Here is a 111,469-nt window from a genome sequence, read left to right as displayed (position 1 = left end):
GGCCGCTGGCCGGCACTCCAGAGCATAGCCGAGTTCATGAGGTTGCCGGCCAGCGGCCGGCACTACCAGAGCCAGGCCATGCCTGGCTGCAGGTGTTCGCGAGGTTGCCGGCCAGCGGCCGGCACTACCGAACGCGCCCCCCGCCTTTCCGGCCGGGGGCGCAGGCGCATCAGTCGACGCTGATCCCGGCCAGGCGCTGCAGTGCCTCGGCATACTTGGCGCGGGTGCGCTCGATGATCTCGGCCGGGATGGTCGGGCCCGGGGCGGTCTTGCCCCAGTCCAGCGTCTCCAGGTAATCACGCACGAACTGCTTGTCGTAGCTCGGCGGGCTGGTGCCCACTTCGTACTCGTCGGCCGGCCAGTAGCGCGAGGAATCCGGCGTCAGCATCTCGTCCATGATGTACAGGCGGCCATCGGCGTCGGTACCGAACTCGAACTTGGTATCGGCCAGGATGATGCCGCGCTCGCGGGCGTAATCGGCGGCGAACTTGTAGATGCGCAGGGTGGCGTCGCGCACGCGCTCGGCCAGTTCCGCACCGACCTGCTTCACCATTGCATCGAAATCGATGTTCTCGTCATGGTCGCCGACAGCGGCCTTGGTCGAGGGGGTGAAGATCGGCTCGGGCAGCTGCTCGGCCTGGCGCAGGCCGTCGGGCAGGTCGATGCCGCTGACCTTGCCGGTGCGCTGGTAATCCTTCCAGCCGCTGCCGATCAGGTAGCCGCGGGCGATTGCTTCCACCGGCACCGGCTTCAGCTTGCGGGTGACCACCGCGCGCCTGGCATACAGGGCCGGGTCCACCCCTTCGGGCAGCACGCTGGCCACGTCGATGCCGGTCAGGTGGTTGGGCATCAGGTGCGCGGTCTTGGCGAACCAGAAGTTGGACACCTGGCAGAGCATCTCACCCTTGCCCGGGATCGGGTCGGGCAGGACCACGTCGAACGCCGACAGGCGATCGGTGGCCACCATCAGCAGGTACTCGCCCGGCGGGGTTCCGGCTGGCAGCCGCTCGCGCGGGATATCGAACACATCACGCACCTTGCCGCGATGGCGCAAGGGCAGGCCGGGGAGATCGGATTGCAACAGCGTGGTTGGCACGGGCACTCCTGGGGCGTTGTCGATACGGCTGCTGCCCAACGGACCCGGCGGGCCCGCTGACCAGCGGGCGGCCTAGTGTAAAGCCGTCCGGGCCCGCTGTGACGTAAAATGAGCGTCCATTTCGTCGGTCGACCCCGGAGCGCCATGCGCTGGTACGGAAAACTGCTCGGATTCATCGCCGGCGCCCTGCTGTTCCGGCCCAATCCGCTGTTCGGGGCGGTGGTCGGCCTGCTGATCGGCCATGCCTTTGATTCGGACTGGTTCCGCCTGAACAAGGAGAACCCGTACCGGGAGCTGGGGCTGACCTCCGAGGCCACCGATGCCGAGGTCGAGCGCGCCTACCGCAAGCTGATCTCGCAGTACCACCCCGACAAGCTTGGCGGCGCCGCCCCCGAGCTGCAGCAGCAGGCCGAGCAGAAGTCGCGGCGCATCAACGCCGCCTACGACCGCATCAAGACCCTGCGCAAGCGCTGACCCCTTTCCCCTCGTTGCAAGGCCCGGCCATGTCCCACTGCCTCATCGCCCCCTCCATCCTGTCCGCCAACTTCGCCCGCCTCGGCGAGGAAGTCGACAACGTCCTCGCCGCTGGCGCGGACTGGGTCCACTTCGACGTGATGGACAACCACTACGTGCCGAACCTGACCATCGGCCCGATGGTCTGCCAGGCGCTGCGCAAGCACGGCGTGACCGCGCCGATCGACGTGCACCTGATGGTCGAGCCGGTGGACCGCATCATCCCGGACTTCGCCGAGGCCGGTGCCACCTACATCAGCTTCCACCCGGAGGCGAGCCGCCACGTGCACCGCACCATCCAGCTGATCCGCTCGCTGGGCTGCAAGCCGGGCATCGTGCTGAACCCGGCCACGCCGGTGGACATCCTCGACTGGGTGCTGGAGGACCTGGACCTGGTGCTGCTGATGTCGGTCAACCCGGGCTTTGGTGGCCAGGCCTTCATCCCCTCGGCGCTGGACAAGCTGAAGGTGGTGCGCAAGATGATCGATGCCAGCGGCAAGGACATCCGCCTGGAGATCGACGGCGGCGTGAAGGCCGACAACATCGGCGAGATCGCGGCTGCCGGTGCCGACACCTTTGTCGCCGGCTCGGCCATCTTCAACGCCAAGACCAGCTACCAGGACGTGATCGCGCAGATGCGCGCCAACGTCGCCGCCGCCCGCTGACAAAAAGGGGACGGAGGGGATTAATCTCGTTTAATTCCCTCCGTCCCCTTTATCTGCGCATGGCACTGTTGAACATCCGTCCGGCCACCGTGGCCGATGCTGGCCTGATCCTGCATTTCATCCACGAACTGGCCATCTACGAGAAGGCCGAGCATTCGGTACAGACCGATGAGATCGGCATCGCCGAGAGCCTGTTCGGCGCCGATGCCACGGCGCGCGCGTTGATCTGCGAAGCCGACGGCGAGGCCATCGGCTATGCGGTGTACTTCTACAACTACTCCACCTGGCTGGGCCGCAAGGGCATCTACCTGGAAGACCTCTACGTCAGCCAGGAAAAGCGCGGCGTGGGCGCCGGCAAGGCACTGCTGAAGTACATCGCACGCCAGGCCGTGGCCGAGGGCTGCGGTCGCTTCGAATGGTCGGTGCTGGACTGGAACACCCCGGCCATCGAGTTCTACACCGCTGCCGGTGCGAAGCCGCAGGGCGAGTGGACGGTGTACCGGCTGCAGGGCCAGGCGCTGCACGATTTCGCCAACGGGTGAAGCGAAGTGCATCCACGCATGGCGTGGATCTACCAACCGGGTGGGTGCGAACCTTGGTTCGCACTCCCTGCACACCCCAAAAAAAAAGCCACGCCAATCACTGGCGTGGCCTCGCTGCATGCGTGGGAGGCTGATCCTGCCTCCATCCGTCGTCCCTGCTATGGACTCCCATTCTCCGGTAGCTGAATGACATCTGCGTGACATTCACCGCAGGCAAACAGCGCATTGCTAGCCTGTGCCACCGCATCCCTGGAAGCTCTGCATGACCACCCCGCGCTGGCGCCTGATCCTCAACGGCAAATCCGCCGGCAATGATGAGTTGCGCGACGCCGTCGGCCATTGGCGCGGACAGGGCGTGCAGCTGGAAGTGCGGGTGACCTGGGAGGACGGTGACGCCGAGCGCTATGTCGCCGAGGCGATCGACCATGGCGTGGATGTGATCGTGGCCGCCGGTGGCGATGGCACGCTCAGTGCAGTGGCCGAGACACTGGCGCATCGTGAGGAGCTGGCAGATGCGCTGCCCTCGCTGGCGCTGATCCCGATGGGGACCGCCAACGATTTCGCGACTGCGGCCGGCATACCGACCGAACCGAAGGAGGCCTTCGCCTTGATCGGGCAGGCGACGCCGCACGCCATTGACCTGTTGCGCGTGGACGCCGATGGCACCCAATGGTGGTGCGCCAATCTCGCCAGCGGTGGCTTCGGCACGCAGGTGACGGTGGAGACTGATGCGGGCTTGAAGAAGATGCTGGGCGGGCTGGCCTATGTGATCACCGGCATCGCCAAGCTGGGCCGCATCGAGCCGATCACCGCACGGTTGTCCGGTCCGGACTTCGCGTGGGAAGGCGACTTCATTGCGCTCGGCATCGGCAATGGTCGCCAGGCCGGTGGCGGCCAGCAACTGTGTCCGCAGGCATTGATCGATGATGGGCTGCTGGATGTCACCGTGCTTCCGGAACTGGAGGGTGAGGTCACCGCCACGCTCGGCCAGATGCTGAAGTCGGGCACCCAGGCCGCGCTCGAACAGCTGGCCACGCGCGCGCGGCTGCCGTGGCTGGAGATCGCATCTGAGCGCCCACTGACCCTCAATCTGGATGGCGAGCCGGTACAGGCCCGCCAGTTCCGCATCGAGTGCGTGCCGGGCAGGGTGCGGATGCATCTTCCGGCTGGCTGCCCGTTGCTGGGTGGGTAGGGAGGTAGAGTCGACTGTTAGTCGACTGCTCTTCGTTCCGACGGCGTAAAACCCCGCGCTACGCGCGCAAGTCGACCAACAGTCGACTCTACCGGTCCGCGTCGTCGGTTCCCGTGGCTGGCCCCGCCCGTCCCGTGGTTCAGTTTTCCAGGGTTCCCCTGCCGTCCAAGCTGCGATACAGTCAAGGGGTGTCCAGCCTGACGACCCCGCATACCCTTTCTTCCGCACGCCGTTGGTGGCGATGGTGGCCCGTTGCCGTCGTCCGCCCCCATAACGCTGTGTCCCGGAAGGAAAGTCGTCTTGAACTCGCACGCTCAGTTTCAGCAGCAGGCCGCTGAAGGCCACACCCATATTCCCGTCGTCCGCGAAGTGCTGTCCGACCTGGACACGCCGCTTTCGGTCTATCTGAAGCTCGCCGACGGCCCCAATACCTACCTGTTTGAGTCCGTCGAAGGCGGCGAGCGCTTTGGTCGTTACTCGATCATCGGCCTGCCGGCGCGCCGCGTGTACGCCTTCCACGGCCACACGCTGACCGTGCGCGAAGACGGCCAGGTGGTGGACACCCGCGAGGTGGCCGACCCGTTCGCCGAAGTCGAGGCGCTGCGCAGCGCCCACTCGGTGCCGAAGCTGGAAGGCCTGCCGGGCTTCACAGGTGGCCTGGTCGGCTGGTTCGGCTTCGAGTGCATCGGCTACATCGAACCACGCCTGGCCCCGCCGGCCGGCCGCGATGAGCTGGGCACGCCGGACATCCTGCTGCTGGACTCCAACGAGCTGGCCGTGTTCGACAACCTCAAGGGCCGCCTGTACCTGATCGTGCACGCCGACCCCCGGGTCGAGGGCGCCTTCGAGCAGGCCCAGGCGCGCCTGGATGCGCTGACTGCCAAGCTGCGCGCGCCGGGCGCCGGCTATCCGGCACCGCTCAACAGCGATGTGCTGGACGAATCCGATTTCGTTTCCGGGTTCACCCGCGAAGGGTTCGTCGATGCGGTCCAGCGCAGCAAGGAATACATCCGCGCCGGTGACATCTTCCAGGTGGTGCTGAGCCAGCGCCTGAGCGTGCCGTTCAAGGCGCGGCCGGTGGATGTGTACCGCGCGCTGCGTGCACTGAACCCGTCGCCGTACATGTATTTCCTGGATGTCGGCGACCTGCAGGTGGTCGGCTCCTCGCCGGAAATCCTGGTGCGCCTTCAGGATGGCGAAGTCACCGTGCGCCCGATCGCCGGCACCCGCCCGCGTGGTGCCACGCCCGAGCAGGATCTGGCGCTGGAAGCCGAGCTGCTGGCCGATCCGAAGGAACGTGCCGAGCACCTGATGCTGATCGACCTCGGCCGCAACGATGCCGGTCGTGTGTCCAGGGCGGGCACCGTGGAAGTGGGCGAGCAGTTCGTGATCGAGCGCTACAGCCACGTCATGCACATCGTCAGCGAAGTGACCGGGCAGCTGCAGCCGGGCCTGAGCTATGCCGACGTGCTGCGTGCCACGTTCCCGGCAGGTACCGTCAGCGGCGCGCCGAAGATCCGCGCGCTGGAAGTGATCCGCGAGCTGGAACCGATCAAGCGCAATGTCTACGCAGGCAGCATCGGCTACATCGGCTGGCACGGTGATGCCGATACCGCGATCGCGATCCGCACCGCGGTGATCAAGGACGGCCGCCTGTACGTGCAGGCCGGCGCCGGCATCGTCTACGACTCGGACCCGGACAAGGAATGGGACGAGACGATGAACAAGGGCCGCGCGTTGTTCCGCGCCGTCGCCCAGGCCGCCAAGGGCCTGTAAGCCTGCCTTGCCACGGCCGCTGTGCCGTGGTCGTTCCGCTGTTCCCGTTCAAGACAAGGAGTACCGCATGAAGCTGCTGAGCGCATTGCTGTGGTCGTCACTGCTGGCCACGATGGCCCCGTCTGCGTGGGCGCAGGCCAATACCATTCCGTCGCAGCCGCACCTGCTGGTGAAGGGCGAGGCGCGTCGCGTGGTGATGCCGGACCGGTTCGGCCTGCAGTTGAACATTGAAGAGACCGACATGGACGCCGACGCCGCGCGCCGCCGCGTGCAGGACAACGTTGCCCGCGTGCTGGCACTGTTCAAGCAGCACAAGGCGGTGGAAGGCAGCGTGCGCGCGGACAACCTGCGGATCGGTCCTGCCACGCGCTATGAGCAGAATCGGCAGGTTTTCATCGGCACCCGCGTGTCACGCCAACTGCGCGCCAGCTTCGCCAGCGTCCAGCAGATGCAGGACGTGCTGGGGGCGCTGAAGGCCAACGAGAACCTGCAGGTCAGCAGCGTGGCGCCGATGTACTCGGGCGAAGTGGCGCTGCGCCGCGAACTCAAGGGCGAGGCGGCGGCCCAGACCCGCGAGTCCGCGCAGGGCTTGGCCAAGGCCTATGGAACGAAGGTGCGTGGCCTGTACAGCATCTCCGATGTGGCGCCGAACTTTGCCTATGGCGTGCAGGCGGGCAATTGGCCCAGCAGTGGGGATCTGGTGACGCCGCCCTCGCCGCCCGCGCCCGAGGCACCGATGAACAGCATCGAGACCACCGGCTCGCGCCTGCGCGAGTCGGTGGAAGCCGGCCCCATCACCTACACCGAAAACGTGTACGCCATTTTCCTGATAAGCGACGGAACCTGACCATGTTGTGGATGATCGACAACTACGACAGCTTCACCTACAACCTCGTGCAGTACCTGCAGACACTGGGCGCCGAGGTGAAGGTGGTGCGCAACGATGCGATGAGCGTGGACGAGATCGCCGCGCAGAAGCCGGAGCGCATCGTCATCTCGCCCGGCCCGTGCACGCCCAACGAAGCGGGCGTGTCGCTGGAACTGATCGAGCGCCTGGGCCCGACCACGCCGATCCTCGGCGTGTGCCTGGGCCACCAGGGCATCGGCCACGTCTACGGCGGCACGGTCATCCGTGCCGGCAACATCATGCACGGCAAGACCTCGCCGATCCGCCATGAAGGCAAGGGCGTGTTCGCTGGCCTGCCGGACCGCTACCAGGCCACCCGCTACCACTCGCTGGTGGTGGACAAGAACAGTCTGCCGGACTGCCTGGAAGTGACTGCCTGGACCGAGAACGACGACGGCTCGATCGAAGAGATCATGGGCCTGCGCCACCGCCAGTTCCCGGTGGAAGGCGTGCAGTTCCACCCCGAGTCCATCCTCACCGAACACGGCCACGCCCTGCTGCGCAATTTCCTGCAGCGCCCGGCGGCCTGATCCAAGGAGCATTCCCATGAGCTTCTCCCCCCAGGAAGCCCTGCATCGCACCATCGAACACCGCGAAATCTTCTTCGACGAAATGGTCGACCTGATGCGGCAGATCATGCGCGGCGATGTCTCGCCGATGATGACCGCCGCCATCCTCACCGGGCTGCGCGTGAAGAAGGAGACCGTGGACGAAATCGCCGCGGCGGCCACCGTGATGCGTGAATTCGCCCGGCCAGTGCCGGTGGCCGATACCTCCAACCTGGTTGACATCGTTGGCACCGGTGGCGATGGCTCGCACACCTTCAACATCTCCACCTGCGCGATGTTCGTCGCTGCTGCTGCAGGCGCGCGCGTGGCCAAGCATGGCAACCGCAGCGTGTCGTCCAAGTCAGGCAGTGCCGATGCGCTGGAAGCGCTGGGCGCGGTGATCGAGCTGCAGCCTGACCAGGTGGCCGCGGCCATCGACCGGACCGGCATCGGCTTCATGTTCGCGCCGATCCATCACCCGTCGATGAAGGTCGTTGCGCCGGTACGCCGCGAGATGGGCGTGCGCACCATCTTCAACATCCTCGGCCCGCTGACCAACCCGGCCAGTGCACCGTCGGTACTGATGGGCGTGTTCCATCCCGATCTGGTCGGCATCCAGGCGCGCGTGCTGCGCGAACTGGGTACCGAGCGCGCGATGGTGGTCTGGGGCCGTGACAACATGGACGAGATCTCGCTGGGCGCCGGCACCCTGGTCGGCGAACTGCGCGACGGCAAGGTGCGCGAGTACGAGATCCACCCGGAAGACTTCGGCATCGCCATGTCGGCCAGCCGCAACCTGCGCGTGGACGGCCCGGAACAGTCCATCCAGATGCTGCGCGCCGTGCTCGACAACGAGCCGGGCCCGGCGCTGGACATCGTCGCGCTGAATGCCGGTGCCGCCCTGTACGTGGCTGGTGTGGCCAGCGACATCGGAGACGGCCTGGCCCGCGCCCGTGCCGCCATCGCCAATGGCAGCGCCCGCCAGCGCCTGCAGCAGTATGTGGAGACCACCCGCGCGCTGGTTGCCTGAGCGCGCGGTTCAGCCTCACCCTCTCGATGGCCGATAATGGCCGTCCTCACCGCCCCCCGCACCGACCCGAAGACGATGAGCGACATCCTGCAGACGATCCTGGCCCGCAAGGCCGAAGAAGTGGCCCAGCGCCGCGCCCAGCGCCCGCTCGAGGAGCTGCAGGCCGCCGTGGCCAGCGCCCCGCCGGTACGTGGCTTCGTGCGCGCGCTGCAGGCGGCGGTGGCCAATGGCGACCCGGCGGTGATTGCCGAGGTGAAGAAGGCCAGCCCCTCCAAGGGCGTGATCCGCCCGGATTTCCGCCCGGCCGACATCGCCGTCAGCTACGAGTTCGGCGGTGCCAGCTGCCTGTCGGTGCTGACCGACGTGGACTTCTTCCAGGGCGCCGACGCCTATCTGCAGCAGGCCCGCGAAGCCTGCACGCTGCCGGTGCTGCGCAAGGATTTCGTCATCGACGCCTACCAGGTGTACGAGGCGCGCGTGCTGGGCGCCGACTGCATCCTGCTGATCGTCGCCGCGCTGGACGATACCCAGCTGGCCACGTTGTCCGAGCTGGCGCTGTCGCTGGGCATGGACGTGCTGGTGGAAGTGCATGACATCGACGAACTGGAGCGCGCGCTGCAGGTGCCGGCGCCGATGATCGGCATCAACAACCGCAACCTGCGCACCTTCGAGGTGTCGCTGCAGACCACGCTGGACATGCAGCAGGCGGTGCCGCGTGACCGCCTGCTGGTCACCGAGAGTGGCATCCTCGGCCTGCAGGACGTCGCGCTGATGCGCGATGCCGGCATCCATGCATTCCTGGTCGGCGAGGCCTTCATGCGCGTGGAAGAGCCGGGCGAGGGCCTGCGTCAGCTATTCTTCGCGGCATGACAACGCACTATCCGACGCCGCGCGACGATGCGCCGCTGGTGGTCTTCGATTTCGACCACACCCTCTACGACGGCGATTCGGGCACCCATCTGTTCGCCTCGCTGATCAAGCGCAACCCGCTGCGCATGCTGGCCGCGCTGCTGGTCACGCCGATCGCCGGGCCGTTGGTGGCGATGCTGCCGACCCGCCGAACGGGTATTTCGGTCTACGTGTGGATTGGCAGCTTCGGCCTGCACCGTGCGCGCGATTTCAACAAGGTGATCGATTCCTACGTGCTGCGCAACGAGGCGCAGATGCGCGCCAAGCTGCTGCCGCAGGCGCTGGAGGTGTTCGCCGCGCACCGCGCCAAGGGCGACCGTGTAGTGGTCGCCACCGGCGCGCCGCCGGAACTGGCCCGCGCCATCCTGGCGTTCGTTGCCCACCAGGACGTGCCGGTGATCGGCACCGAGGTCGGCCCGCGACTGGGCGGCGTCGGCCCGACCCGCCACTGCCACAACGAAGAAAAGATGCGCATGCTGCGCGAGCGCGGCTACGGCAATATCGACATCGCCTACTCCGACAGCACCGCCGACCTGCCGTTGCTGCTGGCCGCCAAGGCGCCGGTGGTGGTGAACCCGAAGCGATCCAGGGTGGACTTCTTCCGCCGCGTGCTGCCGGCCGGCACCCGCATCCTCAACTGGGGCTGCGTGGACCGCGGCGGCGACAAGGCGTAGCCCGGGGCCGGATCCCGTCCGGGGCCTGACCCCATCGCACGATGACGGATCTGCCGGCCAGCGGCCGGCACTACCCTCCTCCGTCCCGGTAGTGCCGGCCGCTGGCCGGCAAACGCTCAGCGCCCCAGCTGCCCGTACACCGCATGGCCGATCTGGAACAGGCTGATCCCCAGCACCAGCACGCCAACGGCCACCAGCACCCAGCGCTCCTTCACCCGCTTGACCAGGATCGCCGCCACCGGCGCGGCCATCATGCCGCCGATCAGCAGGCCGGCGACGATCTGCAGGTGCTGCACGCCCATCGACAACAGGAAGGTCGCTGACACGGTCAACGTGACCACGAACTCGGCCGCGTTGACCGTACCGATGGTGGTGCGCGCCTGGCCGCCACGGGCGAGCAGGGTGGACGTGGCGATCGGTCCCCAGCCGCCACCGCCGCTGGCGTCCAGCAGGCCCGCGAAGAAGCCCAGCACCGGTACCCGGCGGATCTCGCCCTTGGGCATCCAGCGCCCCGCGGCGCGCGCCAGGATGATGATCGCCAGCACCAGCAGGTACAGGTAGATGAGGGGGCGGATGATGTCGCCGGGGATCTGGGTGAGCACGTACGCGCCCAGGGCGCCGCCCACCGCACCGGGCAGGGCCAGCCGCAGGAACAGGCGTTTATCGACATTCCCGGCGGCGAGGTGCGACACGCCCGAGGCACCGGTGGTGAACACTTCAGCGGTGTGGATGCTGGCGCTGACCTGCGCCGGTGGCAGGCCCATGCTCAGCATCACCGACGAGGACACCAGGCCGAAGGCCATGCCCAGTGCGCCGTCAACCAGCTGCGCGCCAAGGCCGATGAGGATGAACCACCAGAATTCGCTGCTCAGTTCCATGCACCGAGCCTAGCGCGCGAAGGAGTGCGGACCAAGGTCCGCACCCACCGGGTGCTCAACGGTCAACGGGTGCCGTACAGCACCACGGTCTTGCCGCGGGCATGCAGCAGGCCGTCGGTCTGCAGCTTCTTCAGCACGCGGCCGGCCATTTCGCGCGAGCAGCCGACCAGGCGCGCCAGTTCCTGGCGTGACACGCGCAGCTGGCTGCCCTGCGGATGGCTCATCGCTTCTGGTTCCTGCGCCAGATCGTGCAGTGTGCGCACGATCCGATCGGTAACATCCAGGAATGCCAGGCGACTGGCCTTGCGGCTGGTATCGAGCAGGCGCTTGGAGATCTGCTGGCCCAGCGCATACAGCAGGCGCGGGGCGTCGGCCGACAGCGGGCCGAGGAACAGCTGGTGCAGGCGCTCGTAGCTGATTTCGGCCAGTTCGCAGGCGGTACGGGTCCGCAGGATCACCTCGCGGCGGTCCGATTCGACGAACAGGCCCATTTCGCCAACGAACTCGCCGGCACCGAAGTAGCCCAGCACAAGCTCTCGATCGTCATCTTCCTCGGCCATGATTGAAACCGAGCCGCTGACAACGTAATACAGGGTTCCCGCCGGGTCACCGGGTCGGAAGACGTCGGTACGGGTGGGATATCGCCGCCGGTGGCTGTGCGCCAGGAAACGATCGATGGTGGCGATATCCAAGGCCAGTGGACTGCTAGCTAGGCGCACGGTTGACACGATAGGGGCGCTCCCTCTGCGCATGAACGGATTCACGGGGTCGATAGCGGAGCTTAACCAGCGCAATTGTTAAGGGCAAACAGTGTGCCAGAACTCTTGCGTCTTCACGTTCCCCCCGGGGGCAGTTTGCCCCATAATTCCCCCTTTCCCTTCTTACACAGGAATCGACCGCCGTGGTCAAGCCGTTGCCTCGCCTGAGGCTGCAGGGTTTCAACAACCTCACCAAGGCGCTGAGCTTCAACATCTATGACGTGTGTTACGCGCGCACCGAAGAGGAGCGTCAGCGTTACATTGAATACATCGATGAAGAGTACAACGCCGACAGGCTGACTCAAATCTTGACCGATGTCGCCGAGATCATCGGCGCCAACATCCTGAACGTGGCCCGCCAGGACTACGACCCGCAGGGTGCCTCGGTGACCATCCTGATCTCCGAAGAGCCGGTGATCGACAAGAAGCTGGCCGGCAAGGAGCTGATCTCCGACGCCGTGGTCGCGCACATGGACAAGAGCCACATCACTGTCCACACCTACCCGGAAACCCATCCGCAGGAAGGTATCGCGACGTTCCGCGCGGACATCGACGTGGCCACCTGTGGCGTCATTTCCCCGCTGAAGGCCCTGAACTACCTGATCGAGAGCCTTGAGTCGGACATCGTGATCATGGACTACCGCGTCCGTGGCTTCACCCGCGATGTGAAGGGCAAGAAGCACTTCATCGACCACAAGATCAACTCGATCCAGAACTTCCTGGCCAAGAACATCAAGTCGCGTTACGAGATGTTCGACGTCAACGTCTACCAGGAAAACATCTTCCACACGAAGATGCACCTGAAGGACTTCGACCTGGACCAGTACCTGTTCGAGGAAAAGGCCAAGAACCTGTCGTTCAAGGAACGCATGAAGATCGAAGCGCTGCTCAAGCGCGAGATCGAAGAGCTGTTCCACGGCCGCAACCTGTCCGAGTAAGCACCATGTGCGATGCCCGCAGGCATCGCCACCCAGGCGGGACGACCCGCCCCGTGGAACCAGTGCCCCCGCACGCGTTACAGTTCCACGGTGATGTACCGACCCACGGCCCGGTGTGAAAACACCGGGCCGTTTCGTTTTTTTCAAAAAAGGTAAGGAGCCCCCACCCATGCCCTGGATCTACCTGCTGCTGGCCGGCCTGTTCGAGATCGGTTTCGCCCTCGGAATGAAGTACTCCGAAGGCTTCAGCAAACCCCTGCCCACCGCTGCCACGGTGGTATCCGCGCTGATCAGCCTGTACCTGATGAGCCAGGCGATGAAGAGCATCCCGGTCGGCACGGCCTACGCGATCTGGACCGGTATCGGTGCCATGGGCGTGGCGGTGCTGGGCATCTACCTGTTCAACGACAGCGCATCGCCGGCCCGCCTGGCCTGCGTGGGCCTGATCGTGGCTGGTGTGATCGGCCTGAAGCTGGTCTCGCCGAACTGATTGATGGCCCGACCAACGGTCGGGCCCCACCGTCGGCCCCCCCCCGCACCTCCTGGTAGGCCCGCACCGTTGGTGCGGGCGACCCTTCAAATGCGGTAGGCGATGGTCTTCATCACCCTGGAGGCCAGTGCCATCACGCCCGGGATCGGGAACGGCAGGCGGCGAGCGCCGGCCTGCTCGGCGTGGTCCGCATGGCGGGCCTCGTCTTCCTTCATCACCGCGATGACCGCGCGGCTGCGCAGGTCGCCGGCCGGCAGGTCGACCAGGTGCTCGTCCAGGTGGGCCTCCACCTGGCGCTCGGTCTCGACCACGAAGCCCAGGTTCCAGCCGTCGCCGCGCAGCCCGGCCAGGGTGCCGATGGTGTAGCTGCCGGCGTACCAAAGCGGGTTGAACAGGCTCGGACGGCTGTCCAGTTCGGCCAGCCGGGTGGCGCACCAGGCCAGGTGGTCGGTTTCTTCCTGCGCCGCTTCCAGCAGGTGTTCCCGCGTGGCCGGGTCGCGCGCCACGGCGGCCTGGCCGAAGTACAGGCCCTGCGCGCAGACCTCGCCGACGTGGTTGATCCGCATCAGGCCTGCGGCATGACGCCGCTCGGCGCTGTCCATGCCGGGCTCGCCGGTGTCCGTGGCGGGGTAGGGGCGGGCCGCCGGCGGATTGCCGAACACTGTGTCCAGGGCGCGCTGCGCCTCGGTCAGCAGGTGGTCCAGCGGAGTGGTCTGGCGGAGCACGGTCATGGCAGTACGCGGTGGAGCGGAAGACCCCCCGATTCTCGCCCGGCCCCGCGCCCCTGCCAACCCGGCCCAGGGGACGGGTTGCGCTCCCGCGGCAGGATGAGTACAATCCCGCCTCTTACGCTTCACCTTTTCACAACGCGTGGCAGAGTTCCGGCGAGCCTTTCGCCGCAATGAGCCCGACCTAACCTAGAGTTCTTCATGAGCACTTTCACTGCCAAGAACGAGACCGTCCAGCGCGACTGGTACCTCGTCGACGCCGAGGGCAAGACCCTGGGCCGTCTCGCCACCGAGCTGGCCCGCCGTCTGCGTGGCAAGCACAAGCCGGTCTACACCCCGCACGTTGATACCGGCGACTACCTGGTCGTCATCAATGCAGAAAAGATTGCCGTCACCGGCAAGAAGCTGCAGGACAAGATGTATCACCGTTTCACCGGTTACATCGGCAACCTGAAGACCGAATCCCTGGCACAGGCGCTGGAGCGCCACCCGGAGCGCGTGATCGAGATCGCCGTGAAGGGCATGCTGCCGAAGGGCCCGCTGGGTCGCCAGATGTACCGCAAGCTCAAGGTCTACGCTGGCACTGAGCATCCGCACGCCGCACAGCAGCCGCAGGTTCTGGATATCTAATCATGGCTATCACTCAAAACTACGGCACTGGCCGCCGCAAGTCCTCCACCGCTCGCGTGTTCCTGCGCAAGGGTTCGGGCAACATCACCGTCAATGGCCGTCCGCTGGACGAGTTCTTCGGTCGTGAGACCGCGCGCATGATCGTGCGCCAGCCGCTCGAGCTGACCAAGAACACCGAAAGCTTCGACATCCTGGTCACCGCCGCTGGCGGCGGCACCACCGGCCAGGCCGGTGCGATCCGTCTGGGCATCGCCCGTGCTCTGGTCGAGTACGACGAAACCCTGAAGTCCGAGCTGCGCAAGGCTGGCTTCATGACCCGTGACGCCCGTGAAGTCGAGCGTAAGAAGGTCGGTCTGCACAAGGCCCGTCGCGCCACCCAGTTCTCCAAGCGCTGATTTACCGCGCCTGGTTGGGCTCCTTCGGGAGCCCGCTGGATGGAAAAGCAAAAGCCCGGCTTCGGCCGGGCTTTTGTCGTTCCGGGGTCATGGATTTCCTGGTTGCCGGCCAGCGGCCGGCACTACCCGTGGTCTCGCGTGCCGGGAGGGTGGGGTCAGGGCCTTTCCCTGCGGAAAAGGATCCGACCCTGGGGTTCTTTCTGGAGAAGAGCCCCCTTGTTGTTCAAGGGGGTGTGCCGACAGGCGCGGGGACAAGGTGGAATGCGCGACCAGATTAAAAGCAAAAGGCCAGATCTTTCGATCTGGCCTTTTGTTTTTAATTTGGCTGCCCCGGATGGATTCGAACCACCGAATGCCTGAGTCAGAGTCAGGTGCCTTACCGCTTGGCGACGGGGCAAAACGTGCAACTATTTTCTCACTTTTCACGCTGAAAAACAACTTGATTTTCAGTGTGGTGGCTATGGGTGGACTCGAACCACCGACCCCAGCATTATGAGTGCTGTGCTCTAACCGGCTGAGCTACATAGCCTTGGTGAGCCCGCTATTCTGCGGATGTGTACCGCCCCTGTCAACACTTTTGTGTCGTGCTTGTGGGCCGACAGAGGGCATGGGATAGTCCCGGCCAGTAGATTTTCTTAGGAGTCCGCATCGTGATCGATCCGGACGGCTATCGACCGAACGTCGGCATCGTGCTGATGCGGCAGGACGGCCAGGTGTTCTGGGCACGACGCGTGCGCCGGGACGGCTGGCAGTTCCCGCAGGGTGGCATGAACACCGACGAGACGCCTGTCGAGGCCATGTATCGTGAACTGCAGGAAGAGACCGGCCTGCTGCCCGAGCATGTGGAAGTGCTCGGGGCGACGCCCGGCTGGCTGCGCTACAAGCTGCCGGCGCGGGCCATCCGCCGTAATGAGCGGCAGGTCTGCATCGGCCAGAAGCAGGTCTGGTTCCTGCTGCGCCTGACCGGCGACGAATCCCACGTGAAGCTGGACCACACCGACTCGCCCGAGTTCGACCACTGGCGCTGGGTGGACTTCTGGTACCCGGTGGAGCATGTGGTGATGTTCAAGCGTGGCGTCTATGCGCGTGCGTTGCGACATCTGGCGCCGCTGGCCCGCGGGGTGGCCGGGCAGGGGGTTACCGCCATGCCCAAGAGCGCCGCCGAAGCCTGGATGCCTGGCCATACCGCCGGGCACGACCGCCCACGCAAGCGCCCTCGGACCCGCGGCTACTGGCCGAAGAAGGCCACGGGCGATGGCCCGGCCAGCTGACGGGCTGAACGGTATCGAGAATGGTTCAGGTCTCTGATTGACAACCATTCTCGTTTCCATTGGAATAGCCAACAGGCCGCTTCTGGCCTGCCAGCCCGGTTCACGCCTGTGTACGTCTGCATCTGCAACGGAGTCACCGACCACCAGATCCGCGAAGCCGCCAGCCATGGCGTCAGTACGGTGGCCGAACTGACCATGCGTACCGGCTGTGGCGCTACCTGCGGTTCCTGCCTGGACATGGCCGGCGATCTGCTGGCCAAGGCGCGTGCCACCCACGATCTGCCGCTGCCGGTATTGGGTCTGGCCCAGGTCGCCTGATCGTCTCTTGGCGGCGCGTTGACGGCGCGCTTTCGCATTCTTCACGTGCGGCCGCACAGGCCAATGCGCACGATTCGCGTTCCTTCACGGCTGCAGGCAAGGCGTTAAAGTGCCTGCGTTTTCAGCGTGCAGGAGCATCCCCATGAAGGGCGACACCAAGGTCATCGAATTCCTCAACAAGGTCCTCTACAACGAGCTGACCGCGATCAACCAGTACTTCCTGCATGCCAAGATGCTGAAGAACTGGGGCATCAAGGAACTGGCCGAACACGAGTACAAGGAATCGATCGACGAGATGAAGCATGCCGACATGCTCGCCGACCGCATCCTGTTCCTCGAAGGCCTGCCGAACTTCCAGGCGCTGGGCAAGCTGCGCATTGGTGAGAACCCGACCGAGATCCTGCAGTGCGACCTGTCGCTGGAACGCGATGGCGTGGTCACCCTGCGCGAGGCCGTGGCGTATGCCGATTCGGTCGGCGACTACGTCAGCCGCCAGCTGTTCGTGAAGATCCTTGATTCGGAAGAAGAGCACATCGACTGGCTGGAAACCCAGCTCGACCTGATCGAGCGCATCGGTGAACCGAAGTACCTGCTGAGCAAGCTGGAAGAGTGAGTCAGCCGGCCTGGCCGGCGCGATGCTGTGCCAGGTAGCCCGTCAGTGCAACGCGCGCTCGGGCGAATTCCGCAACCAGCAGCGCCACCGCTACTGCGGGGCGCTGCAGGCTGCCGCTGCGGGCTTCGTGCTCGATGCGCTGCGCGACTGACGACAGCGACAGTGCGCCCACGTTCGCGCTGGATGACTTGAGGCTGTGCGCGACGGCCTGCAGGCGAGGCTCCTCGCCGTTCTGCGCGGCCTGCTGCAGCTGCTGCACCATTGCCGGCGCATCCTCCAGGAACACCGAGACGATCTGGATGGCGCTCTCCCCGATCACTGCATGCAGTTCGTCCAGCACGTCGCGGTCCAGCACCGGCTGCGGCTTGGAGCCGACTCGGCTGTCATCGTCCTGTAGAGCCGAGCCATGCTCGGCTGATGGAGCGCGACGGCTATCGGCCGTCAGCCGGGCATGGCTCGGCTCTATCGAAGGCCGTGCAGGTGATGCGGTTTTGCCGCCGCCCCAGCGCTGCAGCAGCGCATGCAGGGTGGCGCGTGCAATCGGCTTGGACAGATAGTCGTCCATGCCGGCCTGCAGGCAGCGCTCGCGGTCACCGGCCATGGCATTGGCGGTCATCGCGATGATCGGCAGGCGCGGGCGCCCGTTTTCCACTTCCTCGGCGCGCCAGCGGCGGGTGGCGGCATAGCCGTCCAGCACCGGCATCTGGCAATCCATCAGCACCACATCCACGTCGCCTTCGCGCAGGGCAAGCAACGCCTGCTCGCCATCGGCGGCGTTGCGCACTTCGCACTGGAACACGCGCAGCAGCTGCTCGGCCACCATGCGGTTGACCGTGTTGTCCTCCACCAGCAGCACGCGCAGGTGCAGCGGCGGCAGCGTGGGCGTGGGCTGGCCCTGTCCGGCGTTGGCCAGCAGCGCGGCAGGGCGCGCATGCGCAACCGGTGCAGCCAGCAGTGCATGCAGCCCAGCGTCGTCGAAATGCGAGGGTAGCTGCCGCTGGCGTGGGCGTGGCGGAAGGGCATCGTCCTGCAGCCACAGCACCTGCAGCCCGTCGTCTTCGCCACGTTCGGCCAACGCCTGTTGCAGCGTCGCTTCACCGATGCGGCGCGCACGTGCATCGACCAGCAGCCACGCCGGTGCCGGTTGCCCCGGCCTCGGCACCGCGCGCAGGCGCTCGACCACGGCATCGAACTGCGCCAGGGCGTGCACCAGCAGTCCATGATGGGCCGCGATGCGCTCGATGCGTGCCTGCAGGATGGCATCGCTACTGAACAGCAGCAGCGCGTCTGGCGTGCGCGCCATGGCCGGCAGGTCGCCGGGCACCTTCAACAACGGGATCTCGAACCAGAACGTGGCGCCCTGGCCGGGCGTGGACAGCACGCCGATGCGCCCGTGCATCAGGTCGATGATGCGCTTGCAGATCGCCAGGCCCAGGCCGGTGCCACCGTAGATGCGGGTCGTTGAGGCATCGGCCTGGCTGAAGGACTGGAACAGGCGCGCCTGCAGTGCGTCGTCGATGCCGATGCCGGTGTCGATGATCTCGAAGCGCAGCTGGTGCTGTGCGGGACCTTCGCCCAGGCGCTGCACGCGCAGCTGTACCTGGCCGCGCGCGGTGAACTTGATCGCGTTGGCCAGCAGGTTGCTCAACACCTGGCGCAGGCGTACCGGGTCGCCACGCACCGGCAGGCGCACCGACGGGTCCAGCTGCAGCCCCAGCGACAGGCCCTTGGCGTCGGCGGCGCGCTGCATCAGCTGCACCACGCCATCGAGCAGGTCGCGCAGGTTGAAGCTGGTGATCTCCAGTTCCAGCGCCTGTGCTTCCAGCCGCGAGTAGTCGAGGATGTCGTCGACGATGCGCAGCAGCTGCTGCGAGCTGGCCGAGGCGGTGGCCAGCATCTGCCGCTGGTCCTCGCCCAGCGGGCCGCGTGCGATCAGCTCCAGCATCGGCAGGATGCCGTTGAGCGGCGTACGGATCTCGTGGCTCATCGTGGCCAGGAACTCACCCTTGGCCAGCACCGCCGCCTCGGCGGCCTGCTTGGCCTGCAGCAGCTGCTGTTCCAGCTGCCCCTGTCGTTCGGTGGTGCGGCGCAGCTGGTCACGTTCGGCGGCCAGCAGGCTGCGCTCGCGTTGCAGCTGGGCCAGTGCCCGGTTGCGCGCGCGCAGCCGCAGGCCCAACAGCAGCGCGGTGATGGAGGCCGCAGCAAGGGCAACCAGCAGCGCGACCCACATCGGCACGTCAGAGCACCGCGTTGTGGAAGTCGAAGTTCAGATCGCTGCCGGCCGACTGCACCATGTTGCCCTGGATGTAGTCGACACCGCCCACCCACATCGCGGCGGCGGCCTGCGGATCTTCGATCTGCTGGCCGATGATCTGCTGCCCGGCGGCGTGCGCCCGCTCGATTGCCCGGCGCAGCTCTTCGCGCGTGGCCGGATTGGAATGACTGCTGGAGAAGCGCGCGGCCATGCGCACGAACGACAACGGCAGCTGGGTCAGCAGCGCATCGGCTTCGCCCCCGGGTTCGAACTGGCTCAGGCAGAAGCGCACGCCGGCGCCGGCCATGCGCTGGCAGAACTGCTGTAGCGGCACGGTATGGATCAGCGCGTCGGGCAGGCGGACGTCGATCACCAGCGCGCTGCCGGGCAGGTCGCGCTGCTGCAGCGATTCCAGCAGCCAATCCGCGAACGCATCGCGTTGCAGGGTGCGCAGCGACTGCGAAACGAACAGGTTCAGTGGTTGCGTCGCGTGCCGGTAAAGGTCGAGAAGGCCCAGTGCATGGTCCATCACCTGCTGGTCGAGATCGGCGATGCGCCCGGCAGCCTCTGCGGCCGGAATCACCTGGCCTGCCGCCAGCAGCGTACCGTCGGCCTGGCGAAGGCGCAGCAGCAGCTGGTACTGCGCGGTGTTGCCGCCGGCGACGGCGACGATCGGCTGGTAGGCCAGCTCAAGCTGGCCTTCCAGCAGTGCCAGGTGTTCCTGCTCGCTGGTCACGTCGCGGTGCACGTGGCCGGCCACGCCGGCGCTGAGCAGCCGTGCCTGCAGGGTGGTGCGCTCGACTGCCTCCAGCGCGCTGTTGGCATCGTCGAAGCCCGGCGACAGCGGTGCATAGCCGACCACGCCCCGCAGATGCACCGATTCGTCATCGCGGATCACGAAGGCCCGCGCCGACAACTGCTCGCGCAGCGCAGCGGCAATGCCTTCCAGGCTGTCCTCGCTGACATTGCGCGCAAGCAGCAGGAAGCTGTTGTCGTTCAGGCGCGCCAGCAGGTGCGGGTGGCCGGCTTCTGCCAGGCGTTGCCCGGCCTGCACCATCAGGCGCTCGAAGGCGGCATAGCCATAGCGCTCGCGCAGGCCCAATGCGCTGGATATCTCGACGAACAGCACGCCGCCCTGGTCGCGGTGGGCGAGCGCGGCGTTGAGCTGCTGCAGCACGTGATGCCGCGTCGGCAGCCCGGTTTCCGGATTGCTGGTGGCCGGGGTGCCGGATACGCCGGGCAGGGTTGCGGCCTGCGCCCGCGCACGGCGGATGCGGTTGGCCACGGCGGCGATCAGGTGGCGCGGGCGGATCGGCTTGCTCAGGTAGTCGTCGGCGCCACTGTCGAGCACCTCGAACTGGCGTTCCGGGTCCGGGTCGCCGCTGAGGAACACGATGGGCAGCAGCTGCAGGCCGGGCTGCTGGCGGATCAGCGCGGTCAGCCGCATGCCGTCCAGACCGGGCAGGTGCAGGTCCATCAGGATCAGGTCGGGGCGATGTTCCTTGATCGCCTGCAGCGCACCGTCGGCATCGCTGTGCACGATCGCCTGCATGCCGGCGCCATGCAGCACGCTCTGTGCGAACAGTGCCTGGGCGCGATCATCCTCGACGATCAGCACGCGGTAGGGCGAATCGGAATGCAGCGGTGCCGGGTCATTGCCGCCGGCCTCGGCCAGCAGGGATGGGCCGGGCAGCGGCGGCGGTGCGCTGCCGATCGATGCGGGTGCGTCGGAGGCGGCCAGCGGCGGAACCGCTGCCGGCGCTGCGGCGACGGCGCTCGCCGGTTCAGCGGTCCAGCGTTGCCAATGATCGGCCGGAGGGGTTTCAGCGCGTCCCGGGCGGGCGCCCGCGGGGGATTCGTTTGCGGCCATCGGTGCTCCTGGTGTTCGCGCCCATTATGCGACAAGCCCGGCGATCAACCGGTGCCGGGCTGGCGTGGACTGTCGGGCGATGCACTGCGTGCCAGCCAGCGCACGCCCTTCCACAGGGTGCGCCAGACCAGCCACACCAGCAGCGCGCCCGCCAGGCTGCAGGCCAGCACCACGATCAGCGCGATCCACGGGTGTGCCAGGGCCAGGGCCAGACCACCGACCACCACGGTGTCCTCGGCGGCGGAGGCCACCCAGTTGCTGGCAGGCTCGGGCGAGGTATTGAGCAGGGCGCGGGTGCCTGCCTTCAGGCCGTGGCTGGCCAGCGCGACACCTGCACCGGCAGCAAGTGCGCCGGTGCCCAGCTGCCCATCCGGCGACAGCGTGGCTGCGGCAAGGAAGGCACCTGCGGGTACACGTGCCAGGGTCTGCACCAGATCCCACGCCGAGTCGACGCCGGGAATCTTGTCGGCGAAGAATTCGGTCACCGCCAGCGCCGCCGAGGTGCCCAGCACCCACCACGATTCAGTGGCCTGCAGGGCCGGTGGCAGGTCGACCCAGCCGAGCAGGCCGGCCAGGCCGACACCGAACACGGTGAGGTAGACGCGGATGCCGGCCAGCCAGGCCAGCAGGATGCCGATCACGAACAGGTGGGCTTCGGTCATGGCGATGCTCCGGCGACGGAACTGTGCAGGGGACCACACTATCGACGATGGCATGCCTGAACGCCACAGACCGTGGCTCGCCACTGCGCAGGAAACCCACCCGTCCTGTCATACACTAGCCCGTCGTTTGCCACAGGGGCCGTACCGGTGTCGCCCTCGCGATGCCCCGGAATCCACCCATGACCAACCGTCCTCCCATGCGCGTGCAGGTCCGCCTGCCCGGCGCGCCGCAACCGCCGGCCGACCGCCGCCGCCTGCTGGTGATCGGCGGCATCTGGCTGCTCAGCCTGGTGCTGGCGGTGCTCGGCGGCTGCTGGATGGCCACCCCGCGCGATGCGCAGGGCCAGCGCCTGCAGGCCGCCGAGAAGCGTGCCGAGACGCTGCAGGCGCAGCTGACCGAACTGCGCCAGAAGCAGGCCACGCTGGAAGCCTCCGACCGCATCAGCCGCGCCGCCAACACCGAGGTGCAGTCCTCGCTGGCCGAGCGCGATGAGGAAATCGCCGGCCTGCGTGCCGACGTTGCCTTCTATGAGCGCCTGGTGGGTTCGACCAGCCAGCGCAAGGGCCTGAACACCCATTCGATCGAGTTCAGCCCGGAAGCGGCCGGCACCTGGCAGTACACCGCGGTGCTGACCCAGAACCTCAACCGCGGCGCCATCAGCCAGGGGCAGATGCGCTTCACCGTGGAAGGCGTCAAGAACGGCAAGCTGGCCACGATCAGCTGGGATGATCTGCACCAGCGCAGCAAGGTACCGGGACAGGATTACTCGTTCCGGTACTTCCAGCAGCTCACCGGCAGCGTGATGCTGCCGGCTGACTTCACCCCGCAACGCGTGCGGGTGACATTGGGGAGTGGTACGGGGGGTACCACCCAGGTATTCGACTGGAAACAGGCCGGTGCGCCGGCCAGCAAAGGGGAGTAGGCAGATGTTCGGAAGCAGCAAATCCAACCGTGAAGGCCAGCTGGTGGTGGATGCCCTGATCGGCAACCAGGTGGTGATCCGCGGTGATGTGGAATTCAGTGGTGGCCTGTACGTGGAAGGCCGCATCCATGGCAAGGTGATCGCCGCCGAAGGCGCCAGTGGCGCGACCCTGACGGTCGCCGAGCATGGCGTGATCGAGGGCGAGATCCGTGCCCAGGTGGTGGTCATCAGTGGCCGCCTGGACGGCGACGTGCACGCCAGCGAGAAAGTCGAACTGACCCCGAGCGCGCGGGTCAACGGCAACGTCCATTACCAGGTGGTGGAGATGAATGCGGGCGCCCAGCTGAACGGTCGCCTGATCCATGCCAGCGCCCCGATGGCCGCCCTGCCGGCCCCGGAAGCTGATGAGGCCAATGGCGGCAAGGGTGACACCGCCGCACGCCGCAAGCTGGCCGAGGCGATGGCTTGAAAGCCATCGTCGGCATCCCCATGCTGACACCATGAGCACGCTAGTCTCCCTGCCCGGCGCCACCCCGGCCGCCGCGCCCGATTACCAGTCGCTGGAGCGCCCGCTGAACTTCACCGAGTCGGCGGCCGCCAAGGTCAAATCCCTGATCCAGGAAGAGGGCAACCCCGACCTGGCCCTGCGCGTGTACATCGAAGGTGGTGGCTGTTCGGGTTTCCAGTACGGGTTCGAGTTCGACGAGAACCGTGCCGAGGACGATCTGGCGGTACAGACCAGCGGGGTGACCCTGCTGGTCGACCCGTTGAGCCTGCAGTACCTGATGGGCGCCGAGGTGGACTACACCGAGAGCCTGACCGGTGCACAGTTCGTGATCCGCAACCCGAACGCAAAGACCACCTGCGGCTGCGGCAGCAGTTTCAGCATGTAGGCGGGGCGCGGGGCCTGCGTCCCGCGCGACAAGGTGTGTGGAGCAAGCTCCACACCCACAGACGGCTTCGGCAAAGCCCGCGGCTTGCCACCCGCATCGATTGGCGGCACGCTTGCAGGATGCCCAATACTCCTTCGCCGCTTTCCGGTTTCGCCTTCGTGGGCGAACCGCTGGAGCGCGCCGATGCCCTGCGCGAAGATGCCGATGCACTGGCGCGCCTGTGGCCGGGCGCGCACATTCTGGTGCTCGATCAGGGCGGCAGCGCCTTCACCGGCGATGACGACCAGCCGCTGGCGCTGACCGGCGCCGACATCGGCGGCGGTCCCGGCTCCGCGATCTTCCTCGGCCTGCGCGGGGAACAAGCGTGGTTCTCGGTTGAAGCCGCCAGCGTCACCGTCACCGCACCACGTCGCCTCGACCTGCGCCAGGCCGCGCTGCTGTGGTCGGTGGCTGATGCGACCGCTTTCAGCTACGCACGTGGCATGTCCTACTGGCACTCGCGCACCCGTTTCTGCGGGGTATGCGGTGGTGCCGTGGCGTTCGCCCGCGGCGGCTTCGTGGGGCGTTGCGCGCAGTGTTCCACCGAGCACTACCCGCGTGTCGACCCCGCGGTGATCGTGGCGGTTGAAAACCAGGGCCGCCTGCTGCTCGGCCGTCAGTCAAACTGGGCGCCACGTCGCTACTCGGTGCTGGCCGGCTTCGTCGAACCGGGCGAGACCTTCGAGCAGACCGTGGTACGCGAAGTCCACGAAGAGAGCAAAGTGCGGGTGACCGCTTGCCAGTATCTGGGCTCGCAGCCGTGGCCGTTCCCGGGCGCACTGATGGTCGGCTTCCGGGCGCAGGCGCAGGACGATCTGCCGACCGTGGACGGCGAGCTGGAAGACGCGCGCTGGTTCAGTGCCGACGAGGTCGGCGCGGCACTGGCGCGCGATGTGGAGGACGATGGCCAGGGCATCCGCCTGTCGCCGCCGATCTCGATTTCGCGCGGCCTGATCGAGCACTGGTACCGGCAGCAGAAGGGCTGAGAGGGGCTGGCTGGGGCGATTGCATTGCCGCCACCTGAACACGGCACGGGTTACAGTCCGGTTCACCGCTGAGGGCGCCGCTGCGACAGGTAAGGTAGCGGCGCCGAGCGTTCTGTTTCGTAGGGAGACCTGCCATGTTCACCACTCTGGCCGCCGTGCTGGTGGCACTGGCCCTGGGCCATGTTGCTCCGGCCGCTGCTGCCTCGCTGCGCCGTTTCGACGGTTTCCGGCGTTGGCTGGGCTGGCTGGATGCGCGTGGTGGCAAGGCCTGGCAGGGACCGGCCGGCGTTGCCTTGGCCCTGCTGCCGCCGCTGTTGCTGATGGCGCTGCTGGCGTGGCTGTTGCGCGGGGTGCTGTTCGGCCTGCCGTCGCTGCTGCTGGGCGTGGCGGTGCTGGCCTGGTGCTGGGGCCCGCGTGACCTGGACCGCGATATCGAGGCCATCATCGATGCCGATGATGCGGCGACGCGGCAGGCTGCAGTGCGCAACCTGCAGTCGGCCGGCGGCAGCCTGCGCGAGGACATTCCGTCACTGGTCGAGGCGACGGTGCTCAACGCACTGCGGCGCTGGTTCGCGGTGCTGTTCTGGTTCCTGTTGCTGGGCCCGGCTGGCGCGCTCGGTTACCGGCTGCTGGCGCTGATGGCGGAAAGCCCGATGCGTGCCCGCGTGCCGGTGGAGCCGCTGGCGCTGGCGCAGCGGCTGCTGGGCTGGATCGAGTGGCCGGTGGCACAGCTGATGGCGTTCTCGATGGCGCTGGTGGGCAACTTCGATACGGCGTGGAAGGCGTGGCGCCAGGCCCATGGCGAGCGCCTGACCGGCAACACCGGGTTCCTGGGTGCGGTGGCGCGGGCCAGCGTCAACGCCGAACTGCGCGAGGATGCGCACGACTACACCGAGGCGGGGCTGTTGCCGGTGTGGCAGCGGTTGCCGGACCTGCGTGATGCGATGAGCCTGGTGTGGCGGATGCTGCTGCTGTGGCTGGCGATCCTCGCCCTGCTGGTGATTGCAGGCTGGGTGACGTAGGTGTTTTGGCAGGGCTTGCAGCCCTGCACCTGCAGAGGCAACAGAGCAACAGCAACAGCAACAGCTGGATTGCTGGGGGTTGGCGGGGTGGGTCGGATGGCGGGGGACGCCGTGAATCCGTCCATGGAGGCTTGGTCGCCGCTTGCTCGTGTGCGCTGTCCTGCGCACACGGCAAGACCCGGGTTGGGCGTCCTGCCCAACCCGCCCGAGGCATGCCTCGGGCCCATGCGGCTCACACCCCCGCCATCCAACCCACCCCGCCTTTGACAGTTTTCCGCGCACGGACGTTCTCCAGAGCCGAGCCATGCTCGGCTCCGAGCGAGCGCAGCGAAGCGATCCGCTTTTGCTTTTGATCTTTTCTTTCTTTTCCGTGGTGGACGCGCACGGAAACTGTCCGTGGCCGGGCGGGTGGGCTGCGCAGGGGCGTGAGCCGCATGGATGCGGCGACCGAGCTTACATGGAAGTACTCGCAGCGACCCCTGCGCAGTCCACCCGCCCGGCCTATCCCATGACCGACAAACGCCGCCCACCACGAGGGGCTGCGCCGTTGGCTGGAAACCTAGATCGGTGCCAGTGCAGTGAACGGTGCCCACGGCAGGTTGCGCAGCAGCGCATACCCGGGCAGCACCCAGAGCCAGAACACAGGATTGGCCAGCACCCGCATCAGCGGGTCGAGCACGCGTGGGCGGATGCCGGCGATGTTCAGCAGCATCAGCAACAGGAACGGCAGGCTGATGACCAGCAGCGGGTTCATCGCCATCGCGCCGGGCAGGTCGAAGTGGACCAGGGAATACAGGCAGCGCGTGCTGCCACAGCCCGGGCAGTACAGGCCGGTCAGGGCGTACAGCGGGCAGCTCGGCAGTGGATTGCCGGCGACATACGGATTGACGTTGCGCAGCACCACCGTGGCACCCACGGCCAGGCCGGCGGAAGCCAGCAGCGGTGCCCAGCGGGCGAGTCGGGAACGAGCGGGAAGCGCGGACATGCAACAACGGATCCGGCGCAGGCGCCGGATCCGTCCAGGCGTATCAGTAGCCGCTGTTGCTCATCGCGCCCATGCCGCCGAGCACGACGAAGAACAGCACGTACAGCACGACCAGCACGGCCCAGGCAATGGCCGACCAGATGGCCCACTTCTTGGCCTTGGCGGCGGAGTCCTGGGCGCCGGCGATGTCGCCGGCGGCCAGCTTGCCGTTGACCTGTGCGGCGTAGACGATCGACACGATGCCGGCCGGCAGGCAGCAGAACAGGGTGGTCAGGATGGCCCAGACCAGGTTGTTCGGGACCTGCGGAGTAGCGGTATTCATGGGTTCAAGCTCCTTGATGGGTGGTGGTGGTGAATCATTGGTCGGAAAGAGCGCCCAGTACGGCCAAGCCGCCGAACAGCCCGAGCCACAACAGCAACAGGACCGGCAGGGCCACGGCCGAAGCCACTGCCCACCAGCCCGCCTTGCGCGACGCGCTGTAGGCCCCCGGCAGATCGCCAGCCGCGCGGCGGCCATCGACCTGGGAGGCATAGACGATCGACACCACGCCCAACGGCAGGCAGCAGAACAGCGTCGTCAGGATCGCCCAGACCAGATGGTTGGGGATGTAGACCGGACGGCTGAGCGGTGGTGGTTGATTCAAAGCGAGACTCCATTCCTTGGTGGCCGGCCTTGGTGAATCGGCCGAACCTCCCCCCTGTGGGTGCGTAATCTACCGCAACCGGCGTTGCATGTATGCGTTTACACGCACGGCATGTCGTGTTCGCCACTGGACGGTGGCGTATGCGGGGGAGGTTGCCGGGCCTGCCTGTCAGTCCGATTCTGTCAGGCGTGATCGCCGCGCAGGGCCCGCACCTGGGCTTCCAGCGCCTGGGCGTTGGTGGTGTGGCCGTCCATGGACGGTGCCGCCACCACCTCGACGGTGGCTCGGAAACGGCGCGGCACCCGCATGCGGCCGAGGCGGCTGTCGCGCCGGCTCCACATGCTCGACCACATGCCGCGCAGGGCCATCGGCACCACCGGCACCGGCCGCCGTTCGAGGATCTTCTCGACGCCGGACTTGAACGGGGCGATTGCACCATCCCTGGTCAGTGCGCCTTCCGGGAAGATGCAGACCAGCTCGCCTTCGGCCAACGCGGCGTCGATGTCATCGAACGCGCGCTGCATCAGCGCCGGGTCTTCGCGCGCACCGGCGATCGGGATCGCCTTGGCGGTACGGAAGATCCAGCGCATCACCGGGATGTTGAAGATCCTGTAGTACATGACGAAGCGCACCGGACGCGGAATCGTCGCCGACAGGATCAGTGCGTCCATGTAGCTGACATGGTTGCAGACCAGCAGCGCGGCACCTTCGTCGGGCACGTTGGCTTCGATGCCGTGCGGGCGCAGCCGGTACAGGGTGCGCACCATCAGCCAGCTGAGGAAGCGCATCAGGAATTCGGGGACGATGGTGAAGATGTAGATCGCCACCAGCGCGTTGGCGATGGCCAGCGCCAGGAACTGCTGCGGGATGGTCCAGTGCAGCAGCTTGTGCGCGGCCAGCGACAACAAGGCTGCGCCGACGATGAAGCCGGAATTCTGGATGTTCAGCGCCGCGAACACGCGCGACATCTGCGCCTTCGGCGTGCGGCTCTGGATCAGCGCGAACAATGGCACCACGAAGATACCGGTGAACAGGCCGATGCCGATCAGGTCGATGACGATGCGGATGCTGCCCGGCTGCTGCAGGAAGGTGCCGATGGTCAACCCGTGCACCGTCGCCTCGCCGCTGCGCGCGAAGTACAGGTCGAGCAGGAACGCGGTCATGCCGAACGCGCCCAACGGCACCAGACCGATTTCCACCGTGCGCGCCGACAGCTTCTCGCACAGCAGCGAGCCAACGCCGGTGCCGACCGAGAACAGGGCCAAGGCGAACAGATACAGTTTGGGTTCGCCGCCGAGGTTGGCCAACGCGTAGTTGGGCAGCTGCGAGGTCAGCACGGTGCCGACGAACCAGAACCAGGACACCCCGAGGATGGCGTTGCGCACCGCCTTCTGCTGCCGTGCCATGCGCAGCACGACCCGCGACTCCGGCAGGGGGTTCCAGTTGATCTTCAGGTTCGGATCGCCGGCGTCGACCTTGGGGATCAGGCGCGCGGCGATGTTGCCGCAGATGGCTAGAACGATCACCGCTGTGGCGGCCACGATCGGGCCGTGGCTCCCCGCAAGCAGGAACACCGAGCCGCCGATGATCATGCCGGACAGGATCGAGATCGAAGTACCCATCTCGACCAGGCCGTTGCCGCCAGTCAGTTCCTCGGGTTTCAGCACCGAGGGCAGTACCGAGTACTTCACCGGGCCGAACAGGGTCGACTGCATGCCGGTACAGAACAGCGCGACCAGCAGGAACGGCAGGTTCTCGGTAACGAAACCGACAGCCGCCATCGACATGATCACGATCTCCATGGTGGTGGTGATCACGATCAGCCGCGATTTTTCCAGTTTGTCGGCGATCTGCCCGGCCAGCGCCGAGAACAGGAAGTACGGGAGGATGAAGATGGCTGGCGCCAGCGTGGTGTAAAGCGAACGCTGCTCCTCCGAAACGCCCAGATAAAACAACAGGCCGATGATCGCCTGCCGGTACACGTTGTCGTTGAACGCACCCAGCGCCTGGACGACGAAGAACGGCAGGAAACGGCGCTGGCGCAGCAGGGCGAACTGGTTGTGACCGGACATGGAACCTCCTTGACCGGCGCAGCCTAGCATTCCTGCCTATCCGCTGTGGGTGCGGACCTGTGGGTGCGGACCGTTGGTCCGCACACCTGTCGATGGTCTCAGACGATATCGTCGACCACGCCGCCATCCACGCGCAGTGCTGCACCGGAGGTGGCCGAAGCCTGCGGCGAGGCCAGGTACACCACCATGTTGGCTACTTCCTCGACCGTGGCGGTGCGCTGGATCACCGAAGACGGCCGGTGTGCCATCACGAACTCGCGGCCGATCTGCTCCAGTGGCTTGCCGCTGCGCTGGCGTTCATCTTCGAACATCGCCGCGAAACCGTCGGACAGGGTCGGGCCGGGCAACACCGCGTTGACGGTGACGCCACTGCCGGCCACGCGCTTGGCCAGGCCGCGCGACAGCGACAGCTGCGCGGTCTTGCTGACACCGTAATGGATCATGTCGGCGGGAATGTTGCGTGCCGATTCGGAGGAGATGAACAGCACGCGGCCCCAGCCGGCGTCGACCATCGCCGGCAGCAGTGCCCGCGACAGACGCACGCCAGACATCACGTTGGTCTGCCAGTAGCGCTCCCAGGTGGCGTCTTCGGTCTCGAAGAAGTCCTCGGGGCCGAAAATGCCGGCGTTGTTGACCAGGATGTCGACCTTGGGCAGGCCGGCCAGCAGCACATCGACACCGGCTGCATCGGAAAGGTCGGCGGCGACGCCGATCACCTCGGCACCCGGAACGGCGGCGAGCAGGCGCTGGCGGGCGCGTTCGACACTGTCGGTGCTGCGGCCGTTGAGAATGACCCGCGCACCCGCCGCGGCAAGACCCTGGGCGATCGCCAGGCCGATGCCGGCGGTGGAAGCGGTAACGAGCGCGGTGCGGCCGGCGAGTTCGATCTTCATGGGGGGAGTCCAGGAGCAGGGGATCACCCAGTATCCGCGCAGGAACGTGATCGGGATGCAGCGCCAGGCGCAACACACGGTTGCACACGGTGCAGTCCATCCACGCCATGCGTGGATGGACTGCGGGTCGCGCCAGGCCCTGCCCGGCGCCGGCCTTCAGGTGAGCGTGCGCACGGCCTCATTCGCCGCCGCCCGCACCTTCGGCAGCATCCGCAGCACCAGCGCCATCTGCGTGCGGATCAACTGCAGCTTCGCCGGCATCGCCTCGTCGATCTGCTCCAGCTCGGCCGCCACCGCGCGGTCGGCGTCGTTGTCGTCCTCGCTGACCGGCCGCCGTGCGGTCAGGGCCGAGGCCAGCTGCTGCAGCGCTTTCCGCACGCGGTCACCGGCGGCCAAGGCCAGCGGATCGCCGGCGTAGCTGTCCACCTGGTCGCGGTGTGCACCCAGCGCCGACAAGTGCCCAAGCAGCGTGTTGGAGAGCGCCAGGAAGTGGAAGCCGGCATCCAGGTTGCGGCGCACGTGACCGGGTTCGCGCAGCATGTTCGACAGCGCGGTGGACAGCGCGGCGTCGGCGTTGTGCATGTCGCGGCGGGCGATGCGGTAGGCCAGGTCATCGCGCATGCCGCTGCGGTACTGGCCCAGCACCGAATCCAGGTAGCGCGCGGCGGTATCGAGCACCCGCGCCAGCACAAGGTGCAGCTGGCGGCCCTGCCAGTCGGGCAGGATCAGGAACGCGGCGGCAGCGGCAATCGCGCAGCCCAGCAGCGTGTCGACCATGCGCGGCACGATCAGCACGAAGCCATCGCCGATCAGGTTGAAGCAGGTCAGGGCCATCACCGTGATCGCCGCCGATGCCACCAGGTAGCGGTCGGTGCGGGTGAAGAAGAACAGCAGCGCCGACAGCAGCGCGATCAGCAGTTGCACGTGCAGTTGCGGGAACAACTGCAGCAGCGCCCAGGTGAGCACGAGGCCGGCCACGGTGCCGACGATGCGCTGCGCCAGGCGCTGCCGGGTCGCACCGAAGTTGGGCCGGCACACGAACACGATGGTCAGCAGCACCCACGAGCCGTTCTGCGCATTGAACAGACGGATCGCGGCGAAACCGGCGATCAGCGCCAATGCCATGCGCAGGCCGTGGCGGAACAGGACCGAGCCGGGCGTGAGCTGCTGGCGCACGCGCACGCCCATCTCGCGCAGGGTATGCGGGTTGCTGTCGCGCAGGCGCGTATCGACATTGTCGAGACTGGCCTCGGAGCGTTCGGCGTCCAGCAGGCGGCGTTCGATGCTGCGCAGGTTGTGCACCAGCAGGTCCAGCGAACCCAGCAGTCGCTGCCACTGCGGGCGCTGCTGGTCGCGCAGGTAGGCCAGCGCATCGGCCAGGTCGCGCCCGGCCTGCTGGTTGGTTTCGCCATACACGAACGGGCGGCGCAGGCGGATCGCCTCGCCCAGGCGCGCGCAGGCCTGGCCCTGAAGATCGAGCAGGCGCTGGCAGCGGTACAGCACGTCGCTGTGGAAGAACGCATCGACCAGGGCGCCGTACGGGTAGTGCGAGGAACTGGCGCGCTCGTGGAAATCCTGTGCCATGTAATAGAGGCGCAGGTACAGGCCGGAGTTCACGCCCGGCCGCCCGGAACGGCCGAAGCGGGCGAGAATCGCGGTCTTGGCCTCGTTCAACGCGCCGACCACGCGCCGGTTCTGCTCGGCCAGGTCGAGCTGGCGGCGTCGCAGGTCGGCCTCACGTACCGGTTCGAACAGGGCGGCCTTCAGCTGCAGGTAGCGGCCCAGCTCGATGTAAAGCCGCGCCACGCGCTCGCGCACCGGTCGGTTGGCGAACAGTGCGGTCCACAGGATCGACAGCAGTCCGTACCAGACGGCGCCCGCCAGCAGGTGGCTGACCGCTTGCAGCGCGGTATGCAGGTCGCTGGCACCGTGCTGCTCCAGCCCGATCATGGTGTAGATCGCCAGCGTTACCGTGGCCTGGGCGATGGATGCGTAGCGCTCGCCGAGCGCGCCCAGCAGGGTCAGGCCGAAGGTGGACAGTGCCAGCGCGCCGATGAAGATCCACGGCCAGGGGAACAGCCAGATCACCGACGCCGCAGCGATGCAGAAACACAGCAGCGACAGCGCCACCGCCTTGGTCCGGCCCCACCAGTTGTCGTCGGTCTCGGCGATGGCGCTGGCGATGATGCCGAGGAAAACGCCGGGCAGGGCGGTCAGCGCATCCAGCTGCCAGCACACGGCAAGCGCTGCGGTCAGGGCGATGAACACGCGCAGGCCGTAACTGGCCTTCTCGTGGGCCCACAGGCGGCTGAGGCGGGATTGGCGGGCGGGCATGCAGGCTCGGCGGAAGGATCTCCCACCATTATTGCGGGGTGCGCGTGAAATATGGAGGGCGGACCACCGCGGTAGTGCCGGCCGCTGGCCGGCAGATTTGCCGTACCGAGAAAGCCGGCCAGCGGCCGGCTCTACCCTTGGATCCACGCCATGCGTGGATGGGCCGTTCTACGCACGCTGCGCGCGCTTGAGCAGCTTCGCTTCGCGCTTGCGTGCGCGACGTGCCCGCCAGCGTTCGGCCAGGCACGAGAAGATCACGTACAGCGCCGGCGTGCTGAGCAGGGTCAGGCTCTGCGAGAACAGCAGGCCGCCGATCATCGCGATGCCCAGCGGGCGGCGCAGTTCGGAGCCTTCGCCCAGGCCGATCGCCAGCGGCACCGCCGCCAGGATCGCCACCATCGTGGTCATCATGATCGGGCGGAAGCGCACGATGCTGGCCTCGCGCGCGGCATCGCGCGGTGCCAGGCCATGCTCGCGCTGCGCCACCAGCGCGAAGTCGATCATCATGATCGCGTTCTTCTTGACGATGCCGATCAACAGCACCAGCGCGATCATCGAGATCACCGACAACTCGGTGTTGGTGCCGAACAACGCGAGCAGTGCACCCACGCCCGCCGCCGGCAGCGTGGACAGGATGGTGACCGGATGGATCAGGCTCTCGTAGAGCATGCCCAGCACCAGGTACACGGTCAGGATCGCGGCGAACACCAGGATCAGCATGTCGCTGGGGTCGGAGTTGAAGCCGAAGCCCGCATCATCGGCCAGGCGGATGTCACCAGGCATGCGCATGCCGGCCACGGTCGCGTCGATGATCGCCTTGGCCTCACCCATGCTCACGTTCGGAGCCAGGTTGTAGCTGAGGTCCATCGTCGTGTACTGGTTCTCGTGGGTGATCTGCGACGGGGCCAGGCCGGGCATCTGCGTGGCCACCGCGGTGATCGGCACCATGTCGCCGTTGCGCGCACGCACGTACACCTCGTCCAGCGCGGCGGGGGTGGCGGTCTGCGAGGGCAGGGCGTTGACCACCACGCTGTACTGGTTGATGTCCGAATAGATGGTGGAGATCTGGCGCTGGCCGAACGCACCGTACAGCGCACCGTCGATGGCACCCACGGTGATGCCCAGGCGTGCGGCCTTGGCGCGGTCGATCTGGATGTTCTGGCGCAGGCCGGCGTTGTCCACGTCGGTACCGACATCGCGCAGCTTGGGGTTCTTCTTCAGCTCCGCCTGCAGCTTGGGCAGCCATTCCTGCAGCGATGCCAGGTCGTTGCCCTGCAGCGAGATGCGGTACTGCGCGCCCTGGCTGGAACCGCCGCCATCGTTGCTGGGCAGATCCTGGATCGCGCGCAGGCGCAGCTGCAGGTCGGGGTAGCGGTCGGCCTTGGCACTCAGCCGTGCGAGTGCGTGCGCCGTGGTCTCGCGACGGCCATCGCTGCGCGATTTCAGCTCGATGTTGAACTGTGCGCTGGAGCCCTGGCGGCCGCTGCCCAGGCGCACGCCCACGGTCTTCACCGCAGGGTCGGCCATCAGCATGTCGGTGATGCGGCGCTGGCGGGCGACCATGTCCTCGAAGGACACCGTGGCGCTGGAATTGGCGCGGCCCCAGATCAGGCCGGTGTCCTGCGGCGGGAACGCGCCCTTTTTCACCGCGCCGAACAGGAAGACGGTGGCGCCGATCAGGATCAGCGGGGTCAGCGACAGCAGCAGCGCGTGGCGCAGCGAGAAGTCGAGGAACACGGTGTAGACGCGAAGCATGCGCTCATGGCCGGCATCCAGCCAGCGGCCGAAGCGCGACGGCGGCGCGCTGTGGTCGTGCGCGCTGAGGAACCGGCTGCACAGCGCCGGAGTCAGCGTCAGCGAGACGATCATCGAGACCACGATGGCCGCCACCAGGGTGACGGTGAATTCGCGGAAGAACGCACCCATCATGCCGCTGGCGAACAGGAGCGGGATGAACACCGCCACCAGCGAGGCGGTGATCGAGACGATGGTAAAGCCGATCTCGCGCGCGCCGGTGAGCGCCGCCTGCATCCGCGGCATGCCTTCGTCGAGGTGGCGCATGATGTTCTCGATCACCACGATCGCATCGTCGACCACGAAGCCGATGGCGATCACCAGCGCCAGCAGGCTCAGGTTGTTCAGGGTGAAGCCCATCACGTACATCACCAGCGCGGCACCGGCCAGCGACAGCGGCACGGTCACCGCAGCGATCAGCGTGGGTGCCAGCCGGCGCAGGAACAGCGCCATGGTCAGCACCACCATCGCCAGGCTGATCAGCAGGGTGATCTGCACTTCATGCAGCGACGAGCGGATGGTCGGCGTACGGTCGAAGTACGGCGTCATCGTGGTGCCGGGCTGCAGGTAATCGCGCAGGGTCGGGATCTGCGCCTTGACCCGGTCCACGGTCTCCACGATGTTGGCGCCGGCACGGGTGAACACGTACATCACCACCGCCGGTTTGTGGTCGAACCACGCGGCCTGGTAGGCATCCTGCTGGCCGTCGTAGACGTTGGCGATGTCCTTCAGGCGGATCACCCGGCCATCGCCCTGGGTCTTGACCACCAGGTCGGCGAAGTCGGCGGCACGCGCCACCGAGTCGTTGGCGATGATCGCGGTAGTGGTGTTGCCGTCGCTGAGGAAGCCGGTGGGCGAGGTCACGTTGGCCGCGCGCACGGCGTTGCGCAGGTCATCGGCGGTCAGGCCGAGCGCGTTCATCAGGCGCAGGTTGACGTCCACACGCACCGCCGGCGTCGAAGCGCCAGCGATGTCGACCGAAGCAACGCCGCTGATCTGGCGGATGCGCTGGGCCAGCAGCGAGTCGGCGACGTTGTACAGCTCGTCGGCCGACTGCGTCTGCGAGGTCAGCGCGATGGCGATGACCGGGTCGTCGTTCGGATTCGCCTTCTGGTACATCGGCGAGCCCATGCCCGAAGGCAGGTCGGCCTGCGCCGAGTTGATCGCGGTCTGCACGTCCAGCGCGGCCGAATCGATGTTGTGGCCGCTCTGGAAGATCATGAACACCAGCGAGCTGCCTTCCGAGCTCGACGAGCGCATGCGGTCGATGCCCGGCAGCTGGCCGAGGTGGCGCTCCAGCGGCGCGGTGACTGTCGAGGCCATGGTCGCCGCATCCGCGCCGGACTGGCTGGCGTGCACGAAGATCACCGGGATCTCGATGTTCGGCAGTGCCGATACGCCCAGGCGCAGGTAGCAGATCAGGCCGACCATGAACAGGCCGATGGCCAGCAGCGCGGTGCCGATCGGGCGGCGGATGAAGGGGCCGGACAGGTTCATCGTGCGGCCCACCGCAGCAGCGGGGCGTGGATCATGCCTGCGGCTCCTGCAGCGAACCGTTGCGCAGTGCGCGCTGCTCGCGGCGGCGCGCCAGCCATTCGGAGAAGCGTTCCATGTACAGGTAGATCACCGGCGTCGTGTACAGCGTGACCAGCTGCGACAGCAGCAGGCCGCCGACGATGGCGATGCCCAGCGGGCGGCGCAGCTCCGAGCCGATGCCGGTGCCCAGCGCCAGCGGCAGTGCGCCGAGCATTGCCGCGGCGGTGGTCATCATGATCGGACGGAAGCGCAGCAGGCAGGCGCGGCGGATCGCTTCATGCGCGTTGGCACCGGCGCGACGCGCCTCGATCGCGAAGTCCACCATCATGATGCCGTTCTTCTTGACGATGCCGATCAGCAGCACGATGCCGACGATGCCGTCCACCGACAGGCTCAGCCCGCACAGCATCAGCGCCAGCAGCGCGCCGACGCCGGCCGGTGGCAGCGTGGAGATGATCGTGATCGGGTGGATGTAGCTCTCGTAGAGCACGCCGAGCACGATGTAGATCACCACCAGCGAGGCCAGCAGCAGCCACACCACATCGGTCTGGCTGCCGGTGAATTCGGCGGCCTTGCCGATGAACTCGGCATGCAGGTGTGCCGGCATGTCCAGGCTGTCCTTGGTCTCCTGGATCGCACGCACCGCTTCGGACAGCGAATAGCCCGGCGCCACGTTGAACGAGACCGTCACCGCCGGCAGCTGCTGCTGGTGGCTGACCACCAGCGGCGCACTGCTGACCTTGCCTTCGGCCAGCGCCGACAGCGGGATGATGTTGCCGGCGCCGACCGTGATGCCGGTGTTCTGCGCGCCGATGCCGGTGGCGGTGGACGAGTTGGACGAGGTGACCTGGCCGAAGCTGGTGGCATTGGTGCCGGTCAGCGCGCCGGCGCCGTTGGAAGCCACGGCCAGCTGTTCCATCAGCGCGGTGCTGGTGCGGAACTCCGGCGCCACTTCCAGCACAACCCGATACTGGTTGAGTTCGGTGAAGATGGTCGAGATCTGGCGCTGGCCGAAGGCATCGTAGAGCGTGTCGTCGATGGTCTGCATCGGCACGCCCAGCACACTGGCCTTGTCGCGGTCGATGTTCAGTTCAAGCGCGCGGCCCTGGTTGGACAGGTTGTTGTCCACGTCGGCCAGTTCCGGGCGCTTGCGCAGCGCTTCGGTCAGGCGCGTGGCCTGCGTGGCCACCGTTGCCGAATCCACGTCCGACAGCGAGTACTGGTACTCGGTGGCGGCCACGCGGGTGTCCAGGGTCACGTCCTGCACCGGCTTCAGGTACAGCGCCACGCCCGGGATTCCGGCCACCGCCTTCTGCAGGCGCGGCAGGATCTCATCCAGGCCATCACGCTGGCTGCGCTCCTTCAGCACGATCGACAGCTGGCCCTGGTTGAGCGTGGGGTTCATGCTGCCGGCACCGATGAATGCCGACACGCCGGTCACGTCCGGATCCTGGCGCAGGGCTTCGGCGACCTGCCTGGTGCGCTGTTCCATCTGCGGGAAAGCGATGTTCTGGTCGGCCTGCACCACGCCGGTGATCAGGCCGGTGTCCTGCTCGGGCAGCAGCCCCTTGGGAATCAACACGTACAGCAGCACGGTCAATACCAGCGCGCCACCGGCCACGGCCAGGGTCAGGCGCTGGTGGCCCAGCACCCAGTCCAGGCTGTGCTCGTACAGGCCGACGGTGCGCGTCCACAGGTTCTGTTTGCCGGCCGCCGCTGCGCGCTCATGCGCATCCTCGCCCTCGGGCAGGGCATCGGGCTTGAGCAGGTAGGCGCACATCATCGGGGTCAGCGTCAGCGAGATCAGCATCGACAGCACCACGGCGATGCTCAGCACCCAGGCGAACTCGTGGAACAGGCGGCCGGTGACGCCAGGCATCAGCAGCAGCGGCAGGAACACCGCCACCAGCGAGACCGTCAGCGACAGCACGGTGAAGCCGATCTGGCGTGCGCCGATCTCGGCCGCTTCCTTGCCACTCTTGCCCTGCTCGATGTAACGCACGATGTTCTCGATCATCACGATCGCATCGTCGACCACGAAGCCGGTAGCCACCACCAGCGCCATCAGCGACAGGTTGTCCAGCGACATGCCGGCAAAGGCCATCACAGCGAAGGTGCCGGCCAGCGACAGCGGCACCGCCACCGAGGGGATGATGGTGGCCCACAGCCGGCGCAGGAACACGAAGATCACCGCCACCACCAGGCCGATGGTGAGGATCAGGGTGAACTGCACTTCATGCACCGAGGCGCGGATGGTCTCGGTGCGGTCGTTGAAGATCTCCAGGTGCACGTCGGCCGGCAGCACGCCCTGCAGCTGGGGCAGGATCGCGCGGATGCGCTCGACGGTCTGCACGATGTTGGCGCCCGGCTGGCGACGCACTTCCAGCAGCACCGCCGGCTTGCCATCGGCCCAGGCCGCCAGCTGGTCGTTCTCCACGCCGTCGACCACCTCGGCCACGTCGGACAGCCGCACCGGGCGGCCGTTCTTGTAGCTGATGATGGTGTCGCGGTACTCGGCGGCGCTGGCCAGCTGGTCGTTGGTGCCGATGCTGTAGGACTGGGTCTTGCCGTTCAACGAGCCTTTGGGCGCATTGACGTTGGCCTGGGTGAGCGCGCTGCGCAGCTGTTCCAGGGTCAGGCCCATGTTCGACAGCTGCGCCGGATTGACCTGGATGCGCACGGCCGGGCGCACGTTGCCGGCAATCGAGACCAGGCCGACGCCCTGCACCTGCGACAGGCGCTGGGCCAGGATCGAGTCGGCGTAATTGTTGACGTCGCGCAGCGGGCGCGTGTCAGAGGTCAGTTTCAGGGTGACGATGGCCGCGTCGGCCGGGTTCACCCGGTTGTAGACCGGCTGGTAGGGCAGCGACGAGGGCAGGGTGGCCTGGCGGATCGCCGCCTGCACGTCCTGCGCGGCGATGTCGATGTCGCGGTCCATCGAGAACTGCAGGATGATCGTGGACAAGCCAGCCGACGAGTCGGAGGTCATCAGCTCCAGCCCGGAGATCTGCCCGAACTGGCGCTCCAGTGGCGTGGTGACCAGCGAGGCCATGGTGGTTGCGTTTGCGCCGGGGTACTGGGTGGTGACCACCAGGCTGGGCGCATCGATTTCCGGCAGCGCCGACACCGGCAGCTTGCGGTAACCGAGGATGCCCAGCAGCAACAGGCCCGCCATCAACAGCGAGGTAGCGATCGGGCGGCGGATGAAGATCGTCGAAAAGCCCACGGACTGATCCTTGCTGGCACTTCAATGTCGGCGCCGGCGGGTCCGCCGGCGCGAGGGAGAACCGTGGCCTGCGCTCAGCGCGGACCGCCACCGCGACGGCCACCGCCGCCACCGTTCTTCTGTTCGGCCGCCTTCAGCTCGGCCTCGGTCGGTGCGGCCGGGGTTTCGCCCGGCTTCAGCGCGGTGACCTTGCTGCCCGGCTTCAGGCGGAACTGGCCTTCACTGACCACCCGCTCGCCGCCCTTCAGGCCTTCGGCGATCTGCACCTGGCTGTCGCCCACTTCCACGCCGCTCCGCACGGTCTGCATCTTCACCGTGTTGTCGCCCTGCACGACGTAGACGTACTCGCCATCCGGCCCACGCAGCACGGCCTGGGTCGGAATGACCACGCCGCCGGCAATCGTGCGCAGCTGCATGCGCACGTTGACGAACTGGCCCGGCCACAGGCCGTTGTCGGTGTTGTCGAACAGCGCGCGCGCCTTGAAGGTGCCGCTGTCGGCACTGATCAGGTTGTCGACCACGTCCAGCTTGCCGTCGCCGGACAGCACGTGCGAGTCGGCGCGGTCCAGTGCCGCCACCGGCACCGCGCCGGCGGCCTGCGCCTGGCGCACGTCGCCGAGCTGGCGTTCGGGCAGGTTGAACAGGACGTGGATCGGGTGGATCTGGGTCAGGGTGACCAGCGCGGTGCCCGCGTTGACCACGTTGCCCGCGTCGACCGCGCGGATGCCGGCGATGCCGGTGATCGGTGCGGTGACCCTGGTGTACTGCAGCTGCACCTGTGCCGAGCGCATGCTGGCTTCGTTCGCCGCGACTGCGCTTTCGTACTGTGCCACTTGGTTTCGCTGTGTATCCAGATCGGTCTTGGCGACGAACTGGCGGTACTCCGGCGCATTGGAGCGCTGGTAGTTGGAGCGCGCGGTGGCCAGCAGCGCCTCGTTCTGGCGCTTGGCTGCCGCGGCCTGGTCGTAGCTGGCCTGGGCGGTGCGTGGATCGATCACTGCCAGCACGTCGCCCTTCTTCACTTCCTGGCCTTCGCGGAAGTTCAGGCTCATCAGCTGGCCACCGACCTGCGGGCTGACGGTGACGGTGTTCATTGCCGTCACGGTACCCAGTGCGCTGGCATACACCGGTACGTCCTGGTGCGTGGCCTCGACCACGGTCACCGGCACCGGGCCGGCATCCGGGTCTTCGCCACCCTGGCGCGCTCCCGCTGCCGGCTTTCCAGCCTTGTCCTTGCCCCCGCCGATGACGCGCAGGCCGACCACGGCCAGCACCAGAACCGCCACGACCAGCAGCACGATCTTCCAAACACGTGACATTACGAGGACTCCAAGAGGGCTGGACGGGGCGCGGCCCCGGTTGGCAATGCGCAAAGCATACCTGTGCCACATCACGTTTCCTGCATGACGGATGGGACGGGCGCTAAGACCGGATCCGGCCGCGGAGGTTCCCGTGGCGGCGGTGTTGCCCTACATTCAGCTGGACCCCTCTTGCTGTGGAGATTGCGATGCGCCGTTCGCTGCTGCTGTCCGCCCTGCTGCTGGCCCTGCCGGCCGTTGCCCACGCCCAGGACGGGCAACGCCCCGAAGTGACCGCCGCTGCCCAGCGCCTGCAGGCCAAGGTGGTTGAATGGCGCCGCGACTTCCATCAGCACCCGGAACTGTCCAACCGCGAGGCGCGCACCTCGGCCGAGGTCGCCAAGCGCCTGCGTGCGATGGGCTTGAAGCCGAAGACTGGCATCGCCCACCACGGCGTGGTGGCGATCATCGAAGGCGGCAAGCCCGGCCCGAAGATCGCGCTGCGTGCGGACATGGACGCGCTGCCGGTAACCGAACAGACCGGGCTGCCGTTCGCCTCCAAGGCCACCGACCAGTACCGCGGCCAGACCGTGGGCGTGATGCATGCCTGCGGCCATGACGCGCACACCGCCACCCTGCTGGGCGTGGCCGAAGCGCTGGTGTCGATGAAGAAGGACCTGCCGGGCCAGGTGATGCTGATCTTCCAGCCGGCCGAGGAAGGCGCACCGCCGCCGGAAGAGGGCGGTGCCGCGCTGATGCTGAAGGAAGGCCTGTTCGCCGACTTCAAGCCGGAGGCGGTGTTTGGCCTGCATGTGTTCTCCAGCGTGCAGGCCGGCCAGATCGCGGTTCGCGGTGGCCCATTGATGGCCGCCTCGGATCGTTTCGGGATCAAGGTGATCGGTCGCCAGACGCACGGCTCCGCACCGTGGAACGGTGTCGACCCGATCGTGGCCACGGCCGATCTGGTCGGTACCGCGCAGACCATCGTCAGCCGCCGCGCCAACCTGTCCAAGCAACCGGCGGTGCTGACCTTCGGTGCGATCAACGGCGGCATCCGCTACAACATCATTCCGGACGAGGTGGAGATGGTCGGCACCATCCGCACCTTCGACGAGGGCATGCGCCAGCAGATCTTCGCCGACCTGCGCAACGTCGCCGAGCACACCGCCGCCGCGCACGGTGCGAAGGCGGTGACCGACATCTACGAATCGGAAGGCAACCCGGCCACGGTGAACGACCCGGTGCTGACCGCGAAGATGCTGCCGAGCCTGCAGGCGGTGGTGGGCAAGGACAACGTGTACGAGCCACCGCTGCAGATGGGCGCGGAGGATTTCTCGCTGTACGCGAAGGACGTGCCGGGGATGTTCTTCTTCGTCGGTTCCACCAGCGTGGGCATCGACCCGGCGACGGCGCCGGCGAACCACTCCCCGAAGTTCCTGCTGGATGAGAAGGCGCTGGATGTCGGACTGCGCGCGCTGCTGCAGGTGAGCCTGGATTACCTGCACGGTGCCGGCACTCCGGCGGGGTGAGGGTTTCCGGCAGGGCTTGCAGCCCTGCACCCGCTTGGATCAACGGCAACGTCAACGTCAAAAGCGGGCATTCCGTGGGATGGCGGGGTGGGTCCGGTTGAGGGGGACGCCGTAAACCCGTCCATGGGGGCTTGGCCGCGGCATCCATGCCGCGGACACCCCCTCAACCGGACCCACCCCGCCTTCGACAGTTTCCCGCGGCTGTTGGTGCCCGCTGCTGTTGGTGGGTGCCGACCGTTGGTCGGCACGGCAGGCGTCATGAATGTCTGAAGGATCGGCTTCTGATTTTGATTTTCCTGATCTTTCCCGTGGTGGTGGTGGCGCGCAAGGAACTGTCAGGGGCCGGGTGGGTGGGCGGGGCGGGGGTGTCCGCGGCATGGATGCCGCGGCCAAGCCCCCAAGGACGGGTTTACGGCGTCCCCCGACCCGCCTACCCACCCGGCCAAGCCGATAGACCGCCTTCCACGACCAACCAACAAAACCACCACGGAGGGGCTCCGCCGTTGGCCGGCCCGGCCGAAGGCACGCCGTCCGCGCGATACAATGACCCCCATGAACACCCCACAGGATTCCAGCCTCGGTCGCGAGGTCAGTTACCCGTCGCAGTACGATCCCGGCCTGCTGTTTCCCATCCCCCGCAGCGGCGCCCGCGCCGAAATCGGCCTCGATGACGCCGCGCTGCCGTTCGTCGGCCATGACCGCTGGCACGCCTTCGAGCTGAGCTGGCTCGACCCGCGTGGCAAGCCGCAGGTGGCCGTGGCCACCGTGCAGGTGCCGTGCACCTCGCCGCGGCTGATCGAATCGAAGTCGTTCAAGCTGTACCTCAACTCCCTCAACAGCACCCGCATCGACAGCGCCGAGGCACTGCGCGCGCGCATCGTGGCGGATCTGTCAGATTGTGCCGGTGCGCCGGTCCAGGTCGAGTTCGGGCTGCCGGGCCTGCGCGAGACGCCGCTCGGTGAATCCATCGACGGGCTGGAGCTGGAGATCGACTGCTACGGCCCGCCGCAGGCGGACTTTCTCTCGGCCAATGCCGGTGAGGTGGTGGAGGAGACCCTGGTCTCGGCACTGCTGAAGTCCAACTGCCCGGTCACCGGCCAGCCGGACTGGGCGACGGTCAGCCTGCGTTACCGCGGGCCGAAGATCGATCGTGCCGGCCTGCTGCGCTATCTGGTCAGCTACCGCGAGCACGCCGAGTTTCACGAGCAGTGCGTTGAGCGGATCTTCAGCGAGGTGTCTGCGCGCTGCCAGCCGCAATGGCTGGAAGTGGAGGCGCGCTATACCCGCCGTGGCGGCCTGGACATCAATCCGTGGCGTGCCAGTCCCGGCATTGCCGCCCCGGCCGCGACCTACCGCGAACTGCGCCAGTAACCGCCGGAGGCGGTTGCCCGTTGTGCCGGGCCATGCCCGGCGAACACCGGCCAGCGGCCGGCACTACCGGGCACCGTCTCTCCCGATTGTTCAGCCGCCCCCCGGGGCGGCTTCACATCTGCACCATCCCCATTTAACAACCGCCATGGCACCGTGCGAGCCACGTAGTCATGCAGACGGGAGTTGTGGATGAGTACCGAGAAGAAAGCCGATTTCTCCGGCGTCAGCGCCAGCGTCGACAGTACCGCCGAGCAGGTGCCGAAGGCGGACTTCTCCGGCGTGAGCGCTTCGGTGGACAGCACCGCCGAGATCGTCAGCGGCGGCACCTATACCGTGCAGAAGGGTGACTCGCTGTCGAAGATCGCCAAGCAGCATCTGGGCGACGCCAACGCCTGGAAGAAGATCTTCGAAGCCAATCGCGATGTGCTTGACGACCCGGACAAGATCTTCCCGGGCCAGACCCTGAAACTGCCGCCGAAGTAAGCCGGCGATCAAACGCCGTCCGACAATCCCTGGGAGGAACCCCGAATGATCAAGACCACCCCGCTCCAGACCGCCCTGATCGCCGCCCTGTTGGGCAGCGTTGCCTTGGTCGGTTGCAAGAAGAAGGAAGAGTCGACCGACACCAACGCCGCTCCGGCCGCCACGGCTCCGGCCGAGCCGGCAGCGCCGGCACCGATGACCGGTGCACCGCCGCCGATGGCGGAAGCTGCCGCGGTCAGCGTTTCCACCGTCACCGTGGGCAAGACCGCTGCCGCCGACAAATCGGTCGCCCCGGCTGCACTGTTCTCGCCGAAGGATGATGTCATCGTCTCGGTCAAGACCGATGGCGCCGCCAACAACGTCAATGTCGGTGCCAAGCTGACCTTCCAGGACGGCCAGGTGGCCGGCGAACAGACCGCGACCCTGAATGCCAGCGGCGCGGAGACCACCAACGTCACGTTCAAGAATGCAAAGGGCTGGCCGGCCGGCAAGTACCGCGCCGAGGTCACGGTCGATGGCAAGGCGGCTGGAACGCCGCAGGAGTTCGAGGTCAAGTAAGTCCTGCCGACTCTCTCCCGGCAGGACTCACGATGGACGCAGCCGCAAGGCTGCGTCCTTTTTTATTGGCCGGTGGCTGGCTTCATCCATGCATGGCGTGGATTCACTGACGGCGGCGTTCGCGCAGATCCACGCCGCGCGTGGATGGATCACAGCGTTGCCGCCGTGCAGTACCGCCGCGTATGGCGCGGCTTTGCCCCGCGCGGCTGAAAACGCGACAATGCAGGGGTTTCCCCGCCGCGCGCCCACCCTGACGGCGACGGGGGAAAGCGACACGGTTGCACGTGGCCCGGCGCTGGCGCCGGCCTTCCCCTGAGCATTGCTACAGAGTCCAAGTCCCCCATGTCCAAGATCCTCTACACGCTGACCGACGAAGCACCGTTCCTGGCGACCCAGTCGCTGCTGCCGATCGTCGACGCCTACACCGCCACTGCCGGCATCGTGGTGGAAACCCGTGACATCTCGCTGTCCGGCCGCATCCTGTCGCAGTTCCCGGAACTGCTGTCCGACGCGCAGAAGGTCAGCGACGACCTGGCCGAGCTGGGCCAGCTGGCGACCACCCCGGACGCCAACATCATCAAGCTGCCGAACATCTCCGCCTCGGTGCCGCAGTTGAAGGCGGCCATCAAGGAACTGCAGGACCAGGGCTATCCGCTGCCGGATTACCCGGAAACCCCGGCCGACGACCAGCAGCGCGACTACAAGGCGCGCTACGACAAGGTCAAGGGCAGTGCGGTGAACCCGGTTCTGCGCGAAGGCAACTCCGACCGTCGTGCACCGCTGTCGGTGAAGAACTACGCGCGCAAGCACCCGCACCGCATGGGCGCCTGGGCGTCGGATTCGAAGTCGCACGTCGCGCACATGGCCGCCGGCGATTTCTACGGCAGCGAGAAGTCGGCCACCCTGGCCAACGCCGGTGCGCTGAAGATCACCTTCCACGGCAAGGACGGCAGCGCCGTCGTGCTGAAGGAAAAGACCACGGTCAAGGCCGGCGAGATCGTCGATGCCGCCGTCATGAGCCGCAAGGCGCTGGCCGCGTTCATCGGTGAGCAGATCGCCGATGCCAAGGCCCAGAGCGTGCTGTTCTCGCTGCACCTGAAGGCGACCATGATGAAGGTCTCCGACCCGATCATGTTCGGCGTGGCGGTCAACGAGTTCTACAAGGACGTGCTGGCCAAGCACGCCGACGTGCTCAAGCAGGCCGGTTTCGATGCCAACAACGGCATCGGTGACCTGGCCGCGCGCCTGCCGTCGCTGCCGGAAGCCACCCGCGCCGCGATCGAAGCGGACCTGGCCGCCGAGTACGCGCAGCGTCCGGGCGTGGCCATGGTCAATTCGGACAAGGGCATCACCAACCTGCACGTGCCGAGCGACGTGATCGTCGACGCCTCGATGCCGGCGATGATCCGCGACTCGGGCAAGATGTGGAACGCCGAAGGCAAGCTGCAGGACACCAAGGCGGTCATTCCGGACCGCTGCTACGCCGGCGTGTACCAGGCCGTCATCGACGACTGCAAGGCGCACGGCGCCTTCGACCCGGCCACCATGGGCTCGGTGCCGAACGTCGGCCTGATGGCGCAGAAGGCCGAAGAGTACGGTTCGCACGACAAGACGTTCCAGATTGCTGCCGACGGCGTGGTCAAGGTCACCGACGATGCCGGCAACGTGGTGTTCGAACACGCCGTGGAAGCCGGTGACATCTGGCGCATGTGCCAGACCAAGGACGCGCCGATCCAGGACTGGGTCAAGCTGGCCGTCGAACGCGCCCGCCTGAGCAGCACCCCGGCCGTGTTCTGGCTGGATGCCGCCCGCGCCCACGACGCGCAGGTCATCGCCAAGGTCGAGCAGTACCTGAAGAACCACGACACCACCGGCCTGGACATCCGCATCCTGCCGCCGGTGGAAGCCACCGCGTTCTCGCTGGACCGCATCCGCAAGGGCGAGGACACCATCTCGGTGACCGGCAACGTGCTGCGCGACTACCTGACCGACCTGTTCCCGATCATGGAGCTGGGCACCAGCGCCAAGATGCTGTCGATCGTGCCGCTGATGGCCGGTGGCGGCCTGTTCGAGACCGGCGCCGGTGGTTCGGCCCCGAAGCACGTGCAGCAGTTCGTCGAAGAGGACTACCTGCGCTGGGATTCGCTGGGTGAGTTCCTGGCCCTGGCCGCGTCGCTGGAACACCTGGGCAACCGCTACGACAACGCCGCCGCCCGCGTGCTGGCCAAGGCGCTGGACGAAGCCAACGGCCAGTTCCTGGACAACGACAAGTCGCCGTCGCGCAAGCTGGGTGGCATCGACAACCGTGGCAGCCACTTCTACATCGCGCTGTACTGGGCGCAGGCGCTGGCCGCACAGGACGAAGATGCGGCACTGAAGGCACGCTTCGCACCGCTGGCCAAGGCACTGACCGACAACGAGCAGAAGATCGTCGAAGAGCTGATCGCGGTGCAGGGCAAGGCCGTGGACATCGGCGGCTACTACCGCCCGGACGTCGCCAAGGCGAGCAAGGCGATGCGCCCGAGCGCGACCTTCAACGCCGCGCTGGAGCAGCTGCGCGGCTGATCCATCGCCGTTCGGTTGTGACACCGGAACCCGCGCTTCGGCGCGGGTTTCTTTTGGGCTCCGGGTCAGAACCCTTTTGCCATGCAAAAGGGTTCTGACCCCATTCGACCCGCGTCCAGAACCGTGATTCCCGTCGGCTGTCGGAATGTCGTCAACGAGGCATGAAACTTGCCCGCGATGGCCGTCGCAGAACTGATCGGACACCGTCTGCAACCGCCCTCGATCTGAGCAGTCGATCACGACGGCTGCCGCTGGCGATGCCCTAGCCTTGGCGACGCGAGGCCACCGGGGAGGTGGCCGCACGGGGAACACGGATGGCACGCGTGCTGGTAGTGGGAACCGACATCCAGGGCGAGCAGGCCCTGCTGCAGCGGCTGCGCGTGGCATCGGCCCTGCCGGACGGCCAGATCCGCCGCAGCCAGGACCTGGACGATTGCGACCTGCTGGTCATCCGCGATACGCCGGCGCTGCGCAACGCGGCCCAGCGCATGCGCCAGCAGCGTCCGCGACTGCAGTGCTGGATCGAAGACATCGGCGGCCAGCTGCGTGATGGCGACGGGCACCAGGACGTGCTTGATGACAGTGCCATCGGTCGCGCGCTGCGCCGCATGCAGTTGGCAGTGGAGCCCTTGGCCATGCACGCACCCGCACCGATCCGCCTGGCTGATGGTGCGCATGCCATCACCCGTCTGCTGCGCGAGCGGCTGCCGCTGCGACAGGGCCAGGCACTGCTGAGTGATGCGGGCGAGCCACTGCTGCTGATGGACCTTGAGCATGACCAGGCCGTGCTGCTGCAGGAACCGGCTACGGCCCTGGTGGAGCGTTTGGCCGATGCCTTCGAACGCCTGCAGCTGGATGCGCTGACACCCGCACGCCTGCATGGCCTGGCCGGCGAGCGGCCACGCCAGCCACTGCGGCCGCTGCTGTGGCAATGGGCGCAACGTAGCCGCCATTGGCAGGCACTGGACGAACGCCTGCGCGGTGCTTCGGTAAAGCTGCTGCGCTGGCCCGATTTCCGTGTGCTGGGCCATGACCATGATGGCTTCCGCCTGTGCTCGCTGCTGCTCAAGCGCGCGTGCACGGTGGACGAGTGCGCGATGTTGCTTGATCTGCCGCCTGCGGCCGTGCGCGATTTCATCCATGCCGCTTACCTGTGCGGTTACGCGCAGCTGCAGGCAGCACCGGCGGTACCGCTGGCGGAACGCGCTGCCGGCGCTGACAACGGCCTGCTCGCCCGCCTGTGGCGTCACCTGCGTGGGAGCGAGCGCAATGCGTGAGCACAAGGTGGTGGTGCTGGGCGGCATGGGCAGTGGCAAGTCGACCCTGGTGCGCAGCATCGCGGCCGGCGCGGTGGTCGACACCGACGTGGCCAACAGCGACCGCCTCGGTGCCGACAAGGCCTCCACCACGGTCGCCCTGGACTATGCGGATATCGACCTGCCCAATGGCGAGCGGCTGCGCCTGTATGGCACGCCGGGACAGCAGCGTTTCGATTTCCTCTGGCCGATCCTGCTGCAGGGCGCCCGCGGCGCCGTGCTGCTGCTGGATGCGCGGCGCGCGGGCGTGGTTGCCGAACTGGAGGATTATCTGCAGGTGTTGCGGCCGTTCGCATCGTCATTGGCGCTGGTGGTGGCCGTCACCCATCTCGACCAGGCACCGCACGCCGCGCTGGACGACTGGGCCGCCCGTGCCTGCCTTGATGACCAGCCGCTGCCGCTACTGGCCGTGGATACCCGCGACCGCGAACAGGGATTGCTGCTGATGGATGTATTGATGGGCGAGATGGAAGCGCACGCACTGGTGGCCGCGCATGGCTGACGGGCAGGTGGCGCTACTGCCCGACGCCGGCCAGCGTGAGCGCCTGCAGCCCTTGCTGCGAGACCTGCAGCAGCGGGTGGAAGGCATACGCACGGTGGTGCTGGCCAGTGTGGATGGCTTCGCCCTGGTCAGTGCCGGTGCCGAAGGGCGCGGTGAACGCCTGGCAGCGATGACCAGCGCGATGCTGGCGCTGGCTGCAGCGGTCGGGCGCGAACTTGTGCTTGGGGATCTGCAGACGCTGATGCTGGAGGCCGCGGGCGGCAAGGTGCTGATGCTGGCGATCCAGGCCGAGGGGCGCGTGCCGTTGCTGCTGATGGCGGCCTGCGACCAGCGCAGCGTGATCGGCCAGGTGCTGTGGCAGAGCAGGGAATGTGGCCAGGCGATCCTGGCCGAACTCGGCGGATCGTGAGCCCGGCCGCAGGGGAACGAGGGGCTCGAACCAACATCGACAAGGGGTGCGACGTGGCTGGACTGAATGAATCGTTGAACGCACTGATGGGCATCGACGGCGCGCAGGCAGTGGCGCTGGTCGACTATGAAAGCGGCATGCTGCTGGGCGAAGCCGGTGCCGGCATGGACATGGAAGTGGCCGCCGCCGGCAACACCGAAGTGATCCGTGCCAAGATGAAGACCGCCGCATCGCTGAACCTCAACGACAGCATCGAGGACATCCTGATCTCGCTGGGCAAGGCGTACCACATCATGCGCCCGGTGGCGAAGAAGAAGGGCCTGTTCTTCTACATCGTGCTGGACCGTACCAGGTCCAACCTGGCATTGGCGCGGCGCAAGGTGCAGGACGTGGAAGCCGAACTGGCGATCTGAGCCAGTAGTGCCGGCTGCTGGCCGGCATCTGCATCGATCCATCGACGGTCCAGGTGCTGCCGGCCAGCGGCCGGCACTACCTTCGCGCTCGACGGCATCGCACACGCCAGCGTATGGTGAAGCCGGTCCTTCCGGGTGAGCCATGCATGTCCAGGCCTGACATCGCTGCCGAGCTGGCACCGCGCATCGCGGTAGCCATCCGCGACGGTTTCGAGCAGTACCACGCCCGCTTTGCGGCGATCACCGCGCGGGCGCGGCAGCGCTTCGAGCAGCGCAACTGGGCCGGTGCGCGACAGGATGCGGTCGAGCGCATCGCCCTGTACGACCTGTGCATCGCCGAGCAGATGGATGCGCTGCGCCGCCTTGCCGGTGACGCGATCGGCGAGCGCGTGCTGTGGTTGCGGGTGCACGCCCGCTATAGCGCGCTGCTGCAGGGCCTGATCGACGCCGAGCTGTACAAGACCTTCTACAACACGTTGTCGCGGCGCCTGTTTGCCACCCGGGGCGTGGACCCGGCGCTGGAGTTCATCGCCTTCGATGTCGAACCCTCCGATGCCATCACCCACCCGGTGGCGCGGCATACCTACGCGGTTTCGCCGACGCGGCCGGTGGAGGCGCTGCAGCGGGTGCTGGCCGACTATCGCTTCGATATCCCCTATGCGCACCAGCTGCGCTGTGCCGCGGCCATCGCGGTGCGCCTGCAGGATGACCTGGCCCACTGGGGCGATACGCCGGTACGCAGCATCGAGCTGCTCGACACGGTGTTCTACCGCGAGCGCCGCGCTTACCTGGTTGGCCGCGTGTTCGGCGAGCACCGGTTCTCGCCGTGCGTGATTGCCCTGGTGAACGACGAGCGTGGCCTGCGCGCCGATGCAGTGCTGACCCGGCGCCGGGACGTGGCCCACCTGTTCGGCGTGTCACGCAGCTATTTCCAGGCCAACCTGGCCACGGTCGGTGATGCGGTGGTGTTCCTGCGCAGTCTGCTGCCGGGCAAGCCCATCGATGAGATATACACCGTGCTGGGCCGCGCCAAGCAGGGCAAGACCGAGCGCTACCGCACCTTCTTCCGTCATTTCAACGAGCACCCGCAGGAGCGGCTGGTGCATGCAGAGGGCACGCCGGGCATGGTCATGGCGGTGTTCACCCTGCCCAGTTACCCGCTGGTGTTCAAGCTGATCCGCGACCGTTTCGCGTGGCCCAAGGCGATGTCGCGACAGCAGGTGGAAGAGAAGTACGCGCTGGTGTTCAACCTCGATCGTGTCGGCCGCCTGCTCGATGCGCAGCCCTATCGTCATCTGCGCTTCCCGCGCCAGCGCTTCGCGCCGGCCTTGCTGGATGAACTGCTGCAGCAGTGCGCGCAGAGCGTACGCATCGATGGCGATGAGGTCGAAGTCGCACTGTGCTATGTGCAGCGTCGTTTTCGTCCCTTGAATCTGTACCTGCGCGAGCAGGGCGCGGAGGCGGTGCGGGCGGCGGTGCTCGACTATGCGCAGGCGATCACCGACATGGCGCGCAACAACATCTTCCCCGGTGACATGCTGCCGAAGAATTTCGGCGTATCACGGCACGGCCGGGCCGTGTTCTACGACTACGACGAGCTGTGTCTGGTCAGCGACTGCGTCTTCCGCGCCTGGCCGCAGCCGCGTACGCCGGAGGAAGCGATGTCCGACGAGCCATGGTTCCATGTCGGTCCGCGCGACGTGTTTCCCGAGCGCTTCGGCCCGTTCATGGGCCTGCCCGCTGCAGAGCTGGCAGCGGTGCGCGAGCACTACCGGCACCTGTTCGACCCGGGCTGGTGGCAGGGCCTGCAGGAACGCTTCGCCCGAGGTGACTATCCGGACACGCCGCCCTATGCTGGCGCGCACCGGTTGGCGTGAGCCAGCTGTCATGGGTGTTGGGACTGAGGTACTCTCGCCCTTCATCACCAAGGATCCGGCAATGATGCGTTCCCCATTGTTCCTCGCTCTCGCGTTGGCCGTCGGTGCCGGCGCTCCGCTGTTAGCCGGCGATGCCAACGCGCAGACCACGCGCGCGGTGCGTGCCACCACCGAATTGAGCATGACACTGACCGGAAAGATCGAGGTCACGGCAGAAGGCGCAGTCAGCGCTCTGGTGCTCGATCAGAAGGCAAACATCAGCCCGGGTGTTGCCGCGTTTGTTGAACGCACCATTCGCCCTTGGCGTTTCGAGCCGACGCGGGTCGATGGCAAGGCCGTCGCCGCACAGGCACCGTTTCGGGTGCGTCTGCGTGGCAAGTCCACGGGCAAGGGCGACTACGAAGTCAGCATGACCAGCGTGGATTTCAGCGAGTACGATCCAAAGGCCACCGATTCGGTGACCGCAGAGCGCCTGGCGCCGCCGCGCTATCCGGACGAGGCAATGAGGATCGGTGGTCAGGGCGATGTGATCCTGATCATCAAGGTCGCCCGTGATGGCACGGTGGCCGACGTCATCGCCGAGCAGGTCAACATGACCGTGGCGGGGCCGGAGCGGACCATGGCCAAGCTGCGCGATGTGCTGGCCAAGGCCAGCATCAATACCGCCCGCAAGTGGACCTTCATTCCTCCAAGCAGCGGGAAGGACGTCACACGGGAATTCTGGTCGGTACGCGTGCCGGTCAACTATGCGTTCTCGGATGATCGCAATGCCGCTGCCGAGCGCTATGGCCGCTGGCGCGCCTTCATTCCAGGACCGAAGCAGCGCGCACCGTGGGTGACCGGTGACGCGGCGGAAAACGGCAGCGACCTGCTGCCCGAGGGCGGCATCTACATGGTGGACGGCGCCAAGCGCGGCCTGCGCCTGCTGACGCCGCTGGAGCAGGGCTGACGATCACTGCGGAGCCGGCCCGCCCGGCTCCGCGTCAATCGGCGTAGGGGTAGACCACCACCCGGTTGCGGCCCTGTTCCTTGGCCAGGTACAGCGCCTTGTCGGCCAGCCGCAGTGCCTGCTCGGCATCGACATGGAAACTGGGGAAGTGGGCCACGCCCAGCGAGACGGTGATGGTGCCGACCGGTTCAAACGGATGGTCGGCAATGTGCTGGCGCAGACGCTCGCCAGCCTGTCGCGCTGACTCGGCGCTGATGCCCGGCAACAGCAGCAGGAACTCCTCGCCACCGGCGCGGCAGAGGATGTCGCTGTCGCGCGAGTAGCGGCGCATCTGGTTGGCGATGTGGACGATGGCAGCGTCGCCGACGTCATGGCCGTGGTTGTCATTGATCGATTTGAAGCGATCGATGTCCAGCGCCAGGATCGCGAACGGGATGCCCTGTACCTGCAGGGCATCCAGCGCCTGCTGCAGGCCGCGGCGGTTGAGAAGACTGGTCAGCGGATCGGTGCGGCTGGCGCGGTTGAGCGTGCCGATGCGGTCCTGCAGCGCATTGAAGCTGTGCAGTACCGCCTGCTTGAGCTGGGCGACCTCGAAGTACCACGCGCGGATGCCGCTGACGTGGCTGATCGCATTGCCAGTGTCTTCGCCGCCCTGCACGTTGCGTGCGAGCTGCCACAGCGGCATCGAGATGCGACGGGCGAACCACCAGGTGATCAGCAGCGACAGCAGGCCCAGCGGGATTGCGTTCCAGATTACCGCAGTCATCAACCGCGACAGCGGCTGCAGCGTGGCCTCGGTCGGGCGCTGGGCGATGATGCCCCAGCCGGTGGCCGCCACCGGCGCATAGCCGGCCAGCATCGACACGCCCAGGTTGTTGCGCACCTGCTGCGCGCCACGCTCGCCGCGCACCACGGCCTTTACTGCGGGGTTGCCGACCACGTAGTCGCCCACCCGCTTGCCATCGGCGTGGTACAGCAGGCGGCCATGGCGATCGACCACGTACAGGTAGGAACCATCACGGTAGTAGTGCTTGCCCAGCAGCGTGTGCAGTGCGCTGCGCTGGCGCAGGTACAGGGTGCCGCTGACGTAACCACGGTAGTGGCCCTGGCGATCGAAGATCGGGTGCGACAGCGAGACCAGCAGCTTGCCGGTGGCCGACTGGTACGGGTCGCTGATCATCGGCTGGCGCGCGGCCAGCGCGGCATTGTTGCCGACGCTGTGCAGTACTTCGCCCTGCAGCTGCAGGGTCTGCGGCGAGGTGGCGATCACCAGGCCGTCGGCATCCACCACCAGCGAAGAGTTGAAGCTGTTGGTCTGCAGCTGCAGGCGGCTGGCTTCGTCCTGGGCCTGTGCCGGGTCGAGGTTGCCCTGGCCGAGCCGCGTGGCGGCGTAGGCCAGTTCCTGCTGGGCAGCCAGCAGGAAGTTCTGGGTCGTTTCGGCCAGTTTGGTTGCGTAGACGCGGTTGGCCTCCAGGGTGTTGCCGACCAGCTGGTCGCGCTGCACCCGGTAGCTGGCCAGCAGGGTGTTGGCCAGCGCGATGATGGCGCTGAGCAGGGCCAGGGCGAGGATCAGCTTGCCCAGGTTGAGGCGGGGAGACAGCGTTCGCATGCGTCGACGGATCCGGCAGGAGGCTGGACCCGACCGGTTCTCCGGAAGGGGCGACAGCGGGAATCGGTGGCCAGGCCCTCGGGGCCGGGCAGGGCATCGGGCGGATTATCGCCAAAACCGGGCGGCGGTGAAGTGAAGTGGGTCGCCCTGCAGGTAAAAAAAAACCTGCCGCAGCGAGCGGCAGGTTCTTTTCGATGCAATGCCGTGGATCAGCGCTTCATCGAACCGAAGAACTCGTCGTTGGACTTGGTGTTCTTCATCTTGTCCAGCAGGAACTCCATCGCGGCCATTTCATCCATCGGATGCAGCAGCTTGCGCAGGATCCAGATCTTCTGCAGCAGTTCCGGCTCGATCAGCAGGTCTTCGCGGCGGGTGCCGGAACGGTTGATGTCGATCGCCGGGAACACGCGCTTTTCAGCGATGCGACGGCTCAGGTGCACTTCGCTGTTGCCGGTGCCCTTGAACTCTTCGTAGATCACCTCGTCCATCTTCGAGCCGGTGTCGACCAGCGCGGTGGCGATGATGGTCAGGCTGCCGCCTTCTTCCACGTTGCGCGCGGCACCGAAGAAGCGCTTCGGGCGGTGCAGGGCGTTGGCGTCCACGCCACCGGTCAGCACCTTGCCCGAGCTCGGCACCACGTTGTTGTACGCGCGGGCCAGGCGGGTGATCGAGTCGAGCAGGATCACCACGTCCTTCTTGTGCTCGACCAGGCGCTTGGCGCGCTCGATGACCATTTCGGCCACCTGCACGTGGCGCGCGGCCGGTTCGTCGAAGGTCGAGCTGATGACCTCGCCGCGCACGGTGCGCTGCATTTCGGTCACTTCTTCCGGGCGCTCGTCGATCAGCAGCACGATCAGGTGCACGTCCGGGTGGTTGGTGGTGATGGCGGTGGCGACCTGCTGCATCATCATGGTCTTGCCGGCCTTCGGCTGCGACACGATGAGCGAGCGCTGGCCCTTGCCCTGCGGCGCCATCAGGTCGAGGATGCGGCCGGTGATGTCTTCCGACGAACCGTTGCCGCGCTCCAGGGTGAAGCGGCGGCGCGGGAACAGGGCGGTCAGGTTCTCGAACAGCACCTTGTTCTTCGACGCTTCGATCGGCTCGCCGTTGATGGTGTCGACGATGTTCAGCGCGAAGTAGCGCTCGCCGTCCTTCGGGAAGCGGATGCGGCCGGAGATGTGGTCGCCGGTGCGCAGGTTGAAGCGGCGGATCTGGCTGGGCGAGATATAGGTGTCGTCCGGGCCGGCCAGGTAGCTGGCTTCGGCCGCGCGCAGGAAGCCGAAGCCGTCCGGCAGGATTTCCAGCACGCCGTCGGCGGCGACGCCGTCACCATGGCGGGTCAGCACCTTCAGCAGGGCGAAGATCACATCCTGCTTGCGGGCGCGTGCCACGCCTTCGGAGATCTGCAGCTGCTCGGCGATTTCCAGCAGCTTCTGTGCCGGCATGCGCTTGAGGTCGCTCAGCGAATAGACCGGGAAGCCTTCCGGCACGTTGGCGTGCGGACGCGGCACGAAGGGCTGCTGCTCGCCGCCGTCGTTGGGCATGCCGTCGTCGCGGAAGCGGTTGTTGTTGCGGTCACGGTCGCGGCGGTTGCGGAAGCGGTCACGGCGGTTGCCCTGGCCTCCCTGGCCCTGCTGGCCGTTCTGGTTGTACGGGTTCTGGCCCTGGTTCTGGCCACCGCCCTGGTGGTTCTGCTGCCGCGGCTGGCCGGATTCGCGACCCTCACCACCTTCGCCACCGCCACTGCTGGCAGGGGCCTCGGCGGCGGGCGCGCTCGGTGCGGGGGCGGGGGCCGGTGCCTCGGGCGCGGCGGCCAGCGGCAGGGTCGGCTGCGCCGGAGCGGCGCTGGTTTCGGCGGCTGCCGGGGCGGCGGCCTTGCTCACGCGGGGCTTGCGCACGCGCTTTTCGGCGGGCGCATCGGCGCTGCCGGTTTCGGAAGTGTTATCGGACAAGAGCGTTATTCCTCGCTTGAAGGTGCGAGCGCCCGGCTGGGGCGGCGAACGTTGGGAATGGGTCTGGAAGAAACTGCGTCCAGAGGGTGCGGCACGCGAACGCGGCCGGATGTGCCGACACTATCATCGGCCTGCGGCGCCGTGCAAGGGCTGCCGGGAACAGCATTCATCATGGACGCAGGGCGTCCGCCGGCAGCCGCGGGTGGCGGCTGCCGGAAAACAGCAGGATCAGGCCAGGGCCTTGTCCAGCAGGCCGGCCAGCTGGGCCTTGCCCACCGCACCGATCTGCTCGCCGACCTTCTCGCCGTCCTTGAACACGACCAGGTACGGGATCGAACGCACGTGGTACTTGGCGGCCAGCGCACGATTGTGGTCGACGTTGACCTTGGCGATCTTGGCGCGGCCCTGGTAGGCATCGGCCAGTTCGTCCAGCGCCGGGGCGATCATCTTGCACGGGCCACACCATTCGGCCCAGAAATCGACCAGCACCGGTTCCTTGGAATTCAGCACTGCGCTATCAAAGTCGGCGTCGCCGACATGTACAACCTTGTCGCTCATCTTGGTTTCTCGTCTTGGATTGCACCCGGCCATGCCGGAGGTGGGTGAACTGGGCCATGCCCGGTGGCGCGACCCTCGTCGTTGCCTCGCGGCGCACTGCCGCGGTGCGTTCGGCGGGATGCCTGGACGCTCACGGCCGGCAGTGTACCCCTATCGCAGGGCGGGGACAGGCGCCGGCTGGAACCCAGCGTATCGTGATCGCTTCGAAGCCCGGTATGTGTCGGATTTCACTGTCTTCCCGAAGATGGGGGTGGCAGCGGGCGACACCAGCGGGACCGGCGGGGTCGTTCAAGTCCCGTGTGGCTGGATGAAGGCGCGCCGTCTCTCCATCCGGTGAGACGGGGCATTCCGGTTTGCCGGCCCGAGTGCGTTAAACTGGGCCATTGTGCGGCGCGCGGACCGGGTGGTCCCAGCCTGCCAACCCGCCGCAGGGGCCGCAGTTTGCGACGGTGCCCCTAGACGATGAAGTGCCAGCCGCCCCACGGGCCGGCGGCCATACCAAGACGGACTCATGAGCGACAAACCGCTGACCGATTTGACCTTTTCCTCCTTCGAGCTGCACCCGGCCCTGCAGGCCGGCCTTGAAGGAGCCGGATTCACCCGCTGCACCCCGATCCAGGCGCTGACCCTGCCGGTCGCGCTGCCCGGCGGTGATGTTGCCGGCCAGGCCCAGACCGGCACCGGCAAGACCCTGGCCTTCCTGGTCGCTGTCGTGAACCGCCTGCTGACGCGTCCGGCGCTGGCCGATCGCAAGCCGGAAGATCCGCGCGCGCTGATCCTCGCCCCGACCCGCGAGCTGGCCATCCAGATCCACAAGGATGCGGTGAAGTTCGGTTCCGACCTGGGCCTGCGCTTCGCCCTGGTCTATGGCGGCGTGGATTACGACAAGCAGCGCGAGCTGCTGCAGCAGGGCGTGGACGTGATCATCGCCACCCCGGGCCGCCTGATCGACTACGTCAAGCAGCACAAGGTGGTGTCGCTGCACGCCTGCGAGATCTGCGTGCTGGACGAAGCCGACCGCATGTTCGACCTGGGCTTCATCAAGGACATCCGCTTCCTGCTGCGCCGCATGCCGGAGCGCACCACCCGCCAGACCCTGCTGTTCAGTGCCACCCTCAGCCACCGCGTGCTGGAGCTGGCCTACGAGCACATGAACGAGCCGCAGAAGCTGGTGGTCGAAGCCGAGACCATCACCGCCGCGCGCGTGCGCCAGCGCATCTACTTCCCGGCCGACGATGAGAAGATCCCGCTGCTGCTGGGCCTGCTTTCGCGCAGCGAAGGCGCGCGCACCATGGTCTTCGTCAACACCAAGGTGTTCGTCGAGCGCGTGGCGCGTTCGCTGGAAAAGGCCGGCTACCGTGTCGGCGTGCTGTCCGGTGATGTGCCGCAGAAGAAGCGCGAGAGCCTGCTCAACCGCTTCCAGAAGGGCCAGCTGGAAATCCTGGTGGCCACCGACGTGGCTGCGCGCGGCCTGCACATCGACGGCATCAAGTACGTCTACAACTACGACCTGCCGTTCGACGCCGAAGACTACGTGCATCGCATCGGCCGCACCGCGCGCCTGGGTGAAGAGGGCGACGCCATCAGCTTCGCCTGCGAGCGCTACGCCATGGGCCTGCCGGACATCGAGGCCTATATCGAGCAGAAGATTCCGTCCGAGCCGGTCACCAAGGAACTGCTGACCCCGCTGCCGCGCCCGGAACGCCCGGCTCCGGCGGCAGGCGAGGAAGGCGAGGACAACGAAAGCGTCGGCCAGATCTTCCGCGAAGCGCGCGAAGCCCGCGCCGCCGAGGAAGAGCGTCGGGGCGGTGGCCGCAGTGGCGGCCGTTCCGGCGGTGGTGGTGGTGGCCGTGGTGGCCGTGACGGTGAGCGCAGCGGCGAACGCCGTTCGCGTGGCCCGCGCAAGCCACGCGCGGAAGGCGAGCAGGGCGCTGCCGCGCCGGCCGCCGGTGCCGAAGGCGCCGCTGCCCAGGCCCCGCGTCCGCCGCGCCCCCCGCGCGCCGAAGGCGCACTGGAAGGTGCGGCGGACGGCGAGCACAAGCCGCGCAAGCGCCGCCGCCGTCGCCACGGTCGTCCGGTCGAAGGTGCCGAGGGCGTGCAGAACGCCGCCGGCAATGGCGCCAGCCCGGTCACGCCGGTGCAGGTGGTGGCCAAGCCGGTGCGCACGGCTGCTGATACCGGCGATTCGTTCCTGACCCGCATCGGCCGCAAGATCCGCCGGATGCTGTCGGGTAACTGATCGGCGCTGCCGATCAGCGGGTAGCACCCGACCGTTGGTCGGGTGGCTTCAAGGGCGTGCCGACCAACGGTCGGCACCCACCCTGGCTGGCAGTTGTGTGGGTTGCCGGCCAGCGGCCGGCACTACCGCTCGTGTGACCGTCTCCACGACGTCGCGCCGGTCCTGCATAATCGGGGCATGAGTGTCCTGCGCTTCGACAATGTCAGCAAACAGTACGCCGGTGGCCACGAGGCACTGACCGATGTCAGCTTCGAGGTCGCGCCGGGCGAGATGCTGTTCGTCACCGGCCATTCCGGTGCGGGCAAAAGCACCCTGCTCAAGTTGATCCATCTGGACGAGCGGCCCAGCCGTGGCGCGGTGGTGTTCGACGAGCGCAACCTGCTGAAGGTGCGTGGCGGCGATGTGCCCCGCCACCGTCGCGCGGTGGGTGCGGTCTACCAGGACCACCGCCTGCTGATGGACCGCTCGATCGCCGAGAACGTGGCGCTGCCGCTGATCCTGCGCGGCACCCGCCGTGGCGACATCAGCAAGCGCGTGCGCTCGGTGCTGGAACGGATGGGCCTGGGCCACCGCGAGAAGGCGCTGCCCTCGCAGCTGTCGGCCGGTGAGCAGCAGCGCGTTGGCATCGCCCGCGCCATCGTCGGTGAGCCCAAGCTGCTGGTGGCCGATGAACCGACCGGCAACCTCGACCCGACCCTGGCGGCGGAGATCATGGCTCTGTTCGCCGAGCTGCCCGCGCGCGGCACCAGCGTGCTGGTGGTCAGCCACGACCTGCCGCTGCTGCGCCGCATGCGCAAGCGCGTGCTGATCCTCGACCACGGCCGGCTGGTGGATGACATCTCGCCGCAGGATCTGGCGGAGTAACCCATGGCGAAGAACGAAAACAGCGAAGCCGCCGCCCCCTCGCGCGTGGGCGTCTGGTTCCAGCACCACGCGCACAGCGTGGTGTTCAGCCTCGGCCGTGCCTGCCGCAAGCCGTGGGCGACCCTGCTGACGGTGATGGTCATGGCGCTGGCGCTGGCCCTGCCGCTGGGCCTGTCGATCGCGCTGGACAACCTCAAGCAGTTCGCCGGCAGCGTGCAGCAGTCGCGCGACATCAATGTGTTCCTGAAGGGCAACGTCGATGGCCCCGGCGCGCTGCGCCTGGCCGGCCAGCTGCGCGACCGCGACGACGTGGCCGAAGTGAACGTGCGCACGCCCGAGCAGGGCCTGCAGGAACTGCGCGACGCCGGCCTCGGCGAGGCGATCGACGCACTCAATGACAACCCGCTGCCCTCGCTGCTGGTGATCACTCCCGGCCAGGGCAAGGACGACGCGCGCCTGGCACGCGCGCTGGAGAGCCTGCCCGAGGCCGACCTGGTGCAGCACGATGCACTGTGGCGCCAGCGCCTGGATGCCTGGCTGGCGTTCGGCGCGCGGCTGGTGCAGGTGCTGTCGGTCCTGCTCGGCGTCGGTGCCGCGCTGGTGGTCGGCAACACCGTGCGCCTGGACATCCAGGCCCGCCGCGAAGAGATCGGCGTGCTGCAGCTGCTCGGCGCCAGTGATGGCTTCATCCGCCGCCCGTTCCTGTACCTGGGTGCGTGGTATGGCCTGGGCGCCGGCGCGGTTGCGCTGGCGCTGATCGGCGCCGCCGGTGCCGCACTGCGCGTGCCGCTGGCCGAACTCTCGCGCAGCTACGGCAGCCCGTTCGTGCTGCACGGCCTGGACCTGCTGCACGGTGGCCTGGTCCTGCTCGGCACGCTGCTGCTGGGCTGGCTGGGCGCGTGGCTGGTCACCGGCCACTTCCTGCGCCAGACCCGACCGACCGACACCTGAGACCGGCATGCAACCGCAAGCGCTGAAGCACCTTGAAGGGCCCGCGACGCGGGTGATGGTGGTCGATGGCTCGAAGCTGGTCCGCAAGCTGATCGCCGACGTCCTGCAGCGCGACCTGCCGGGCGTGGAGGTGATCGGCTGCGACAGCATCGAGGATGCGCAGCAGGCGCTGGCGCAGGGCCCGGTGGACCTGGTGACCACCTCGCTGACCCTGCGTGATGGCGACGGCCTGGCGCTGGCGCGGATGGTCCGCGAAGCGGCCGGCCAGGCCTACGTGCCGGTGATCGTGGTGTCCGGCGATGCCCAGCAGCATCTGGAGCAGCGTCGCTTCACCGAGTACGTCACCGACTATTTCGACAAGGCGCTGGGCCACGAGGCGCTGGCGACCTTCATCCGCGGCTATGTGCAGCCGCAGACCATTCCCGGCGCGACCATCCTCTACATCGAGGACAGCCGCGTGGTGGCCGAGGCCACCAAGCGCATGCTCGAACGCCAGCAGTTGAACGTGCTGCACGTGGTCAGCGCCGAAGAGGCGTTCACCCTGCTCACCGCCGAGTCGCTGGGCCGCAGCCGCCACCGCATCGACCTGGTGCTGACCGACGTCACCCTGAAGGGGGAACTGAGCGGCCGCGACGTGGTGCAGCGCGTGCGCGTGGACTTCGGCTACGGCAAGCGCCGCCTGCCGGTGCTGGTGATGACCGGCGACGGCAACCCGCACAACCAGACCGGGCTGCTGCAGTCCGGCGCCAACGACCTGGTACTCAAGCCGATCGAAGAACGGCTGCTGGTCACCAAGGTGCTGTTCCAGCTGCGCCTGGCCCGGTTGAACGATGGACCCCTGATTCGATGAAGTGGTGCAATGATTGATGAAGTAGCGGACACCCCGACGATCCAGCTGGAACCGAGCTGGAAGCAGCATGTCGGCGATTACCTCCTGCAGCCGCAGATGCGCGAGCTGTCCGGCTTCCTGCGCCAGCGCAAGGCCAGTGGCGCGGCGGTATTCCCGCCCGGCCCGCAGATCTTCGCCGCATTCGACGCCACGCCATTCGAGCAGGTGAAGGTGGTGATCCTCGGCCAGGACCCGTACCACGGCCGTGGCCAGGCGCATGGCCTGAGTTTCTCGGTGCCGCCGGGCGTGCCGGTGCCGCCGTCGCTGCTGAACATCTACAAGGAGATCGAGAGCGATCTCGGTATCCCGCGCCCGGACCACGGCTGCCTGATCCCATGGGCGCAGCGCGGCGTGCTGCTGCTCAATGCCGTGCTGACGGTGGAGGAGGGCAAGGCCGGCGCACACCAGGGCCGCGGCTGGGAAGGCTTCACCGATCACGTGGTGGACGTGCTCAACCGCGAACGCGAAGGCTTGGTGTTCATGCTCTGGGGTGCCTACGCGCAGCAGAAGGGCAAGGTCATTGATACCCGTCGCCATCGCGTTCTGAAGGCCCCGCATCCGTCGCCGCTGTCGGCCCATCGTGGCTTCCTCGGCTGCCGCCATTTCTCGATGGCCAACGAGTACCTGCAGCGTCGCGGCCAGGCCCCGATCGACTGGTCGCTGCCGCCGCGCTCGGTGCTCTGAGCGCCGGCTGGCGGCCGGGCCTGAACGCCGGACAACGTTCCCTGGCCTGAATGGGCCTCCAGAACGGCCCGTTCAGCTCCGCTTGACCGGAATCGGCCGGCTTCCGGCAGGTAATTGCTTGAATTCCAAGGGATTGTGAATCCCGAAAAGCGCGCTCGCCACTGTCATCAAATCGCGTTACGGTAGGGCTCTGTTTGGGACCAGTGTTGCATCAATAGGATGCTGGAACTTTTTCCTCCTTTAGCAGTCCAAATCCCGGACTGCTAAGATGGGTGCCTATGAGCCAGAACACCTCTACTGCCCTTGTGGCAAACAATCTCCCGATTCCCAGTGCGCTCGGTTCGCTGGACGCCTACATCGGTGCCGTGCACCAGATCCCGGTGCTGTCGGTCGATGACGAACAGGACCTGGCCCGTCGCTTCCGCGACGGCAACGATCTGGACGCCGCCCGCGAGCTGGTGCACTCGCACCTGCGCTTCGTGGTGCATGTGGCCCGCGGTTACAACGGCTACGGCCTTGCCCTGGGCGATCTGATCCAGGAAGGCAACATCGGCCTGATGAAGGCGGTCAAGCGCTTCGACCCGGACATGGGCGTGCGCCTGGTCTCCTTCGCCGTGCACTGGATCCGTGCAGAGATGCACGAGTTCATCCTGAAGAACTGGCGCATCGTGAAGGTGGCCACCACCAAGGCGCAGCGCAAGCTGTTCTTCAACCTGCGCAAGTCGAAGACGCGCCTGGGCTGGATGAACGCGGCGGAAGTGAGCGCGGTGGCCAAGGACCTGAACGTGTCCGAGCGCGAAGTCATGGAAATGGAGTCGCGCCTGTCCGGCCGCGATATCGGTTTCGATGCGCCGACCGACGAGGACAACGAACACGCACCGCCGTCGCCGGCTGCGTTCCTGGTTGCCGATGACGAAGACCCGTCGATGGCCTACGAGCGCGAGGACAGCGAAGACAACCAGATGCAGCTGCTGCGCGAAGGCCTGGCCGAACTGGATGCCCGCTCGCGCGACATCATCCGCCGTCGCTGGCTGGACGCCGACAGCAAGGTGACGCTGCAGGAACTGGCCGACGAGTACGGCGTGTCGGCCGAGCGCATCCGCCAGGTTGAGGCGAACGCGCTGAAGAAGATGAAGGCGCTGTTCACCGCGTAAGCGGGAAGGCGTTGGAATGAAGAAAGGCCCGGCGGTGATGCCGGGCCTTTTTGTTTTTGGAGCGCATCCACGCATGCGTGGATCAATCCTGACGCCAGGGCGGTAACCGCGCCGACCGCAGCATGCGCTGGACGCTGATTTTCACGCCGTACCACTCGGTGGCACGGTATGATCATGTCACGTGTCTTCCGCACTCGAAGCTTCAACCGCAGTACACGACGTTCTTCACTGACCGATAGAGCCTTGTGCCGCGCGGTGGTGGAAATGCGTCAAGGACTGATTGATGCAGACATAGGGGGCGGCCTTCTCAAAAAGCGAGTTGCGCTGCCGGGCCGCGGAAAGCGCGGTAGCGCCCGCGTTATTGTCGCAACCAAGGTGGGGCGCTACTGGTTCTTTCTCTTCTGCTACGAGAAGAACGCGCGCGCGACCATCAGTAGTGCGGAACGGGATGCCCTTCAGCTGTATGCGTCTGAGTTCTTGAGAATGAGCCCTGCACAGTTGGACAGGGCAGTTATCTGCGGAGAACTGCAGGAGATTTGCCATGACAAAGACGGTTGAACATAGACGCGCAAAGAGTGCGATCCTCGATGCGGTGCATGAAGGCGCGGCGGGCCTTTACGCCAGCGGCTTCATCGACAAGCGGCGCATGAGCATGTACGAGGCGCTTTGTCTGGAGCCTGTGCCCGAATACAGCAGCGCCCAGATCCGTGCACTTCGCACGTCGTTGGAACTTAGCCAGCCGGTGTTCGCAGGTGTGCTCAACACCAGCGTTTCGACGGTCCGTAGCTGGGAACAGGGCGAGAAGAAGCCGAGCGGGCCGTCGCTGAAGCTTTTGAACCTGATTGATCGGAAGGGTCTCGAAGCAGTCCTGTAAAGCAAAGGCCCGGCAATGCCGGGCCTTTGCTTTACCGTGGTATTCAATCCGCGCCATGCATGGAAGCGGGGGTGTGCCTCACCCCTCGCGTGCGATCGCGCGCCAGCCGATGTCGTTGCGGTGGAACTCGTTGGCCCAGGTCACCTTGGCCACGCCGGCATAGGCATTGGCCTGCGCGTCGCGCACGCTGTCGCCCATTGCGGCCACGCACAGCACGCGACCGCCGGCACTGACCACGTGGCCCTGCGCGTCCAATGCAGTCCCCGCATGGAACACCTTGGCACTGGCCGGCACGTCGTCCAGGCCGGAAATCACGTCACCGGTGATCGGCGCTTCCGGGTACGGCCTGGCCGCCAGCACCACGCCCAGCGACGGGCGCACGTCCCACTGCGCTTCGACCTGGTCCAGGCGGCCATCGATGGCCGCTTCCACCAGCTCGACCAGGTCCGACTGCAGGCGCAGCATCACTGGCTGCGTTTCCGGGTCGCCAAAGCGCACGTTGAATTCGATCACCTTCGGCGCGCCACTGGCATCGATCATCAGGCCGGCGTAGAGGAAGCCGGTGAACGGGATGCCGTCGGCGATCATGCCCTGCACGGTGGGGTTCACCACCTCGCGCATCACCCGTGCATGCACCTCCGGCGTCACCACCGGGGCCGGCGAATAGGCGCCCATGCCGCCGGTGTTCGGGCCGGTATCGCCGTCGCCGACGCGCTTGTGGTCCTGCGAGGTGGCCATCGGCAGCGCATGCACGCCGTCCACCATCGAAATGAAGCTGGCTTCCTCGCCGTCGAGGAACTCCTCGATGACCACGCGCGCACCGGCATCGCCGAACGCGTTGCCCGAGAGCATGTCACGTACCGCGTCCTCGGCTTCGGCCAGGGTCATCGCCACGATCACGCCCTTGCCGGCGGCCAGGCCATCGGCCTTGACCACGATCGGCGCGCCCTTCTCGCGGATGTAGGCCAGGGCGGCGTCCACGTCGGTGTGCACGGCGTAGAACGCGGTGGGGATGTTGTGGCGGGCCAGGAAGTCCTTGGCGTAGGCCTTGCTGCCTTCCAGCTGCGCGGCGGCGGCGGTCGGCCCGAAGATGCGCAGGCCGGCGGCGCGGAAGCGGTCTACCACGCCAGCCACCAGCGGTACTTCAGGGCCGACCACGGTCAGTGCCACGCCTTCAGCCTGGGCCAGCGCCAGCAGACCGTCGATGTCGGTGACTTTCACCGCCACGTTGCGGCACTTGTCTTCGCTGGCGGTGCCGGCGTTGCCGGGTGCCACGATCACTTCGGTGACATGGGAGGACTGGGCCAGCTTCCATGCCAGGGCGTGTTCGCGGCCGCCAGAGCCGATGACGAGGATCTTCATGGGACAGGGTTCTCGGGTACGGAAGAGAAAAGCCGGGCAGGGCCCGGCTTCGTGATGCGGATCAGTGGCGGAAGTGGCGCACGCCGGTGAACACCATCGCCAGGCCATGTTCGTCGGCGGCGGCGATCACTTCGGCATCGCGCATCGAACCGCCCGGCTGGATGACCGCCTTGATGCCGGCGGCAGCAGCGGCGTCGATGCCGTCGCGGAACGGGAAGAACGCATCGGAAGCCATCACCGAACCCTCGACCACCAAGTTCGCATCGGCCGCCTTGATGCCGGCGATGCGGGCCGAGTACACGCGGCTCATCTGGCCGGCGCCCACGCCAATCGTGCGGTTGTCCTTGGCGTACACAATCGCGTTGGACTTCACGAACTTGGCCACCTTCCAGGCGAACAGCAGGTCGGTGAACTGCTTGTCGGTCGGCGCCAGCTTGCTGACCACCTTCAGCTCGTCGCGGGTCATGCCGCGGTTGTCCGAGGACTGCAGCAGCAGGCCCGAGCCCACGCGCTTGCTGTCGAAGTTGTTCAGGCCGTCGCCGTGCGGGATGCGCAGCACGCGCACGTTGGCCTTCTTCTGCGCGTATTCCAGCGCGGCCGGCTCGTAGTCCGGGGCAATCAGCACTTCCACGAACTGGCGGTCCAGGATCACCTTGGCAGTGGCGGCGTCCAGCGGCTTGTTGAAGGCGATGATGCCGCCGAAGGCGCTGGTCGGGTCGGTGGCGTAGGCCAGCTCGTAGGCATCGCCGTTGCCGGCACCGACGGCCACGCCACACGGGTTGGCGTGCTTGACGATGACGCAGGCCGGTGCATCGAACTGGCGCACGCATTCCCACGCCGCGTCGGCATCGGCCAGGTTGTTGTAGCTCAGTTCCTTGCCCTGCAGCTGCTGGAAGGTGGCCAGCGTGCCCGGCACCGGGTACAGGTCGCGGTAGAACGCGCCGCTCTGGTGCGGGTTCTCGCCGTAGCGCAGATCCATCACCTTCACGAAGGTGGAGTTCATCTGTGCCGGGTACTCGGCACGCACCGGCACGGCGGCGTCGGTGGCGGTGACCGCCGACAGGTAGTTGCTGATCGCCGCATCGTATTGGGCGACGCGGTTGAACGCGGCCACCGAGAACGCGAAGCGGGTGGCGGCCGACAGTTGGCCGTCGTTGGCCGCCAGCGAGGCCAGCAGTTCGGCGTACTGCGACGGGTCGGTGGCCACCGCCACGCGGGCGAAGTTCTTGGCCGCCGAACGCAGCATGGCCGGGCCGCCGATGTCGATGTTCTCGACCGCGTCGGCCAGGGTGCAGTCGGCCTTGGCGGTGACAGATTCGAACGGGTACAGGTTCAGCACCAGCAGGTCGATGGCACCGATGCCGTGTTCGGCCATCACCGCATCATCCAGGCCCGAACGGCCCAGCAGGCCGCCGTGCACCATCGGGTGCAGGGTCTTGACCCGGCCGTCCATCATTTCCGGGAAACCGGTGACGTCGGCCACGTCCTTCACGGCCAGGCCCGCATCGCGGATCGCCTTGGCGGTGCCGCCGGTGGACAGCAGCTCCACGCCGCGTGCCGCCAGCGCAGTGGCCAGCTCGACCAGACCGGTCTTGTCGGAAACGGAGAGGAGGGCCCGGCGGACGGGCAACAGATCAGCAGTCATGGGACAGAATCGGCAGCGGAGCGGGGCCGATATTGTAGGCGGTGGGGGCCGGTGGCGGGCGCTGGAAGGGGTAATTTGCCGTGGCGATCGACGCAAGGCCGGGTCGGGCACACCGATCCGGCCCGATCCGTGGGCTGGCCTGCGGACCAGAGCAGGGTTGCCGGAATCTGCCAACGATGGGGTAGGCTGTGCCCGCACTGCCAAGGATCAGCGGGTACGGATCATGTCGATCTATGCATTGAAAGGACGTTTCCAGGACCTGTTGCGTCCGGCCGTACGCGGCCTGTACCGCAGGGGGATCACCGCCAACACGGTGACCATGGCCGCTGCCGTGGTCTCGCTGCTGGTGGCTGCGGCCGTGTGGTGCTGCGCGCCGGCGCAGCCCCTGCTGTACCTGCTGCTGCCACTGTGGATGCTGCTGCGCATGGCGCTCAACGCCGTGGACGGCATGCTGGCCCGCGAGTTCGGCCAGCAGTCGCGGCTGGGCGCCTATCTGAACGAGCTGTGCGATGTGGTTGCCGATGCGGCGCTGTACCTGAGCCTGCTCAGCGTGCCGGGCGTGCGCCCGGAAGCGCTGTGGCTGCTGGCCTGGACCGCGGCCCTGAGCGAGTACGCCGGGGTGCTGGGGCTGATGGTCGGGGCCAGCCGCCGCTATGACGGCCCGATGGGCAAGAGCGACCGCGCGTTCGTGATCGGTGCGCTGGGCCTGCTGCTGGCGTTCGAGTGGGTTGGCGCGATGACGGTCACTGGCGTGGCCGCGGTCATGGCGGTGCTGTGCGTGCTGACGATGGTCAACCGCGTCCGTCGGGGACTGCGGGAAGCAGCGGTTTCGCCGAATTAATCAAGCAGATACAAGAAGACAATCAGGAGATTGCATGCGTCAGGCGCAGGAACGGGAATTCCACAGCTTCGACCAGGTACCGCTGTTCTACCGGTACTGGGCGGGCACCACCGCAACGCCGGCCACCAAGGCCATCGTGCTGCTGCACCGCGGCCATGAGCACTCCGGCCGGGTCACCCACCTGGTCGATGAGCTGGACCTGCCCGACACCGCCTTCTTCGCCTGGGACGCGCGCGGCAATGGCCGTTCGCCGGGCGCACGGGGCGATGCACCGGGCTTCCCGGCGCTGGTGCGTGATCTGGACAGTTTCATCGCCCACATCGGCGCCGAGCACGGCATTGCGGTGGAAGCCATCGTGGTGATCGCGCAGAGCGTAGGGGCGGTGGTCGCCGCCACCTGGGTGCACGACTACGCACCACGCCTGCGCGCGCTGGTCATGGCCTCGCCGGCGTTCAAGGTGAAGCTGTACGTGCCGTTCGCGCGGCCGGGCCTGGCCTTGATGCAGAAGCTGCGTGGCAACTTCTTCGTCAACAGCTACGTCAAGCCGCAGTGGCTGACCCATGACCCGGCGCGGGTGGAAAGCTATCGCACCGACCCGCTGATCACCCGGCCGATTTCGGTGCGCGTGCTGCTGGGCCTGTACGAGGCGGCCGACCGCATCGTGGCCGATGCGCAGGCAATCAGCGTACCGGTGCAGCTGCTGGTGTCCGGCTCGGATTTCGTCGTGCACCGTGGCCCGCAGGACCGCTTCTACGAGCGCCTGTCCAGCCCGATCAAGGAGCGTGTGCATCTGCCGGGCTTCTTCCACGACACGCTGGGCGAGCGCGATCGTGCACCAGCACTGGCGCGCATCCGCAGCTTCATCCAGGCGCGTTTTGCCGAGCCGCTGCGCGAGCTGTCACGGCGCGACGCGCACCGTCACGGGCCAACCTTCGAAGAATCCGAGATCCTGGCCTGGCCACCGGAGCGCAACAGCCTGGCCGACCTGCGCTGGCGCGTGGTGCGTGGCGGCCTGCGCTTCGGCGGCACGCTGTCCGAAGGCATCGCGCTGGGCCTGCGGACCGGTTTCGATTCCGGTAGCACGCTGGACTACATCTACCGGAATGAGGCGCGCGGCAAGGGCCCATTGGGGCGGATGGTCGATCGCAACTACCTGGATGCAATCGGCTGGCGTGGCATCCGCGTGCGCGGCCAGCACCTGCAGGAACTGCTGCGCGACGCTGCCCAGCGCCTGCGCGGGCAGGGCACGCCGGTGCGTGTGCTGGACGTGGCCGCCGGCCATGGCCGGTATGTGCTGGAAGCGCTGGGCCAGGGCGAACAGCGCGCCGACCGTATCGTGCTGCGTGATTTCAGCGATCTGAACGTGACCCAGGGCCAAGCGTTGATCGAGCGCCTCGGTGCGGCCGACATCGCCCGCTTCGAGCAGGGCGATGCGTTCGATCCGGCGCAACTGGCCAAGGTCGATCCAGCACCGACACTGGCGGTGGTCTCGGGCCTGTACGAACTGTTCCCCGACAACGACGCCGTGCTGCGCTCGCTGCAGGGTATCGCCGCAACGGTGCCGGCGGGAGGCTACCTGGCCTACACCGGCCAACCCTGGCACCCGCAGCTGGAATTCATCGCGCGCGCCTTGACCAGCCATCGCGGTGGCGCGGCGTGGGTGATGCGTCGCCGTACCCAGCAGGAGATGGATGAGCTGGTGCGCCTGGCCGGTTTCGAGAAGGTGGCGCAGCGCATCGACGACTTCGGCATCTTCACCGTGTCGCTGGCGCGCCGGACCGCGTGATGGCGACGCTCGCCGCAACCCCGCTGGCCGCGGAAGGGCGCCCCTGGCGGCGCGCCCTGCTGTGGCTGGCCCTGCTGGGTCCGTTCTTCTTCGCAAGCTACGGCTTCGCCAACTGGATGGCCGGCCGCCACGCCACCCTGCCGATGATGGCGTTCGCGTGGGAGACACGCATCCCGTTCGTGCCGTGGACGATCGTGCCGTACTGGTCGATCGATCTGTTCTACGCAATCTCGTTCTTCCTGTGCCGGCATCGCTTGGAACTGGACCGGCATGCGCTGCGGCTGTTCAGTGCGCAGGTCATCGCGGTGGCCTGCTTCCTGCTGTGGCCGCTGCGTTTCAGCTTCGAGCGTCCGGAGATCGGCGGTGTGTTCGGCTGGCTGTTCGATGTGCTGCTGGGCTTCGACAAGCCGTTCAACCAGGCACCGTCGCTGCATATCGTGCTGTTGATCGTGCTGTGGGTGAAGTTCGCGCAGTACCTGCATGGCGTGTGGCGCGGGTTACTGCATGTGTGGGCACTGCTGATCGGCGTCTCGGTGCTGACCACGTTCCAGCACCATTTCATCGATATCCCGACCGGCCTGCTGGCCGGCTGGCTGTGCGTGTGGCTATGGCCGGAGCGGGGCACGCCACCGTTGCGCGCCTGGCACACCGCGCGTGATGCCAGACGTTGGCGATTGGCAGCGCTGTACCTGCTGGGGGCCGCTGTATTGCTGGTGCCGGTGGTGTTTCTGCGTGGCGCCGCGTTGTGGCTGCTGTGGCCGGTGGTCTCGTTGCTGCTGGTGGCGATGGCCTATGCCGGGCTGGGTACGGCGGTGTTCCAGAAGCGCGCCGATGGTCGTCTGACGATGGCTGCACGCTGGCTGCTGGCGCCGTACCTGGGCGCCGCCTGGATCAATTCGCGGCTGTGGACGCGGCGTGCGCCGCAGCCGGTGCCGGTGATGGACGGTGTGTGGCTGGGGCGCATTCCCTCTGAGGCATTGCCGGCCCCCCTGGTGGGCGTGGTCGATGCCTGCGCCGAGCTGTCCTGTCGCGCGCAGGGCGCCGCGTATGCCAGCGTGCCGATGCTGGACCTGGTGGTCCCTGCACCGGAACAGCTGCGCGAAGCGGCCGAGGCCATCGAGCGCCTGCATGCGCACGGACCGTTGCTGGTGTGCTGTGCGCTGGGCTATTCGCGCAGCGCCGCCAGCGTGGCCACCTGGCTGCTGCGCAGTGGTCGTGCGGCCGATGCGGACGCGGCGGTGGCGATCGTGCGTGCTGCGCGCCCTGGCATCGTGCTGGGTACGGCCCATCTGCGTGCCATCACCGACGCGGCAGGAGTGCGCGCATGAGCACGGTTCCCGATCTGGCGACCATGCAGCTGCTGCTGCGGCAGGGGCGTTGGCCGGCATGCCTGTCGCTGGGGCTGCTGCTGGTGGCATTGCTGCTGCTCGGCACCGAGCCGGGCCTGGCGATGATCGCTGCAGGGTTGCTGCTGGCCAGCATGTCTGCAGGGGTGGCCCAGACGTACCACGCGTGGCGGGTTGCGCTGGACGCCAGCCTGCTGCAGCTGCTGCGCGATGAGCGCCTGGACGGCGATGCCGCCGCGCGCCGCACTGATCAGCTGCTGCACGACAGTGGCCTGCGCCGCCCGTCGCCCGATGCGCCCCTGCGGGGCTGGGACGCGCGCTGGGCCGGCATGCGTCGCCTGCTGCTGCGCCAGTACCTGCTGACAGCGGTGCAGTTCGCACTGCTGGTGCTGGCCGTGTTGTGGCCGCAGACGTGAACGGGAGGGACCAATGTTCGCCGAACTGATTGCCCGCGCCTGCAGTGGTGCGATCCATGTAGTAACCGGTGCCCGCGCGCTGTGGATCGGTTGCGCGCCGTCCAGCGAGCGCCGTGTGTACTACGGCAACCACGCCAGCCATGGCGACTTCGTGCTGATCTGGTCGTCGATGCCGCCTGCGTTGCGGCGCCAGGTGCGGCCAGTTGCCGCGGCCGAATACTGGCAGCGCGACGGCCTGCGTCGCTACCTGATCGATGCGGTGTTCAACGGCGTGCTGGTCGAGCGCGAGGCCGGCCATCGCCAGCAGGATCCGCTGCAGGCCCTGCGTGACGCGGTGGACGAAGACTGCTCGCTGATCCTGTTTCCGGAAGGTACCCGCAACGTGGGCGATGAGCCGCTGCTGCCGTTCAAGAGCGGCATCTATCACCTGGCACGGCAACGGCCGGAGCTGGAATTCGTGCCGGTGTGGATCGACAACCTGAAGCGGGTGATGCCCAAGGGCCGGTTCCTGCCGCTGCCGCTGCTGTGCACGGCCACCTTCGGTACGCCGCTGCGGCTGCAGGCCGACGAGGACAAGGCGGCCTTCCTGGCCCGCAGCCGGCAGGCGCTGCTGGACCTGGCGCCGAACGGGGGGCGCGCATGAGTTTCCTGATCGATGTGTCCGGCGACCTGGCAGCGCAGAGCGTGGGCCAGCAGACCGGCCTGCTGTTCGCTGGCGTCGGTGCGGTGCTGGTACTGGCCACGTTGGTGGCCGAAACGCTGCGATGGCGCCAGCGCGGCCGGCCCAGCGCGGTCATCGCCAACCTGGTGTCGCGCATCCGCGCGTGGTGGGTAATGGCGATCGTGGTCGGGCTGGCGCTGTTCTTCGGCCGCGCCGGGGTGATCGTGCTGTTCGCGATCATCTCGCTGTTCGCACTGCGCGAGTTCATCACCCTGGCGCCGACCCGCTCAGGCGATTACTACGCGCTGCTGGCCGCGTTCTACATCGTGCTGCCGTGGCAGTACTACCTGGTGTGGATCGACTGGTACGGCATGTACACGCTGCTGATTCCGGTCTACGCGTTCCTGTTCCTGCCGATCCTGTCGACCATCGGCGGCGACACCACGCACTACCTGGAGCGGACCGCTAAGGTGCAGTGGGGGCTGATGATCTGCGTGTTCTGCATTTCGCATGTGCCGCTGCTGCTGAACCTGCACGTGCCGGGCCATGACCCCTCGCGCAACGTGCTGCTGTTTGCTTTCCTGGTGATCGTGGTGCAGTCCTCGGACGTGCTGCAGTACATCTGGGGCAAGTTGTTGGGCAAGCACCTGATCGCGCCGAAGCTGTCGCCGTCGAAGACGGTGGAGGGCTTCGTCGGCGGCGTGCTGAGTGCCAGCGCACTGGGCGCGGCGCTGTGGTGGATCACCCCGTTCACGCCGCTGCAGGCGTTCGGCCTGTCGCTGCTGATCAACCTGATGGGGTTCTGGGGCGGCCTGGTGATGTCGGCGATCAAACGTGACCGGGGCATCAAGGACTGGGGCCACATGATCGAGGGCCATGGCGGCATGCTCGACCGGCTGGATTCGGTGTGCTTCGCCGCGCCGGTGTTCTTCCACGTGGTGCGGTATTACTGGAAGGCGGGCGGCGGCGGTTGATTCTGCCGGGCTTCCATCCACGCATGGGGCGGATCTACCGGTAGTGCCGGCCGCTGGCCGGCAACTGCAACATCCTGCCATCGTTCATGGGGTTGCCGGCCAGCGGCCGGCACTACCTGCGCGCGTTTACGCGCTGATGCCGTATTCCTTCAGCTTCTTGCGCAGGGTGGCACGGTGGATGCCCAGCATCGCGGCGGCGCGGCTCTGGTTGCCTTCGCAGTGGTTGAGCACTTCCACGAACAGCGGGATCTCCATCTCGCGCAGCACGATCTCGTAGACATCGTCCGCGTCGCAGCCATCGAGGTCACGCAGGTAACGGCGCACGGATTGGGCGACATGTTCACGCAGCGGTGGCCGGGGAGCGCCACGACTGTTGTCAGGACGAGAGAGGACAGCGTTCAAGGGGGTTCCCGATTCGGTGGGCCCGTGCGCGCGTTGCGCGCGGCCGGACGAGGTGGTGGCGGCCAGTCTAGCGCGAGCGTGCCCGGCCTGCCACGGCCGGTCGCCTTTTCACGTTCAGAGGAAGTCGAAGGTGAATGCGACGGTGGATGCGGCGGGCTCCTGCACACGGAAGGCGACGCGCGCGCTCTGGCCCGGTTCCAGCAGGGCCGCGCCGGGGTTCTCGCCCAGGTACTGCGCAGGCGTGAACACACCGCTGCCGATCACCCGGCCATCAGCATCGGACAGTGACAGGCGCAGGTCGGGCCAGGCCTGTGCCCAGCGTGCGTCGTTGCGGATGCTGGCCTGCACCTGCAGCACGCCGGCCTGCCCGGGCAGCGGCCGGATCTCGCGGCTGGTCATGGTGAAGGCGGTGGGTTCATGCCAGGCCGGCAGGCTGCAGCGCAGGAGGCCGCAGAGCGTGCCCAGCCAAGCACGGTTGCCGGCGTCGGCGGCCAGCCGCGCACGGTCGGCCAGCACGCTCTGCAGCACCAGCAGCAGCGCCAGCCCTGCAACCAGCAGCCAGTGCCAGCGCGGTGCCGGCAGGCTGCGGGGGCGCGCACTGCCAAGGAAACTCGGCGCGTCAACGGCGGTCGTCGTCGCCGGCACTGCAACCGGTGCCGACGCGATGGCCGCAATGTCATCAACGATGACAGGCGCATCGTCGTGCTGCATCTCCGCCGCCACATGCGCCGCTTCGGCGGGCCCGGCTGGCACCTGCATGGCAGGCGACGCGTGTTCTTCCGGTTCCTGCGTGCGCGCATCGGTCGCAGGCACGGGCGAACCTTCCGGCGCGGTGCGCAGGAAGGTTGCCAGAGGGCGTCGCGGTGGGTTCGGCTCGGACATGCTCAGGGTGCGGGCTCGGATCCAGCAGTCATTCAACCACGATCAGGCGCGGCGCACGCCGGTGATGCGCATCCAGTCGCCATCCTGGGTCGCCTGCAGGTCGTCGAACCATTCCGCATAGCGCTGCAGCAGTTCACCTTCCTGGCCGTGCAGGATGCCGGACAGGGCAATACGGCCGCCGGCAGCCACGCGCGCGGCCAGCAGCTCGGCCAACGCGTCCAGTGCCGAGGCGAGGATGTTGGCGACCACGATCGGGTAGGTGGCGACCGGTTCGTCCGGCGGCAGGTACACGTGCATGCGCGCCTGTTCGCCGTTGCGCTCGGCATTGTCGGCGGTGGCGACCAGGGCCTGCGGATCGTTGTCCACGCCGATGGCCTCAGCGGCGCCCAGCTTCAGCGCGGCAAGCGCAAGGATGCCGGAGCCGCAGCCGAAGTCGAGCACGCGCTGGCCCTGCAGCAGGCCATCCACGGCCAGCTGGTCCAGCCAGCGCAGGCAGAGCGCGGTGGTCGGGTGGGTGCCCGAGCCGAACGCCAGGCCCGGGTCCAGCCGCACCACGGCGGCGTCGGCAGCCTGTGCGGCCTCCGGCAGTTCATGGTTCCACGGCACGATCCAGGTGCGGCTGCCGAAAGCCATCGGCTGGAACTGGTCCAGCCAGGCGCGTTCCCAGTCCTCGTCCTCGACCGCGCGGAAACTGCCGCTGCTCCAGTCCAGTTCCGGGTCGAACGCCTCCAGCGCGGCCAGCAGCAGCAATGCGTTGCTGTCGGCGGGAAACAGCGCGCTCAGCACCAGGGTGTCCCATAGCGGGGTCTCGCCCACGCCCGGCTCGAGGATGGCCTGTTCGTTGCTGGTATCGGCCTCGGCATCAAGCAGCGTGACGGCCAGTGCGCCGACATCCTCCAGCGCATTCTCATAGCGGGGCTGGGTAGCTTCGGTGCAACGCAGGGTCAGTTCCAGGAACGGCATGGCGGTGGGGGCAATCGCGGGAAAGGGGGCCATGCTAGACCATCGGAGCGTCTCCGTATTGCCTGAGATGCCGCTCGGAGATGAACGGAACCGATTCAGACAGGCCTGGCGGGCCTTGCTAAACTTGGTGCTTTCCTGTGCGCCATTAACGTTCACTGCCGCCAATGGCCTTTGCTCCGACCCTTAAAACCTGGTTGCTCGTGCTGCCGGCGGTGGCCGTGCTGGGCGTGGCCGGGTATCGGGCCAGCGGCCATGCCGGGTCGGTATCGGTGACCGCAGGCGAACTGCCGACGGCGCAGGTTGCGTCGGACGATGCGGCGCCCCTGCCGGTCGTGCCGGAAGCGTTGGCGCGTCGCCTGGCGGCGTTCGAGCGCGGCAACGCGCTGCCTTCGGGCCTGCCGCTGGACCTGCGCGCGGACATCGAGGATGCCACCGATCTGTACGCCTACGCGCAGCGCCTGCGCGTGCAGGCCGACGACGGCAATCACGAGGCGCGCTGGATGCTCAGCCGGGTCTACGACTACTGCGCGCAGTACGCCATCGATCCGGGCGGTTATCGGTTGGACAACAATGTGCTGGCCGGGCTGGGCCTGACCGCTGCACCGGCGATGGTGCAGGCGCGCGAGCGCGTGGCGCAGCGCTGTGGCGGCTTCGTGCCGGGCGACAAGCTGGGGTCCGCGCTGGTGCTGGCCGAGCGCCGCAAGGCGGCCACGCAGGGCAACCTCGCAGCGGAAGCATCGCTGTTTGCCGAAGGCGAGCCGCTGAATGACAGCCCCGAGTACCGCCGTGACCTGGTCGAGCGGGTGCGCACATCGCGCGATCCGGAGGCCTTCATGGCCATTGCACCGGGCATGGGCGTGCGCGCGGCGGGCGACCAGGCGCTCACTGGCCTGGTGGCGGGTGAACAGCTCAGTGAACTGGCGTGGCGGGTTGCGGCCTGCGAGCTCGGTCTACCGTGTGGTGCCGACAGCGTGCTGGTCAACAGTTTTTGTGCGAATGGAGGGATCTGTTCGCAGGATGGGACGCAGGATTTCCGGGATTTCGTGTATGACGCTGCGGTTTCGCGGCAAGGTGCGGGGAAAATGAAGCAGTGGATCAAGCGATTGGTTGGCAAGAGGGGCGGGCAATGAACTACCGTCGATTCCTGCATGGGGCCAAGTTCTGGTTCTGGGTGGCGCTGTTCGTGGCCTATTCGGCCGGCGCGGTCGGGCTGTTGATGATCGACACCTATGAAGATCGTTACCGGCATCTGTCGAAAGTGGAACTGACCACGGTGAAGGCGCAGGAAGATGTGCGCCGCGTGGGTGCCAGCCAGGTCGCTGCGGTCTATCGCGCGCAGAGCGGCATGCCGTTCGCTTCGTTGCCGGCAGGCAGTACCTTCCAGGTGGTGTGGCCCGATGGGTCCACCGAGACGATGGTGATCGTCGACCCGAGCTCGCCCAATGGTGTACGCCCGCTGGCGAATTCGCAGATCCCGGCCGAAGCTGCCGACAAGCGCTGATGCACCTGCTGCAGAGCCGAGCCCACGCTCGGCTCTACGGCAATGGAAAAAGGGCGGGGATATCCCCGCCCTTTTCATGTCCAGTACCTGCTGCCGATCAGGTCAGTGCGATCGGCTTGTTCTTGCGCTCGGCAAGACGCTTTTCCAGGTAGTGGATGTTCTGGCCACCGGCCTGGAAGCCCTTGTCGCGCATGATCCGCTGCTGCAGGGCGATGTTGGTCTTGATGCCGTCGACCACCATCTCGCTCAGCGCCACCCGCATGCGGGCGATGGCGGTTTCGCGGTCCGGGCCGTGCACGATCAGCTTGCCGATCATCGAGTCGTAGTTCGACGGCACGCGGTAGCCACTGTAGATGTGGGTATCCACGCGCACGCCGGGGCCACCCGGCGGATGGAAGCCGGTGATGGTGCCCGGGCTGGGCACGAAGGTCTCGGCGTCTTCGGCGTTGATGCGGCACTCGATCGCGTGGCCGGTCAGCACCACGTCGCTCTGCTTGATCGACAGCTTCTGGCCGGCGGCGATCTTCAGCTGCTCGGCCACCAGGTCGATGCCGGTGACCATTTCGGTGACCGGATGTTCCACCTGGATGCGGGTGTTCATCTCGATGAAGTAGAAGCGGCCGTCTTCGTACAGGAACTCGAAGGTGCCGGCGCCGCGGTAGCCGATGCGCACGCAGGCTTCGGTGCAGACCTTGCCGATCTGCTCGCGCTGTTCGGCGGTGATGCCCGGTGCCGGCGCTTCTTCCACCACCTTCTGGTGGCGGCGCTGCATCGAGCAGTCGCGCTCACCCAGGTGGATGGCGTTGCCCTGGCCGTCGGCCAGCACCTGGATTTCCACGTGGCGCGGGTTCTCCAGGAACTTCTCCATGTAGACCTCGCCATTGCCGAACGCGGCCTTGGCCTCGCTCTTGGTGGTTTCGATCGAGGTCTTCAACGAGGCCTCGGCATGCACCACGCGCATGCCGCGACCGCCACCGCCACCGGCCGCCTTGATGATGACCGGGTAGCCGATCTCACGGGCGATCTTGGTGTTGGCGACGATGTCATCGCCCAGCGGGCCGCCCGAACCGGGCACGCACGGCACGCCGGCCGACTTCATCGCGCGGATGGCTTCGACCTTGTCGCCCATCATGCGGATGGTGTCAGCCTTGGGGCCGATGAAGATGAAGCCGGATTCTTCCACGCGCTCGGCGAAGTCGGCGTTCTCCGACAGGAAGCCGTAACCGGGATGGATCGCCTGCGCGTCAGTGACTTCAGCCGCGGCGATCAGCGCCGGAATGTTGAGGTAGCTCTGCGGCGACGGCGCCGGGCCGATGCAGACCGACTCGTCGGCCATGGCCACATGCTTGAGGTTGCGGTCGACCGTGGAATGCACGGCCACCGTGCGGATGCCGAGGGTGTGGCACGCGCGCAGGATGCGCAGCGCGATCTCCCCTCGGTTGGCGATGACGACTTTGTCGAGCATGGCGTGCCCCTCAGCCGATCACGAACAGCGGCTGGTCGAATTCCACCGGCTGGCCGTTCTCGCCGAGGATGGCGACGATGGTGCCGGACGTGTCGGCTTCGATCGGGTTGAACATCTTCATTGCTTCGATGATGGCCAGGGTCTCGCCTTCCTTGACCTGCTGCCCAACGGTGACGAAGGCCGGCTTGTCCGGGGCGGACGACGCGTAGAAGGTGCCGACCATCGGCGAGCGCAGCACGTGGCCTTCCGGCAGTGCCGGGCCCGGCTTGGCGGTACCGCCGGTGGAGGCTTCGGTCGGCGACTGCATCGGCATTGCCTGCGGTGCCGGGGCGGCCGGAGCGGCGTACACCGGGGCGGCGACCGGAGCGGCATAGCCGGCCACCGGGGCACGCGACAGGCGCACCGACTCTTCGCCTTCCTTGATTTCGATTTCAGCCAGGTTCGACTCTTCCAGCAGGTCGATCAGCTTCTTGATTTTGCGCAGATCCATGAGGGCCTCTTTGGTTTCTATCTAGGTGAGGAGAGCGCCGTGGGCGCCCGGGTCGACAATCAGGTGGCGGATACCCGCAGCAGCGCCGCGTCCATCGCGTAGCGGTAGCTGTCGGCACCGAAGCCGCACACCACGCCCACCGCCTTGTCACTGAAGTAGCTGTGCTGGCGGAACGGTTCGCGGGTATGCGGGTTGGACAGGTGGATCTCGATGAACGGCACCGCCACCGCGGCCAGCGCATCGCGCAGGGCGACCGAGGTGTGGGTGAAGGCGGCGGGGTTGATCAGGATGAAAGCGGTTCCGTCGTCGCGTGCGGCCTGCACGCGGTCCACCAGCACGTGCTCGGCATTGGACTGCAGGCTCTCCACCGCGTGCCCGGCGGCCGATGCCTGGCTGGCCAGGGCCTGGTCGATGTCGGCCAGCGTGGTGTGGCCGTAGACCTCCGGCTCGCGTGTGCCGAGCAGGTTGAGGTTGGGGCCGTGCAGGACCAGCAGCTTCGCCATGGGATCCGGAAGACGGGAAAGGGCGGCAGTCTGGCGGAACCGGCGGATGCTGTCCAGTTCGGCGAAGTTTGCAGCGTTTCAATCGAACGTTTGAAATCTGCCGGAGCGCTTGTGGCCGTATGGCGGGCGCTGGATCAAGGCGCGCTGAATGGCTCGCAGGCCGGGGATGCATGCACGTAGGCCGACGATGGCGGCAGGCATGGGCAGGGCTGATGCTGTCATGGGTGGTGCTGCAGTAGATCCACGCCACGCGCGGATGAGGCCACCATTCAATAGATCCACGCGATGCGTGGATGGAGGACGTTCGGTACGTAGCACGCTACGCACCCACCGAGGGGCAGCCCAAGGTGCGCCGCACGCCACCCACTGCCCCCCGCCACGCCCCCGCTCACGTCTCCAGCGGCACCGTCGGCACCACGTTCGGGAACACCTCTTCCAGCGGTTCCCGTTCTCCAGGCTTCGGTGCCGGCCAGTTGTAGGCATTCACCGGCTGCGCGCGGTTTACCCACAACGCGTAATACAGGTGGTCGGCGCGGCCATCACCGGTATTGGGGTGGATCAGGATGGTCAGGCCCAGGCTGTTGAGCTGCAGCCAGGGCACCAGCACCGGCAGCAGGTCGTTGGTGAAGCCGAAGTAGAACGACGGGGTGACGTGCGGCCCGCGTGGTTCCAGGTTCCAGTTGCCCAGCTCCACCGGGAAGCGCTCGGCCGCCCAGCGCCGCAGCAGCGCAGCCTTCTCGAAGCTGTCCTCGTCGAAGTAGATGTGCGCGTGATAGCTCTTGATGTCGGTGTAGGCGCGTGGGGTCACGGGCAGGGTGGCCTCGCCGGGACGCACGCTGGCCGGGCGCGGGGTCGGTTCGCTGGCCGTGGCCTGGCCCCAGGGGCTGCGCCCTTCCGGTGCTGGCGGCACGATGGCACGGAAGCCGGGGCGGCCAGGCTCGGTGGTGTTCACCGCGTCGTTGCCGCGCGGTGCTGCGGCGGTGGTCGAGGCACTGGCCAGGCCGCCAGCGGCCAGACCCGCCGAAGCGATCAGGCGGCGCCGTGCCGGCGAAAGCAGGTCGGCCCAGTGGGCGTCATCATCGCCGGCGTCGGTGAGGGTCTGCGGGTCCGGGTGCATGAAGGGCTCCGTGGCGGCATCGTGTGGGCAGGCAAGCACGCTCGGGCACCCGCATCCACAGCGTCCAATAAGCAGGGGGCATCACCTCATGCAGGTGCGCCCCGTTGTCGTTGAGCGTGGCCGCTGGGCGGGCTAGGGTGCAGGTCTGCCGCCCCGGAGCCCTTCCATGATCTCGCCCGATGCCGACACACAGCAAAAGCGCGCGTTCTTCCGCCAGCTGCACGCGCAGGGTTGCTTCGTGCTGCCCAACCCGTGGGATGTGGGCAGTGCCCGCTACCTGCAGCGGCAGGGCTTCCAGGCACTGGCCACCACCAGCGCCGGCTGCGCCTGGAGCGAAGGGCGGCCGGACGGAGCGGTTTCGCTGCAGGCCACGCTGGCGCATCTGCGCGTGATGGTGGCAGCGACTCCATTGCCGTTGAATGCCGACTTCGGTGATGGCTTCGGCGCCACGCCGCAGGCGGTGCAGGAGGCGGTGGCCGCGGCGATCGACACCGGCATTGCAGCATTGTCGATCGAGGATGCCAGCGGCGTGGCCGATGCACCGCTGCGTCCGATCGACCAGGCGGTCGAGCGCCTGCGCGCTGCCCGTGCAGCCATCGACCGCGCGGGTGGCGACGTGCTGCTGGTCGGCCGCGCCGAGAACTTCTTCGTTGGCGTGCCGGATCTGCAGGACACCCTGCAGCGCCTGCGTGCCTACGCAGAGGCCGGTGCCGACGTGCTGTATGCACCTGGCATCAGCACGCGCGAGCAGATCAGCGCGGTGGTCGCCGCTGCCGGGTCGAAGCCGGTGAACCTGCTGGTCGGTGGACCGACGTCGCTGAGCCTGCAGGACATCGCCGCGCTCGGCATTCGCCGGGTGAGTCTGGGCGGCGCACTCGCCCGTGCCGCGTGGGGCGGGCTGATGCAGGCGACCCAGCCGATCGTGCAGGACGGACGCTTCGATGGCCTGCAGCAGGCGGCCTCCGGGGCTGCCTTGAACGCGCTGTTCCACTAGATCCACGCCGTGCAAGGCGGGAGGGGCCGGCGACTACAGCGCCTCGATCTCCCGCTTGGGTAAGGTCACGTCGGGTTCCAGCGCTGGCAGCAGTTGGCGAAGCAGGTTTGGATTGCCCTGCAGCCCGGTGCCATCCAGATACGTCCAGCCGGAACCACCAACGCGGCGCACGGCCACCATGAACGTGGTGCTGCGCATTGGGGTTTCACGCACCCGTATCAGGGATTGGCGTGGCACGAAGCAGACTTCTTCCTCTCCGGCAGCATAGGTCCGGGTCGGCACACCTACATCTTCGCTGATGATCACTACACCGGCGTTGTGCTGCTTCTTCAACGCATCACGGGTGATCGCCTGGAAGGCGTCATCGCCGCCGGCCAGTCGCTTGAGGCTGGGATGGGTACGTTCGATGAGGAAGTCCGCATCGCCGCGGGCGTATGCAGCCATCATGGCGCGCACATCTTCGCGCAGAGCCTTCGCATCACTGGGACTGAGTTCACCTGCGAAGGCGGATGGCAGCAACAGCAACAGCGACAGCAGCATCAGCATCGTCAGGGGCAGGCGTCGATCCATGTTCGGGTGTCTCACAGGGCACCGCCGCACTATACGGTGGATGCGAAAACAGCGTCCCATCAATGGCGCTGGCATCCCGAAAATCACTACTTACTATTGGTAGGTATTGATTCCTGGAGACCCCCATGCACAGCCTCATTGTCATCGCCCACCCTGAACCCGGTTCGCTGACCCATGCGATGGCGCATCACATCGGCGATGCGATCACTGCCGCCGACGCCCGCAACACCGTGGCCTACGCCGATCTGATGGCCGAAGGCTTCGATCCGCGCTTCAACGCCCAGGACCAGGCCTTGTTCCGCAGCACTGGCGCGGTACCGGCCGACATCGCCGCCGAGCACGCACGGCTGGAGGCCACCGATACGCTGGTGCTGGTGTTCCCGTTGTACTGGTGGTCGTTCCCGGCACTGCTGAAGGGCTGGATCGACCGTGTCTTCACCAACGAATGGGCCTACGCACAGGACGCGCAGGGCAAGCTGGTGAAGAAGCTGCAGCGCCTGAACGTGCATCTGGTGGGGCTGGGCGGTGCCGATGCAGCGATGGTCGAACGACGCGGCTACGATGCGGCGATGAAGACGCAGATCGACATGGGCATCTTCGACTACTGTGGCGCACGCGTGCTGACGTCCGACCTGCTGCTGGATGCCGATACCGGTGCGGCCGGAGCGCATCTGCAGACCGCGCTGGCGATCGGCCGTAAAATAGGCACTCCGATGCGCTGATCGCCGTGTTCCGCCGATGCCCGCCAACGCCGCTCCCACGCGCCGCCGATTGACCCGCGAGCAACGCGCCCGCCAGTTGCTGGACGTGGCCTGGGCGCTGGTCGGTGAAGAAGGCACCGACGCGTTGACGCTGGGACGGCTGGCCGAGGCGGCGGGCGTGACCAAGCCGGTGGCCTACGATCACTTCGTGACCCGCAACGGCCTGCTGGCCGCGCTCTACGATGACTATGACGGGCGCCAGACGGTGGTATTCCACGAGCGTATCGGTCGCGCCCGCGCGCAGCTGGCCGACCGTGCGGCGGCCATCGCCTCCGGCTACATCGACTGCATCCTCAGCCAGGGCAGTGAAGTGCAGGGCATCCTCGCCGCGCTGGTGGGCGCGCCGGAACTGCACGAGGTGCGGCGGCGTTACCAGCAGGACTTCATCGACAACTGCGACGTATGGCTGGGTCCGTTTGCCGCCGATGGCACGGTGCCACTTGCTGGGCGCTGGGCGATTCTCGGTGCGGCTGAAGCCCTGTCCGAAGCCGTGGCGGCAGGCGCGCTGGACAAGACCAACGCCGAGGCCGAGCTGCAGCGGCTGATCGTGGCGACGGTCAAGCGGCGCTGAGCGGCTTCGGGCGTCAGGCCCCGGCGGTGCCACTGGCCAGCGTGGCGAATCCTGCCGCCAGCTGATCGCGCACCAGTGCGTCGCGCGCGTCGCGGCTTTCAGAACCCAGCACCACGGTGATCAGGCGTACCGGCTGATCCCGCCCGGGCACTGCCCGGCATGCGGTGGCGGCCAGACAGAAGCCTGCTGCCTGGGTGTAACCGGTCTTCAAGCCATCCACGCCGTCATCGCCAAGCAACGCATTCTGGTTGTTGCGGCTGAAGCTGCCATGCACGAACGCGCGCTGCGCGGTGATTGCCAGTATCTGCGGATGGTCATTCAGCAGGCAGGCGGCCAGCACTGCCATGTCGCGCGCGCTGGATGCATGGCGCGGCGTGGTGATGCCGGAGACGCTGGCGAACCAGCTGCTGCGCAGGCCGAGCTGGCGTGCGTGCCGGTTCATGCGCTCCAGGAACGGAGGCTGCGATCCGTCCAGGTGGCGCGCGATGGCCAGCGCCGCGTCATTGCCGGAGACGATCATCAACCCTTCCAGCAAGCGCGCGAGCGTGACCGTTTCGCCGGGCACCAGGCCCATGCGCGTTTCATCGTCGGCGACCGCATGCACGTCGTCGGCGGCGATGGTGACTTCGTCGCCCCACGAGCGCCCGCGCTCCTCGACACATTCGTAAGCCGCGTAGGCGGTCATCAGCTTGGTCAGCGAGGCCGGCTGCCTGGCGACATCCGCGTTGTGCTGGTGAATCACCGCGAAAGTTGCCGCATCGAGGGTGATGGACGACAGCGGTGCACGCGCAGGAGCAGGAGACGGCATGGAAGCAACGATGGCAGTGGGAACCCAGGAGGATAGTGTGCGGCGACTGCACGAAGCTGAAATATTGAAACGATATAACGTATCGTCATTGTGGGCCGCCGATGGCCCGACGGGACATCCGATGACTGCACGCATTCCACGCCGCTGGCTTCATTCTTCGTTGCTGCTCGCGCTGGCCGCACTTGGCGGTTGCCAGCCCAACCTGCGCGCCGAGGCTGTTTCCACCGCCGAAGCCGGTCCGCTCAATGTGATCGTGATGATCAACGACGGTGCCGGCAGGGGTACCTGGGACGCCGCCGCCTACTGGCAGTACGGCAGCCGTGAAGGCGCACCCTATGCGGACTTCCCACTGCGCCTGGCGGTGACCACCTTTCCCTTGAACGCGAGCAGCCAGCCGACCGGTGACAACGCGCAGACGCTTGGCTACGACCCGGGCAAGGCCTGGGATGACGCGCCGGTTCCTGCGCAGGACCTGCCCTTTGCGGGCTACCAGTACCTGGCCGCGGTGGCTACCGACAGTGCGGCGGCGGGCACTGCGCTGTCCTCGGGGATCAAGACCTACAACAACGCCATCAACTTCAACAACGATGGCCAGCCGGTCGAGTTCAATACGCTGCGCGCCAAGCGCCTGGGCATGGCCACCGGCGTGGTCACCTCGGTGCCGTTCGCGCATGCCACGCCGGCCGCGTTCGCGGCGCAGAACGAATCGCGCAGCAACTATCACGCCATCGCACACCAGATGCTGGCGCAGGGCCACATGGACCTGGTGATGGGCACGGGTGGCCCGGGCTACAGCGTCGACGGCCGCGCCTGCCATGAAGGTACGGACGCCGCGAAGGCGGAGGGCTGTGCGAATCCATGGGAGTGGGTGTCGCAGCAGGATTGGCAGCAGCTGGAAGCGGGCAGCACCATCGGCGGCAATCCGGCGGGACCGTGGCGCCTGATCCGCAGCAAGGAAGCGTTCGCCGCACTGGCGCAGGGACGGTTGCCGGCCGACCGGCCGCTGATCGGTGTACCGCGCGTGGCCAACACACTGCAGCAGGCGCGCCAGCTGCAGGTGCTGGGCAAGGATGCAGGCACGCCTTCGGGAGTGAGGAAGATCGACAGCGTGCCCGATCTGGCGACGATGACGCGTGGCGCACTGCAGTTCCTGCAGCAGCGCTCGTCCAAGGGGCTGTTCCTGATGGTGGAAGGCGGCGCCACCGACTGGGCGGCGCATACCAGTGCCTGCGGCACCGAATGGCATTACGGCCAGTGCAGCGATCAGCCGCAGTATGGCCGGCTGATCGAAGAGACCGTGGAGTTCAATGACGCGGTGGCGGCGGTGGTCGACTGGATCGAGCGCAACGGTGGCTGGGAGCGCAACCTGTTGATCGTCACCACCGACCACGACAACAGCATGCCGATGGGCCCGGATGCACAGGACGTGGCTTTCGCGCCGGTACGCAACAACGGTCGCGGCCGCATGCCCGGAATCAGCTTCCGCCCCACCGGCAACCACTCCAACGCGCTGGTGCCGCTGTGGGCCAGGGGCGCCGGCGCGGAGCTGCTGGGCAAGCGCGTGCGGGGCGTCGATGCCGGCTACCGTCAGCACGTGCGCTGGAACGACGGCAGCTACATCGACAATACCGACGTGGCTGCCGCAGTGCAGGAAGTGCTGCAGCGTCCACGGTAACGCCCGGTTGCACGCGGGCTGTTGTCGAGGCAGCCTGCGTACATGCAGTCGGATATCCGCATCGACGGTCGTGTCTTCGCCTACGTCTTCCCCTGTGCGTGGGAAGACTACGCGAAGATTGGTTTCTCACGTGATCCGCTTGGGCGCATCAGCGCATTGCACCGGCGTTGGTTCGAGTTCTTCGATCTCGACGCCGGTGCGCTGGTGGAAGCGGAAAGCGAGCGCGATGCGCGGGATCTGGAGCTGCAGCTGCGTTCGCCGTTCAAGGCGCACCGCGCTCCGGCGCCGATGACGGTCCAGGACAAGGCTGGAGGCCGCACCGAATGGGTACGTGGTGCCAACCACGCTTTGTCGCTTGCGGTTGCCGGCCTGGGCGAACAGGGCTATCGCTGTTATCCACTGAAGGGATGGCTGCGAGCCGCGCTTCGCCTGCGCATGGACCGGCTGCACGACTGGGCGGCGGTGCAGCTTCCCGAAGACGAAGGCCTGCGGATCCCCGGTGGCCCCGGCGAAAGAGCGCTGCGTGACACCCTCGACGGTTGTCAGGCATTGGACATCGATCCGATGCCGTGGCTGCCTGAACACGTCCAACGCTGGTATGCAGGTTGAGGAGCGTTCAACGGGCTCGCGGCGGCTGAACCGGCGCGGCCGGTTGCCGCGCGGACTGCGGGGCAGGTGTGGACGGGCTGGCCAGCTGGCGTGCCAGCTCGGCGCTGGCCACGTGGCCCTGCAGGAACAACAAGCCGCCGAAGATGTTCATGAGCGTGCCTCCACTTGAGTGGATTGCACGATACGGGCAGCATGGACGGGCAAAAAGCGACATTTCCGCAAGCATGACTTGAGAGAATTTCAAGCCTAATGTCCCGCCCTCCGCTCCATGCCCTCCAGGGCTTCGTGGCTGCCGCCCGGCTTGGCAACCTGTCGCGCGCGGCGGCGTCGATGAACCTGACCGTCAGCGCGCTCAGCCACCAGATGAGGCAGCTGGAAGAACGGCTCGGGCAGCCGCTGCTGATCCGCCAGCCGCGTGGTATCACCCTTACCCTTGAGGGGCAGCGCCTGCTCGAGCAGGTGGGGCCGCATCTGGATGCGATAAACGAAGCCTTCCAGCCCTATGCCGCGCGTGCCGAGCACGTGCTGACGATCAGTGCGGTGCCATCGATGGCATCGGCCTGGCTGGTGCCGCGCCTGGGTCACTTCGTGGCTGAGCATCCGCAGATCGAGATCAACCTGCAGTCGAGTGAGCGCCTGATTGATTTCGAGCGGCAGCGCCAGTTCGACGCCGCGCTGCGGCTGGGCAGCGGGCAATGGCCGGGCCTGGTGGTGGAACCGCTGTTCGACGAGTGGCTGGTGCCGATGGCGAGCCCCGCGCTGATCGAGCGCATGGGGGGCATCGACCGTGTACCGCTGACCCAGTGGCCGCTGCTCGGTGATCCCGACGGCGCGTGGGGCGCCTGGTTCGCGTTGAGCGGGCAGAGCCCGCCATCGCGCTTCGTGGCGGTGCTGGATGATTCGGAGGCGCACCATCGCGCCGCACTGGATGGCGTAGGCGTGGCCCTTGGCCGGGTGACCCGGGCACGCCTGCTGCTGGAATCCGGCCAGCTGGTCGCGCTGTCCAGCCAGCGCCTGAAGACGGCGTGGCCGCATTGGCTGGTGTACCCGCAGCGCTCGGCCAGCCATCGCGGCTTCCTCGCGTTCCGCGACTGGCTGCATGCGCAGGCCGCCGAGCATGTGCAGCACATGGCGGACGCGCATCTGTAACGCCGCGCGGTGCTCGATCTCGACTCTACAGTCACTGCACCAGGGTGACCGCCTGCCCGGCACGCGCGAACGCTTCCTCCAGCAACGGGCCCGCCTTGATCGCTTCCACTTCCTCAAACAGCGCCCGCAGCGCATTGGCCGGGCGTGAGGCCGGTGCCGCCACTGCCTGCTGGATCGCGGTGAAGCGATCGGCCAGCACCCGATGGCCGGGATGTGCCTTCGCCCAGGCCGCCAGCGGCTGGCGTACACCGGCGGCGGCATCCAGGCGGTGCTGGTCGAACAGGGCGATGGCCGCTGCCGAGGTGTCCGCCCGCTCGATCGTGGCATGGCGCAGTTCCCGGCTCAGGAACAGGTCATAGGCCGCGCCACGCCCCACCGCGATGCGCAGTCCGTCGCGGTCGAGGTCGGCCACTTGCTGCGCCGGGCTGTCTTCGCGCACCAGGTAAGTGCCTTCGATCTCCACATACGGAGCGCTGAAGGCGATGCGGTCGGCACGCGCCGGATCGATCGCCAGGAAGGCCAGATCCCAGCCGTCTTCGCCCGCCGCGGCGACCACCGAGGCTGCGGCATCGTGGCAGGTGAAGCGTGCCTGCACCCCCATCCGTTGCGCCAACGCGGTAGCCAGTTCCAGCGAGGGGCCGCGCGGTGAGCGCGCATCGCCCTGTGCCAGCACCGGGTTGCCCAGGTTGATCGCCACGCGCAGGAAACCGTGCGGTGCCAGTGTACGTCGGTGGTCGGCCAGGGACATGCAGGACTCCACGGGGCAGGGGAGACCCAGCATGCCAACAACGGTGTCCGCGTGGCGTGGACTCAGCCGCGCGCGGCGAAGGTGCCGTGGAAGCCCAGTGGCACCGCATACGGCAGCCACGCCTGGGCCAGCGGACCGTCATCCACATGGCGCGCATCCAGCACGACCAGACCGCTGCGCTGGTTCACCGGATCGAGCAGGGTGCCGACCAGCCAGCCGTCATCGGCGTTGCGGCTGCCCGGGCGCGGTATGAACACATGCTCTTCGGCCATGATGTCCGCCCCGTAGTTCCAGAGCTGGCGGCGTCCGTGCTCGATCTCGAACGCGGCCACCGCGTTGAAGTACGGCGCAGTGGCCGTGCCGTCGATGGTCGGCGCATACAGCCGTGCGCCACGTGTGTTCGCCGAGCGCGGGTCGAACAACGGGAACTCCACGGCGCTGATGCCCAACGTCTGCCAGCGGGCCTGTCCACGACGCAGGTCCAGATGCAGCTCGACCAGGCTGGCGCCACTGTTGGCCGCGTGTGCGCCATCACCGGCCATCGCTTCCTTCATCGGCGAGCGCGCCTCATTGATGTCGTCGTGGCGCACTGCGCGCAGCACGATGCCGCCATCGCGGGTGAACGCGTCGCCGAAGTGGTAGATCGCCGCGAACGGGGCCTCGAACCATTGCGCCTTGTCCGGCGCATCCTTGGCGACCACCGCGATGCGCACCGGACGCTGCGGTGCGAACTGCATGCGCTCGAAGAAGCTGCCACCTGCGCCGGTGAAATCGAACGGCATCATCACGAACACCAGGTGCTGGTCGGTCATCGCGAAGGCATGCAGGTAGCCATGCTCGGGTGTTTCGATCACATTGGCGCTGCGCAGCTGGCCGTCCGCACCGATGTGCCAGACCAGCAGGCCATGGCCCCCCATCAGGCTGATCGAGCCGAAGTTCCAGAGGCTGCCGTCGTGGTCGGTCAGCGGGTGCGCCGAGAACGGCAGCGCCGCCAGGTCCGGACGCCAGGTGACAGGGCCAAGCGTCTGCAGCGAATCCGGGTCCACTTCGAACGCCGAACCGGATTCGCACAGGGCGAACAGGTGGCCATTGATCATCGTCACCGAGGTGTTGGCCACGTTGGCATCATCGTTGTTGCGTACCGCCAGCGCACCGGGAACGCTGGTGCCGGCGGCCGGATACTGGAAGCGGCCGGCCTTCTGTTCACGGGTGAATTTCGGCGTGGCGACCATGCGCCCGTGATGGGTCAGGCTGCCATCACCATTGAAGCGCCAGCCATGCACCATGCCGTCGCCGTCGAACCAGTGGTCGTAGCGGAAGCCATCGCGCTCGGTCCACGCCGGACCGTTGCGGTACAGCGTGCCAGCCAGGCCTGACGGCAGCTTTCCCTGCAACTGCACGGTGGCCGGACCGAGGCTTTCGCTGCCGACGCTACGCCAGCCGAGCAGCCAAGGGTGTTCCTGCATGCCCTGCGCGAACCGCGCCGGGTCGCCGGCGAAGGCGGGAGCGCTTCGCAGCGCGGTGGTGCCCAGGGCCAGACAGGCACTGCTGCTGAGCAGGGTACGAAGGAAGCGGCGACGGTCCATGGTGGCCTCGGGTCTGGATGCAGGAATCAGCGCAGGGTGATGTCGATGGCGGTGCCGGCGGCCGGTACGTCGACGCGCGCCTCGTCGAAGGTCGGCTTGCGCATCACCTGCGGGTTGTTGCTGAAGCCGTAGCCCTCCACCGGCATCCCGACCAGGTTGGTGTCGAGCTTGCCGTTGTCGTTCTCGTCGTGGGTGAGCAGCACGGCATAGCTGCCGGCCGGCACGCCCTTGAACGTGAAGTGGGCGCTGTCGCCGCTGGGCGCCGCCTGCTGGGCCTGCACGGGCCTGGCCTTGCCGTCCCAGGCGGCGGCGCTGTCGACCAGCGCAACGCGCAGGGTGCCGGTCTGCACACGGACGTCGTGCACGGTCACGGCCAGGTCGGCGGCGTGGGCACTGCCGGCCAGGGCAGTCAGGGCGGTGCTGAGCAGGGCGGTGCGGATCATGGCAGTGGCTCCGGAAGTGTGTGTGGCGGTGTGGCGCCAGTCTGCGTGCGACCCTGCACCGGGTTCAGGGCCAGTGGTCATCGATTCGACGTGCCAGAAGTCACTTTCTGCGCCGGACCCATTGCCGCCGGCGTGCGCGGCGGTCAGCATCTGGCCATGCCCAGCCTGTTCCGCCATCTGTTGCGTCCCCTCAGCCTCGCCGGCCTGGCCACCGTGCTGGTGGTGGGCCTGTCATTCGCGGTGCAGCGCAACGGTGCCGGGCTGAGCCTGCTGCTGCTTGCCGTGTTCCTGCTGCTGTTCGTGGTGCACGGCTGGGCGTCGGTGCCATCCCGCGTGCGCGCTGTCGCGGCGGTGTTGCAGGCGTTGCTGGCGGTCGTGCTGGTTGCGCTGCAGCCGCGTACCGGCACCGCACCGGTACTGCTGGTGGTGCTGGTGGCGCAGCTGGCCGAGCATTGGCCACCGCGCTTCGTGCTGGCTGTTGCACTGCTGGCCAACCTCGCCATGTATCTCGTGCTGCGCTACAGCGGCTTCAGCCAGCCGCTGCTGGTGGTGCTGCTCTATGGCGGCTTCCAGGCCTTCGCCGCACTGACCGCACACTATGCCCGCAGCACGGCGCTGGCCCGCGATGACCTGGCCCGCGTCAATGCCGACCTGCTGGCTACCCGCGCGCTGCTGGCCGACAGTGCACGCGACGCCGAGCGCCTGCGCCTGGCGCGCGAACTGCACGATGTGGCCGGGCACAAGCTCACGGCGATGCGCTTGAACCTGCGTGCCCTTGCGGCCGACCCTGTGCTGGCCAAGCGCGAAGGATTGGTGCTGGCCGAGCAGCTGTCCGGCGAGTTGCTGGCCGACATCCGCCAGGTGGTGCAATCGATGCGCGATGATCGCGGCCTCGATCTGGCCACCGCATTGCACGCGCTGGCCGCGCCGTTCCCGCGCCCGAAGCTGCAGCTGCAGATCGGCGAGTGCGTGCGCGTGGTTGACCCGCTGATGGCCGAGATCGTGCTGCGCCTGGTACAGGAAGCGCTGACCAATGCCGCCCGGCATGGCAACGCAGACACCGTATGGCTGACGATCAACGAAGAGGATTCCCGGTTGCGTATCGACATCCGTGACGACGGCCAGCGCGCCGAGCGTATCCGCGAGGGCAACGGCATCGCCGGCATGCGTGAGCGCCTGGGCGCAGTGCGTGGCCAGTTGGAACTGGCCCGCACCGCACAGGGCGGCATGCACCTGACCGCCTGGGTGCCGGCATGAACGGCAGCGCGATCCGTGTTGCCCTGGCCGACGACCAGGCGCTGGTCCGCGCCGGGCTGCGTGCGTTGTTGCAGGGGTTGGGCGTGGACGTGGCGCTGGAGGCCGAGGAGGGCCAGGCGTTGCTGGACGCGCTGTCCACCCAGCGCGTGGATGTTGTGCTCAGTGACATCCGCATGCCCGGGATGGACGGCATCGAGGCAGTGCGCCAGCTGCGCGCGCGCGGCGATGCCACGCCGTGGCTGCTGCTGACGACCTTTGATGAAAGTGACCTGCTGCTGCGCGCCAGCGAGGCCGGCGCACAGGGCTTCCTGCTCAAGGACGCCGCACCCGCAGACCTGCGCGAGGCGATCGAGCGCGTCGCCGCTGGCGAAACCCTGCTGCTGCCGGTCAGCACCGAGCCGGTACGCGCCCGCTACCGCTTCCACGATGAAGCACCGCCCACCGATACCTTCGGGGAACGCGAGGTGGCGATCCTGCGCTTGCTGGCCGGTGGCTACAGCAACAAGGAGATCGCGCGCAGCCTGTTCCTGGCCGAGGGCACGGTGAAGAACTACGTGTCCGCCATACTCGACAAGCTGGGCACCCGCGATCGCACCCGTGCGGTGCTGAAGGCGATTACCCTGCGCATCATCTGAGTGGACCGAGCAAGGAGTGCCAGTGAACCCGATCCTGCATGTGGAAATCCCGGCCAGTGACCTGGACCGTGCCATCACGTTCTACCAGCGGTGGCTGCAGGTCGCGGTGGACGAACCTGTCGTGCTGCACGACTGCCGGATGGCCTACCTGCCGTTCTCCGATGAGGCCGCCGGTGCCAGCATTGCGCTGGTGCTCGGCGCGGACTACCGGCCTTCCGAACAGGGGGCGCGCGTCTACATCGGCGTCGATGACCTGGATGCGAGCCTGGAGCGAGCACTGCAAGCGGGCGCCGAGCTGTGCTTCGGACCCGCCGATGCGGGCGACTGGCGCGTGGCCGAGATCCGCGACAGCGAAGGCAATCGCATTGCGCTGCAGGCGCGCGCTGCTCTGTAGAGCCGAGACCACGCTCGGCTGCTGTTGGCCCAGCCGCTCCAGCTCAGCCGAGCATGGGCTCGGCCCTACAAGGTCGCGGCGCGCGAGCGCTGCAGCCAGTCATTGATGGCCGGGTCCAGTCGCGGGTCGTCCGGTAGCTGCATGCCGAAGCGCTGTTGCAGCACGGCACGCACATCACCCACATCATGCAGCGGGCGCTTGTCCGGTGCCTGCCCGGGGCGATACTCGGTGTAGTTGCCGCTGCCGATGGTGCGGCGCCAGTCCGGCCCGGTCAGCGACGCGCGCAGCTGCCCGGGGAAACTGGAATCGGGATGGGTGCACACGTACCAGTTGCCCACCACGTTGTCGATCGGTGCCGGCGCCTGTAGGTCGAACCGATACATCGCCCGCCAACCATCGTTGGACTCGGCCGACAGCACGAAATCACCCTCGTCGGGCAGGCGCTGCAGCAGATAGCGTTCGTGCGGCGTGGCCTGCGGCTGCGGATCATGCAGGCGCAGCGGCACGGTCGGGGTCAGGCTGCCGAAACCGGCATCCACCAGCCAGTCGCCGCTGTCTACGTTCACGCGCAGCAGCAGGTGGGTACGCGCGGTCAGTTCGCCGTCCTGGGCGGCCAGCAGTACCCGCGCGCTCAATGGCTGCGCATCGAAGCCCAATGCCTGCAGCAGCGCCAGCAACCCGCCATTGAGTTCGAAGCAGTAACCACCGCGGCGCTCGTCGAGCAGCTTGCGCTGCACGCTGTCCAGGTCGATCGGCACCGCATCGCGCAGCAGGCAGCTGAGGGTCTCGAAGGGCAGCAGTGCGTTGTGGCGCTGCTGCAGCAGGGTCAGGCCGGCCAGGGTCCGCGGTGGCGGTGCATCCAGCTGCAGGCGCTGCAGGTAGCGGGGGACATCGAGCGTCGTCATGGAGACACCGGGCGGGGGAGGGATGTCCACTGTGCTCCCCCAACCGGGGTTGAGGTCAAGCGCGGCGGCCGTGTCATGCCTCCGTCGCCTGCACCCGGTACAAAGGCCGCGTCCACCAGCGATGGGGGGACGCAGACGAAGAAAGCGCTAAAGTTGTCCTGAGTCAGGCCGATACAGGTGCGTCTTTCCGCCTGGAGTCTGTCATGTCGGCCGTTGTCCCCCACCTCCGGTCCCTGCGCACGCGCCTTGCTGCGTTGCACTCGGCGTCCCCCGGGCTGCTGCGCTGGCTGCAGCCACATCGGCTCAGCGTGGCCAACAAGCTCAAGGCCACACTGTGGATCTGCGGCCTGGGCCTGGTGGCGATCGCTGCTGTCTACGCCTGGACTGGCCATGCCAACGCACTGGCTGCGCGCAGCCAGGCCAGCTACCAGCGCGGCAGCGATCTGGCTGCCAGCCTGTCCACGCGGGTGGCCGAAGCGCGTCGCCTGCAGACCCAGTATGCACGCAGTTTCGATGATGCCGACCGCGCGCAGCTGTTGGCCACGCAGAAGGCGTTGCAGACCGATCTGCAGGCGCTGCGCGCGATGCCGATGGATGCGGGCCGGCGCAAGGCCCTGCAGGCGCTGACCGAAGCCGCCGACGCGTTCTCGCAGGGTGTGGCCGCCCTGTTCGAACGGGTCGACGAGATGGGCCGTGGTGATGCCGGCCTCGCTGCGCAGCTGCAGCAGGCCGCCGACACCCTGCAGGCGCAGGTGGATGTGCAGCAGCGGCCCGCGCTGGCGCTGTCCCTGCAGAAGATGCGAAGGCAGGAGGCACTGCTGCTGCTCGACGGTGATTCCACCCACGCCGACCGCGCCAGCGAGGAGAAGCTGCCGTTCGACCTCGCGCTGGCGGGCCTGCCTGCGGATGTGCAGGACACCCTGCGCACCGGGATGGAGGCGTATCAGGCCGCACTGCTGGGGTATACCGCTGCCCGCGTCGGCCTGGATGTGGAAGCGCAGTCGCTGCTGGATACCGCCACGGGCGTAGCGCCGGCGTTGGCCGCATTCCAGCAGGCACAGGTGGCGGCGCTGGCCAGGGCGCAGGCACGCCAGCAGGCCGGCGCGCGCACGATGAGCGTGCTGTTCGCACTGACCCTGCTGCTGGTGGCCGGCGTGCTGATCACCAGCCTGGTGCTGGTGCTGCGTGCGGTGCGCCAGCCGATCCAGGACACCCTGCGTTTCGCCAGCGACATCGCCGACGACCGCCTCGACACCACCCTGCGCGTCTACAACGCCAACGATGAAATCGGCCAGCTGGCCCAGCGCCTGGTCGACATGCAGCAGCGCCTGCGCGCGCGCATCGAGACCGAGCGTGCGGTGGCCCGCGGCAACACCCGCGTGCGCCAGGCATTGGACAGCGCACAGGCCGGCTTGATGGTGATTGATGCCGAAGGCCTGGTGGCGTACGCCAATCCGGCGCTGCTGGAGCAGCTTGCACTCCGGCTTGAAGATCTGGTGGGGAGCGATGCGGTACGCCTGCATCCGGCACTGGCCAGCCTGGCTGGCGTGCGCCAGCGCGAGGAGCGCGAGATCGGTCATGCCGGCGTCCGCTACCAGTTGATCGCCAATGCCATCACCGACGGAGGGCATTTCCTCGGCGTGGCAGTGGAGTGGCGCAGCCGCGCGCTGGAAACGCTGCTGGAAACCGAAGTGGCAGCACTGGTCGACGCCGCCGCACATGGCGACCTGCACGGCCGCATCGCGCTGGAGGGAAAACAGGGCTTCGTGCGCACGTTGTCGACCAGCATCAACCGCCTGCTGGCGACCTTCGAGACCAACCTCGGCGATCTGCAGGCGCTTCTGGCGGCGCTGGCCCGTGGTGACCTCAGCGTGCGCATGGAAGGTGAGCTGCAGGGCGTGTTCGCACGCATGCGCGACGATGCCAACGCCACGGTCGCGCAACTGGGCCGCATCGTCACCCGCATTCAGCAGGCGACGTCCAGCCTCGACACCGGTGTGGGTGAGATCGTTGCCGGGCACCATGATCTGTCGCAGCGTACCGAACAGCAGGCGGCCGACCTGGAAGAGACGGCAGCGTCGATGCACGAGTTGACCGACACCGTTGGCCGCAATGCCGATGCCGCGGGCCGCGCCGATGCCCTGGTGCAGGGGGCGGCCGCGGTGGCCCAGCGCGGTGGCGAGGCCGTCGGCCAGGTGGTCGCGACCATGCATGGCATCAGCGAGGCCTCGCGGCGGATCGGCGACATCACCCAGCTGATCGATGGCATCGCTTTCCAGACCAACATCCTCGCGCTGAATGCCGCGGTGGAAGCCGCGCGTGCAGGTGAGCAGGGCCGCAGCTTCGCCGTGGTGGCTGCGGAAGTGCGCCTGCTGGCCCAGCGCAGTGCCGAAGCGGCCAAGCAGATCAAAGGACTGATCGAGGATTCGGTGGCGCGTGTTGGCCAGGGCAACCAGCAGGCCGAGCAGGCGGGCATCACGATGGGCGAGATCGTTGGCAGCGTGCAGCAGCTGGCCGAGCTGCTGGCCGGTATCCGCAGTGCATCGCAGGACCAGCATGCCGGCATCGCGCAGGTGAAGCAGACCATCGTGCAGATGGAAGCCAGCACCCAGCGCAACGCCAGCCTGGTGGAAGAGGCTGGTGCCTCCACCGCGCAGATGCAGGCGCAGGTACACGCGCTGGCCGAAGCGGTGGGCGCGTTCCAGTTGCAGTCGATGCCACAGGCGCGCGCTGCGGCCTGATCGTGCTCCGGTATGCCGGCCGCTGGCCGGCACGCCCCTGATCATGCCGGCCGCTGGCCGGCACTACCCTTGTGGCTCAATACACGTCGCGACGGTAGCGCCCTGTCTCCAGCAGCGTTTCCACTTCTTCATCACCCAGCGCTTCGCGCAGCACCTGGTCCACGCCTTCGGCCATGCCCAGCAGCGAACCGCAGACGTGGATGACCGCACCACGCTGCATCCAGTCGCGCAGGGCATCGGCTGCTGCACGCAGGCGATCCTGCACATAGCCGCCCTCACCATCGCGCGAGAACGCCAGATCCACCCGCGCGAGATGGCCATCGGCCTGCCACGCTTCGATCTCATCGGCGAACAGGAAGTCGTGCGCGCGCTGGCGTTCGCCGAACAGCAGCCAGTGCCCGTGCTCACCTGCATGCGCGGCTTCGCGCAGCAGGCTGCGCAGGCCCGCGATGCCGGTGCCATTGCCGATCAGCACCATCGGCGCACCGCCAACGCGATGGAAACCGGGGTTGCGGTGCACGCGGGCCACGATGCTGGCACCGACCGGCGCATGCAGCGACAGCCAGCCCGAACCCAGGCCGGTGCGTCCGGTTTCGTCATGGACCAGCCGCACCACCAGTTCGACCGCACCGTCATCCGTACAGGATGCGATGGAGTACTCGCGCCCCGGCAGCAGTGGCAGCCCTGCCAGCCAGAGGCACGCATCCTGCACCGCCAGCGCAGCATCGGCATCGGGCAGCTCGCGCTCGCTGGCCAGCGCCAACAGCGTGCGCGGCTGGCCGTCAGTCAGCAACGGCTGCTGGGGATCCAACCCATGTGCCTTCAGCACCGCAGCGGCGTGCCGCGCGTTGTGGCGGGGCGCGACGTGCAGGATGTCGCCCGCCTGCCACTGCACATCGGCCGGTGGCGCAAGACGGATGCGCCAGATGGCGCCGCCCACGCTGCCTGGATTGAGGCGGTCACGGCCGAGCAGGCGCCACTCGTGCATCTGCGTCGCGGCCGGCAACACGCTGTCATCGGTGGCGATGCCGGTCAGCGCGCCGAGATGTTGCTGCCACTGGCGCAGCGCCGGTATCGCGGCGGCATCGACATCGATGCGCTCGAACAGCGCACGTGCGCCGTTGCCCAGCAGCCAGCCATCGAATTGGCGGCCAAAGCCGCAGTAATGCGGGTACTGGCGGTCGCCCAGGGCGAGCAGGCCGAACTGCAGGCCCGACAGATCGGGCGCTTGTGCCAGCAGCCGCCGCGCAGCGCCCCGTGCCGCATCTGGCGGCTCGCCATCGCCGAAGGTGCTCAGCAAGAACAATGCCTGCGCAGTGCGCGCGAGCTGCGTGGCATCGACCCGGGCCAATGGCAGTACCTGCACGCCATGGCCAGCGGCCTGCAGCTGCGCGGCGGCACGCCAGGCCAGCTGCTCGCCCAGCCCGCTCTGGCTGGCATGCACGACCAGCCAAGGTGCGCGGCCATCATCGGTGGCAACCGGCAGCGACCGGCGCAGCCCGCGCGCGGCACGCTGGCTGCGGCGGCGGTCCAGGTACAGCATCCAGCCGGTGATGAAGAACAGGCTCATGGCCAGACTGCTGAGCATCACCACGACACGCCCGGGCATGCCGAAGTAGCTGCCCGAGTGCAACGCGAACACGCTGGTGGCCAGCTGCGCGCCGGCGCCCTGGCGCGCGTAGGGGCGCGAATCGAGGATTGCCCCGCTGGCCGGATCCAGCTGCAGCAGATCATGTGCACGGTCATGGTGGCCACCGCGCCGTGACGGATCGCCAGCCATCACCCGCACGTTGAGCGCTTGGCCGGGCTTCTCCGGCAGGCGCAGGTCGATGTAGCCGGTGTGCACGCCGGGCAGGGCATACAGCGTGGCTTCGATGCGCTCCAGGTTCAGGGTGGCGCCGGTGGCGACCTTGTGCTTGGCGGCCGGTGCGACGCCAAGCAGCGTATTGGCGGCACTGCGATACCAGTCGAAGGACCACCACAGGCCGGTCAGCGCACTCATCAGGTAGATCAGCAGCACCCAGGTGCCGACCACCGAGTGCAGGCTCCACAGGAAGCCACGGCCGCTACGTTTCCATTCCACCGCCAGCCAGCTGCGCCAGTGCCACCAGCGGCGCGGCCAGCGCAGGTAAAGACCGGACAGGGTGAAGAACAGCAGCGCGATCGCACAGCTGCCGGTGATCCACTTGCCGCGCTCGCCGGCGGCGAGGTGGCGATGCAGGTCCTCGACGAAATCGAAGAACGCCTGCCCACGCAAGGCACTGAAGCGCTCGCCGCTGTACGGGTCGAAGTAGACCCAGTGCTCCTTGCCACCAGCGAAGCGTGCCACCGAAGGCCGCTGCCCGGTGGCGTCCACGCGCAGGCGCTGCAGGGGGCGATCACCGCCGGCCTGCAGCAGCGGCACCAGTTCGCTGAGTTGAAGCGGAAGCTGGCCGTCGGCATGGTGCTCGGCGATTTCGGCGAAGCCGGGATTGGCCGCCCGCAGCAGTTCGTCCTCGAAGGACAGCACGGCGCCGCTGAGGCCCATCACGGCCAATACGGCACCGGCGGTGATGCCCAGCAGCCAGTGCAGTTGGAACAGGACGTTCTTGAACATGGAAGGAGGAGGGCCTGGAAGGCTGCCGCCCGCATCCTGCGCAACAGCAAATGAGAATTAGTCGCGGAATTCTCCGTGGCGGACGGGCTACGGTCAAGGAGGGTTTTGTTGCAGGGCTTTGCAGCCCTGCACCCGCTACAAGCCGGAGCAACGTCAACGTCAAAAGCTGGCTTTCCGTGGGTTGGCGGGGTGGGTCCGGTTGAGGGGGACGCTGCAAGTCCCCCTCCGGGGCCCGGCCCAGCCGCTGGCGGCTGTGCGTTCGGGCGCTTGCGAAGCAGTGCTTCGCAAGCAAAGCGCCCTCACCCATGTAAGCTCGGTCGCCGCATCCATGCGGCTCACGCCCCCTCAACCGGACCCACCCCGCCTTCGACAGTTTCCTGCGATCTGTCGGAACGGCGTTCTGCTTTGGTAGGTGCCGACCGTTGGTCGGCACGGGGTCTGATTCCGTTCTGAATATCGATATCTGACAGATGTGTCGACCAAGGTCGACACCTACCAACAGCCGCGAAGATCTGTCAGAGGCGGGGCGGTGTCGGAGTGCGGGGTGTCAGCCGCATGGATGCGGCTGCCAAGCTTACAGGGACGTACTTGCAGCGTTCCCGCACTCCGACACCGCCCCGCCATCCCACGGAATGCCCGCTTTGGCTTTGGCTCTGGCTGTTGCCGTTGCATCGAGCAGGGTGCAGGGCTGCAAGCCCTGCAAAAAACACCCTCACTTCACCCAGCTGTCGATCTCGCCGTGGGCGAACGGTCCCAGCTTTGCCTTCACCAGCCGCCCCTGCGCATCGAACAGCACGCTGTAGGGCAGCAGGCCCTGTGTATTGCCCAGCTGCACGCTGGCATCGCGCGGCCCCGGGGTCTCGATCACGATCGGATAATCCACCGGTACCCGCTGCAGGAAACCGCGCACGTCCTCCGGCGTATCCAGCGCCAGTCCCAGCACCTGCACACCGTGCTCGCCCTGGATATGTGCGAAACGCGCCAGTTCGGGCATTTCTTCAACGCAGGGCGCGCACCAGCTGGCCCAGACATTGATCAACAGCGGGCGACCGCCAGCGTGCTGGCGCAGGTCCAGCGGCCGGCCTTCAAGATCGGGCAGCGACAGCGCGGGCAGGCTGTCGCCGACCTGCAGGGCAGGTGCCGCAGCCGCCACAGCAGGCGCCGCTGGCATGGCCTCAGGCGCAACCGGCGCAGGAGCCAATCGATGCCCGGCCCACAGGCCAAGGCCGGCGGCCAGCACCGCTGTCCACAGCAGCGCTGGCCGTTGCCACTTCATCGTGCGGTGCGCAGCAGCGCTTCCTCCACCACCGCCTGGGTCAGCAGGGTCGGCAGCACGGTCGGCGGCGCGCCGGGGCCGTACACCACGTACAGCGGTACGCCGACGGCCTTGTGCTCTTCCAGGAATGTGGTGATCTGCGGATCGACGTTGGTGTAGTCACCGCGCATGTACACCGCGTTGGTGCGCTTGAGCAGGTCCTTGAACTCCGGCCGCGACAGCACGGCGCGCTCGTTGGCCTTGCAGCTCACGCACCAGTCGGCGGTCATGTTGACGAACACCACGCGGTTGTCGGCGCGCAGGCGGTCCAGCAACTGCGGCGAATACTCCACCACGTTGTCGCTGGCGGCCTGTGCGGCGCGAGCCGGCGCTGCCAGCTGGGTCACGCCCCAGGCCGGTACCAATGCGCCGATCGCCAGCAGCACGCCGAGCAGGGTTACTGCACGCGAACCGGTCCAGCGGTTGCGCTCGAACAGCCACAGGCCGAAGGCGAACAGCAACAGGCCACCCAGCACCAGCGCCATGCCGTCCACGCCGCGCTGCTTGCCCAGCACCCACAGCAGCCACAGCGCGGTGGCGTACATCGGGAAGGCCAGCACGTGCTTGAGCGTTTCCATCCACGGGCCGGGCTTGGGCAGGCGGCGCGCCAGCGCCGGCACGAAGCCGATCAGCAGGAACGGCAGCGCCAGGCCCAGGCCGAGGAACAGGAACACGGTCATCGCCTTCAGCGGCGGGGCAATGAACGCGTAGGCGATCGCGCCACCCATGAACGGGCCGACGCAGGCACTGCCGACCACGCAGGCCAGCGCACCGGTGAAGAAGTCACCGGCCGGGCCGCTGCGGCTGGCCAGCGACTGGCCCAGGTTGCCGATGCCGCCGCCCAGGGTGAACACGCCGGACAGGCTCAGGCCTACCGCGAACATGATGTAGGCCAGCGCCGCCACCACGCCCGGGTGCTGCAGCTGGAAGCCGATGCCGACGGCGTTGCCGATTGCGCGCAGGCCCACCATCAACGCACCGATCACCGCGAATGCGACCAGCACGCCCAAGGTGTACCAGAGCGCGTGGCTGCGTGCGCGCTGTGGGCTTTCGCCACTCTGCGCCAGGCTCAGGACCTTCAGCGACAGGATCGGCAGCACGCAGGGCATCAGGTTCAACACCAGGCCGCCGGCCAGCGCCAGCAGCAGCACCCAGACGAACGAACGGTCCGGGTTCGGTGTGGTCGCCGGCGGGCGCGTACGCAGCGCGTTGTCACCGCGCGCATCGGCGGCGAATTCATTGCCGTCCACTGTGCCTGCGACGGCCGGGGGGGCGGCATCCGTATTGGGCACCGTCGGCAGCAGGCGCAGGGGGGCGCCGTTGGCGCCTTCGCGTGGCGCCGCAGCCAACGGGCTGATTACCTCGTTGCGCGGCGGTGCCTGGTCGGCGCTGGCGCTGACCTTGCCGGCCGGGATCGACAGCTTCACCCGGCGGGTCATTGGCGGGTAGCAGATGCCATCGGTCTGGCAGCCCTGGAAGGTCACCACGAGGGTGCCGTCAACCGCGTCGGCAACCGTGCGCCGCAACGGCAGCGGCACTTCCACCTGGTTGAAGTACACCGAGACATCGCCGAAGTGCTCGTCGCGATGCGACTGCGCGGCTGGCCAGCGCGGCGTGCCGGCCTGCACGCCGGTGCTGCCTTCCAGCTTCAGCGAGGTGCGGTCGCGATACAGGTAGTAGCCCGGTGCCGGACTGAAGCGCAGCAGCAGGGTGTTGCCGTCGCTGGCGATGGCATCGAAGCCGAACGCCTGTTCCGACGGCAGCGGCAGCGCCTGGCTGTTGCTGGCGGCACCCGGCAGGCGCAGGCCGCCGCTGTTGCCGGCACCGGCCAGTGGGTTGTTGAACGGACTGGCCGCACCGGCGCGGCCGGCCGGGGCCGCGGCCTGTGCACCGCTGCCGGGCAGGGTGACCTGCACCACGCGCTTCTGCGGCGGGTAGCAGACACCGGCATCTGCGCAGCCCTGGTAACGCACTTCCAGGCTGATGGTGCCGGCGGCCTCGGTCGGCGTGCCGGGCAGGGTGGCCTGCAGGCGCTCGCGATAGGTTTCGACCTCGCCGAAGAAATCGTCGTGGTGCTTGTCGCCCTTGGGCATCTGCAGCGCGCCGGCATTGAAGGCCGGGTCGGCCTTGACGCTGGTGCGGTGGCGATACAGGTAATAGCCGGGCGCGATCTTGAACTGCAGCTGCACCTGGCCACGTTCGGGGGCGGTGGCGGTCAGCGCGAACGCCTGGTCCACCGGCAGCAGGTCTTTCTCATCCAGGGCGAACGCCGGCAGTGAGAGCCACAACAGAGCGCACAGGGCGGCGCCACGCGCAAACAGAGTCTTCAATCAGTGTCCTCCCGGGTCTGTGCCCGGATCCAGTCCAGATACGCCGGCAGGCCGGCCCGGGTTTCGACCGCGATGCACTCCGGGAGTTCATACGGATGCAGTTCGACGATCCGGGCGATTGCGTCATCGACGCGACTCGCGGTGGTCTTCACCAGCAGCTGCAGCTCGGCGTCGGTGGTCACCTCGCCCTGCCAGCGGTAGGTCGACTGCGCGCCATCGAGGCGGGTCACGCACGCGGCCAGGCGCTCGCCAACCAGCGCGTGCGCGATGCGCTCGGCACTGGCCCGGTCCGGGCAGGTGGTCAACAGCAGCAGGACGGGATCGATGGTCGACATGACCGTCGAGTATAGGGCCGCCGCCGGGTCAGGACCCGGCGGCGGCCGTGGACCGCTGCGTTGCGCGGTCAGTTGGCCAGCTGGCAGGTGGCCGGCTTGGCCGAGGTGAACAGGCCAGGGGTCGCCCACTCGGGGTGGTCGATGAACGGGTTGCGGTTGCCCTGGAAGCTGTAGATCACGTCATTGCGCGCACGCTCGGCAGCATCCGGCGGGTCGGACAGGTGCCAGTCGATCAGCGTCGACAGCAGGCCCATGTAGGCCGGCGAGCTGCTGGTCTTGACGATCCTGCTGCGGTCGTCGGTCAGCTCCAGGTCCGGCTCGGACTGGCCAGTGGCTGCATCCTTGCCGCCCTCGTAGCGGATCGCCATGTACATCACCGCACGCGCCATGTCGCCCTTGCGCTTGCCCCACACCTCGAACGTGCCGGTGTTGCCGTCCGGCGTGCGCACCCAGTTGGAGTTGCCCGGATAGCCACCACTGCCGCCACCCTGGCCGTTGTTGGCCTCGGTGGCGCGCTCGCCGCAGCTGGCGTCGCACTTGCCGAACGGCTTGTTGCCACGGTCGGCGTTCCACTGTGCATCGGTCAGGTACAGCATGTGGGTGTCGGTATACGGCGCGTACGGCAGGCCCTTGTCACCCGTGGTGGTGGCAAAACCCAGCGAGTTCGGCCAGGTGTGCTCGCGGTTGTACTTCAGGCCACTGCCGCTGCCGGCGCGATCGGTCACCTTGGCGTAGCTGCGGTTGCGATACGCGTCGAGGATGCGGTTCGGGTTGTTCGGGTCCTCGTCTGCGATCTCCAGGATGGTCCAGGTACTGGTGCCCGAGCCGCTGTACGGGTAGGCGGTGTGGCCCTTGATTGTCGCGTGCAGCGAGCAGCGCAGCTGGCTCGGGCTGCTGGTGTTGACCTTGGAGTAGTAACCGGCCGGCACACCCGGGTTGCCCGGGTCCGGATTGCCGCCGGTGCTGGCCACGGTGAAGGCGATGCGGCTGTCGGCCGCCGGGTGTGCGCCCTGCAGGTCGGTGATGCGCGCGGCGCGGATGTCGAAGCGGCAGGCTTCACCGGCCACCAGCGCGGTGTTGGTGGACAGCTTCACGCTGCGCCCGCTGGCCGGGAAGGTCAGCGGCACGCTGCCGGAGGTACCGCAGCTCAGCGCGAACGCGCCGCTGGCCAGGTTCACCGTCTCGCTGAACACCACTTCCAGATCGGCGGCGGCCGGGAAGGTGCTGCTGCCCTGCGCCGGGGTGGTGGTGGACACCGACGGCGGCGTGTTCGGGCCCGGGGTGCCGCCGCCACTGAAGGTCTGGCCGTTGTTGCAGCTGCCGAAGGTCTGCCTGGCCGACTCGGCCCAGGTGAAGTGGGCGTACTGGCTGCCGCTGCCGGTCAGCTGCAGCGAGGTGCCGGGGGCCGTGCTGTTGGTCTCGGCCACCGGAATGTTCTGGCTGGTCATGCCGGCGGCAGGGCCACCGGAGGCGGTGATGGCGCCCTCGTAGCTGAGGAACTGGACCACCTTGCCGCTGGCGTCGACCAGGGCGATGCCGTCGTTCGGGCCGTTCTGGATGCCGTTGGTCGGGTAGTTGACCACGGCGATGCTGGCGCTGCCGCAACCGGCGGCGGTGCCGGCCGGGACCGGGTTGTTGGCGTAGACCGTGGCGGCCGAAGGATTGCTGCCGTTGTAGAGGTAGAGGCGGTAGCCGGACAGGTCTTCACCTGCGGTAGCGACCACTTCGATGGCTTCGCCGACGTCACCGGCGGCGGTGCTGTCGTCGTAGTGCAGTTCGTTGATGAAGACCTCGGCCTGGGCCGGCGCCGCGGCCAGTGCCAGCAGGCAGGCGGCGGCAAGCGGGGACAGCAATCGCATCGACTACTCCTTGTGATTGGGAATGCCTGACCGAGCCTAAGGCCGATCCAGTGACACTTTGTCGTAAATGAACGTCAGATATCTGACAGTGCGACGCTTGTCACCGAAATTGTCTAGGACCGACGCCTTGGCCGAGGCGCGCGGGTGGAAAAATTTTTTTCATTCCGCCCTTGAAAGGGGGCGGCGGGGCTCCATCTCTGCCCTGCTCCCGACGTTGTCGGGTTTCTTCACGTGCGGTTCTGGCACTCGCCTGGGGTGAGTGCTAACATCGCCGGACTTTTTTAGACCAATCAATCACTTAAGAGGTCTCCTATGAGCATCAAGCCGCTGCACGACCGCGTTGTGGTCAAGCCGATCGAAGCCGACGAAATCTCCGCCGGTGGCATCGTCATCCCCGACTCGGCCAAGGAAAAGTCCACCAAGGGTGAGGTCGTGGCCGTCGGCCCGGGCAAGCCGCTGGACAACGGCAACGTGCGCGCGCCGTCGCTGAAGGTCGGCGACAAGGTCATCTATGGCCAGTACGCCGGCAGCTCGTACAAGAGCGAAGGCGTCGAATACAAGGTCCTGCGCGAAGACGACGTGCTCGCCGTCATCGGCTGAGCCTCGGCGCGACCTGTTTCAACCTGATCCCAAACTCCCAGCCGCCGGGCATCGTCCGGCGCTACCAATGAGGTAAATGCAATGGCTGCCAAGGATATTCGTTTCGGTGAAGACGCCCGTTCGCGCATGGTGCGCGGCGTCAACGTTCTCGCCAATGCCGTCAAGGCCACCCTGGGCCCGAAGGGCCGCAACGTCGTGCTGGAAAAGAGCTTCGGCGCCCCGACCATCACCAAGGACGGCGTCTCCGTCGCCAAGGAAATCGAACTGGCTGACAAGTTCGAGAACATGGGCGCGCAGATGGTGAAGGAAGTTGCTTCGCGCACCAACGACGATGCCGGCGACGGCACCACCACCGCCACCGTGCTGGCCCAGGCCCTGATCCGCGAAGGCGCCAAGGCCGTTGCCGCCGGCATGAACCCGATGGACCTCAAGCGCGGTATCGACAAGGCCGTTTCGGCCGCCGTCGCCGAGCTGAAGAACATCTCCAAGCCGACCGCCGACGACAAGGCGATCGCCCAGGTCGGTACCATCTCGGCCAACTCGGACGAGTCGATCGGCCAGATCATCGCTGACGCGATGAAGGAAGTCGGCAAGGAAGGCGTCATCACCGTTGAAGAAGGCTCGGGCCTGGACAACGAGCTGGACGTGGTCAAGGGCATGCAGTTCGACCGCGGCTACCTGTCGCCGTACTTCATCAACAACCAGCAGTCGCAGACCGCTGACCTGGATGACCCGTTCATCCTGCTGCACGACAAGAAGATCTCCAACGTCCGTGACCTGCTGCCGGTGCTGGAAGGCGTCGCCAAGGCCGGCAAGCCGCTGCTGATCGTGGCCGAGGAAGTTGAAGGCGAAGCGCTGGCCACCCTGGTCGTCAACACCATCCGTGGCATCGTCAAGGTCGTGGCCGTCAAGGCTCCGGGCTTCGGCGACCGTCGCAAGGCGATGCTGGAAGACATGGCCGTGCTGACCGGCGGCACCGTGATCTCCGAAGAAGTCGGCCTGTCGCTGGAGAAGGCCACCATCAAGGACCTGGGCCGCGCCAAGAAGGTGCAGGTCTCCAAGGAGAACACCACCATCATCGACGGCGTCGGCGACAAGGCCAACGTTGATGCACGCGTGGCGCAGATCAAGACCCAGATCCAGGACACCTCCTCGGATTACGACCGCGAGAAGCTGCAGGAACGCGTGGCCAAGCTGGCCGGCGGTGTTGCCGTGATCAAGGTCGGCGCCTCGACCGAAATCGAAATGAAGGAAAAGAAGGATCGCGTCGACGACGCCCTGCACGCCACCCGTGCGGCCGTTGAAGAAGGCGTGGTTCCGGGCGGCGGCGTTGCCCTGGTCCGCGCGATCACCGCGCTGGCCGGCCTGAAGGGCGCCAACGAAGACCAGAACCACGGCATCCAGATCGCCCTGCGTGCGATGGAAGCCCCGCTGCGCGAGATCGTTGCCAACGCCGGTGACGAGCCGTCGGTCATCATCAACAAGGTCAAGGAAGGCACCGGCAGCTTCGGCTACAACGCCGCTACCGGCGAGTTCGGCGACATGCTGCAGTTCGGCATCCTGGACCCGACCAAGGTGACCCGTTCGGCGCTGCAGAACGCGGCCTCGATCGCTGGCCTGATGATCACCACCGAAGCCATGGTTGCCGAAGCTCCGAAGAAGGACGAGCCGGCCATGGGCGGCGCCGGTGGCATGGGCGGCATGGGTGGCATGGGCGGCATGGACTTCTAAGGCCCACGCCCGCGTCGGACGTTGCCGGCCCTGGTCGGCGCGTCTCCCCGATGCACGGAAAAACCCCGCCGCGAGGCGGGGTTTTTTTGTTGCCCGGTTGCCGCCATGGCGCCGCGTCGCTACGCTCGCAGACCATGCCTACCTCGTTCATCGTCGTCGACGACTTCCTTTCTCCAGCCGATGCACACGGCCTGCGCCAGGCCGGCCTGGGCCTGACCTACCCGGCGCAGGAGGGGGCATTCCCCGGGCGTAATTCGCTCGAACGGCTGGAGCTGGACGGCCTGTCCGAGGCTGCGTCGCGGTTGGTCAACGAGCCGCTGCGGCCGGTCAATCCGTTGCAGTCGCACGGCAAGTTCCGGCTGACCCTGGCCAGCGATGTGGGTCGCGCCAAGGTGCACACCGACCATTCGCACTGGTCCGGCATCCTCTACCTCAGCGCCCCGGAGCACTGCGAAGGGGGTACCGAGTTCTTCCGCCATCGCCGCACCAACACCGAGCGCATGGCGCTGAACGCCCACGAGCTGGCTGCGCTGGGCTACGCCAACGGCGGCGACATGCATCGGGACATCATCGAGCGCGACAGCGTCGACGACAGCCAGTGGGAAATGACCATGCGCATCCCGATGCGCTTCAACCGCCTGGTGCTGCTGCGCCCGTGGTTCTGGCATACCGCCGGCCCGGCCTTCGGCGACCGGCCGGAGAATGGGCGGCTGGTCTACCTGATGTTCTTCGAGCAGGCGCGTTGAAGGGAGGTCATCCACGCATGGCGTGGATCTACTTCACGAATGCCTTCGCTGCGCCGTACTCCCACTGCCACGGTACGCCGATGTCGCCGAGCACGAAGGCCACCAGCGCCGGGAAGGTCGCCTCGGCGCGCACATCGTTGCCCAGGATCACCACGCAGCGCTGCTGCTGCTCGACGCACACCAGCGTATTACCGACCGCATCATCGTGGCCGCCCTTGTAGAAGCCTGCGCCTTGCGGGCCACGGAACGTCACCACCCCCAGGCCGGCCGCCAGGTCCTTGCGCTGCAGCGCCTTCGGCAGCTCCGGCTGCAGGGTGGGGAACTGGCTGGCGGTGGTGATCGGCAGCTGCGGCCGCACCAGCTCCTTGCGCATCTTCGCTGAAAGCCCATCGCCGCGCACGTAGCCGGCGGCGAAACGGGCCATGTCGGCGATGGTGGTATCCATCGAACCGGCCGCGCGCACGCGGCTGCGCTCATCGTGCGGCTCGGCGGTGCCCTCCATGGTCCAGCCGTCGGCCAGGTTGGTGGCGAAGTCCCCGCGCCACATCATGCTGGTGCGGGTCATGCCGAAGCGGTCGAATACCCGCTGCTGCATCAACGCACCCACATCCTCGCCCAGCCGTCCGCGTTCGATCACGAACTGCAGCAGGATCAGCCCTTCGCCGGAATAGCCGTAGCGGCTGCCTGGATCGAAGTGGAACTTCAGCCGGCCGTCCGGTTCAAGAAACCCGAAGTTGGCAAAGCCGCTGGCGTGGTTGAGCAGCAGGCGAGGGGTGAGCTGGCGCCAGCGCGCATCATCGGCCAGCACGCTGTAGTCGGCGTACTTCTTCGTTTCGGGCGGATAGTCCGGCAACGGCTTGTCCAGCGCTGTGGCGATGCTGGCATCCAGATCGATCCTGCGGTCCTGCGCCAGCTGCGCGACCAGATGGCCGAATGCCATCTTGGTCAGCGAGGCGGCGTACATCACCGTATCGGTGCGCAGTGGTTCGCCTGCGGTATTGCGCTCGCCGTAGGCGGCGACGTGCACCACCTTGCCGCCGTCGATCACCGCCAGTGCCATGCCGCGCGCCTGTGCGGCCTGCATCAACCGCTGCGCTTCGGCATCGATGCGGGCCGGCGAGGGTACCGGGGGAGGTGCAGCCAGCACGGCCAGCGGGAACAGCGTCAGCAACATCAGGGCAGCACGGCACATGCGTGGAACTCCTGGTGGGGCGCACGGTGATGCTACGCCAGGCTGCCGCTGGCGTCATTGCCGGATGTCAGCTGGCCTGCGGCCGGCGCAGGCAGATCCGGGACGCGCCGGCACCGATGTCCACCTGGCCGCCGCGCATTGCATCCGCACCAAGGATCAGCGCCGGCCGGGCCTCCAGGCCGATCGCCTTGAACACTGGCAGTTCGCTGATGCGGACCTCCATCGAGGGGTGCTGCCAGCCGTTGCCGGTCATGCCGGGCAGGGTGTAGAGCCAGGTTGCCTGCTTTCCGCCGCCCAGGCCTTCGGTGCCCTTTTCACGCACCCGCACCCGTGCGTCGCTGCCGTCGGTGCGCAGCCCCAGTGCGCGGGCTGCTTCGGCGTTGAGGACGGTCTGCGCGGCACCGGTGTCGACCACGGCGATGGCGTCCACTGCGGGCGCGCCCAGTCCAAGCATGATGAAACCGAACTGGCGCAGGCCGTCAGTGCGTCCGGGCAGCGCATTGGGCTGGCAACCCGGTCCTTCCAGGTTCAATCCGCCGGGTGTCCACAGCGCCAGTTGATTGCGGCCGAAGTCCCAACGGGTGTCCCAGCGTCCGGTCAGATCGTTGCCGATCAAGCCGTCAATGGCCGGATCATCGTCCTTCGGCAACGACGACAGATCGACCTTCATGGCTTGGGCCTGCAGCTGCCAACTGCCCAGCTGCCAGGACGTTCTGCGTATGCGCTGCAGCCGCGCGGAGGCTGCACTTGCCCCTTGGGCCTGTGATACCTCCGCATCCGCATCTCCCAGACCGTAGCGCCGCACGACGCGGTCATCGACCAGCGTGGCGCCTGCCGCGCTGTCGACCACGAAGCGCAGCGGTTCGGCACGCCCGTCCAGCGACACGGCCACGGCCGGATGACCGCCCTGCATCCACATCGGCAGGATGTGTTCGGGGGAATCGGACGCAAGCGCAGCCAGCGGGGCAGCAAGCAGGACGAATGGGATGAGGCGCAAGGCAAGTCTCCGCAGTGATCATGGGTGACCATTGGCGCGCAGCGGCGTATCGCGGGAACATCGGCGTTGATACCGTCCTGATACAGACCTGCCTGATACTGCCTGCATGACGACTCCCGCCCGTGTCATCGTTGTCGATGACGACGCCAGCATCCGTGATGCCATCGCCGATTGCCTGTTGCTGCATGGCTACCAGGTACGGGTGGCAGCGGACGCGACGGCGCTGGACGTGCTGCTGCAGGTCGATCGACCGGACGTGATCATCCTCGACTGGATGATGCCCGGTGAGGATGGCCTGTCGGTCTGCCGCCGGCTGCAGGCACGGGCCATTCCGATCCTGATGCTGTCGGCGATGGGCAGCGCACCGGACAGGGTGATCGGCCTGGAGATGGGCGCGGACGACTACCTGGCCAAGCCGTTCGACCCGCGCGAGCTGCTGGCGCGGGTACGCGCGCTGCTGCGCCGGCAGGACAAGCTGCGCGCGCAGGTAGCCAGTGAACTGCGCTTTTCTGGTTGGCGGTTGCTGCCGGAACAACGTCGCCTGCTGGCGCCGGATGGGAACGAGCTGGTGCTCAGCCGTGGTGAATTCAGCCTGTTGCTGGCGCTGGCCGAACGCCCCGGGCGGGTACTGGGGCGCGAGCAGCTGCTGCAGCTGAGCCGTGGCGAGCCGAGTGACAGCGTCGACCGCGCGGTCGACCTGGCCATCAGCCGCCTGCGCCGCAAGCTCGGGCAGGCCTCACCCGGTGCGGAAGCCCTGGTGCAGACATCGCGTGGCGAAGGCTATCGCTTCCACGCCGAGGTACAGGTGCTGTGAACAGCCGGTGGCCGACCGCGCGTTGGATCACGATGCTGGCCCTGGCCAGCCTGCTGCTGGCGACACTGGTCAGCGTTGCCGTGGTTGGCTGGATGCCTCGGCCCGCGCCGCCACCGATGCGGTTGGACCAGGCCGTGCAGGTGCTGCGGGGGGAACAGGCCGCGGCACCACTGGGCCTGCATCTGGCGACGCAGGATGCGCCACCAAAGGGCAGTGCCAGTGACTGGCTCACCCAGTTGGCGGCGCTGCAGATGGGTTTGCCGGCGAAGGAGGTGCGCCTGGTCTGGAGCGGACAGGGCAAGGCGCCTGATGTGCAGGTCATCGAAGGCGGCGAGGTGCTCGACGGCACGGCGCGGGTCGGTGTACTGAAGGCGCAGGCCGCGCTGCTGACCGCGATGCAATGGCCGCCGTTTGAACTGGGCGTGCGCAAGGCCGATGGCCGCTGGCGGGTGGTCGGCAGCGATCACAGTGATCTGGCAGCTTGGCGGCGACAGGTGATACTGGCGCTGCTGGGCGGTGCCGTGTTGCTGGCGCCGCTGGCGGCGTGGGCATCGATCCGGCTGGGGCGTCCACTACGACGCTTGGCCGATGCCAGTGCACGCGTGGACCTGCAAGCCGACACGCCCCTGCCGGATGATGGCCCGCGCGAGGTACAGATGCTGGCCGCCGCGATCGGCACCGGTCGAGAGCGCCTGCGTGCGCAGGC

Annotated in this window: 106 protein-coding genes and 2 tRNA genes (1 of these 108 only partly in view); 64 read left to right on the top strand and 44 right to left on the bottom strand. The window is 67.3% G+C overall.

Features of this window, described 5'->3' with window-relative positions; genetic code table 11:
• Window positions 1-169 precede the first annotated feature (169 nt).
• Window positions 170-1,096 carry a phosphoribosylaminoimidazolesuccinocarboxamide synthase gene (locus tag Q9Q79_RS18730; RefSeq protein WP_043034284.1) on the bottom strand — a complete coding sequence of 309 codons (927 nt, stop codon included), beginning with the start codon at window positions 1,094-1,096 and terminating at the stop codon, window positions 170-172.
• Window positions 1,097-1,240: 144 nt separating this feature from the next.
• Between Q9Q79_RS18730 and Q9Q79_RS18725 the strand changes: the two genes are divergently transcribed.
• From Q9Q79_RS18725 to Q9Q79_RS18680, 10 genes are all read left to right on the top strand, one after another.
• Entirely contained in the window at window positions 1,241-1,570 is a 330-nt protein-coding gene (locus tag Q9Q79_RS18725; RefSeq protein WP_005411327.1) for a DnaJ domain-containing protein, read from the top strand.
• 29 nt (window positions 1,571-1,599) lie between these two features.
• On the top strand, window positions 1,600-2,274 hold the full coding sequence (gene rpe / locus Q9Q79_RS18720) for a ribulose-phosphate 3-epimerase (RefSeq protein ID WP_005411326.1): 675 nt from the start codon (window positions 1,600-1,602) through the stop codon (window positions 2,272-2,274).
• A gap of 59 nt (window positions 2,275-2,333) precedes the next feature.
• Window positions 2,334-2,816: a GNAT family N-acetyltransferase gene (locus Q9Q79_RS18715; RefSeq protein ID WP_201864012.1), complete on the top strand. Its 483-nt coding sequence runs from the start codon at window positions 2,334-2,336 to the stop codon at window positions 2,814-2,816.
• 262 nt (window positions 2,817-3,078) lie between these two features.
• Window positions 3,079-4,008: a lipid kinase YegS gene (yegS, locus tag Q9Q79_RS18710; RefSeq protein ID WP_012481442.1), complete on the top strand. Its 930-nt coding sequence runs from the start codon at window positions 3,079-3,081 to the stop codon at window positions 4,006-4,008.
• Between the two features lie 300 nt (window positions 4,009-4,308).
• Complete coding sequence (gene trpE, locus Q9Q79_RS18705) at window positions 4,309-5,784, top strand: anthranilate synthase component I (RefSeq protein ID WP_049418006.1); 1,476 nt, start codon at window positions 4,309-4,311, stop codon at window positions 5,782-5,784.
• Between the two features lie 67 nt (window positions 5,785-5,851).
• Window positions 5,852-6,631, top strand: coding sequence for an SIMPL domain-containing protein (locus Q9Q79_RS18700; RefSeq protein WP_100443419.1), 780 nt, complete (start codon window positions 5,852-5,854; stop codon window positions 6,629-6,631).
• Between the two features lie 2 nt (window positions 6,632-6,633).
• Window positions 6,634-7,221 carry an aminodeoxychorismate/anthranilate synthase component II gene (locus Q9Q79_RS18695; protein WP_201864011.1) on the top strand — a complete coding sequence of 196 codons (588 nt, stop codon included), beginning with the start codon at window positions 6,634-6,636 and terminating at the stop codon, window positions 7,219-7,221.
• 16 nt (window positions 7,222-7,237) lie between these two features.
• On the top strand, window positions 7,238-8,269 hold the full coding sequence (gene trpD, locus Q9Q79_RS18690; RefSeq protein WP_005411320.1) for an anthranilate phosphoribosyltransferase: 1,032 nt from the start codon (window positions 7,238-7,240) through the stop codon (window positions 8,267-8,269).
• A gap of 75 nt (window positions 8,270-8,344) precedes the next feature.
• Window positions 8,345-9,139: an indole-3-glycerol phosphate synthase TrpC gene (gene trpC / locus Q9Q79_RS18685; protein WP_012481437.1), complete on the top strand. Its 795-nt coding sequence runs from the start codon at window positions 8,345-8,347 to the stop codon at window positions 9,137-9,139.
• Window positions 9,136-9,852, top strand: coding sequence for a haloacid dehalogenase-like hydrolase (locus Q9Q79_RS18680; RefSeq protein ID WP_012481436.1), 717 nt, complete (start codon window positions 9,136-9,138; stop codon window positions 9,850-9,852). The genes trpC and Q9Q79_RS18680 overlap by 4 nt, the downstream gene beginning before the upstream one ends.
• 116 nt (window positions 9,853-9,968) lie before the next feature.
• Here Q9Q79_RS18680 and Q9Q79_RS18675 read toward each other — a convergent pair whose 3' ends face one another.
• Entirely contained in the window at window positions 9,969-10,730 is a 762-nt protein-coding gene (locus Q9Q79_RS18675) for a sulfite exporter TauE/SafE family protein (protein ID WP_076739673.1), read from the bottom strand.
• A 62-nt stretch (window positions 10,731-10,792) separates the two neighbouring features.
• A complete protein-coding gene (gene crp, locus Q9Q79_RS18670; protein WP_012481435.1) occupies window positions 10,793-11,482 on the bottom strand; it encodes a cAMP-activated global transcriptional regulator CRP in 690 nt (229 codons plus the stop codon).
• A 149-nt stretch (window positions 11,483-11,631) separates the two neighbouring features.
• On the opposite strand from crp, the gene speD reads away from it, so the two are divergent.
• Window positions 11,632-12,426, top strand: coding sequence for an adenosylmethionine decarboxylase (gene speD, locus Q9Q79_RS18665; protein ID WP_005411315.1), 795 nt, complete (start codon window positions 11,632-11,634; stop codon window positions 12,424-12,426).
• A 169-nt stretch (window positions 12,427-12,595) separates the two neighbouring features.
• Entirely contained in the window at window positions 12,596-12,916 is a 321-nt protein-coding gene (gene sugE, locus Q9Q79_RS18660; RefSeq protein WP_005411314.1) for a quaternary ammonium compound efflux SMR transporter SugE, read from the top strand.
• An 86-nt stretch (window positions 12,917-13,002) separates the two neighbouring features.
• On the opposite strand, the gene coq7 is transcribed toward sugE, so the two are convergent.
• On the bottom strand, window positions 13,003-13,647 hold the full coding sequence (gene coq7 / locus Q9Q79_RS18655; RefSeq protein WP_005411313.1) for a 2-polyprenyl-3-methyl-6-methoxy-1,4-benzoquinone monooxygenase: 645 nt from the start codon (window positions 13,645-13,647) through the stop codon (window positions 13,003-13,005).
• 198 nt (window positions 13,648-13,845) lie between these two features.
• Here coq7 and rplM point away from each other — a divergent pair, with 198 nt between their 5' ends.
• On the top strand, window positions 13,846-14,274 hold the full coding sequence (rplM, locus tag Q9Q79_RS18650; RefSeq protein ID WP_005414692.1) for a 50S ribosomal protein L13: 429 nt from the start codon (window positions 13,846-13,848) through the stop codon (window positions 14,272-14,274).
• A 2-nt stretch (window positions 14,275-14,276) separates the two neighbouring features.
• Window positions 14,277-14,669 carry a 30S ribosomal protein S9 gene (gene rpsI, locus Q9Q79_RS18645; RefSeq protein ID WP_005411311.1) on the top strand — a complete coding sequence of 131 codons (393 nt, stop codon included), beginning with the start codon at window positions 14,277-14,279 and terminating at the stop codon, window positions 14,667-14,669.
• A gap of 322 nt (window positions 14,670-14,991) precedes the next feature.
• Here rpsI and Q9Q79_RS18640 read toward each other — a convergent pair.
• Both Q9Q79_RS18640 and Q9Q79_RS18635 read right to left on the bottom strand, forming a co-directional pair.
• Window positions 14,992-15,066, bottom strand: a tRNA-Gln gene (locus Q9Q79_RS18640).
• Between the two features lie 55 nt (window positions 15,067-15,121).
• Window positions 15,122-15,198, bottom strand: a tRNA-Met gene (locus tag Q9Q79_RS18635).
• Window positions 15,199-15,319: 121 nt separating this feature from the next.
• On the opposite strand from Q9Q79_RS18635, the gene Q9Q79_RS18630 reads away from it, so the two are divergent.
• The 3 genes from Q9Q79_RS18630 (at window position 15,320) to bfr (ending at window position 16,871) form a co-directional block, all read left to right on the top strand.
• On the top strand, window positions 15,320-15,940 hold the full coding sequence (locus tag Q9Q79_RS18630) for an RNA pyrophosphohydrolase (RefSeq protein WP_005411310.1): 621 nt from the start codon (window positions 15,320-15,322) through the stop codon (window positions 15,938-15,940).
• A gap of 108 nt (window positions 15,941-16,048) precedes the next feature.
• Window positions 16,049-16,258, top strand: a complete 210-nt coding sequence (locus Q9Q79_RS18625) for a bacterioferritin-associated ferredoxin (RefSeq protein WP_005411309.1) — start codon at window positions 16,049-16,051, stop codon at window positions 16,256-16,258.
• Window positions 16,259-16,400: 142 nt separating this feature from the next.
• Window positions 16,401-16,871 (top strand): bacterioferritin, encoded by a 471-nt coding sequence (bfr, locus tag Q9Q79_RS18620; protein WP_005414691.1) that lies wholly within the window; start codon window positions 16,401-16,403, stop codon window positions 16,869-16,871.
• A 1-nt stretch (window position 16,872) separates the two neighbouring features.
• Here the strand turns inward: bfr and Q9Q79_RS18615 are convergent, their stop codons facing one another.
• Genes Q9Q79_RS18615 through Q9Q79_RS18605 form a run of 3 tightly spaced genes read right to left on the bottom strand, consistent with a single transcriptional unit; the run spans window position 16,873 to window position 21,657 of the window.
• On the bottom strand, window positions 16,873-19,107 hold the full coding sequence (locus tag Q9Q79_RS18615; RefSeq protein ID WP_201864009.1) for an ATP-binding protein: 2,235 nt from the start codon (window positions 19,105-19,107) through the stop codon (window positions 16,873-16,875).
• A gap of 1 nt (window position 19,108) precedes the next feature.
• Window positions 19,109-20,995 (bottom strand): EAL domain-containing protein, encoded by a 1,887-nt coding sequence (locus Q9Q79_RS18610; RefSeq protein WP_005411306.1) that lies wholly within the window; start codon window positions 20,993-20,995, stop codon window positions 19,109-19,111.
• A gap of 44 nt (window positions 20,996-21,039) precedes the next feature.
• A complete protein-coding gene (locus Q9Q79_RS18605; protein ID WP_005411305.1) occupies window positions 21,040-21,657 on the bottom strand; it encodes a DUF4126 domain-containing protein in 618 nt (205 codons plus the stop codon).
• Between the two features lie 179 nt (window positions 21,658-21,836).
• Between Q9Q79_RS18605 and Q9Q79_RS18600 the strand changes: the two genes are divergently transcribed.
• The 5 genes from Q9Q79_RS18600 (at window position 21,837) to ampE (ending at window position 25,520) form a co-directional block, all read left to right on the top strand.
• Window positions 21,837-22,580 (top strand): DUF6776 family protein, encoded by a 744-nt coding sequence (locus Q9Q79_RS18600; RefSeq protein WP_005411304.1) that lies wholly within the window; start codon window positions 21,837-21,839, stop codon window positions 22,578-22,580.
• 4 nt (window positions 22,581-22,584) lie between these two features.
• Window positions 22,585-23,049, top strand: coding sequence for a polymer-forming cytoskeletal protein (locus Q9Q79_RS18595; RefSeq protein WP_024958552.1), 465 nt, complete (start codon window positions 22,585-22,587; stop codon window positions 23,047-23,049).
• A gap of 31 nt (window positions 23,050-23,080) precedes the next feature.
• Window positions 23,081-23,473, top strand: coding sequence for an iron-sulfur cluster insertion protein ErpA (erpA, locus tag Q9Q79_RS18590; protein WP_005411302.1), 393 nt, complete (start codon window positions 23,081-23,083; stop codon window positions 23,471-23,473).
• A gap of 119 nt (window positions 23,474-23,592) precedes the next feature.
• The gene (gene nudC / locus Q9Q79_RS18585; protein WP_043034289.1) at window positions 23,593-24,498 is read left to right on the top strand and encodes an NAD(+) diphosphatase; all 906 of its coding nucleotides are present in this window, start codon (window positions 23,593-23,595) and stop codon (window positions 24,496-24,498) included.
• Between the two features lie 134 nt (window positions 24,499-24,632).
• Window positions 24,633-25,520, top strand: coding sequence for a regulatory signaling modulator protein AmpE (gene ampE / locus Q9Q79_RS18580; protein WP_005414686.1), 888 nt, complete (start codon window positions 24,633-24,635; stop codon window positions 25,518-25,520).
• A gap of 559 nt (window positions 25,521-26,079) precedes the next feature.
• Here ampE and Q9Q79_RS18575 read toward each other — a convergent pair.
• The 9 genes from Q9Q79_RS18575 to Q9Q79_RS18535 all read right to left on the bottom strand — a co-directional run bounded on the left by Q9Q79_RS18575 (window position 26,080) and on the right by Q9Q79_RS18535 (window position 40,323).
• Entirely contained in the window at window positions 26,080-26,505 is a 426-nt protein-coding gene (locus tag Q9Q79_RS18575; RefSeq protein ID WP_005411299.1) for a DUF2752 domain-containing protein, read from the bottom strand.
• A 43-nt stretch (window positions 26,506-26,548) separates the two neighbouring features.
• Entirely contained in the window at window positions 26,549-26,827 is a 279-nt protein-coding gene (locus Q9Q79_RS18570; RefSeq protein ID WP_005411298.1) for a CD225/dispanin family protein, read from the bottom strand.
• A 34-nt stretch (window positions 26,828-26,861) separates the two neighbouring features.
• Entirely contained in the window at window positions 26,862-27,149 is a 288-nt protein-coding gene (locus Q9Q79_RS18565) for a CD225/dispanin family protein (RefSeq protein WP_005411297.1), read from the bottom strand.
• 182 nt (window positions 27,150-27,331) lie between these two features.
• Entirely contained in the window at window positions 27,332-29,221 is a 1,890-nt protein-coding gene (locus Q9Q79_RS18560; protein WP_099527789.1) for an MFS transporter, read from the bottom strand.
• Between the two features lie 98 nt (window positions 29,222-29,319).
• Window positions 29,320-30,114 carry an SDR family oxidoreductase gene (locus Q9Q79_RS18555; RefSeq protein ID WP_012481431.1) on the bottom strand — a complete coding sequence of 265 codons (795 nt, stop codon included), beginning with the start codon at window positions 30,112-30,114 and terminating at the stop codon, window positions 29,320-29,322.
• Window positions 30,115-30,270: 156 nt separating this feature from the next.
• A complete protein-coding gene (gene yccS, locus Q9Q79_RS18550) occupies window positions 30,271-32,448 on the bottom strand; it encodes a YccS family putative transporter (protein WP_201864007.1) in 2,178 nt (725 codons plus the stop codon).
• A 168-nt stretch (window positions 32,449-32,616) separates the two neighbouring features.
• Entirely contained in the window at window positions 32,617-35,739 is a 3,123-nt protein-coding gene (locus tag Q9Q79_RS18545) for an efflux RND transporter permease subunit (RefSeq protein ID WP_005414681.1), read from the bottom strand.
• Window positions 35,740-35,770: 31 nt separating this feature from the next.
• Window positions 35,771-39,004 carry an efflux RND transporter permease subunit gene (locus Q9Q79_RS18540; RefSeq protein ID WP_059035625.1) on the bottom strand — a complete coding sequence of 1,078 codons (3,234 nt, stop codon included), beginning with the start codon at window positions 39,002-39,004 and terminating at the stop codon, window positions 35,771-35,773.
• Window positions 39,005-39,078: 74 nt separating this feature from the next.
• A complete protein-coding gene (locus Q9Q79_RS18535; protein ID WP_043034293.1) occupies window positions 39,079-40,323 on the bottom strand; it encodes an efflux RND transporter periplasmic adaptor subunit in 1,245 nt (414 codons plus the stop codon).
• Window positions 40,324-40,511: 188 nt separating this feature from the next.
• Here Q9Q79_RS18535 and Q9Q79_RS18530 point away from each other — a divergent pair, with 188 nt between their 5' ends.
• The 11 genes from Q9Q79_RS18530 (at window position 40,512) to Q9Q79_RS18480 (ending at window position 52,274) form a co-directional block, all read left to right on the top strand.
• Window positions 40,512-41,831 carry a M20 family metallopeptidase gene (locus tag Q9Q79_RS18530; protein ID WP_201864005.1) on the top strand — a complete coding sequence of 440 codons (1,320 nt, stop codon included), beginning with the start codon at window positions 40,512-40,514 and terminating at the stop codon, window positions 41,829-41,831.
• Between the two features lie 552 nt (window positions 41,832-42,383).
• Complete coding sequence (gene queF, locus Q9Q79_RS18525; protein ID WP_012481425.1) at window positions 42,384-43,202, top strand: NADPH-dependent 7-cyano-7-deazaguanine reductase QueF; 819 nt, start codon at window positions 42,384-42,386, stop codon at window positions 43,200-43,202.
• 189 nt (window positions 43,203-43,391) lie between these two features.
• Window positions 43,392-43,685, top strand: coding sequence for a LysM peptidoglycan-binding domain-containing protein (locus Q9Q79_RS18520; RefSeq protein ID WP_005411287.1), 294 nt, complete (start codon window positions 43,392-43,394; stop codon window positions 43,683-43,685).
• Window positions 43,686-43,730: 45 nt separating this feature from the next.
• A complete protein-coding gene (locus tag Q9Q79_RS18515) occupies window positions 43,731-44,243 on the top strand; it encodes a hypothetical protein (protein WP_005411286.1) in 513 nt (170 codons plus the stop codon).
• 342 nt (window positions 44,244-44,585) lie between these two features.
• On the top strand, window positions 44,586-46,808 hold the full coding sequence (locus tag Q9Q79_RS18510) for an NADP-dependent isocitrate dehydrogenase (protein WP_201864003.1): 2,223 nt from the start codon (window positions 44,586-44,588) through the stop codon (window positions 46,806-46,808).
• A 314-nt stretch (window positions 46,809-47,122) separates the two neighbouring features.
• Window positions 47,123-48,085, top strand: a complete 963-nt coding sequence (locus Q9Q79_RS18505; protein ID WP_024957688.1) for a hypothetical protein — start codon at window positions 47,123-47,125, stop codon at window positions 48,083-48,085.
• Window positions 48,078-48,626, top strand: a complete 549-nt coding sequence (locus Q9Q79_RS18500) for an ATP/GTP-binding protein (RefSeq protein ID WP_005411282.1) — start codon at window positions 48,078-48,080, stop codon at window positions 48,624-48,626. The genes Q9Q79_RS18505 and Q9Q79_RS18500 overlap by 8 nt, the downstream gene beginning before the upstream one ends.
• Window positions 48,619-49,035, top strand: coding sequence for a roadblock/LC7 domain-containing protein (locus Q9Q79_RS18495; protein WP_005411281.1), 417 nt, complete (start codon window positions 48,619-48,621; stop codon window positions 49,033-49,035). Before Q9Q79_RS18500 ends, Q9Q79_RS18495 begins: the two co-directional genes overlap by 8 nt.
• Window positions 49,036-49,088: 53 nt before the next feature.
• Window positions 49,089-49,448, top strand: a complete 360-nt coding sequence (locus Q9Q79_RS18490) for a hypothetical protein (protein ID WP_005411280.1) — start codon at window positions 49,089-49,091, stop codon at window positions 49,446-49,448.
• A 146-nt stretch (window positions 49,449-49,594) separates the two neighbouring features.
• On the top strand, window positions 49,595-51,325 hold the full coding sequence (gene aceK, locus Q9Q79_RS18485; protein ID WP_049395367.1) for a bifunctional isocitrate dehydrogenase kinase/phosphatase: 1,731 nt from the start codon (window positions 49,595-49,597) through the stop codon (window positions 51,323-51,325).
• Between the two features lie 61 nt (window positions 51,326-51,386).
• Window positions 51,387-52,274, top strand: a complete 888-nt coding sequence (locus tag Q9Q79_RS18480; protein ID WP_043034296.1) for an energy transducer TonB — start codon at window positions 51,387-51,389, stop codon at window positions 52,272-52,274.
• Between the two features lie 34 nt (window positions 52,275-52,308).
• Here Q9Q79_RS18480 and Q9Q79_RS18475 read toward each other — a convergent pair whose 3' ends face one another.
• From Q9Q79_RS18475 to trxA, 3 genes are all read right to left on the bottom strand, one after another.
• Complete coding sequence (locus Q9Q79_RS18475) at window positions 52,309-53,883, bottom strand: sensor domain-containing diguanylate cyclase (protein WP_005411277.1); 1,575 nt, start codon at window positions 53,881-53,883, stop codon at window positions 52,309-52,311.
• A 209-nt stretch (window positions 53,884-54,092) separates the two neighbouring features.
• Window positions 54,093-55,835 (bottom strand): transcription termination factor Rho, encoded by a 1,743-nt coding sequence (rho, locus tag Q9Q79_RS18470; RefSeq protein ID WP_111151562.1) that lies wholly within the window; start codon window positions 55,833-55,835, stop codon window positions 54,093-54,095.
• A gap of 228 nt (window positions 55,836-56,063) precedes the next feature.
• A complete protein-coding gene (gene trxA, locus Q9Q79_RS18465; protein WP_005411275.1) occupies window positions 56,064-56,393 on the bottom strand; it encodes a thioredoxin in 330 nt (109 codons plus the stop codon).
• A 511-nt stretch (window positions 56,394-56,904) separates the two neighbouring features.
• Between trxA and rhlB the strand changes: the two genes are divergently transcribed.
• The 8 genes from rhlB to Q9Q79_RS18425 all read left to right on the top strand — a co-directional run bounded on the left by rhlB (window position 56,905) and on the right by Q9Q79_RS18425 (window position 64,048).
• Window positions 56,905-58,632, top strand: coding sequence for an ATP-dependent RNA helicase RhlB (gene rhlB, locus Q9Q79_RS18460; protein WP_062605522.1), 1,728 nt, complete (start codon window positions 56,905-56,907; stop codon window positions 58,630-58,632).
• Between the two features lie 177 nt (window positions 58,633-58,809).
• Window positions 58,810-59,496 carry a cell division ATP-binding protein FtsE gene (gene ftsE, locus Q9Q79_RS18455; RefSeq protein ID WP_005411273.1) on the top strand — a complete coding sequence of 229 codons (687 nt, stop codon included), beginning with the start codon at window positions 58,810-58,812 and terminating at the stop codon, window positions 59,494-59,496.
• A 3-nt stretch (window positions 59,497-59,499) separates the two neighbouring features.
• Window positions 59,500-60,447: a permease-like cell division protein FtsX gene (gene ftsX, locus Q9Q79_RS18450; protein WP_005414664.1), complete on the top strand. Its 948-nt coding sequence runs from the start codon at window positions 59,500-59,502 to the stop codon at window positions 60,445-60,447.
• Window positions 60,448-60,454: 7 nt separating this feature from the next.
• Window positions 60,455-61,297, top strand: a complete 843-nt coding sequence (locus Q9Q79_RS18445; RefSeq protein WP_005411271.1) for a response regulator — start codon at window positions 60,455-60,457, stop codon at window positions 61,295-61,297.
• A 9-nt stretch (window positions 61,298-61,306) separates the two neighbouring features.
• On the top strand, window positions 61,307-62,020 hold the full coding sequence (gene ung, locus Q9Q79_RS18440) for a uracil-DNA glycosylase (RefSeq protein ID WP_005414662.1): 714 nt from the start codon (window positions 61,307-61,309) through the stop codon (window positions 62,018-62,020).
• Window positions 62,021-62,298: 278 nt separating this feature from the next.
• Window positions 62,299-63,174: an RNA polymerase sigma factor RpoH gene (gene rpoH / locus Q9Q79_RS18435; protein WP_005411269.1), complete on the top strand. Its 876-nt coding sequence runs from the start codon at window positions 62,299-62,301 to the stop codon at window positions 63,172-63,174.
• Between the two features lie 174 nt (window positions 63,175-63,348).
• Window positions 63,349-63,732 carry a type II toxin-antitoxin system RelE/ParE family toxin gene (locus Q9Q79_RS18430; protein ID WP_033834072.1) on the top strand — a complete coding sequence of 128 codons (384 nt, stop codon included), beginning with the start codon at window positions 63,349-63,351 and terminating at the stop codon, window positions 63,730-63,732.
• Window positions 63,716-64,048 carry a DNA-binding transcriptional regulator gene (locus Q9Q79_RS18425; RefSeq protein WP_005414661.1) on the top strand — a complete coding sequence of 111 codons (333 nt, stop codon included), beginning with the start codon at window positions 63,716-63,718 and terminating at the stop codon, window positions 64,046-64,048. The genes Q9Q79_RS18430 and Q9Q79_RS18425 overlap by 17 nt, the downstream gene beginning before the upstream one ends.
• A 78-nt stretch (window positions 64,049-64,126) precedes the next feature.
• Here the strand turns inward: Q9Q79_RS18425 and purD are convergent, their stop codons facing one another.
• Window positions 64,127-65,410 (bottom strand): phosphoribosylamine--glycine ligase, encoded by a 1,284-nt coding sequence (purD, locus tag Q9Q79_RS18420; RefSeq protein ID WP_201863919.1) that lies wholly within the window; start codon window positions 65,408-65,410, stop codon window positions 64,127-64,129.
• A gap of 61 nt (window positions 65,411-65,471) precedes the next feature.
• Window positions 65,472-67,055, bottom strand: coding sequence for a bifunctional phosphoribosylaminoimidazolecarboxamide formyltransferase/IMP cyclohydrolase (gene purH / locus Q9Q79_RS18415; RefSeq protein ID WP_005414659.1), 1,584 nt, complete (start codon window positions 67,053-67,055; stop codon window positions 65,472-65,474).
• A 223-nt stretch (window positions 67,056-67,278) separates the two neighbouring features.
• Between purH and Q9Q79_RS18410 the strand changes: the two genes are divergently transcribed.
• Genes Q9Q79_RS18410 through Q9Q79_RS18385 form a run of 6 tightly spaced genes read left to right on the top strand, consistent with a single transcriptional unit; the run spans window position 67,279 to window position 73,079 of the window.
• On the top strand, window positions 67,279-67,896 hold the full coding sequence (locus Q9Q79_RS18410) for a CDP-alcohol phosphatidyltransferase family protein (protein ID WP_049403521.1): 618 nt from the start codon (window positions 67,279-67,281) through the stop codon (window positions 67,894-67,896).
• Between the two features lie 34 nt (window positions 67,897-67,930).
• Window positions 67,931-69,682: a bifunctional alpha/beta hydrolase/class I SAM-dependent methyltransferase gene (locus Q9Q79_RS18405; RefSeq protein ID WP_201863917.1), complete on the top strand. Its 1,752-nt coding sequence runs from the start codon at window positions 67,931-67,933 to the stop codon at window positions 69,680-69,682.
• 23 nt (window positions 69,683-69,705) lie between these two features.
• On the top strand, window positions 69,706-71,010 hold the full coding sequence (locus Q9Q79_RS18400) for a phosphatase PAP2/dual specificity phosphatase family protein (protein ID WP_180881319.1): 1,305 nt from the start codon (window positions 69,706-69,708) through the stop codon (window positions 71,008-71,010).
• The gene (locus Q9Q79_RS18395) at window positions 71,007-71,444 is read left to right on the top strand and encodes a hypothetical protein (protein ID WP_049395357.1); all 438 of its coding nucleotides are present in this window, start codon (window positions 71,007-71,009) and stop codon (window positions 71,442-71,444) included. The genes Q9Q79_RS18400 and Q9Q79_RS18395 overlap by 4 nt, the downstream gene beginning before the upstream one ends.
• A 13-nt stretch (window positions 71,445-71,457) precedes the next feature.
• Window positions 71,458-72,087 (top strand): lysophospholipid acyltransferase family protein, encoded by a 630-nt coding sequence (locus tag Q9Q79_RS18390; protein ID WP_005411260.1) that lies wholly within the window; start codon window positions 71,458-71,460, stop codon window positions 72,085-72,087.
• A complete protein-coding gene (locus Q9Q79_RS18385) occupies window positions 72,084-73,079 on the top strand; it encodes a phosphatidate cytidylyltransferase (RefSeq protein WP_005414654.1) in 996 nt (331 codons plus the stop codon). The genes Q9Q79_RS18390 and Q9Q79_RS18385 overlap by 4 nt, the downstream gene beginning before the upstream one ends.
• Before the next feature lie 126 nt (window positions 73,080-73,205).
• On the opposite strand, the gene fis is transcribed toward Q9Q79_RS18385, so the two are convergent.
• The 3 genes from fis to prmA all read right to left on the bottom strand — a co-directional run bounded on the left by fis (window position 73,206) and on the right by prmA (window position 75,326).
• Window positions 73,206-73,481 carry a DNA-binding transcriptional regulator Fis gene (gene fis / locus Q9Q79_RS18380; protein ID WP_005419706.1) on the bottom strand — a complete coding sequence of 92 codons (276 nt, stop codon included), beginning with the start codon at window positions 73,479-73,481 and terminating at the stop codon, window positions 73,206-73,208.
• A 114-nt stretch (window positions 73,482-73,595) separates the two neighbouring features.
• On the bottom strand, window positions 73,596-74,363 hold the full coding sequence (locus Q9Q79_RS18375; protein ID WP_012481410.1) for a DUF3426 domain-containing protein: 768 nt from the start codon (window positions 74,361-74,363) through the stop codon (window positions 73,596-73,598).
• A gap of 42 nt (window positions 74,364-74,405) precedes the next feature.
• On the bottom strand, window positions 74,406-75,326 hold the full coding sequence (prmA, locus tag Q9Q79_RS18370) for a 50S ribosomal protein L11 methyltransferase (protein ID WP_012481409.1): 921 nt from the start codon (window positions 75,324-75,326) through the stop codon (window positions 74,406-74,408).
• Window positions 75,327-75,490: 164 nt separating this feature from the next.
• Here prmA and Q9Q79_RS18365 point away from each other — a divergent pair, with 164 nt between their 5' ends.
• Window positions 75,491-76,456, top strand: coding sequence for a hypothetical protein (locus tag Q9Q79_RS18365; protein WP_201863915.1), 966 nt, complete (start codon window positions 75,491-75,493; stop codon window positions 76,454-76,456).
• Window positions 76,453-76,827 carry a hypothetical protein gene (locus tag Q9Q79_RS18360; RefSeq protein WP_005411254.1) on the top strand — a complete coding sequence of 125 codons (375 nt, stop codon included), beginning with the start codon at window positions 76,453-76,455 and terminating at the stop codon, window positions 76,825-76,827. Before Q9Q79_RS18365 ends, Q9Q79_RS18360 begins: the two co-directional genes overlap by 4 nt.
• A 97-nt stretch (window positions 76,828-76,924) precedes the next feature.
• Here Q9Q79_RS18360 and accC read toward each other — a convergent pair whose 3' ends face one another.
• From accC to Q9Q79_RS18340, 4 genes are all read right to left on the bottom strand, one after another.
• Window positions 76,925-78,292 (bottom strand): acetyl-CoA carboxylase biotin carboxylase subunit, encoded by a 1,368-nt coding sequence (accC, locus tag Q9Q79_RS18355; RefSeq protein WP_005411253.1) that lies wholly within the window; start codon window positions 78,290-78,292, stop codon window positions 76,925-76,927.
• Between the two features lie 10 nt (window positions 78,293-78,302).
• Entirely contained in the window at window positions 78,303-78,782 is a 480-nt protein-coding gene (gene accB / locus Q9Q79_RS18350) for an acetyl-CoA carboxylase biotin carboxyl carrier protein (RefSeq protein WP_005411252.1), read from the bottom strand.
• 59 nt (window positions 78,783-78,841) lie between these two features.
• On the bottom strand, window positions 78,842-79,285 hold the full coding sequence (aroQ, locus tag Q9Q79_RS18345; RefSeq protein WP_005411251.1) for a type II 3-dehydroquinate dehydratase: 444 nt from the start codon (window positions 79,283-79,285) through the stop codon (window positions 78,842-78,844).
• 388 nt (window positions 79,286-79,673) lie between these two features.
• Window positions 79,674-80,402 carry a DOPA 4,5-dioxygenase family protein gene (locus Q9Q79_RS18340; RefSeq protein WP_049418041.1) on the bottom strand — a complete coding sequence of 243 codons (729 nt, stop codon included), beginning with the start codon at window positions 80,400-80,402 and terminating at the stop codon, window positions 79,674-79,676.
• Between the two features lie 166 nt (window positions 80,403-80,568).
• On the opposite strand from Q9Q79_RS18340, the gene Q9Q79_RS18335 reads away from it, so the two are divergent.
• Entirely contained in the window at window positions 80,569-81,396 is an 828-nt protein-coding gene (locus Q9Q79_RS18335) for an isocitrate lyase/phosphoenolpyruvate mutase family protein (RefSeq protein WP_049418038.1), read from the top strand.
• 33 nt (window positions 81,397-81,429) lie between these two features.
• Here Q9Q79_RS18335 and Q9Q79_RS18330 read toward each other — a convergent pair whose 3' ends face one another.
• The gene (locus Q9Q79_RS18330; RefSeq protein WP_005414649.1) at window positions 81,430-81,966 is read right to left on the bottom strand and encodes a hypothetical protein; all 537 of its coding nucleotides are present in this window, start codon (window positions 81,964-81,966) and stop codon (window positions 81,430-81,432) included.
• Window positions 81,967-82,091: 125 nt separating this feature from the next.
• On the opposite strand from Q9Q79_RS18330, the gene Q9Q79_RS18325 reads away from it, so the two are divergent.
• Together Q9Q79_RS18325 and Q9Q79_RS18320 are read left to right on the top strand one after the other, a co-directional pair.
• The gene (locus tag Q9Q79_RS18325) at window positions 82,092-82,688 is read left to right on the top strand and encodes an NAD(P)H-dependent oxidoreductase (protein ID WP_201864081.1); all 597 of its coding nucleotides are present in this window, start codon (window positions 82,092-82,094) and stop codon (window positions 82,686-82,688) included.
• 16 nt (window positions 82,689-82,704) lie between these two features.
• Window positions 82,705-83,298, top strand: coding sequence for a TetR/AcrR family transcriptional regulator (locus Q9Q79_RS18320; protein WP_005414647.1), 594 nt, complete (start codon window positions 82,705-82,707; stop codon window positions 83,296-83,298).
• Window positions 83,299-83,311: 13 nt separating this feature from the next.
• Here Q9Q79_RS18320 and Q9Q79_RS18315 read toward each other — a convergent pair whose 3' ends face one another.
• Window positions 83,312-84,106, bottom strand: a complete 795-nt coding sequence (locus tag Q9Q79_RS18315) for a D-alanyl-D-alanine carboxypeptidase family protein (RefSeq protein WP_201864083.1) — start codon at window positions 84,104-84,106, stop codon at window positions 83,312-83,314.
• A gap of 121 nt (window positions 84,107-84,227) precedes the next feature.
• Here Q9Q79_RS18315 and Q9Q79_RS18310 point away from each other — a divergent pair, with 121 nt between their 5' ends.
• Window positions 84,228-85,781, top strand: coding sequence for an alkaline phosphatase (locus Q9Q79_RS18310; RefSeq protein ID WP_201864090.1), 1,554 nt, complete (start codon window positions 84,228-84,230; stop codon window positions 85,779-85,781).
• Between the two features lie 42 nt (window positions 85,782-85,823).
• Window positions 85,824-86,390, top strand: coding sequence for a GIY-YIG nuclease family protein (locus Q9Q79_RS18305; protein WP_201864091.1), 567 nt, complete (start codon window positions 85,824-85,826; stop codon window positions 86,388-86,390).
• Window positions 86,391-86,397: 7 nt separating this feature from the next.
• Here the strand turns inward: Q9Q79_RS18305 and Q9Q79_RS18300 are convergent, their stop codons facing one another.
• Window positions 86,398-86,541: a hypothetical protein gene (locus Q9Q79_RS18300; protein WP_165711084.1), complete on the bottom strand. Its 144-nt coding sequence runs from the start codon at window positions 86,539-86,541 to the stop codon at window positions 86,398-86,400.
• Between the two features lie 98 nt (window positions 86,542-86,639).
• On the opposite strand from Q9Q79_RS18300, the gene Q9Q79_RS18295 reads away from it, so the two are divergent.
• Window positions 86,640-87,539, top strand: a complete 900-nt coding sequence (locus tag Q9Q79_RS18295) for a LysR substrate-binding domain-containing protein (RefSeq protein ID WP_005411241.1) — start codon at window positions 86,640-86,642, stop codon at window positions 87,537-87,539.
• Window positions 87,540-87,570: 31 nt separating this feature from the next.
• Here Q9Q79_RS18295 and Q9Q79_RS18290 read toward each other — a convergent pair whose 3' ends face one another.
• The 3 genes from Q9Q79_RS18290 to Q9Q79_RS18280 all read right to left on the bottom strand — a co-directional run bounded on the left by Q9Q79_RS18290 (window position 87,571) and on the right by Q9Q79_RS18280 (window position 90,316).
• A complete protein-coding gene (locus Q9Q79_RS18290; RefSeq protein WP_043034550.1) occupies window positions 87,571-88,287 on the bottom strand; it encodes an ABC transporter substrate-binding protein in 717 nt (238 codons plus the stop codon).
• Window positions 88,288-88,349: 62 nt separating this feature from the next.
• Entirely contained in the window at window positions 88,350-89,873 is a 1,524-nt protein-coding gene (locus Q9Q79_RS18285) for a carotenoid oxygenase family protein (RefSeq protein ID WP_076739654.1), read from the bottom strand.
• A 26-nt stretch (window positions 89,874-89,899) separates the two neighbouring features.
• Entirely contained in the window at window positions 89,900-90,316 is a 417-nt protein-coding gene (locus Q9Q79_RS18280; RefSeq protein ID WP_201864093.1) for a DUF2141 domain-containing protein, read from the bottom strand.
• A gap of 156 nt (window positions 90,317-90,472) precedes the next feature.
• Between Q9Q79_RS18280 and Q9Q79_RS18275 the strand changes: the two genes are divergently transcribed.
• Genes Q9Q79_RS18275 through Q9Q79_RS18265 form a run of 3 tightly spaced genes read left to right on the top strand, consistent with a single transcriptional unit; the run spans window position 90,473 to window position 92,602 of the window.
• Window positions 90,473-91,573 carry a histidine kinase gene (locus Q9Q79_RS18275; RefSeq protein WP_012481397.1) on the top strand — a complete coding sequence of 367 codons (1,101 nt, stop codon included), beginning with the start codon at window positions 90,473-90,475 and terminating at the stop codon, window positions 91,571-91,573.
• The gene (locus Q9Q79_RS18270; protein ID WP_005411236.1) at window positions 91,570-92,208 is read left to right on the top strand and encodes a response regulator transcription factor; all 639 of its coding nucleotides are present in this window, start codon (window positions 91,570-91,572) and stop codon (window positions 92,206-92,208) included. Before Q9Q79_RS18275 ends, Q9Q79_RS18270 begins: the two co-directional genes overlap by 4 nt.
• A gap of 22 nt (window positions 92,209-92,230) precedes the next feature.
• Window positions 92,231-92,602, top strand: a complete 372-nt coding sequence (locus Q9Q79_RS18265) for a VOC family protein (protein WP_005411235.1) — start codon at window positions 92,231-92,233, stop codon at window positions 92,600-92,602.
• A gap of 65 nt (window positions 92,603-92,667) precedes the next feature.
• Here the strand turns inward: Q9Q79_RS18265 and Q9Q79_RS18260 are convergent, their stop codons facing one another.
• Window positions 92,668-93,507 carry an arylamine N-acetyltransferase gene (locus Q9Q79_RS18260; protein ID WP_043034554.1) on the bottom strand — a complete coding sequence of 280 codons (840 nt, stop codon included), beginning with the start codon at window positions 93,505-93,507 and terminating at the stop codon, window positions 92,668-92,670.
• Between the two features lie 203 nt (window positions 93,508-93,710).
• Between Q9Q79_RS18260 and Q9Q79_RS18255 the strand changes: the two genes are divergently transcribed.
• Window positions 93,711-96,248, top strand: coding sequence for a methyl-accepting chemotaxis protein (locus Q9Q79_RS18255; RefSeq protein WP_201864095.1), 2,538 nt, complete (start codon window positions 93,711-93,713; stop codon window positions 96,246-96,248).
• Between the two features lie 76 nt (window positions 96,249-96,324).
• Here Q9Q79_RS18255 and Q9Q79_RS18250 read toward each other — a convergent pair whose 3' ends face one another.
• From Q9Q79_RS18250 to Q9Q79_RS18230, 5 genes are all read right to left on the bottom strand, one after another.
• Complete coding sequence (locus Q9Q79_RS18250) at window positions 96,325-98,844, bottom strand: sulfite reductase flavoprotein subunit alpha (RefSeq protein WP_201864097.1); 2,520 nt, start codon at window positions 98,842-98,844, stop codon at window positions 96,325-96,327.
• A gap of 712 nt (window positions 98,845-99,556) precedes the next feature.
• A complete protein-coding gene (locus Q9Q79_RS18245) occupies window positions 99,557-100,120 on the bottom strand; it encodes a TlpA disulfide reductase family protein (protein WP_005411231.1) in 564 nt (187 codons plus the stop codon).
• Complete coding sequence (locus Q9Q79_RS18240; protein WP_100443414.1) at window positions 100,117-102,489, bottom strand: protein-disulfide reductase DsbD; 2,373 nt, start codon at window positions 102,487-102,489, stop codon at window positions 100,117-100,119. The genes Q9Q79_RS18245 and Q9Q79_RS18240 overlap by 4 nt, the downstream gene beginning before the upstream one ends.
• The gene (cutA, locus tag Q9Q79_RS18235) at window positions 102,486-102,824 is read right to left on the bottom strand and encodes a divalent-cation tolerance protein CutA (protein ID WP_100443413.1); all 339 of its coding nucleotides are present in this window, start codon (window positions 102,822-102,824) and stop codon (window positions 102,486-102,488) included. Before cutA ends, Q9Q79_RS18240 begins: the two co-directional genes overlap by 4 nt.
• A gap of 68 nt (window positions 102,825-102,892) precedes the next feature.
• Window positions 102,893-104,683 (bottom strand): endonuclease, encoded by a 1,791-nt coding sequence (locus Q9Q79_RS18230; protein WP_100443412.1) that lies wholly within the window; start codon window positions 104,681-104,683, stop codon window positions 102,893-102,895.
• Window positions 104,684-104,995: 312 nt separating this feature from the next.
• Between Q9Q79_RS18230 and Q9Q79_RS18225 the strand changes: the two genes are divergently transcribed.
• From Q9Q79_RS18225 to Q9Q79_RS18215, 3 genes are all read left to right on the top strand, one after another.
• Window positions 104,996-105,283, top strand: coding sequence for a co-chaperone GroES (locus Q9Q79_RS18225; protein ID WP_005411227.1), 288 nt, complete (start codon window positions 104,996-104,998; stop codon window positions 105,281-105,283).
• Window positions 105,284-105,364: 81 nt separating this feature from the next.
• On the top strand, window positions 105,365-107,014 hold the full coding sequence (gene groL / locus Q9Q79_RS18220; RefSeq protein ID WP_005411226.1) for a chaperonin GroEL: 1,650 nt from the start codon (window positions 105,365-105,367) through the stop codon (window positions 107,012-107,014).
• A 134-nt stretch (window positions 107,015-107,148) separates the two neighbouring features.
• Window positions 107,149-107,760: a DUF6445 family protein gene (locus Q9Q79_RS18215; protein WP_005411225.1), complete on the top strand. Its 612-nt coding sequence runs from the start codon at window positions 107,149-107,151 to the stop codon at window positions 107,758-107,760.
• Window positions 107,761-107,788: 28 nt separating this feature from the next.
• Here Q9Q79_RS18215 and Q9Q79_RS18210 read toward each other — a convergent pair whose 3' ends face one another.
• Together Q9Q79_RS18210 and Q9Q79_RS18205 are read right to left on the bottom strand one after the other, a co-directional pair.
• Window positions 107,789-108,952 carry a serine hydrolase domain-containing protein gene (locus tag Q9Q79_RS18210; RefSeq protein WP_165711082.1) on the bottom strand — a complete coding sequence of 388 codons (1,164 nt, stop codon included), beginning with the start codon at window positions 108,950-108,952 and terminating at the stop codon, window positions 107,789-107,791.
• Window positions 108,953-109,019: 67 nt separating this feature from the next.
• Window positions 109,020-109,949 (bottom strand): pepsin/retropepsin-like aspartic protease family protein, encoded by a 930-nt coding sequence (locus tag Q9Q79_RS18205; RefSeq protein WP_043034561.1) that lies wholly within the window; start codon window positions 109,947-109,949, stop codon window positions 109,020-109,022.
• 106 nt (window positions 109,950-110,055) lie between these two features.
• On the opposite strand from Q9Q79_RS18205, the gene Q9Q79_RS18200 reads away from it, so the two are divergent.
• Window positions 110,056-110,763, top strand: coding sequence for a response regulator transcription factor (locus Q9Q79_RS18200; protein WP_005411222.1), 708 nt, complete (start codon window positions 110,056-110,058; stop codon window positions 110,761-110,763).
• Window positions 110,764-110,795: 32 nt separating this feature from the next.
• Window positions 110,796-111,469 carry the 5' portion of a HAMP domain-containing sensor histidine kinase gene (locus Q9Q79_RS18195; protein WP_024957883.1) on the top strand. 625 nt of this gene lie beyond the right edge of the window, so 674 of the gene's 1,299 nt are visible here — the first part of the coding sequence; it begins with the start codon at window positions 110,796-110,798; its stop codon lies off the right edge, out of view.

Source organism: Stenotrophomonas sp. a6 (assembly GCF_030913325.1).
GTDB lineage: Bacteria > Pseudomonadota > Gammaproteobacteria > Xanthomonadales > Xanthomonadaceae > Stenotrophomonas > Stenotrophomonas maltophilia.
Note: the sequence above shows the minus strand (reverse complement) of the source record. Positions and strands in the feature narration are given on the sequence as shown.

What these genes read in the sequence shown, in the direction of transcription:
- Q9Q79_RS18725 (WP_005411327.1), top strand. Translation starts at nt 1,241, where the DNA reads ATGCGCTGGTACGGAAAACTGCTCGGATTCATCGCCGGCGCCCTGCTG.
- rpe (WP_005411326.1), top strand. Translation starts at nt 1,600, where the DNA reads ATGTCCCACTGCCTCATCGCCCCCTCCATCCTGTCCGCCAACTTCGCC.
- Q9Q79_RS18715 (WP_201864012.1), top strand. Translation starts at nt 2,334, where the DNA reads ATGGCACTGTTGAACATCCGTCCGGCCACCGTGGCCGATGCTGGCCTG.
- yegS (WP_012481442.1), top strand. Translation starts at nt 3,079, where the DNA reads ATGACCACCCCGCGCTGGCGCCTGATCCTCAACGGCAAATCCGCCGGC.
- Q9Q79_RS18700 (WP_100443419.1), top strand. Translation starts at nt 5,852, where the DNA reads ATGAAGCTGCTGAGCGCATTGCTGTGGTCGTCACTGCTGGCCACGATG.
- Q9Q79_RS18695 (WP_201864011.1), top strand. Translation starts at nt 6,634, where the DNA reads ATGTTGTGGATGATCGACAACTACGACAGCTTCACCTACAACCTCGTG.
- trpD (WP_005411320.1), top strand. Translation starts at nt 7,238, where the DNA reads ATGAGCTTCTCCCCCCAGGAAGCCCTGCATCGCACCATCGAACACCGC.
- trpC (WP_012481437.1), top strand. Translation starts at nt 8,345, where the DNA reads ATGAGCGACATCCTGCAGACGATCCTGGCCCGCAAGGCCGAAGAAGTG.
- Q9Q79_RS18680 (WP_012481436.1), top strand. Translation starts at nt 9,136, where the DNA reads ATGACAACGCACTATCCGACGCCGCGCGACGATGCGCCGCTGGTGGTC.
- Q9Q79_RS18675 (WP_076739673.1), bottom strand. Translation starts at nt 10,730, where the DNA reads ATGGAACTGAGCAGCGAATTCTGGTGGTTCATCCTCATCGGCCTTGGC.
- crp (WP_012481435.1), bottom strand. Translation starts at nt 11,482, where the DNA reads ATGCGCAGAGGGAGCGCCCCTATCGTGTCAACCGTGCGCCTAGCTAGC.
- sugE (WP_005411314.1), top strand. Translation starts at nt 12,596, where the DNA reads ATGCCCTGGATCTACCTGCTGCTGGCCGGCCTGTTCGAGATCGGTTTC.
- coq7 (WP_005411313.1), bottom strand. Translation starts at nt 13,647, where the DNA reads ATGACCGTGCTCCGCCAGACCACTCCGCTGGACCACCTGCTGACCGAG.
- rplM (WP_005414692.1), top strand. Translation starts at nt 13,846, where the DNA reads ATGAGCACTTTCACTGCCAAGAACGAGACCGTCCAGCGCGACTGGTAC.
- rpsI (WP_005411311.1), top strand. Translation starts at nt 14,277, where the DNA reads ATGGCTATCACTCAAAACTACGGCACTGGCCGCCGCAAGTCCTCCACC.
- bfr (WP_005414691.1), top strand. Translation starts at nt 16,401, where the DNA reads ATGAAGGGCGACACCAAGGTCATCGAATTCCTCAACAAGGTCCTCTAC.
- Q9Q79_RS18610 (WP_005411306.1), bottom strand. Translation starts at nt 20,995, where the DNA reads ATGGCCGCAAACGAATCCCCCGCGGGCGCCCGCCCGGGACGCGCTGAA.
- Q9Q79_RS18605 (WP_005411305.1), bottom strand. Translation starts at nt 21,657, where the DNA reads ATGACCGAAGCCCACCTGTTCGTGATCGGCATCCTGCTGGCCTGGCTG.
- Q9Q79_RS18600 (WP_005411304.1), top strand. Translation starts at nt 21,837, where the DNA reads ATGACCAACCGTCCTCCCATGCGCGTGCAGGTCCGCCTGCCCGGCGCG.
- Q9Q79_RS18595 (WP_024958552.1), top strand. Translation starts at nt 22,585, where the DNA reads ATGTTCGGAAGCAGCAAATCCAACCGTGAAGGCCAGCTGGTGGTGGAT.
- erpA (WP_005411302.1), top strand. Translation starts at nt 23,081, where the DNA reads ATGAGCACGCTAGTCTCCCTGCCCGGCGCCACCCCGGCCGCCGCGCCC.
- nudC (WP_043034289.1), top strand. Translation starts at nt 23,593, where the DNA reads ATGCCCAATACTCCTTCGCCGCTTTCCGGTTTCGCCTTCGTGGGCGAA.
- ampE (WP_005414686.1), top strand. Translation starts at nt 24,633, where the DNA reads ATGTTCACCACTCTGGCCGCCGTGCTGGTGGCACTGGCCCTGGGCCAT.
- Q9Q79_RS18575 (WP_005411299.1), bottom strand. Translation starts at nt 26,505, where the DNA reads ATGTCCGCGCTTCCCGCTCGTTCCCGACTCGCCCGCTGGGCACCGCTG.
- Q9Q79_RS18570 (WP_005411298.1), bottom strand. Translation starts at nt 26,827, where the DNA reads ATGAATACCGCTACTCCGCAGGTCCCGAACAACCTGGTCTGGGCCATC.
- Q9Q79_RS18560 (WP_099527789.1), bottom strand. Translation starts at nt 29,221, where the DNA reads ATGTCCGGTCACAACCAGTTCGCCCTGCTGCGCCAGCGCCGTTTCCTG.
- Q9Q79_RS18555 (WP_012481431.1), bottom strand. Translation starts at nt 30,114, where the DNA reads ATGAAGATCGAACTCGCCGGCCGCACCGCGCTCGTTACCGCTTCCACC.
- yccS (WP_201864007.1), bottom strand. Translation starts at nt 32,448, where the DNA reads ATGCCCGCCCGCCAATCCCGCCTCAGCCGCCTGTGGGCCCACGAGAAG.
- Q9Q79_RS18545 (WP_005414681.1), bottom strand. Translation starts at nt 35,739, where the DNA reads ATGAACCTGTCCGGCCCCTTCATCCGCCGCCCGATCGGCACCGCGCTG.
- Q9Q79_RS18535 (WP_043034293.1), bottom strand. Translation starts at nt 40,323, where the DNA reads ATGTCACGTGTTTGGAAGATCGTGCTGCTGGTCGTGGCGGTTCTGGTG.
- Q9Q79_RS18530 (WP_201864005.1), top strand. Translation starts at nt 40,512, where the DNA reads ATGCGCCGTTCGCTGCTGCTGTCCGCCCTGCTGCTGGCCCTGCCGGCC.
- queF (WP_012481425.1), top strand. Translation starts at nt 42,384, where the DNA reads ATGAACACCCCACAGGATTCCAGCCTCGGTCGCGAGGTCAGTTACCCG.
- Q9Q79_RS18520 (WP_005411287.1), top strand. Translation starts at nt 43,392, where the DNA reads ATGAGTACCGAGAAGAAAGCCGATTTCTCCGGCGTCAGCGCCAGCGTC.
- Q9Q79_RS18515 (WP_005411286.1), top strand. Translation starts at nt 43,731, where the DNA reads ATGATCAAGACCACCCCGCTCCAGACCGCCCTGATCGCCGCCCTGTTG.
- Q9Q79_RS18510 (WP_201864003.1), top strand. Translation starts at nt 44,586, where the DNA reads ATGTCCAAGATCCTCTACACGCTGACCGACGAAGCACCGTTCCTGGCG.
- Q9Q79_RS18505 (WP_024957688.1), top strand. Translation starts at nt 47,123, where the DNA reads ATGGCACGCGTGCTGGTAGTGGGAACCGACATCCAGGGCGAGCAGGCC.
- Q9Q79_RS18500 (WP_005411282.1), top strand. Translation starts at nt 48,078, where the DNA reads ATGCGTGAGCACAAGGTGGTGGTGCTGGGCGGCATGGGCAGTGGCAAG.
- Q9Q79_RS18495 (WP_005411281.1), top strand. Translation starts at nt 48,619, where the DNA reads ATGGCTGACGGGCAGGTGGCGCTACTGCCCGACGCCGGCCAGCGTGAG.
- aceK (WP_049395367.1), top strand. Translation starts at nt 49,595, where the DNA reads ATGTCCAGGCCTGACATCGCTGCCGAGCTGGCACCGCGCATCGCGGTA.
- Q9Q79_RS18480 (WP_043034296.1), top strand. Translation starts at nt 51,387, where the DNA reads ATGATGCGTTCCCCATTGTTCCTCGCTCTCGCGTTGGCCGTCGGTGCC.
- Q9Q79_RS18475 (WP_005411277.1), bottom strand. Translation starts at nt 53,883, where the DNA reads ATGCGAACGCTGTCTCCCCGCCTCAACCTGGGCAAGCTGATCCTCGCC.
- trxA (WP_005411275.1), bottom strand. Translation starts at nt 56,393, where the DNA reads ATGAGCGACAAGGTTGTACATGTCGGCGACGCCGACTTTGATAGCGCA.
- rhlB (WP_062605522.1), top strand. Translation starts at nt 56,905, where the DNA reads ATGAGCGACAAACCGCTGACCGATTTGACCTTTTCCTCCTTCGAGCTG.
- ftsE (WP_005411273.1), top strand. Translation starts at nt 58,810, where the DNA reads ATGAGTGTCCTGCGCTTCGACAATGTCAGCAAACAGTACGCCGGTGGC.
- ftsX (WP_005414664.1), top strand. Translation starts at nt 59,500, where the DNA reads ATGGCGAAGAACGAAAACAGCGAAGCCGCCGCCCCCTCGCGCGTGGGC.
- Q9Q79_RS18445 (WP_005411271.1), top strand. Translation starts at nt 60,455, where the DNA reads ATGCAACCGCAAGCGCTGAAGCACCTTGAAGGGCCCGCGACGCGGGTG.
- ung (WP_005414662.1), top strand. Translation starts at nt 61,307, where the DNA reads ATGATTGATGAAGTAGCGGACACCCCGACGATCCAGCTGGAACCGAGC.
- rpoH (WP_005411269.1), top strand. Translation starts at nt 62,299, where the DNA reads ATGAGCCAGAACACCTCTACTGCCCTTGTGGCAAACAATCTCCCGATT.
- Q9Q79_RS18430 (WP_033834072.1), top strand. Translation starts at nt 63,349, where the DNA reads ATGTCACGTGTCTTCCGCACTCGAAGCTTCAACCGCAGTACACGACGT.
- Q9Q79_RS18425 (WP_005414661.1), top strand. Translation starts at nt 63,716, where the DNA reads ATGACAAAGACGGTTGAACATAGACGCGCAAAGAGTGCGATCCTCGAT.
- purD (WP_201863919.1), bottom strand. Translation starts at nt 65,410, where the DNA reads ATGAAGATCCTCGTCATCGGCTCTGGCGGCCGCGAACACGCCCTGGCA.
- purH (WP_005414659.1), bottom strand. Translation starts at nt 67,055, where the DNA reads ATGACTGCTGATCTGTTGCCCGTCCGCCGGGCCCTCCTCTCCGTTTCC.
- Q9Q79_RS18410 (WP_049403521.1), top strand. Translation starts at nt 67,279, where the DNA reads ATGTCGATCTATGCATTGAAAGGACGTTTCCAGGACCTGTTGCGTCCG.
- Q9Q79_RS18405 (WP_201863917.1), top strand. Translation starts at nt 67,931, where the DNA reads ATGCGTCAGGCGCAGGAACGGGAATTCCACAGCTTCGACCAGGTACCG.
- Q9Q79_RS18395 (WP_049395357.1), top strand. Translation starts at nt 71,007, where the DNA reads ATGAGCACGGTTCCCGATCTGGCGACCATGCAGCTGCTGCTGCGGCAG.
- Q9Q79_RS18390 (WP_005411260.1), top strand. Translation starts at nt 71,458, where the DNA reads ATGTTCGCCGAACTGATTGCCCGCGCCTGCAGTGGTGCGATCCATGTA.
- Q9Q79_RS18385 (WP_005414654.1), top strand. Translation starts at nt 72,084, where the DNA reads ATGAGTTTCCTGATCGATGTGTCCGGCGACCTGGCAGCGCAGAGCGTG.
- Q9Q79_RS18375 (WP_012481410.1), bottom strand. Translation starts at nt 74,363, where the DNA reads ATGTCCGAGCCGAACCCACCGCGACGCCCTCTGGCAACCTTCCTGCGC.
- prmA (WP_012481409.1), bottom strand. Translation starts at nt 75,326, where the DNA reads ATGCCGTTCCTGGAACTGACCCTGCGTTGCACCGAAGCTACCCAGCCC.
- Q9Q79_RS18365 (WP_201863915.1), top strand. Translation starts at nt 75,491, where the DNA reads ATGGCCTTTGCTCCGACCCTTAAAACCTGGTTGCTCGTGCTGCCGGCG.
- Q9Q79_RS18360 (WP_005411254.1), top strand. Translation starts at nt 76,453, where the DNA reads ATGAACTACCGTCGATTCCTGCATGGGGCCAAGTTCTGGTTCTGGGTG.
- accC (WP_005411253.1), bottom strand. Translation starts at nt 78,292, where the DNA reads ATGCTCGACAAAGTCGTCATCGCCAACCGAGGGGAGATCGCGCTGCGC.
- accB (WP_005411252.1), bottom strand. Translation starts at nt 78,782, where the DNA reads ATGGATCTGCGCAAAATCAAGAAGCTGATCGACCTGCTGGAAGAGTCG.
- aroQ (WP_005411251.1), bottom strand. Translation starts at nt 79,285, where the DNA reads ATGGCGAAGCTGCTGGTCCTGCACGGCCCCAACCTCAACCTGCTCGGC.
- Q9Q79_RS18340 (WP_049418041.1), bottom strand. Translation starts at nt 80,402, where the DNA reads ATGCACCCGGACCCGCAGACCCTCACCGACGCCGGCGATGATGACGCC.
- Q9Q79_RS18335 (WP_049418038.1), top strand. Translation starts at nt 80,569, where the DNA reads ATGATCTCGCCCGATGCCGACACACAGCAAAAGCGCGCGTTCTTCCGC.
- Q9Q79_RS18330 (WP_005414649.1), bottom strand. Translation starts at nt 81,966, where the DNA reads ATGGATCGACGCCTGCCCCTGACGATGCTGATGCTGCTGTCGCTGTTG.
- Q9Q79_RS18325 (WP_201864081.1), top strand. Translation starts at nt 82,092, where the DNA reads ATGCACAGCCTCATTGTCATCGCCCACCCTGAACCCGGTTCGCTGACC.
- Q9Q79_RS18320 (WP_005414647.1), top strand. Translation starts at nt 82,705, where the DNA reads ATGCCCGCCAACGCCGCTCCCACGCGCCGCCGATTGACCCGCGAGCAA.
- Q9Q79_RS18315 (WP_201864083.1), bottom strand. Translation starts at nt 84,106, where the DNA reads ATGCCGTCTCCTGCTCCTGCGCGTGCACCGCTGTCGTCCATCACCCTC.
- Q9Q79_RS18310 (WP_201864090.1), top strand. Translation starts at nt 84,228, where the DNA reads ATGACTGCACGCATTCCACGCCGCTGGCTTCATTCTTCGTTGCTGCTC.
- Q9Q79_RS18305 (WP_201864091.1), top strand. Translation starts at nt 85,824, where the DNA reads ATGCAGTCGGATATCCGCATCGACGGTCGTGTCTTCGCCTACGTCTTC.
- Q9Q79_RS18300 (WP_165711084.1), bottom strand. Translation starts at nt 86,541, where the DNA reads ATGAACATCTTCGGCGGCTTGTTGTTCCTGCAGGGCCACGTGGCCAGC.
- Q9Q79_RS18295 (WP_005411241.1), top strand. Translation starts at nt 86,640, where the DNA reads ATGTCCCGCCCTCCGCTCCATGCCCTCCAGGGCTTCGTGGCTGCCGCC.
- Q9Q79_RS18290 (WP_043034550.1), bottom strand. Translation starts at nt 88,287, where the DNA reads ATGTCCCTGGCCGACCACCGACGTACACTGGCACCGCACGGTTTCCTG.
- Q9Q79_RS18285 (WP_076739654.1), bottom strand. Translation starts at nt 89,873, where the DNA reads ATGGACCGTCGCCGCTTCCTTCGTACCCTGCTCAGCAGCAGTGCCTGT.
- Q9Q79_RS18280 (WP_201864093.1), bottom strand. Translation starts at nt 90,316, where the DNA reads ATGATCCGCACCGCCCTGCTCAGCACCGCCCTGACTGCCCTGGCCGGC.
- Q9Q79_RS18275 (WP_012481397.1), top strand. Translation starts at nt 90,473, where the DNA reads ATGCCCAGCCTGTTCCGCCATCTGTTGCGTCCCCTCAGCCTCGCCGGC.
- Q9Q79_RS18270 (WP_005411236.1), top strand. Translation starts at nt 91,570, where the DNA reads ATGAACGGCAGCGCGATCCGTGTTGCCCTGGCCGACGACCAGGCGCTG.
- Q9Q79_RS18260 (WP_043034554.1), bottom strand. Translation starts at nt 93,507, where the DNA reads ATGACGACGCTCGATGTCCCCCGCTACCTGCAGCGCCTGCAGCTGGAT.
- Q9Q79_RS18255 (WP_201864095.1), top strand. Translation starts at nt 93,711, where the DNA reads ATGTCGGCCGTTGTCCCCCACCTCCGGTCCCTGCGCACGCGCCTTGCT.
- Q9Q79_RS18250 (WP_201864097.1), bottom strand. Translation starts at nt 98,844, where the DNA reads ATGTTCAAGAACGTCCTGTTCCAACTGCACTGGCTGCTGGGCATCACC.
- Q9Q79_RS18245 (WP_005411231.1), bottom strand. Translation starts at nt 100,120, where the DNA reads ATGAAGTGGCAACGGCCAGCGCTGCTGTGGACAGCGGTGCTGGCCGCC.
- cutA (WP_100443413.1), bottom strand. Translation starts at nt 102,824, where the DNA reads ATGTCGACCATCGATCCCGTCCTGCTGCTGTTGACCACCTGCCCGGAC.
- Q9Q79_RS18230 (WP_100443412.1), bottom strand. Translation starts at nt 104,683, where the DNA reads ATGCGATTGCTGTCCCCGCTTGCCGCCGCCTGCCTGCTGGCACTGGCC.
- Q9Q79_RS18225 (WP_005411227.1), top strand. Translation starts at nt 104,996, where the DNA reads ATGAGCATCAAGCCGCTGCACGACCGCGTTGTGGTCAAGCCGATCGAA.
- groL (WP_005411226.1), top strand. Translation starts at nt 105,365, where the DNA reads ATGGCTGCCAAGGATATTCGTTTCGGTGAAGACGCCCGTTCGCGCATG.
- Q9Q79_RS18215 (WP_005411225.1), top strand. Translation starts at nt 107,149, where the DNA reads ATGCCTACCTCGTTCATCGTCGTCGACGACTTCCTTTCTCCAGCCGAT.
- Q9Q79_RS18210 (WP_165711082.1), bottom strand. Translation starts at nt 108,952, where the DNA reads ATGTGCCGTGCTGCCCTGATGTTGCTGACGCTGTTCCCGCTGGCCGTG.
- Q9Q79_RS18200 (WP_005411222.1), top strand. Translation starts at nt 110,056, where the DNA reads ATGACGACTCCCGCCCGTGTCATCGTTGTCGATGACGACGCCAGCATC.